Genomic DNA, 115,343 nt, shown 5'->3' with positions numbered 1-115,343 from the left:
GCAATCGAGGGCAGCCCTTCAAGGAAGAACAGCCATTGCCAGCCGGCATATCCATGCATACCGTTGAACGCGCTCATGATCCAGCCGGACAGCGGCGCGCCAATCAGCCCGGACAGCGGCACAGCGGTGGCAAACAGGGCATACATTTTGCCGCGGCGGTGGGTCGGGAACCAATAGGACAGATACAGGATGACACCCGGATAGAACCCGGCCTCGGCAATCCCCAGCAGGAAACGCATGATGTAGAAGGATGTCGGCGTGGTCACCAGGGCCATGGCCGAGGAGATGATGCCCCAGGTGATCATGATGCGGGCGATCCACAACCGCGCGCCGACGCGATGCAGGATCAGGTTGCTGGGCACCTCGACGAGGAAGTAGGCAATGAAGAAGATCCCTGCACCGAGGCCGTAGACGGCTTCGGAAAACTGCAAATCGTCAGACATCTGCAACTTGGCGAAACCGACGTTCACCCGGTCCAGGTAGGCGACCAGATAGCACAGCAGCAACAGCGGCATGATCCGCCACGCCACTTTGCGATACGCCAGGTTCTCGAAGCGATCTGCGGGTACGGCAGTACTGGTTTGAATCACTGACTCAGTCATGTGTTTCCCCCATCCTTATTTTTATAGTGGGTGGCGTTGTGTGTGTCGGATTACATGATGGGGCGTTTTTATCATAATACGTCATACGAATTCAACGACTAAATCCCCAGGGGACGCCGGGTCTAAAATGCAGTACCTTTCACAGATTTGAGCCAGAGCTTTCTATGCCCACTGCTGACAAGTCTTCCTGTAGTGCCGATGCGCTGGGCATCCTCAAGGACGCCGCCAAGGGCACACTGTCCGACCAGGTGACGGCGGCCCTCAAGGCCTACATCGCCAACGGCGAAGCACTGCCGGGCGATCGCCTGCCCACCGAGCCCGTACTCGCCGAGCGCTTCGGCGTGAGCCGGACGGTTATCCGTGAGGCCATTTCACGCCTCAAGTCAGCCGGCCTGGTGGAGGTGCGCCAGGGCAGCGGCACGGTGGTCAGCGAAGGTGCGCACATCAAGGCGTTCACCATTGACCTGGATGTGGGCGGGTCAATCGAGGCGGTGTTGCGCGTCACCGAACTACGCCGTGGCATCGAAGGTGAAGCGGCGGCACTGGCGGCGCAACGGCACTCACCGGCGCAACTGGAAGCGATCCACCAGGCGCTGAAGGCCATTGATACGGCCGAGCAGGGGAGTCGCGACGGGGTTGAGGAGGACTTGGCGTTCCATCACTCCATTTCCAAGGCGACCGGCAATCCGCTGTATCCGTCATTGCACGAATTCATCGCGCAGTTCATCAAAGAAGCGATCCGCATCACCCGCTCCAACGAAGAGCGCCGCCGCGACCTGGCCAAGACCGTCCGGGCCGAGCACTTTGCGGTGTACGCCGCCATTGCCGCACGCGACCCGCAAGCCGCGCGCCAGGCGGCGCTGGAGCATATCAATAATGCGGTGGAGCGGCTCAAGAGTGCTGATCCTGCGTTTTGGCAGAGTCCGGGGGCGAGGAAGGGTTAGCATTTTAGCTTGGGAGTGTGAGTGGATTATTATAACTAAACTAAACAGTTATTTAGTTTAGTTATACTCAAGAGCATAGCTAAACGTTTGGCATCATATAGGGACGAACTATATGCGGGGAAGGCTTACGTCAGGTCTGTGGGTGGCATGTTTCGTGATCAGTGCTACGGCGCTGGCGGATGAACTACCGCGTAGCGAGCAGTTAAAAGCATTCCGCGCTGCTGGATTTAACCAAGAGACGTCGGAGTGCGAAATCGAGACAACAGGTAGCTACACGCCGGTAACCATGGAATTGGTTGAGGACCTGAATGGTGACGGCCGGCCGGATGCGTTGATTACCGAAGGCAGCACTTACTGTTATGGGCAAGCGGGTACTGGATTTTATCTAGTCAGTCAGCAGTCTGACGGCCACTGGAAACTCATGCTCAAAGAAAGCGGCGCCGCTGAGTTTCTCGCTAGCAAAGGCAGTAATGGTTGGCCTGATGTCAAGGTCGGCGGCCCGGGCTCTTGTTTCCCAGTACTGCGTTACGACGGGCAACGATATCGATTTCATCACAGTGTTGGTGAACGGTGTGCTGACTCGCCGTAAACGTCAGATGGCTCAAGACTCAAACGAAGGCAGGTCAGCGCCGGCGACGGAGGCTGCTTTTGAATCTGGCACGCAGAGGTTCTAGGTCGCTTAGTGAAAAGCAGCCTCCCAGAGCCCCTCAGCTCCGCATAGGATAGTTCGCATAATGTATATTATGTTAAATGAAGGATGTTTCGCTCGAGTCGCGGGTTCGTAGGGTGACGTGATCGATATGCACGATGTCGTTCCTCAAGAGTGAATGCAGAAACGATATCCTTGAAGCCCAAGGCGTAGAATCTATTCAAAAGCACAATCATATTCAGGGAAATCCGGATAATGCTCTTCGAGAACCTCGCGCTGTTTTTATTGATTGTCGAGAAAGGCGGATTGTCGGCGGCAGGCCGCGAGGTCGGACTTTCGCCCACGTCTGTGTCGGAACGGCTCGGGGCTCTGGAAAGGCACTACGGCGCAACCCTGCTGACCCGTACGACACGTTCGATCAGCCTGACGGACGAAGGACGGATGCTGATGGACGGCGCCCGGCGCCTGCTCGCCGAAGCTGAAGACATCGAGAGCAATATCAAACTGGGCACCGAACGGATCTCGGGCCTGATACGCCTGAGCGTCCCCGTCGACCTGGGCCGCAACCGCATCGTGCCGATCCTTGATGACTTTCTGCAGGAGCATCCCAACGTCAGCCTCGACCTGAACCTGACCGATGGCTACCTGGATCTCGCGGGGCAAGGGATTGATTTCGCCATTCGATATGGCGCCCTGTCCGACAGCACCCTGCGCGTCAGAAAGCTCAGCGAGGGCCGTAGGGTCGTGTGTGCATCCCCCGCTTATCTCACGGCCCACGGCACGCCCCAACACCCATCGGACCTGGCGCAACAGCAGTGCATCCTGATGCGCTTTGGCAGCAGCATCCACCGTGAATGGCAGTTCCGCGCCGATGGCCGTACGTTCAAGGTGCTGGTGTCGGGCAGGCGTATTGCCAATGACGGTGATCAAGTGCGCCAGTGGTGCCTGGCCGGTCACGGCATCTGTATCAAGTCATACATCGATGTGCGTGATGACTTGGACGCAGGCCGACTGGTCGAGGTGCTGGAGAGCTACTCTCTGCCGGGCGTGGACTTGCAGATTGTCTACCCTTCCGGCCACGTAGTGCCGCGCCGGGTCAAACTGCTGATGGACGAAATCTCCTTGAAACTGGCAACTTGAGCGCGCTCCAAGGAGATGTTTCAGAGCTGACCTGAGAGCTTGCGCCCTACTGAGCCCAGGCGGAAAAATCCGAGTAGCCACGTTCAGTACCGCCAAATAGCTCGGCACCTTCGAGACCCGCTAACGGGTACCCCTTCTCCAACCGCAGAGGCAGATCCGGATTGGCGACAAACTTGCGTCCGAAGGCAACATAATCTGCGTAGCCTTTTTCCAGGACCCATTCTGCGAGTTCCAGGTCGTACTTACCGGCCACCACAATCGCATTGCGAAAGCGCTCGCGCACGGCTTGGCGGAAGTCCTCGGGAAACTTGGGGGCATCATCCCAGTCCGCTTCGACCAGGTGCAGGTAGGCAATGCCCTTGCCTTGCAAATAGCTGGTTGCTTCCAACAAGGTGGGCAGAATGTCCGGGCACGCCATGCCACGTGCCGTAAGAAACGGCGCAACGCGGATCGCCGTACGGGCGGCTCCCACTTCATCAATCACTGCATCCATGACTTCCTTGAGAAAGCGCAGGCGGTTCTCGCGCGATCCGCCGTACTCATCTGTACGAATATTAGACGTGGTACGTAGGAACTGGTCGATCAGGTAGCCGTTGGCCCCATGCACTTCGACACCGTCGAAACCCGCGGTCATGGCATTACGCGCAGCCTTACGATAATCGTCGACGATGGCGTGGATTTCGTTACGCTCCAGCGCCCGTGGTGTCGGGCACGGGGCCATGCTGCCGACACCCGATTCGGCGTCCACTTTCCAGATGCTGCCGTCAAACGCAATTGCAGACGGCGCGACCGGCAATTGGCCATTGTGGAAATCAGGGTGCGACATACGCCCTACATGCCACAACTGCAGGAAAATTCGCCCGCCAGCGGCATGCACCGCATCGGTCACCAGGCGCCAGCCGGTGACCTGTTCGTCACTGTAAATACCTGGGGTGAATGAATAGCCCTTGCCCTGGGGCGAGATCTGCGTGGCTTCAGTAACAATGAACGCGGCCGACGCCCGTTGTGCGTAATACACCGCGTTCATGGCGTTCGGCACATCGCCAGGCTGGGTGCTGCGCGAGCGAGTCATGGGCGCCATGACTACACGGTTGGGGGTGTGCAGCTGGCCAACAACGCCAGGGGTAAAAAGTGTGGACATCAGTGTCTCCTCGTAGATAGTCGGTGGTGCCAATGACCACAGAATATCTATGAGGGGATTTCTTGATAATCGACTCAGTTCGGGAAATATATTCCGGTGAATCCGGATAATGCGATGGTAGGCAGACGCAAAGCCAGCATGATCAAAAGAAGGTGGGTAACTCAAGCGCCAAAATTAAAGGCAATAGAAATGCGCGGACGCGTCCCTTCAAAACGTCTTACGGAATGCATCAGCCACGACGGGAACATAATGAACGTTCCGCTGGTAGCGGCATAAGTCGTACTAAAACCGGCGGTAAGACAATCTTCCACTCTCATGCGCAACGCAGGATTGTAGGTCGATGCAACCATACCGCGTGGGTCGATAAACTCCAGGTCACCGCCAACAGCCGGATCCTCCTCTCGCCCGCCCGCATCCACCCAATAAACCCCCGACCAAAATGCCCCCGGGTGGCCATGCAACGCATTGCTGTGGCCCGCCTGGTTAACGTTTACCCAGGCATTGAGTTTCCATGCAAAACTCGGTTCAGTTAAGCCGTACTGCTCGCTATGCACCGCCGTCAGTTGAGTGGCGAACTCCTTGGCAAAGCCGACCAACGTATCGCAGGCCTGCCCGCCCCATTCCGGGAAGTCGCTGGCCGACTGCCAGCCGCCGTCGTTACTACGCTGCGTGCCGCCCTGATCGCTCGTCATGCGACAGGTGATCAGGGTTTTGAGCTCTGCATTGAGTTCTTCTGCATCGGGGTACTGGAGACAGGCCAGGGGAGTTGCAAACAGTCGCCTGATGTTTATCAGCTCAGGGTTTACCGGGTTATTGCTGGAGTGCATTGAGCGTCGACCAAGTTGCGTTAATTGCAGCAGACCTTACCTGACGAACTAAAGCACATATGTAAACCTTTGTTAAAAATTTATGGACTTCAGTCAAACTACATAAGTTGATCAGCTTTCATCCCGCGGCTAACGATCACGCCTCAATCGCGCGAAGTTCGCAGGTAATTATCAACAGAAACAAGACCGTCTCCCGTGTTAACCCGGCAAACACCACAAAATACTCTGGATACGGTAAACCTATACTTCCAAAGTAATCACGAGACACTAAGTACTCTATAGATCTCAGCAACCACCTGCCTTGTTGCGTCCTCGATCGATCCTTCATTCCGACATAAAACCCAACCGTGATTCGCAACCGCTCGCTCGAACGCCTCGGTACACGCCACATGTTCTTCCAACCTATGGATCACCGTGCTGCTCAGCCCACGCCGTCGCGCCGCAGCCCTCGCCCATGAAACCCCAGGTGCGGTGACAATCCCCACATGCAAGTCCGGTACTTGCACGTTTCGGTCAATGTTCAATTGCAGAATCTCTGCAAACGGCACTATGCGGCGAAACGCTGCATCGGATGGGTACCAGCGATCAATCAACACAATGCTACCGGGTAGCTGTTTAGCCAGGACGTGTTGAGAAATCCACGCACGGCTGTCCGCGAGGCGTTCACAAATCTCCCACTCCAGGTCCCGCGAGGGATTTCTGACCAGCGTGTTAACGAGGGCCATTGTTTCCCGTCTAAAGGGATCGCTTTTTTTCTCGCACAGTCGGATGACCTTTTTGTTGTCCGCCCTTAGTGCTTTGGTAACGGCTTCCAACAGTGTGGTTTTGCCGGTGCCCTTGGGCCCATCCAGAGAAACAAACAGCAGACGATTCATTGCTGCAGTTCAACCAACCGCTGCTTGTAACTGTCGCGCACGCAGGCCTGTTTGTCGTCAGCCTTCCAGCAGTCGTTGCGGCCCTTGATCCAGCCACGTTGTTCGGCCTTGAGCATCTTGGCCTGGCTACCGGCCTTTTTCAGCGCGGCGCTGTAGGTGCTCGCCATTTGGCGATCAAGGGCGCCAAGCGCTTCGCTGGCGCAGATCAGCGTCTCTATTGAGCTGCTCAAGTTCGCGCTGCACTTGAACGAAGGCCCCGTCTGGGCGTGTGCGTCGAGGACAAAAATGGCCACTGGCAACAGCGCCGCTCGGATAAATAAATGCATGAGGGGGTTCCTAACGGTATTTGGTTCGCCTACCAGGATAAGCCTTGATGGATAATGTTTAACCTTCATGCCTTTAAAGCTCCAATGTCCAGGCCAGCAAAGTACTTGTGCGCAATAGTGGCATTTTAGCCAGCCGCTTTCGACATCATCTAACTCTCAAATCAGCTGTGGCACACGTTGCCCCCAGGTAAACTGCCGGCCTGATCCACTTCTTGAATAAAAGAGCCCCCATGAGCCACCTAGACTACACCCCCGACCTCGACCCCGATTCCATCTCATCCGACGTGATCGGCTTCAACGGCATCCTGGTTTCCACCCAAATCCCCGTGCGTGCCGATGGCAGCCTGGAACTGGGCGATATCACCGTGCAAAGTGAATGCACCTTGCAAGCCCTCAAGGTCGCCCTTGAACGTGCAGGTAGTTCCATGGACCGGGTCATGCACTTGACCATCTACCTCACTGACATGGCCGACCGCGCCGCATTCAACGAGGTGTACAAGCGCTTCTTCGGCAAACCCTGGCCGGTGCGTGCGGCTGTTGGCGTGGCCGCATTGGCGGTCGAAGGCATGCGCGTGGAAGTCACGGCGATGGCCGCCAAGGGCTGAGCCCGGCAGGTTATTGGGCATCCAGCGGGTGCCGGTCAGGCGATTCACGGCTACAATGCGTACCTCAACCGTGACAAGCCTGACTAAAAAAACTATGTCCTTGCCCAAGCATCATCTGGAATTGCTCAGCCCTGCCCGCGATGTCGCCATCGCGCGCGAGGCTATCCTGCACGGCGCCGACGCTGTGTATATCGGCGGCCCGAGCTTCGGTGCGCGCCACAACGCCTGCAACGACGTGAGCGAGATCGCCCAACTGGTGGAGTTCGCCCGTCGTTACCACGCCCGCGTGTTCACCACCATCAACACCATCCTGCATGACGACGAACTGGAGCCAGCGCGCAAGCTGATCCACCAGTTGTACGATGCCGGGGTTGATGCGTTGATCGTCCAGGACCTGGGCGTGATGGAGCTGGATATCCCGCCCATCGAGCTGCATGCCAGCACCCAGACCGACATCCGCACCCTGAACCGGGCCAAGTTCCTCGACCAGGCCGGGTTTTCCCAACTGGTGCTGGCCCGCGAGCTGAACCTTCAGGAAATCCGTGCGATTGCCGATGAAACCGATGCCGCCATCGAGTTCTTCATCCACGGCGCGTTGTGCGTGGCGTTCTCCGGGCAGTGCAATATTTCCCACGCGCAAAACGGCCGCAGCGCCAACCGTGGCGACTGCTCCCAGGCCTGCCGCCTGCCCTACACCCTCAAGGATGACCAGGGCCGCGTCGTCGCCTTTGAAAAACACCTGTTGTCGATGAAAGACAACAACCAGAGCGCCAACCTGCGCGCCCTGGTGGATGCCGGCGTGCGCTCGTTCAAGATCGAGGGCCGCTACAAAGACATGGGCTATGTGAAGAACATCACCGCCTATTACCGCCAGCGCCTGGACGAAATCCTCGAAGACCGCCCGGACCTGGCCCGCGCCTCCAGCGGCCGCACCGCGCATTTCTTCCTGCCAGACCCGGAAAAGACCTTCCACCGCGGCAGCACCGACTACTTCGTCAGCGACCGCAAGATCGATATCGGCGCCTTCGACACCCCGACCTTTACCGGCTTGCCGGTAGGTGTGGTGGAAAAAGCCGGCAAACGCGACTTGCAGGTAATCACCCACGAGCCGCTGTCCAACGGTGACGGCCTGAACGTGCTGATCAAGCGCGAAGTCGTAGGTTTTCGCGCCAATATCGCCGAGCCTAAAGGCGAGTTCGAAGAAGACGGCGAAAAGCGCTACCGCTACCGTGTCGAGCCCAACGAAATGCCGGCGGGCCTGCATCAACTACGACCGAATCACCCGCTCAACCGCAACCTCGACCATAACTGGCAGCAAGCGTTGCTCAAGACCTCGGCCGAGCGCCGGATTGGCGTGTCCTGGCAGGCGTGCCTGCGCGAAGACCAACTGCAACTGACCGCCACCAGTGAAGAAGGCGTGAGCGCCAGCACCACCCTGCCCGGCCCGTTCGGCGTGGCCAACAAGCCGGAACAGGCACTGGACACCCTGCGCGACCTGCTTGGCCAACTGGGCACCACCCAGTATCACGCCACGGCGATCGAGCTGGATGCGCCGCAGGCGTACTTCATTCCCAACTCGCAACTCAAGGCCTTGCGCCGCGATGTGATCGAAGCGCTGACCTTGGCCCGTGTCGAGGCCCACCCCCGTGGTGGCCGCAAAGCCGAAACCACGCCGCCGCCGGTGTACCCGGAATCGCACCTGTCGTTCCTGGCCAACGTCTACAACCAGAAGGCCCGCGATTTCTATCACCGCCACGGCGTGAAGTTGATCGACGCAGCCTACGAGGCCCACGAAGAAACCGGTGAAGTGCCGGTGATGATCACCAAGCACTGCCTGCGTTTCTCCTTCAACCTGTGCCCCAAGCAGGCCAAGGGCGTGACCGGCGTACGGACCAAGGTCGCGCCGATGCAGCTGATTCATGGCGACGAAGTACTGACCCTGAAATTCGACTGCAAACCTTGTGAAATGCACGTGGTGGGCAAGATCAAGGGCCATATCCTCGACCTGCCGTTGCCGGGCAGCGGTGTGCAGCAGCAGGTCGTGGGGCATATCAGCCCGGCGGACCTGCTCAAGACCATTCCCCGCGCACCGCACTGACCCACGCCCTTGTAGGAGCCGGCTTGCCGGCGATAGCGCCCTCCAGATCGCCATCGCCGGCAAGCCGGCTCCTACAAGGGGCGCCTGGATGGCGGCAGATCGTGTTCAGCACGCCACCACCAGCCTCGCTGCAATCCCGCCGCCGCTAGCAATATCGCCGCAACCCCCAGCCACTGTGCCCAGCCCAGACGATGCCCGTAGGCCATCCAGTCAACCAGGATCGCCGCAATCGGGTAGATGAACGACAGCGCCCCGGTCAATGCCGTCGGCAGCTTTTGAATCGCACCATACAGCAGCACATACATCAGGCCGGTGTGCACCACCCCCAGTGTCAACAGCGCCGCCCAGGCATCAACCGGCGCCCAAAGGCTGTGCCACGAAACCAGCGGCACCAACAGCACTGCACCGGTACTCACTTGAATCAGCGCCAGCAGATGGGGCGGCACAGCCTTCAGGCGCTTGATGATCAGTGCAGCGATGGCATACAAAAGGGCCGCGCCCAGCGCCTGGGCCACGCCCCACAGGTATTGATCACCGCTGCCCTGCTGCTCGCCATGGGCGGTGACGATAGCCAACATGCCCATGAATGACACGCTCAGCCACGCCAGCTTCTGTACGGTGATTTTCTCGCCAAGCAACAGCGCCGCGAGGATCACCAGCATAAATGGCTGAACGTTATAGACCGCCGTGCTGATGGCAATCGACGCCTTGGCATAAGACGCAAACAGCAACAGCCAGTTACCCACGATGGCCACGCCGCTCAACATGGCCCAGCCGAGTGTTGAATAACTCAGCCATGTACTGCGCAAATACCCCAGGCGCCAGCACACCAGCAACAGGGTCAAGGCGCCAATGACGCAACGCCAGAACACCACCTCAATGACCGGCACGCCAGACACCAGCACGAACCAGCCGATCGTGCCGGAGATCAGCATGGCACCGACCATTTCCCATGAGCCGCGACGTAGGGATGTGTCCATGATTAAGCTCCTCGAATGAGGCTAAATTATGGCAATCTGCGTCGATCAGGCTCCAGCGCCTGAAGAAGGCCAAAGGTAGTCAGCGCCTATTCTTATTAGGTGAAATAGCAGATTTGGTTAAGGAGCCCAGGATGATTGATGTTATTGACCAACAACTGATTGCCGCCCTGATGGACGACTCGCGCTGCACGCTCAAGACCCTGGCGGGGATTACCGGCCTGTCCTCGCCCAGCGTTGGCGAGCGATTGCGACGTCTGGAGGAACGCGGTGTTCTGAAGGGCTATACGGTGGATATCGACCCCAAACACTTCGGCTATTTGCTGCAAGCCATCGTGCGCATCCGCCCCCTGCCCGGCCAATTACAGGAAGTGGAGCGGCAGATCCAGGCAATACCGCAGTTTACCGAGTGCGACAAAGTCACCGGCGACGACTGTTTTATCGCACGGCTGCACGTGCGCACCATGGACCAGTTGGATACCTTGCTTGACCGGCTCAACGGCTATGCCGAGACCAACACCGCCATCGTCAAGAAAACCCCGGTCAAGCGTCGGTTGCCGCCCTTGGATGGCGCGTAGAAGGCGGTATAGATCAATCGGAGCTGACCTCTTCTGGGGCGTCATCCCCATCAACCAGCGGCACCTGCGCATCATCCATCAACGATCCGGGGTCTTCATTGCCCGGGTCATTGATCGGCTCCTCTTCGGTTGGGGTATGCATGGCCCTAGCCGCCCTGGGTATCAATGTCAGCGTCGGTCTTGGGCTTGGGTTCGCGTTCGGGCTTGAAGTCCGGGCTGTACTCGTTGTCCCTGGCCACCTTGTCGGTGGCGGGTTGCGGGTCCTTGGGAGCCGTGGCCCCGTTGCTTGGAGTGGGCACTTTGCGGGCATCGTCAGCGATGGCTGGATCGTTCCTGCCGCTGGTTTGCAGGTCTTGGCTGTCATTAGTGCTCATGGGAACCTCTTTATTCGTTGGTGTAAGGTTAAGGTGCCGCGCGGCGGGATGAAGTTCATTGCGCAAGCGCCATGCTGATCAATGGTCACCCCCCCGGGTTGTCTACCTGGATATAGAACGCAAACGCTGCCAGCAGCATCCAGAACACGGTGAACAACCACGGCGTGCGCACGGAAAACAGCAATGACTTGCGATAGCCTTTGTGCGACGACTCGGTCTCGCAGAACAGCGGCGACTCATCGTAGGCCAGGCCCATCACCGGCTCGCTGCGCAACAGTTCGCTCTGCTTGAAGTGCCAGTGGTCAATGATGTCGTAGGCCGCCCGGATGCCCGGCCAGGCATTGAGCGAGCTGAACACGCCAAGCATCGACAACATCAGCGGCACCACCAGGGTAAACAGCTTGCCCCACTCCGGGTTGAGGTTGCCCATGCAGGACACAAAGGCAATCACCAAAAACGACTGCGCCGTCAGGTAGGCATCGGTACGGTTGGCGAGGATGGTGGTTTCGTACTGGATTTCCCGACGATAGAAATCCAACCGGTCCTTGGGCGAGCCGAAGATCTTCGCGTTGTGTTCGGTGTGGTCGGCCAGCGCCGATTCCGGGCTGTGCGGGGAGATGATCCTGGGCACAATCGATATTCCTCAGAGGGCGTAATCCACTTAGAAGAACCGGCGGTGCGCGAAGTTCAGGTCAATCGCCTGCACCGTTATGAAGCAAATGCTGCGCCTATCACGCACCACGCTTGCCCAGGCCGCTCCTGTAACGGGCTGATACATCGTGTAATCCCAATAAACACGCTTGCGGCACAGCCATTGCTTTACTCCTGCTACTGCCTACTTGCCAGGGTGAACACAGGAGCAACTGTTACCCCCCGACTCAGAGCCGACTCCACAAGAAAGTAAGGACAAGGTCCGTTGGCGCCAAAAGCCACGGGCTCATAACAATGCGTTTTCTAAAGCGGCAGTGCCTGCAGCGTTTTACCCGGCACTGACAAGGTAATTGGAATGGCTCGATCTTTCTTCGATGAAATGAATGACGCAAATGGCGTGTGCCGTGCGCACTACCAGGATTTTTCCCGCTGGCTGGCCAACACGCCGCCGGAACTGCTGGCCCAGCGCCGCCGCGAGGCCGACCTATTGTTCCACCGCGCCGGGATCACTTTCACCCTGTACGGTGACGAGCAAGACACCGAGCGCCTGATTCCCTTCGACATCATCCCGCGCAGCATTCCCGCCAGTGAGTGGAGTGTGATCGAACGCGGCTGTATCCAGCGGGTCAATGCGCTGAACATGTTCCTCGCCGATATCTATCACGACCAGCGCATTATCAAGGCCGGGATCATTCCCGCCGAGCAGGTGCTGGGCAATGAAGGCTATCAAAAGGCCATGATCGGCCTCGACCTGCACCGTGATATCTATTCGCACATCTCCGGTGTCGACCTGGTGCGCGATGGCGACGGTACGTATTACGTCCTCGAAGACAACCTGCGCACCCCCAGCGGCGTGAGCTACATGCTCGAAGACCGCAAGATGATGATGCGCCTGTTCCCGGAAGTATTTGCCAAGCAGCGCATCGCGCCGGTGGACCACTATCCCAACCTGCTGCTCAAGACCCTGAAAAGCGCCAGCCGCCTGGACAGCCCCAATGTGGTGGTGCTGACCCCCGGGCGCTTTAACAGCGCGTTTTTCGAACACGCGTTCCTCGCCCGGGAGATGGGCGTCGAGTTGGTCGAAGGTGCCGACCTGTTCGTGCACGACCTCAAGGTGTTCATGCGCACCACCGACGGCCCGAAACCCGTGGATGTGATCTACCGGCGCATCGACGACGCCTTCCTCGATCCCCAGGCTTTCAACCCCGAATCCATGCTCGGCGTGCCCGGCCTGGTGGCCGCCTACTGCGCCGGCAATGTGGTGCTGGCCAATGCCATCGGCACCGGGGTGGCCGACGACAAATCCATCTACCCCTATGTGCCAGAGATGATTCGCTTCTATCTGGATGAGGAACCGGTGTTGCAAAACGTACCCACCTTCCAATGCCGCAAACCCGATGAACTGTCCCACGTACTGGCGCACTTGCCCGATCTGGTGGTCAAGGAAACCCAGGGTTCCGGCGGCTACGGCATGCTGGTGGGCCCAGCCGCCTCGGCGGCCGAGATCGAGGACTTCCGCCAACGCATCAAGGCCCGGCCCCATGCCTATATCGCCCAACCGACCCTGAGCCTGTCCACCTGCCCGACCTTTGTCGAAAACGGCATCGCGCCCCGGCATATCGACCTGCGCCCGTTCGTGCTATCGGGCAAGGAGACCCGCCTGGTGCCGGGCGGCCTGACCCGGGTGGCATTGCGTGAAGGCTCGTTGATCGTCAACTCGTCGCAAGGCGGCGGAACCAAGGACACCTGGGTGGTGGAGGGCTGAGTATGCTGAGTAGAACCGCCGCAGATCTGTATTGGATGTCGCGCTACCTGGAACGCGCAGAGAACCTGGCGCGCATGCTGGAGGTCAGTTATTCGCTGTCGCTGATGCCCCAGGCCGGTCGCAGTGATGGCCTGGATGAACTGGCGATGTCGCTGCTCAGCAGTGGCACCCTGGACAACTACCTGGAGCGCCATCAACAACTGGACGCCGAGCGCATGCTGCACTTTTTCGCCCTCGACGAAGAAAACCCAGCCAGTATCTACAACTGCCTGCGCGCCGCCCGGGGCAATGCCCATGCGGTACGTGGACGGATCACCGCCGACATGTGGGAAAACCTCAACGCCACCTGGCTGGAAATGCGCAGCATCGCCGCCGGCGGCCTGGCCCGCCATGGCATCAGCCACTTCTGTGACTGGGTCAAGCAGCGTTCGCACCTGTTCCGGGGGGCCACGTCCGGCACCATCATGCGCAACGATGCCTATCGTTTTATCCGCCTGGGCACCTTTGTCGAGCGCGCCGACAACACCTTGCGCCTGCTGGATGCGCGTTACGAGATGTTCGGCGAGGAGTCCGAAGAAGTCAGCGACCTGTCCGCCCGCGGCTACTACCAGTGGAGCGCCCTGCTGCGTGCCTTGTCGTCGTTCGAGGCCTACACCGAGCTGTACCCCAATGCACTGAATGCGCGTTCGGTGTCGGAGTTGCTGCTGCTGCGCAGCGATGTGCCGCGCTCATTGCATGCGTGTATCGAGGAGTTGAGCCATATCCTCGCCGACCTGCCGGGCAGCTACGGCCGCACGGCCCAGCGCCTGGCGGCGGAATTTGAAGCGCGGCTGCGCTACACCGGTATCGATGAGATTCTCGAAGAAGGCCTGCACAGCCGGCTGACCGAGTTTATCGACACCGTGCGCGAACTGGCGCGGGCGATCCACAGCTCCTACCTGGAGGTGGTGTAACCCCCACATCCCCCCAGCCTGACAGCCGTGCGCGTTCTCCTGTGGGAGCTGGCTTGCCGGCGATGGCGGCAGGTCAGCCAATAGATTTATCGACTGATACACCGCCATCGCGGGCAAGCCCGCTCCCACAGGCGGGATGTTTGTTCCAGGCATATAACTGTCAGTTTGGATCATTGATCCCATCTCGCGGCTGCTCTTATGGTTGCCAGACACTCATAAGAACAGGTACAGACCATGTCCGAAGCTCTGCAATTATCCAGCCCGGCCGCCCATACCCTAAAGCGCTGGCACACCATGCTGGCCACTGCCGACCTCAAAGCACTGCCCGAACTGCTGGCGCCGGATGCCGTGTTTCGCTCGCCCATGGCGCATACCCCCTACCCCGGCGCACCCGTGGTGTCGATGATTCTCAACACTGTGTTTACCGTGTTTGAAGACTTCCAGTACCACCGCGAACTGGCCAGCGCCGACGGCCACAACGTGGTGCTGGAGTTCAGCGCGCGGGTGGGCGACAAGCAGCTCAAGGGTATCGACCTGATCCGCTTCAACGAACAGGGGCAAATCATCGAGTTTGAAGTGATGGTCCGCCCCTTGAGCGGGCTACAGGCCCTGGGTGAAGAAATGGGCCGGCGCCTGGCGCCGTTCCTGGCCAAGGCCAAGGGCTGACCTTCAGCGCCCGAGGAACTCCAGCAGCCGGGCGTTGACCTGCGCGCCCTGCTCCACCTGGATCCAGTGCCCGCAGTTGGCCAGTACCTGCTGCTGCAGCTGCGGCACCACCTGGGGCATGCGCTTGAGCGTATGGGCCTCAAACACTCCCACCGGATCACGGTCGCCGATCAGGAACAACGTCGGTTGCAGCACCTGCCGGCCCGCCAGGAACTCCGTGCGCTGCCAGTTGCGCTCAAAGTTGCGGTACCAGTTCAACGGCCCGCGAAAGCCCTGGGCGAAGGTTTGTACATAAATATCCAGGTCGTGCTGGCTGCACCAGGCCGGCAAGGCGCCAGGCAATGCAACACCTTCCAGCAAGGTGGCCGTGGCCGGTTTCTGCTGCAGGAATACATCCTGGTCCTGCATAAACAGGCGCAAGCTGCGCTCGATATCCGCCTCCAGCTCCTGTTCGGCCACGCCGGGCTCCTGGAAATACAGAATGTAGTTGAACCGCTCGGCATACAGCTCGCGCATGATCTCGATCACCGGCCTGCGGGAACGACCGGCGAAGGGCACCGACATCGTGACCAGGGCGCTGATGCGCTGCGGCTCCAACAAGGCCAGGTGCCAGGCCACCACCGCGCCCCAGTCATGGCCGACCATCACCACCCGACGATGCCCGAACAGGTCCATGGCACCCTGGATATCCGCGCACAGGGTCAGCAGGTCGTAGTCGGCAATGGCTGCGGGGGCGCTGCTGTGCCCGTAGCCACGCATCTGCGGCACGAACACGCGATAGCCAGCGGCAGTCAGCGCCGGTATCTGCTGGCGCCAGGAGTGCCAGCACTCGGGAAAGCCGTGGAGCAGCCACACCGGCGGGCCTCTCTCGGGGCCGGCGATGTGCAGGCACAATTGAATACCGTTGACCTGGATCGTCTGTTGTTCGATAGCACTCATCGCACCGCTCCATCAGGGGACTGCTGCAGACTGCCCCAGCGATACGGCCTGCGCCAGCATCATTGATGGGGCAAATACCTCAGGTCACCGACCACCAGCGCGGCAGCAGTGGCCGCACCTTGGGTTCGGCAAAACGGTCATCGATCAGCATCACTACCCCTTGGTCCTGCTGGGTGCGAATCACCCGGCCGGCCGCCTGTACCACCTTCTGGATCCCGGGATACAGGTAGGTGTAGTCGTACCCCGCACCGAAGATCGCACCCATGCGCAGCTTCATTTGCTCGTTGACCGGATTGAGTTGCGCCAGGCCCAGGGTGGCGATAAAAGCCCCGATCAGGCGCGCGCCCGGCAAGTCGATACCCTCACCGAACGCCCCGCCCAGCACGGCGAACCCCACGCCCTGGCTGTGCTGGGTGAACTGGTCAAGGAACGCCTGGCGTTCGGCCTCGGCCATGCCCCGCGATTGATGCCAGGTTGGGATCGACGGATGCCGCTCGGCCAGTAATTGCGCCACTTGCTGCTGGTAATCGAAGCTACTGAAAAACGCCAGGTAGTTGCCCGGCGTGCGTTCAAACTGCTCGGCGATCACTGCGACGATGGGTGCCAGGGACGCCTGGCGATGCACAAAGCGCGTGGAGATGCGGTCGATGATGCGCACCTGCAACTGTGCGGCATCGAAGGGCGATTCCACGTCGACCCACGCGGTATCCGCCGGCAGGCCCAGCAGGTCGGCGTAGTAATGCCGGGGGCTGAGGGTCGCGGAAAACAGCACGCTGCTGCGGGCGGTCGTCAAGCGTGGGCGGATAAACTCGGCCGGCACCACATTACGCAGGCTCAAGCGCGAGAAGCGACGCTTGGCCAGTGGATCGCGCTGGCTGATATCAAAAATAAACTGCTCGTTGAACAGCTCCGCCACCTTGGCGAACTGCAAGGCCTCGAAGTAAAAGCCTTGCAGCTCGCCCGTGAGCGCCTGCGGGTGATCGTTGAAATACTCGCCCATGGCGCTGGTGCACAGGGCCAAGGCCTGCAACAGCTTGTCCGGTTTGCTCGGATAGGCCTGATACACCGTGACCTGCTCTTTGTGCAGCGCGTTCCACTCACGGTTGAGCCGCTGCAACGGTTTGCGCAACGGCTCGGGGGCGCTGTCGCGCACGGTCTTCAGGGCAAATTGATCAAGGTCGGCGCTGTACATCGCGCGGCCCCGCTCCACCAGGTTATGGGCTTCGTCCACCAGCACCGCGACCCGCCATTGGTTGAGCTGGGCCAGGCCAAACAGCATTGCGCCAAAATCGAAGTAATAGTTGTAGTCGGCGACCACCATGTCGCACCAGCGCGCCATTTCCTGGCTCAGGTAATACGGGCACACCCCATGGGCCAGTGCCACCTCGCGCAAATGGCGCTGGTCCAGCAGCCGCACCTGGGCTGCCGCCTCGCGCGCGGCGGGCAGGCGATCGTAAAAGCCCTTGGCCAGCGGGCAGGAATCGCCATGACAGGCCTTGTCCAGGTGCTCGCAGGCTTTGTCCCGCGCCACCAACTCCAGCACGTGCAACGGCAGGTCGGCACTTGCGTGCAGTATCTGCACCGCGTCCAGCGCCAGTTTGCGGCCAGGGGTCTTGGCCGTGAGAAAGAACAGCTTGTCCAACTGCTGCGGCGCCATGGCCTTGAGCACCGGGAACACCGTGCCAATGGTTTTACCGATCCCCGTGGGCGCCTGCGCCATCAGGCAGCGTCCGGTGCTGACGGCCTTGTACACCGACTCGGCGAGGGTCCGCTGGCCCAGGCGAAAGCCCGCGTGGGGAAAGGCCAGGGCCTTGGTCGCGGTATCGCGGGCCAGGCGCCGCTGTGCCTGTTGCTCGGCCCAGTCGAGGAACAACCCACACTGGCGATTGAAGAACGTCTCCAGCTCATCAACCGCACACACCTGGCGGATCACGGTTTCGCGCTCGCTGACGATATCGAAATACACCAGCGCCAGCTCGATCTCAGGTATCCCCAGCTTGCAGCACATCAGCCAGCCATAGACCTTGGCCTGGGCCCAGTGCAGTTGCCGGTGGTTGGCCGGTTGCGCATCCAGGTCGCCACGGTAGGTCTTGACCTCTTCCAGCACATTGCGATCCGGATCATAGCCATCAGCGCGGCCGCGCACGGTCAACTGTTGGTAGAGACCTTCCAGGGCCACTTCACTCTGGTAGTGCGCACTGCGTCGGGAGGCCACGGTGCGATGGCCGAGCATGCCTTCCTGGGCACTGGGCGAGGGGGTAAACCGCAGATCGAGGTCACCCACCTTGGCCGTGAACTCGCACAGTGCCCGTACGGCAACGGTGTAGCTCAAGCGCCCTGCTCCGCCCAGCGTACGTAACACACGGTGACCGGCATCTGGTGTTCGCTACAGAACTCCAGCCAGCGCAATTGGTTGTCCTGCAGGCGGTCGCCCGGGCCTTTGACTTCGATCATGCGATAGGTTTTTTGCGCCGGCCAGAACTGGATCAGGTCCGGCATCCCGGCGCGATTGGCGCGGATATCCAACAACAACCGGTCGAACCAGTGCCGCAGGTGCGCGGCGGGCAGGCAATCGAGCGCCTGCTCGAGCAGCTCTTCGCTCAACACATTCCAAAATACAAAGGGCGACTGGATCCCCCACTTTTCGACGTAGCGCTGGCGGATCGTGGTTTTGTAGCGCTCGTCGTGCAGTTGGTCCAGGCACGCGGCAAATAGCTCGGCGCGGCGCTGCTGGAAGTCCTCACTGTGCAAATCCACCGGCCCGCGCTGGAACGGGTGAAAGAACGAGCCGGGCAACGGCGCGAAGATCGCCGGCCAGCACAGCAGCCCGAACAGCGAGTTGACCAGGGTGTTCTCCACGTAGTGCACCGGCCCCTCTTCATCTCCCAGATGCGCCTGCACGCAGAACTCCACGGCCGCCAACGGTTGCGGGAACGGCAGTTCCAGGTCCAGGCGCTGGATCACCTGGGGTTTGGGCTTGGGCAACGCCGGCTCGCCCAGCTTGCGCCGCAACCGCGGCAAAACCCGCAACAGGTGCTGCTGCTCGGCCGCGCTTTGTGGCGCGGCCTGGGCCTCCAGCGCCAGGGCCATGGCCTGGGCGAAATCCTCCTGGCGCTCCAGTACGCGGATCAGCCGTGCACGAGCGCCGGGGTAGGCACAATCGCGGTAGATCACCTCGGCCAGGGCCAGTTCGGCGAGCCGCTCGCAATGCTGGCCAACCTGGAACAGCAGCTTGGCCCGACGTTTTTCCAGCCAGGGGTTATCGGTGGCCAGGGTGGCAATCTGCGCCAGCACAGCCTCCAACGGTTCGCCCGCCTCGAACGCCTGCTGGCATTGGTGCAGGAACAGCAGGCCAGATACATCGTCGCGATGGCGCAGCCCGCGGGATTCGGCGCAGAACTCGACCTTTTCGTAGGTGTAGATCCCCAGGTCCGCCAAGACAAACTCCGACCAGTCCTGGTACAGGTTGCCGAAGAACATCAGGCGCAGGCGCTCACATAAATCCATCACCGTGAGGCTGTACAGGCGCTCGTCCAGCTGCGGGGACCACTGCGCAAACGTACGCGGCTCGGTGAACTGGCTGGACAGGCCGGGCAGCCAATCGGACTTCTTGCCCCTGGGCTGCTCGATCCATGGCTTGAACGCTTGCAGTACCTCGCCTTTTTGCAACTGCCCCCACAGCTCATCAAGCGACAGCAGGCCTTGCTCGCTGACCCAACCGTGGGCCAGCAACGGCTGCACGGCCACGTCAACCGGGCCGATCTCGCCGTAGTTGAGCTTGCTCGCCCGAAAATGCACGCCCTTGCGCATAACCATGCGCACCAGCAACGCCTGGGCCGGTTGCGGCAACTGGGCGAACTGCGCCATGAAGCGCTGCTCCTGGTCGTCCAGCACATCGGCATAGCGCTGCTCCAGCCAGTCGAGCACTTGCCGGAAGTTATGCAGGTAGTAGAACGGGTCTTCGAGGGGATTGGACATGACAGGCACTTGGACAAACACTGGTTATGCATACAGAGTGCCGTCCCAAGACTTGCCTTGCAATGGCTAATAGATCAGTGGCGCACGCAACTTTTTGCATAAAAGTGATCAGATGGGGGTGGATCCGCGTAACATTTGTTGCCCGCAGCCGTTGAGCACGGGGTTTTCGAAGGATGAGAGTAAGGGTTATGAACATGAAGAACTGGGGCCTGCCGCTGGCCGTACTGACGTTTCTGGCATTGGCCGGTTGCTCGACGCCGACCGTCGTGACCTTGCAGAACGGTACTCAGTACCTGACCACAGACACGCCGAATGCCAAGACACCCGATGGTTTCTACGAATTCACCGATATCGCCGGCAAGCGCGTACGGGTCAAGGCGGCGGATGTCGCAACCGTGCGCAAGGAAGACTGACCGCATAACCGTAGGAGCCGGCTAGCCGGCTCCTACGGGTTGTTTCAGGTGATGACGAACGCCTCTGCCGACAGGCTGCCAAGCCCGACCCCCACCAACGTCACCGAGTTATCGCCAAACGTCAGCAACGTATCACTGCCCACCGCCTTGGCATGGTCGAGGTAGTTGTACTGCCCGTCCACCCCCGCCACGCCCATGAACACCAACTTGTCTGTCGACTGGTAGCCCAGGATCCGGTCCTGGCCAAAGTCGCCGTCGAATAGGAAGGTATTACGCCCGCCGCCCGCCTCCAGCAGGTCATTGCCAGCCCCGCCGACCAGCACATCGTTGCCTTTGCCGCCGATCAGATGGTCATTGCCGTCCAGGCCAAACAACCACTGCCCGCCATCGCCGGCCTTGAGCACATTGGCACCGGCATCGCCCTTGAGCGACGCCGCGTAGGCCGTCAGGTCGCGGCCCGCCAGCAGGCCGTTGTCGGTCACGCTGTGGGTCACCTCCTTGCTGAACAGCAACAGATAGCTTTCCTTGCTCACTATCGCGCCCATGTCGCGGGTCATGCTGATGCCGCCTTGGCCGTCGCGGACATACAGGGTGCCTGCACCGTCGTTGGCCACCTCGACGTTTTTCAGTGACTGCTGCAGGTCCAGGGTGTTGAACCCCTTGCCGCCCAACATGATGTTGTAGCCACCGCCATCACGGAAAGTATCGTTGCCTTCGCGGCCTTCCAGGTAGTCGTTGCCCCGGCCGCCCTGGATCAGGTCATTGCCGTCGCTGCCGATGATGAACGTGCTGCCCTTGTGCGCTTCGGCATTGCGGTTGAGGTCTTGCACCCAGGTAGTGGCGCGCGCCGGGTCCGACAGGTTGGCGACGATGATTGTCGAATCACGGCTGGTCAGGTCATAGAACTTGGATTCAAGGATGCGGCTCATGCCATCGCCATAACCGGTGGGTAAATGGGAGATCCATGTCGGCAGGTTGAGGATGGAAAACGGCAGGATGTTCCACAGCGTCGAGGCGTAGTGGTCGTTGAAGCTGACGATGTTATCGGCGCTGGATTCGTGGGGTTTATCGTGGGCCCAAAGCGAGGACCCCGTGAACGAGGAGCCGTCGAGGGCGCGATAGACCGGGTCGTTTTCGTAGCCGATGTTCAGCACCTTGTCGCCGCTGCTCTGGGTCGGCGAGGCATAGGCCACGTAGTTGGCGTCCTGGTAGAACCCTGCCCAGTTGTCGTTGCTCAAGTCCGCCATGCTGTTGACTGCCAGGCCACCGAGGCTATGGCCGCTGACCACCACATCCTGGCCGCTGAGCCCCTGTGCACTGGCATACGCGGCGACTTTGCCGAGCAAGGTGCCAAACGCTTGGCCCGCATAGTTTTTCGCATAGTCCGCAGGGCCGAACGCTGCCAGCAAGTCACTGATCACATCGCCGATGGAATCAAGGATCAGGTTTTCCCTGGGGCCCGAAGTCCCACGGAAGCCGATGCCGATTTCCAGCAGTTTGCCGGCGTCATCGTACTTGCCCAGGACTTCGACCTGGGCGCTGGTATAACCGGCTTTTTCGCCAAAGAACGTGCCCCGGGCGTCGACCTTGCCGCCATACTCAAGGGTGCTGGCGCTGATGGGCGTCCAGCCGGCCTTTTGCACGGCGTCGAGGGCGGCCTTTTCCGAGTCGGGGTTCCACGGGATCCCGGGAATCACGCCTTGGGAATGGGTGCTGCCAATCAAGGCCTGCACCAGGGTGGCCGGCAAACCCAGGCCCAGGCCGTGTTGCTGGTACCCCACGGCAAAGCCGTTATCCAGGTTGTGGTAGGAATACAAGGTGATCGCCATGGCATCGGCGAACAGTGCTTTGGAGTCCTCGGTAGTAAGGTTTTTGTAGTCATAGACACCCATGGTATTGCCTCTCTTTTGTTGGAATTGTCGAGAAAGCCAAAACAGTTGGAATGCTGTAACGGTGGGAGCAAACCTGCTCCCACCGTTTGGAGCTGCGGTGTTTAGAAGGCCCAGTCGAGGCTCAAGCCCACGCCGTGGATTTTCTCCTTGCTGGCCAGCAGGCCGTTGTAGTCGAAGTTCACCCGCGCATCCTTGGTCAGCGCCAGGCTGGCGCGCGCGCCGACCAAGGCCGCGTCGCGCACCATCGGCGAGCTTTCCACGGCAAACGCGGTACTGCCTGAAGCAAACGCCAGGTGGCGCTCGGAATCGGTGGTGCTGAGGTTGTGCTGCCAGCCCAGGGTGCCGGAAACGTCCAACGCCTGATGGTCGCTGAGGTTGAAGGTCTTCAACGCCCGCACGCCGAGGGTGCTGAGCACCAGGTCGCGGGTGTCATCGCCGCCCTTGAGCGCTGCTGCATCGCCTTTCTCGCTGAAGCCGTCGCTGTCCAGATGCACATAGGCCAGGTTGGCGAACGGCTCCAGCGCCAGCGGTTGCAGGTTCAGGCGATAAGCCGCTTCGGTGAAGAGCTGGGTGCTACGGGCATCGACCTTGGCTTTCTGCTTGCCGGCGACTTCGCCGTATTGCAGCTCACGTTTCACATCAGCGCGGTGCCAGCTGTAGGTCGCCCCGCCGCTCAGGCGCCAGGCGCCGATGTCGTGACCGGCATAGGCGCCAAAGTGGTAGCTGTCCACCGATGCCCGCGAATGGGTGCCATCGCCCATGTTCAGCGAGGTATCGCTGTAACCGGCGACCAGGCCCAGGCGTGTGTCTTCGTCCAGCGCACCGTCCACACCCGCCAGCAGGCCGCCGATGGAGGTGGTGTAGCCCGCCGTATCGCTGGCGCTGTCGGTTTTACCCCAGGCGCCAAGGGCCTTGACCCAGACGTTGCCGCGCGTGTCGATGGTTTGTGGCGAGGAGCCCATTTCACCCTGTTGCAGGCGCTCGCCCACCGCTTCACGCAGGTAGCGGTTGTCATTGACAAGCGCGGTTTCCAGGGCTGGGTAGATTTCCCCCGACAACTGTTGGAACGCCCCTTGCGCCGAGGCCGCACTCGGTGCCAGCAGCAGGCTTTCATACACCCCGTTACCCGCGCCCAGTTGCTCGGCCGCCACCGCCACCGCGCGTTGGTTATCGGTCGCCGCAACGCTGGCGAAGCTGTTGGCCGTGCGCGCAACATCCAACTGCACGCCGTTGGCGCCGTAGTTCAGGTTGCCGCCGACAAACAGGTAGTTGGGCAGTACCGAGGCAAAGCTGCCGGTAATTCCCCCGGCCGCCTGCAGGATGTTGTACTGGCGACCGATCAGGCTTTGCGCCTCGGGCTGGCTGAGCAAGGTCGGGCTGTTTTCCAGGGCCAGGGTCACGGTGCCGCCGTTGAGGGTGGCCTTGCCACCGGCGACGATGCGGTCGCTGCTGGTAGTGGACAGTTCCACCGCATAGGTAGAACCCGCGTCGAAGTTGACATCCCCAGCCACGTTCAAGGTGCCGATGGAGTTACCTGGCGCGACCGTACCGCCGCTTTTCGCGTGCAGCGCGCCGATGCTGCCGGAGCCGCCCAACACCCCGCTGTTACTCACCGTGACTTGCGATGCCAGCGAGCCATTGACCGCCAACAGGCCTTGATTGACCAGGGTTGGCCCGCTGTAGGTGTTGTTGCCGGTCAGCACCAGCGTCCCAATGCCCTGCTTGGTCAAGCCGCCGTGACCGGCAATGTCATTGCTCCACACATCCCGCCCGCAGTGCACATCGTCACACACGCGCTGGGTGGGCTTGCCGGCGTCAACCACCGCCCCAACCCCCGGCAAGTCCGCAACAAACTGCCCGCTGCCATAGCCACCGTCGATACGGAACTCGGCCGGGATATCCTCTGCGGTGATAAACATTCCCGGTCCGCTGACCGCCTTGCCCAGGTTGATCATGCCCCAGCCGTACAGTGCGTCGATGCCCGGTGCGCCAAGGTCGGTGGCGGTGGTCTTGAGCAACGTGGAAATCTGCTCGCCGCTCATGTACGGGAAACGCTCCATCAACACGGCGGCGGCGCCTGCCACATGGGGCGCAGCCATGGAGGTGCCGTTTTTGTTGTTCCAGCCCAGGGTCATGTTATCGACCGTGGTGCCCACCATCACCGAGCTGTAGATCGCCGTGCCCGGCGCCGACACGCAGAAGCTGGCGGCATAGCCACAGCGCGACGAGAAGGTGCTGATCACATAAGGGTTGGGGCTGTTGGCATCCGGGTTGCGTTGCAATGCGGCCACCGACAGCCAATTGGGTGCGATCTCGGGCACAAAATACGCCAGGCCGGAGATCGCATCGGGGTTGTTCAGGTTGTAGTCGTTGCCGGCTGCGAAGATCGTCAGCACCCCGCTGCGCGCCGCGTTGATCGCACCGGTATAAGCCCCGCCTGGTGCGGTGCCCAACAGCGGCTTGATCTGGTCGAACTGCGCCTGCGCATCGCTGAGAGCAAAATGGGGGAACGCCGGGTCCTTGCCGCCCTTGGCAAACTGATCGCCAATGCCGATGCCCCAGCTGTTATTGATGATGCGTGCGCCGTTGGCCACCAGGCTGTCCCAACCGGCCTGGTACACCGCACCGTCGTTACCCAGGATGATCCCGTCTTCGGGGCCGGGGTCGCCGTTCTCGGCGCTGAGGATCTGTGCGTTGTAGGCCACGCCGTGCATCGGCCCGCCGTTACGGTCGCCGGCGGCAATGCCCCCGACATGGGTGCCGTGGTCGCCCAGCTTGCCGTTGGAACCCAGGGACGGTGTGCCGTCGTAGCGGAACGGGTCACCGGCCTTCACCGGGATATACGGGTCGGTGTACTGGCGGATCCCTTCAGTGACCAGGGTCTGTACCTTGCCCGGGCTGGAAAACTCAGGATGCAGGGCGTATACCGGCTGGTCGAAAATTCCCAGCTTCACGCCCTTGCCGCTGTAACCGGCGGCATATGCCACATCGGCATTGACTGCGCCCAGGCCCCAATCGGCCTTGAACTCATTGCTGCGCCAACTGGCGACATCCCCCAGCTTGCCGGTTTCGACGTAGGGTGCGGCCTGGGCGGTACCCAGGCTGGCCAGGCAACACAGCAACGCGCCGTATGGCACGCGACTCAAGGCCTTGAGCGGGTAGCCCGGGCCTGTTGGGATGGCGGAGTGAAACCCTCGTTGTTTTGCGTTCACGGTGACCTTCCTTAGTTTCATTGCGTTTGTTGTTCTTTTTGTTGGCGCGCTTCAGAACTGCCAGTCGAGGCTCAGGCCCACGCCCTGGTTGCTCTCCTTCGCACCCAATTGGCCGCTGTAGTCGAGGTTGACCCGTGTGGTGTCGTTCAGTGCCAGGCTGGCCTTCAAGCCCACCAGCGCGGCATCGCGCTGAAGCGGTGTGCTGCGCACGGCAAACGAGGGGCCGCCTGCGACGAACGCCAGGTGTTCCTCGGATTCAACCGGCGTGAGGCTGTGCTGCCAGCCGAGCGAGCCGGAGAGTTCCAACTGCTGGCGGTCATTCAGAGGCAGGGTCTTGAGAGCGCGCAGGCCCAGGGTGCCGAGGGTCGCGTCGCGGCGATCACTGCCCCGTTGCAGGGCGGCGCCATCGCCTTTCTCATGGAAACTTTCGCTGTCCAGGTGCACATAGGCCAGGTTGGCAAACGGTTCCAGGGCCAGCGCTTGCAGGTCCAAGCGGTAGGCCGCCTCGGTGAACACCTGCAGGCTGCGCGCATCCAGCTTGGCTTTTTGCTTGGCGCTGACGTCAGCGTATTGCAGGTCGCGCTGCACATCGCCGCGATGCCAGCTGTAGGCGCCGCCCACACTCACACGCCAGTTGCCCAGCTCACGCCCGGCATAGGTGCCCAGGTGATAGCTGTCGACATCGGCCGACGCATGGGTGCCATCACCCATGTTCAGCGAACTGTCGCTGTAGCCCGCCATCACACCGACGCGGGTCTGTTCGTCCCATTGGCCATCGACCCCCAGCAGCATTCCACCGATAGAGCGGGTGTAACCAGCATATTCACTGCTGCTGTCGGCCTTGCCCCAGGCGCCGAGGGCCTTGATCCACAGGTTGCTTTCGCCGGTGGCAGGCACATGGCGCAGGCGCTCACCGACGGCATCGCGCACCTGGCGGCTGTCATTGATCAACATCGCGCCGACTGCCGGGTAGATCTCGCCGGACAACTGCTGGAAGGCCTGGCGGGCCACCACACTGGAGTCGGCACTCAGCACGCTTTCATACACCGGGTTGCCGGCCCCCAACTGCTCGGCCGCAGCGGCCACGGCGCGCTGGTTGCGGGTCGCCGCGACGCTGGCAAAGCTTGCGTCATTGCGCGCGATAGCCAGTTGCACGCCATTGGCGCTGTAGTCGAGGTTGCCACCGAGGAACAGGTAGTTGGGCAATACCGCACCGAAACTGCCGGTGACCCCACCCGCCGCCTGCAAGATGTTGTACTGGCGACCGACCAGGCTTTGTGCCTGGGGCTGGCTGAGCAAGGTCGGGCTGTTTTCCAGGGCCAGGGTCACGGTGCCGCCGTTGAGGGTGGCCTTGCCGCCCGCAACAATGCGATCACTGCTGGCATTCGACAGCTCCACCGCATAGGTGGACCCGGCGTCGAAGCGCACATCCCCAGTCACATTCAAGGTGCCGATGGAATTGCCCGGCGCAATCACGCTGCCGCTATTGGCCTGCAACGCGCCGATACGTCCGGAGCCGCCCAAGGTCCCGCCATGGTTGACCGTGACCGCCGAGGTCAGCGCACCCTCGACCTTCAACACACCGCCATTGACCGTGGTCGGGCCGCGATAGGTGCTGTCGCCGCTGAGCACCAGGCTACCGGCGCCGGACTTGATCAAACTGCCTTGGTAAATGCGCTGGGCCGCCGCCGCATCCCGGGCCATGCCCACTGCGTAGTCGGTCTGTTCCTGCTGGCTGGCGCCGACCCCCGGACCATTTCCCCAGCCCTTGTCCTGCACGGTCTGTTGCCATGCCAGGCGCTCGGCACTGTCTTCGGCCTGGCGTTGCAGCAGCGCCTTGTCGGAGATGCCATTGCTCCACACATCGCCCTGCCCGGCCGCCAGATTGACGTCCATGGCACCCAGCAACTGCCCCGGCCCATGCATCGCCCGGCCAAGGTCCGGCACGCCCCAGCCGACCCTGGCGGTCGGCGCGTCGGTCATTGAACCATCCAGTTGCGTGGCCGTCGTCAGCAACACCTGCAAGGCCTGCTCGTTGTTCAGGTACGGGTAGCGTTCCATCACCAGCGCCAACGCACCAGTGGCGTGGGGTGCCGACATCGAGGTGCCGGACTTGATCCCATAGCCGCCGCCAGGAACGGTGCTGTCGATCAGCGCCCCCGGGGTGGCAATACACCAGTACTTGGCGATGCCGCACTGGTTGTATTTCTGGTTATTGGCCTTGTCCAGGCCGGACACCGCCAGCCAGTGGCCTTCCAGCGCCGGTTCAAAGTAAGGCAAGGCCGAGCGCACGCTGGCGTTGGCATAGCCGCTGTTGCCGGCGCTGAACACATTGATCACCCCGGCGCGGGCCACATCGGCGGCGGCGTCCAGCCAGGTGCCCTGGTTGAAGTGCTGGGCGTAGGCCGCGTGCAGGTCGCCCAGGGTCTGGTAGCTGACATCCTTGGGCTGGCTGCCCCAGCTGTTGTTGATCGCGCGCACCCCGGAATCGACCATGGCGCTGTACACCGCCTTGAAGTACTGGGGGTCGGGCGTCGGGCCAAACAGGAAGCTGTCGTTGGCGTTGGTGTTGCCCACATAGATCTGCGCGTTGTAGGCCACGCCATGCATGCCGCTGCCGTCCCGCGCCGCCCCCATGGTGCCGGTGACGTGGGTGCCGTGGGAGTCGTTGTTGGGGTTCAGGGCGCCGGTGGTGGAAAACGGGCTGCCATCCACATAAGTGCCGCTGGCGGTCACCGGGTGGAAGCGCTCCGGGGAGGCTTGCGGGTGGCTGGCATCAAAACCCGAGTCCAGCGCACCGATCTTCACCCCGGCACCGCTGATCCCCGCGGCGTAAGCCTGATCGGCCTGCATGCGCCCCACGCCCCAGTCCCGCTGGTATTCCGTCGAGCGCCAACTGGCGGGGTCGCCCAGCTTGCCGGTCTCCACATAGGGCGCGGCCTGGGAGGTACCCAGGCTGGCCAGGCCACACAGCATGACGCAGTGATAGCTTCGTTGTTTTGCGTTCACCCAGACTTCCTCTTTTTATTGTGTTTATCAGCCTGTAGGAGCGGGCGTGCCGGCGATGGCGGGCTCAACGGCCTCATCGCCGGCACGCCGGCTCCTACAGGGTCAGCGTTGGGCCGGGCCGAAGGCTTCGTCGACCTTGGCCAGGTCGGTGTCGCGCAGGTTGCCCGCGTAGTAGTGCAATTTGGTCCAGGCCATCAAATAGTCGTAACGGGCCTGGGCCAGGTCGCGACGGGTGCTGTACAGCTGCTGTTCGGCGTTGAGGGCATCGAGGTTGACCCGCTCGCCACCCAGGATGCTTTGCTTGGTCGACACCACCAGCGCTTCGGCAGAGGCCAGGGCCTTTTGATAGGCGCGCAGCTTGCTCACCCCCGACAGGCAGGCGCTGAACTGGCGCCGTAGCTCGATCAGGGTCTCGCGGGTCTTGCCCTCCAGCTCATATTCGGCCTGCTCCATGGAGCGGCTGGCCTGGCGGGTGGACGCCGCGACGCCGCCACCGGCATACAACGGCACGCTGACTTCAATGCCGATGGTGTTGGTGTCGTAGCGCTGGTTGTAGGTGTTGCCGCTGTCGGACTCCTGCTGGCGCGAACTGGCGTACGCGGTGATGCGCGGCAAGTGCCCGGCGCGGTTGCGTTCCACCTCATAGCGCGCCACCTCCACGGCCTGGCGCTGGGAGGCCAGGGTCGGGTTGTTGGTCAGCGCCAGTTCGTGCCAGCTGTCGTAGTTGGCCGGGGCCAGGGTGAAGGCAGCAAAGTCGTGGTTCAGAGGCGCCAGGTCGGCAATATCGACGCTCTGTACGCCGAGCAGCGCCCCCAGTTCGCGCAGTGACGCATCCTGCTCGTCGAGCGCCTGGATTTCTTCGGCGGTGGCCAGTTCGTAACGGGACTCGGCCTCCAGAATATCGGTACGCGTGCCCTCGCCTTGCTGGAACAGGTGCTGGTTCTGCTGGAACTGTTGCTCGTAGGCCTTCTTTTTGGCCCGGGCGATGTCGATCTGGTCCTGGGCGAACAGTGCCTGGGTGTAATAGGTCAGCACCCGCACCAACAGCGCCTGGCTCTTGTCGCGAAAACTCTCGTCGGCAAACAGCGCCTGGGCCACGCCCTTGCGGTAGTTGGCATAGGCTTCGTAGTCGAACAGCGGCTGTTGCAGGGTGAAGGTCGAGCCGAAACTGTTGTAGTTACGGTCGTCGTGATAGTGGCCACCACGGCCATCAGGCAGGTTGGCCTGGGAGTTGTTGCGGCCCTTGTTGTAGTTGTACGACAGCCTTGGCAACAGGCCAGCGCGGCCGATGGTGCGGTTTTCCAGGCCGGCGTCACGCTCCTTGATTGCACCGAGGAACACCGGATCATTGCGCAGCGCCTGTTCATACACATCGAACGGGCCCATGGCGGCCTGGGCGCTACTGCACGCCATTAGCAAGGCGATGAACACTGGTTTCATGCTCATTCCTCGGTCAACGCCGAGCCGGCACGGTCGAGCAGCGGCTTGAACAGGTAGTTGAGCAGCGAGCGCTCGCCGGTGCGCACAAACATCTCGGCGGGCATGCCGGGCTTGATCACCAGGCCCTGGAGTTTTTCCAGGGCGACATCGCTGACCGTGGTGCGCAGCACGTAATACGGCGCACCGGTTTTTTCGTCGAGCAACTGGTCGGCGGAGATCAGGCTCACCTCCCCTGGCACCCGGGGTGTACGGCTCTGGTTGAAGGCGGTGAACAGGATATCGACCGGCAGATGGCTGCCGACCTTGTCCACCAGGTTCACCGGCAGGCGCCCTTCCACTTCCAGGCGCGTGTCCTGGGGCACGATTTCCAGCAGGGTCTCCCCGGCCCGCACCACCGCACCGATGGTATGCACGCCGAGGTTGACCGCAATGCCATCGGCCGGCGCGTTGATTTCACTGTGTTGCAGGTCAAAGCCAGCAGAGGTCAGTTGCTGCTCCAGGGTCAGGCTGCGCAGTTGCGCGTCGGCCAACTGGCTGCGGACCTCCTTCTGGTACTCCTCGCTGTGCTGTTGCAACTTGAGGCGCGATTCGAGGATGCCCTGCTCCAGGCGCCCGCTTTCGCCGCTGTTCTGCGACAGGTCCTGCTGCACCTGGGACAGTTGGCGCTGGTACTCCAGCAGGCGGTTGCGCGGGATATAGCCGTTGTCGGCCAGGGGTTGCAGGTTGGCCAGTTGATCACGCAGAGATTGCGCCTGGGCGCTGAGGTCGGTGCGGGCGCGGCGCATGCCGTTGAGCTGGGCGCTGGCGCCTTCGATACTGGCGCGGATCCCGGATTGCTCGCGGGCAAAGGCGTCGCGCCGGCTGCTGAACAGCTGGCGCTGGCCTTCGAGCACCAACGCCAGCGCAGGATCGGGGGCGCTACTCAGTTCAGCCGGAAAGGCCACCGCCGGCAAGCTGTCGCGCTCGCTCTGCCAACGGGCGACGCTGGCCCAGGCCATGCGGTATTGGGCTTGCAGGGAATGTACGTCGGCCTGGCTTTGGGTCGGGTCGAGGCGAAACAACGGCTGGCCCTGTTTGACCACCTCGCCTTCGCGCACCAGGATCCGGCTGACGACGCCGGGGCTCAGGGTTTGCACGGCCTTGCGCTTGCCGGACACCACCACCGTGCCCTGCACCGGGATCCCCTGGTCCAGCGGCGCGAGGCTGGCCCAGAGGAAGAATCCGCCGGCGCCAACCACCGTCATCACCCAGCCCAGGCGGGAGAAAAAGCGCGCATCGCGCTCGGGAAAGGTCTGCTCGAGTGGCAGGCTGTTATCGGTATTCATTGGCCTGGATTCCTTGCCGCAGGATATTGACGGTTCAAGCTGACGCCGGCCTTTTCACGGGGTGGCTCCGCTTGCCCGGACAGCGCCCGCAGCACCTCCTGGCTGGGGCCAAACGCTTGCAGGCGGCCTTCGTTGAGTACCAACAGCTTGTCGGCCTGGGCCAGGGCCGAGGAGCGGTGGGTCACCAGGATCACGCTGCTGCCCTGGGCTTTCATCTGCATGATGGCGCTGGCCAGGGCGGCCTCGCCCACGGTGTCGAGGTTGGAGTTGGGTTCGTCGAGCACGATCAGGCGCGGCCCGCCATACAGTGCGCGGGCCAGGGCCACCCGTTGTTTCTGCCCACCGGACAGGCCGCTGCCGTCGTCGCCCAACACCGTGTCGTAGCCCTGGGGCAAACGCAGGATCAGGTCATGCACCCCGGCTTGCTGCGCGGCCTGCACCACCCACTCGGGGTCAGCCTGGCGAAAGCGCGCGATGTTGTCGGCGATGCTGCCGCTGAACAGCTCGATGTCCTGGGGCAGGTAGCCGACATGGGGCCCGAGGTCGTCGCGGTCCCAGCGATGGATATCGGCGCCGTCCAGGCGCACCGTGCCCGCCAGGGTCGGCCACACGCCCACCAGCACTCGCGCCAACGTCGACTTGCCGGACCCGGAGGCCCCCAACACCCCCAGTACTTCACCGGCCGCAAGGTTGAAGCTGACCTGATGCAAAGTCGCCACCCGCCGCCCCGGCGGCCCGGCACTGACCTGTTCGAAACTCACCTGGCCCTTGGGCGCCGGCAACGCCATGGCCTGCGCCCCGGGCGGGAACTCCTGCAACAGCTCATCGAGGCGTTGATAGGCCAGCTTGGCCGAACTCCATTGCTTCCACACCGCAATCAACTGGTCGATCGGGCTCAACACCCGGCCCATCAGGATAGTGCCGGCAATCATCATCCCGGCGGTCATCTGGCCCTTGATCACCAGCAACGCACCCAGCCCCAACACCAACGACTGCAGGAGCAGGCGCAGGGATTTGCTCAGGGAGCTGATCACCGAGCCGGTGTCGCTGGCCTGGTTCTGCAAGCCGAGAAACCGCGAATGCACCTGGAACCAGCGACTGCGCAGCGCCCCCAGCATGCCCATGGCCTGGATGGTCTCGGCGTTGTGCAAGTGGCTGGTGGCCAATTGGGTGGACTGCTGCGAGTAGCCGCTGGCTTCGCGCAAGGGTTTTTTGGTCAGGTATTCGTTCAGGCATGCCAGGGCGATCAACAGCACGGCGCCGGCCGTGGCCAACACCCCCAGCCACACGTTGAACAAAAAGATCACCAGCAAATAGATCGGGAACCACGGCGCATCGAAGAACGCAAACAACGCCGGCCCGGTGAGGAACTGGCGGATATGGGTCAAATCCCCGAGCGATTGCCCAGCATGGCCTTCGCCCCGTTGCAGGTTGCGCTCGAAGGCGGCCTTGTATACCTGCAAGTTGAAGCGGCGCTCCAATTGGCTGCCGATGCGGATCACGATAAAGCTGCGCACCACTTCCAGGGTGCCGATAAAAGCAAAGAAACCTACGACCATCAGGGTCAACATCACCAAGGTGGTTTCGTTCTGCGATGACAGGACCCGGTCATACACTTGCAGCATGTAAATGGACGGCACCAGCATCAACAGATTGATCAGCGCGGTGAAGCAACCGACGCTGATCAGGATACTTTTATAATCGCCGAGGGCTTTAAACAGTGGTGCAGTGGGAGTGGTCTTCGCCATGTTGCCTGATCTTCCCTGGGCTGGAATACGCGCGATAGTCTGCCGGGCGCCCCAATGGATGGGGCGGGCAACTATTTCAATAGTGTTTAATGCGCTGGAAGTGACAGGTGGATATAGGTCACGACCAACAAACAGCTCTATACCTGGTAGTTATAAGCATATAACCGTAATAGTTAATTATTGTGTGCGTTGCAGTAACAGCTCTAATCCAGAAGCAGAACGCGCGGTATATTCGCCTTCTTTCTGCCGATTCAAATGAGTAATACCGGTGCCCTCGGCATTCATTAGCCAGATGCCATCCGGGGTGGGCAGCCACGTCAGGGGTTTTTGCCCCAGCCACTGTTGCGCGCACTCAATATCACCCGCCAGGCTATTGGGCTGGGCGATCAGATCCAGCTCGCACACCTGCTCCTGCTGGTGTAGTTGCCAGTGCCCAGCCAGTTGCGCGGTGCTGGGTAAAACAAGACTGCTTGCCATTGCGTTGGCTCCTGCCGACACGAGCAATGCCGGGATCACCCAGGCGATTGCATTGCGAAAAATAGTCATCACCATTACCCGTTTACGGGGCTGTTGCAAGGAAAGAGCGGCGCCGGGGCGCCGCCCTTCGTTACGCCTTGATCAAGCCACGATGTCGCTATAGGCCGCCTGGCCCACGGTGGTGACGAGGAAATCCGCCACCCCGTGCCCAGAGAAGTCCACCGCCAACGTGCCCAGGTTGGTACCCGAGGCGTAGGTCAGCACGGCATCGCCGGCAGCGCCGGTAAAGGCGTTGACGAAATGCAGGCCGCTGCCCTTGGTGATGCCGGTCAGGTCGATCTTGTCCGAACCTGAGGTGAAGTCGAGGATCTGGTCCGCCGCACCTGGCCGGGAGTCAGAGCTGGCACCGAACACAAAGGTGTCCGAACCCGCACCGCCCCACAGTTTGTCGGCACCGCCACCGCCGTAGATCAGGTCATTGCCGGCACCACCCTTGAGGGTGTTGGCCACTGCGTTGCCGATCAGCAGGTCGTTGCCCGAGCCACCGAAGGCGTTTTCCACGGTCACGCCCTGGGCGATCGACACGTTACCCACCAGGCCGCCCACGTCGGAGAACGAAGTCTCGTTGAGGTTGATTTTCTGGTTCTGGGTAAAGCCGGAGAAGTCCAGGGTGTCGTTGCCACCGCCGTCCCACACCGAGAACACCAGCTTGTCGGCATTGGACGTGGCGCTGAGGTGATCACGCCCGGTGTTGGAGTTGAAACCGTAGGTGGTGTCACCGGCACGGGTGTTGAAGTTGGCGCCGTAGAGCTTCTGGATCGCCGCGATATCGTCGATCAGCGGGCCGGACGCATAAGCCTCGACCCCGCCTTTGGTGAAGTTCTGGTTGGTGTTGTTTTCACCCCAGTAGCTCATGACGCTGTAGCCACGGGTGTCCTGGCCGTAGTCCGCGTCCTTGTAGGACGGGTTGCCGGTCCCGGCGTTGTAGTCGCCAGGGTGATCCAGGCCCAGGGTATGGCCGATCTCGTGGGTCAGGGTCTGGCGCCCGTAGTTGTTCAGGCCAGGGTTGATGTTGGCGGTGTAGCTGTTGTTGATCAGGTACCACGAGGTGCCATCCGTGCCGCTCGTGTGGTACTTCTCATTGGTGCCGGGCAGGTAGGCAAAGGCCGCTGCGCCGTCCTGGCCTGCGCTGTAGTTGCCGAAGGTCATGTGGAAGTCGCCGCCCGAGGCTTTCTCGGTGAAGGTGACATTGGCCACATCGGCCCAGGATTGCATGGCCAGTACGGCCTGGCCTTTTTGCAGGTTGCTGAACTGGCTGAACCCGGAGATACCATGCTTGTTCATGGTCGCCGAGGAAGCCTGGGTCAGGAAGGTGTAGGTCAGATCGATCCTGCCGTTGCCGTCAACGTCCCGGTATGCCGCGTTTTCGCGCAGCAAATGGTCGGCTGCCTGGTCGACAGAGAACGAAGGTTTGCCATTGACCGTGAGGTTGCCGCCACGGTCATACAAATGGCTAAAGCTATCGATTTGTGAATAGGCACTACTTGCTTGAGCTGCCGAGACAATAGCTTTGTCTTTTACTTTCGACATAAACGTACTTCCTTGTTTGCAAGTGGAACAGTTTTTGTCCGATATGACGCTCTCGGGCGAGATCGTCCTATCACTCGCCTCTTATGAAGGCGAAAGAAAACTGACACAATTCGAAATCACACGTCCAGTGATTTTTTTGTTGGAAAAGTTCATGGACGGAATAACGGCTGCAAACATTGGGAATTAAGTGTTTATATTCTTTGTTTTGGGGCGAGTGACAGAGAATCGGCTATTTAAATATTAAATAGTGCTAAATAATTAAATGCCAGACGGGTCACACTTATTGCGTAATGGATCCAATATATTGATTGGGCGGCACTTTAAAAGTGCCACCGTGTCATTCGCAAATATTAAATAGCCACTGTTTTATTATTGACAGCCAGCGCCGGCAAGCCGGCACCTACAAGGTGATAGCGGCCTCAGGCTTACCCATGCCAGCCCGTCTGGCGCAGCGCCTCCAGCAGCGTCTGCCCATCCAGCCCCGGCACCAGCACGCCATCGGCGGTGGTCATGTCTTCCCCGGCGAGGATCGCGTTGATGATCGCCTCTTCCACCGCCTCGGCCGCGGCGCTGAACAAGGGCGAAATATGATCGTTATTGACCATGCTCAAGGTTGTGCTCAGGGGCAAGTCCTTGCGCCCGTAATCTGCCGGCGGCAGGTGGTGATTGCCGGTGGCGAAGGCCAGGAACAGATCGCCACTGGAGTCCTCGGTGCCGCCGCCGGTGCGGGCAATGCCGATGGATGCGCGTTGCGCCAGGCGCTGGCACTGGTGCGGCAGCAACGGTGCATCGGTGGCGATAATCACCACGATCGAGCCCATGCCCGGGGTGCCCCGGTCGGCAAACGGCGAGGCAATGTCCATCAGGTGGCGCCCCACCGGATAGCCATCCACCCGCAGCTCCTGGCGCTTGCCGTGGTTGGCCTGCACCAGCACGCCAACGGTCCAGCCGCCCTGCTCCACCGCCAGCTTGCGCGAGGCGCTGCCGATGCCGCCCTTGAACTCATGGCAGATCATCCCGGTGCCGCCGCCCACGGCGCCCTCTTGCACCGGGCCGGACTCCGCGCTCGCCATGGCTTGCAGCACATGTTCGGGGCCGATGTGCTGGCCCCAGATATCGTTGAGCAGGCCGTCGTAGGTTTCCATCACCACTGGCATGCACCAGTACACCGCCGGGTCCGCCAGGCTGTCGCGCTCCAGGGCAATCAGGGTGTCGCGCACAATGCCGATACTGTGGGTGTTGGTGATCGCCAGGGGCGTCGTCAGCAGCCCGGCTTCGCCGATCCACTCAAGGCCCGTGGCGTCGCCGTTGCCATTGAGCACGTGGTACCCGGCAAAACACGGTTGTAGCCGCGCCGCACCGGCCCGCGGCTGGATCAATGTGACCCCGGTGCGCACCTGCTTGCCGTCGATCTGCTCCTTGAGCGTGCTGTGGCCGACCCGAACCCCGGGGACGTCGGTAATCGCATTCAATTCGCCGGGCGTGCCCAACCCCAACGTAATGCCCAATTGACGTGCGCGCATAACCACTCCTTACAGTTTCTGAAACGCCGGACTCGACCGGCCGCTGATGCAATAGAGGATCACCGACATTGCCAACAGGCCGATGATAATCATGATGTCGCGCATGGAGGCCGCGATAAACAAGGTAAACAACAGATAACCCGCGCCCGCCACGGCCAGCAACGCCGGCACCGGCCACAGGGGCATGCGGTACGGGTGCTCGCGGTCGCGCAACAGCACCCGGCTCATCAGCGCGCTCAGGGCCACGATCAGGTAAACCAGCATGATCAACAACACACTGAAGGACGTCAGGTCTGCCAGGTTGGAGCTGAAGCTGAGCAGTGCCGAAGGTATCGCCAGGAACAGCGTGGCCAGCCATGGCGAATCCCAACGCGGGTGGATGCGGGTGAACAATTTGTTGATGGTCGGCGTCCACAGCGCATCGCGGCCACTGCTGAACACCACCCGGCCGATCTGGATCACGATGGCGACGATGGCGTTGAACACCGAGAGGAAGATCCCGGCGCTGACCAGGCGTGACAGGGTTTCATTGCCATGACTGGTCAGCAGGTAGCCGATCGGGTCCGGGCTGCTGATCATCTCACTCAGGGAGGGCGCGCCGATCAACAGCGCGGTGATCGGCACCAACTCGATCACCACCACCAGGCCCAGGGACCACAGGACCGCCTTGTGCACGCCCTTGCCGCCGCATTTCATGTCTTCGGCCAGCAGCACCGCCGGGCCGTAGCCGTTGAACGAGAACAGGCCGATGCCCACCGCGCCGATCACCAGCGCCCAGGGCGCCAGGTGCAGCACGCCGTTTTCGACGATCTGCGGTTGGAACAGCACACTGGCCGGCTGCACCGGGTTGCCGAAGCCAATAAATACGATCACCAACAACGCCGCCACTTCCAGCAGCAGGCAGGTGCCGGTGATCCAGGCGTTGAGCTTGATATTGAGAATGCCCAGGGCGTAACTGCACACCACAATCACCAGGGCCACGGTTTGTGAATCGAATTTCGTGCCCAGAGCGTTGTTGAGGTAAGTCGCCGCGCCGGTGGCCAGCACCGGCGGGATAAACAACAGCATCACCAGCACTGTCAGGAAGGTCGCGTAGCCGGCCATGCCGCCGAACACGCGCTTGGCATACACATACTCGCCACCGGCACTGTTATGGGCGCGCCCAAGCTCCGCGTAGCAAAAGGCGAACATCAGCGCCAGCAGCCCAGCCATCACAAACGCCAGGAACACCCCGCTGCCGGCTTGCTGGATCGCAAACGGTGCAATCACAAATACGGAACTGGCCGGAGTTACCGCCGAAACGGTAATGGCCACCACATCGAACACACTCAAGGTAGGTTTCAGCACGCCATCGGGTGCGGGGGTTGCGCTCATGTCGTTATCCTCATGGTTATTCTTTTTATTGGAAAGCTGGTTGAGGCAGAAACGAAAAAGGGAAAGCGGGTGCGGGATATGTTTCCCGCTGAATGCCAGGGAATCTAGGCGCTGTGCCGGCGCCCGCCAATTCCCCTATTGGAGTACTCCCCTTGACGGGCTCGTGCAAAAGCCGAACCCTTGGCCGATCTTTCAGCCATCGGAACCCATCACATGAGCCTGTTCAGGGAAATCGGCATGCATGCGGGCCTGGGTCGCACCGTGTCGCAAATTGGCACCGAGCGTTTCTGGAAGCAACTGGTGTTGCTGCTGCACCAGAACCTGGCCTTCGATAACGCCCTGGCGATCTTCTACCCGATGGATGGGCCGCCCCAGGCGCTGGAGGAATACGACGCGCAGCCCACCAGCAAGCCGGCGTCGATGCTGGTGTACCTCAATGGCTTGTACTTGCTCGACCCGTTCTTCCAGGCCTGCCGCGAAGGTTACGCCAGTGGCGTGTATCGCCTCGAAGAGGTGGCACCGGACCATTTCCGCCAGAGTGAGTACTTCCTCAATTACTTTCACGACAACGTGCTGGAGGATGAGGTGCAATTCATCCTGCAACTGCCCGGGGTGGGCACCTTGTCGTTGTCGTTGGGGATGCAGCGCGTGTTTACCGCCACGGAAACCGGGCTACTGACGCTGCTGGCGGCGTGGGTGCTGCCCTTGATGCAGCAACATTGGCAGCAGAGCACCCAGCGCGCACCGGCCGGCGCGGCCATGGCCAGCCAGATCCGCGATGCGTTGAGCCATTTTGGCAGTGGGGTGTTGTCCGAGCGCGAACTGGAAATCGCCCGCCTGGTATTGCGCGGGTTCTCGTCCAAGGCCATGGCCGAACGCCTGAGCATCTCGCCGGACACGGTCAAGGTGCATCGACGCCACCTCTACGCCAAGCTGGATATCTCGTCGCAGCCGGAGCTGTTTTCGTTGTTTATCCAGTCGTTGGGGCATGACCTGGATAACCCATAGGCAGGCCATGTATCGACTGGTCCACCGCTATCGCAGCGATGCGGCGACCCGACAAGCCAGCTCCTACAGTTGGTGTGTGGTATGTGCAAAGTCCTGTGCCCAACCGAGATCTCGTGTAGGAGCGGGCTTGCCCGCGATGGCGGTGGGTCATGTAAGGATGTGTTGAATGGCCTACAGCTATCGCTGGCAAGCCAGCTCCTACAGTTGGTGTGTGGTGTGCAAAGTCCTGTGCCCAACCGAGATCCCCTGTAGGAGCGGGCTTGCCCGCGATGGCGGTAGATCAGTCACAGGTATCTAGCGCCCGGTACGGATGGTGTTCCAGATCCGCGTCCGAATGCGGTCGATCTTCATCGGCATGGCTTCAAGGGCGAATAGCTTGCCCATCATTTCTTCGCTCGGGTACACCTTGGTGTCGCTCTTGATCACCGGGTCTACCAGGCTGTCGGCGGCGCTGTTGCCGTTGGCGTAGTGCACGAAGTTGGTGATGTCGGCCATCACGTCCGGGCGCAGCAGGTAGTTCATGAAGGCATAGCCGGCCTTTTCATCCGGGGCGTCGGCGGGCATGGCGACCATGTCGAACCAGATCGCAGCGCCTTCCTTGGGAATGTTGTAGCCAATCTTCACGCCATTCTTGGCTTCCTTGGCGCGGCTTTCGGCCTGCAGCACGTCACCCGAGAAGCCAACCGCCACGCAGATGTCGCCGTTGGCCAGGTCGCCGGTGTATTTCGAGGAGTGGAAGTAGGCAATGTACGGCCGCACCTTGATCAGCAGCGCCTCGGCTTTTTTATAGTCCTCGGGGTTCTTGCTGTGATGGGGCAAGCCCAGGTAATTCAGGGCGATCGGCAGAAGTTCCGGGCCGTTGTCGAGGATCGCCACCCCGCATTTGCTGAGTTTTTCCATGTATTGGGGCTTGAAGATCAAGTCCCAGGAGTCGACCGGCGCATCCTCGCCCAACACTGCCTTGACCTTGTCGATGTTGTAGCCGATGCCGGTGCTGCCCCACAGGTACGGGAAGCCATGCTCATTGCCCGGGTCGTTGGTTTGCAGGGCCTTGAGCAGCACCGGGTTGAGGTTTTTCCAGTTCGGCAACTGGCTCTTGTCGAGCTTTTTCAGGGCCCCGCCCTGGATCTGCCGGGCCATGAAGTGGTTGGACGGGAACACCACGTCATAGCCCGAGTTGCCGGTCATCAACTTGCCGTCCAGGGTCTCGTTGCTGTCGTACACGTCATAGCTGAAACCGATCCCGGTTTCCTTCTGGAAGTTCTTGGTGGTGTCCGGCGCGATGTAGCTCGACCAGTTGTAGATTTTCACCGTTTCGGCGGCCTGGGTCAGGGAGGCCACTAACATCAAGGGCAACAGGGCAATGGGTCTCATGGTTCGATTTCCTGGCGGTTATAGGGCTGTTTTTATGGCAGGCGATCAAGGATCAAAAGATTAGAGGATCAATACATAGGTCTTGCGCACGGTCTCCTGGATATCCCAGATCCCCGTGCTGTTGGCCGGCAACATCAGTGCATCGCCGGCTTCGATATGCAGGGTTTCGCCGTCATCGGGGGTGAACGTGCAGCGGCCCTGGATAAAGTGGCAAAACTCCTGCGCCACGATCTGGCGCCGCCAGCGGCCCGGGGTGCATTCCCAGATGCCGGTTTCGACGCCATCATTGCGTTCCACACTGAGGGTGGAGGCCACGGCGACCGGGGTGCCCAGGGGCACGGCGACTGGACTGGAGTCCGGCAGGTGGCGGTTTAGTGTGTCTTTGAACTGGGTAATGCTCATGGTCATACCTGTGGTGAATGAAGCGACTTAGTGCATGAAACCTTCCATGAAGCCGGCCATCCCGCTGGCCAGCTTGCGCCGCCAGGGCGCGGTGTTCGGGTCGGCGAGGGTCTGGTCCTCATGGACAAAGCTGCGGATGATCGCGTTGTAGCCCAGCCAGCGGCATGGCTCCGGCTCCCAGCCCTTGAGCGCCGTCAGGCCGCCATCACGCAGCACCCACGGCTGCCGGACCAGCGGCGTGTCACGCCCCAGGATCAGGTCGGCCAGGGTCCGCCCGCCCAGGTTGCTGGCGCCCACGCCCTCCCCGCCATACCCGCCGGACAAGGCGATGCCGCTCTGTTGGTCGCACAGCATGTGCGGCCGAAAGCGCCGCGACATACCGAGGTTGCCGCCCCAGGAGTGGGTCACGCGCACGTGCTTGAGTTGCGGAAACAGCTCGCAGAACAGGTAGCGACGCAGTTCCACTTCGCTGTCGGTGAGGTCGAAGTTGTGGCGCAGCTTGCCGGCAAACTGATAGCCGCCACGGGCACCAAATACCAAGCGGTTATCGGCGGTGCGTTGGCCGTAAGTGACCTGGCGGCTGCTTTCACCAAAGGCCTGGCCCTGGTTCAGGCCGATTTCTTCCCAGGTACTGGCCGGCAGCGGTTCGGTCGCCACGATCAGGCTCTGCACCGGCAGTTGATAGCGCCCCAGGGGCTTGAGCGTCGGCGCATAGCCTTCTACCGCCGGCACCACCCACGAGGCCCGGACCTGGGCTTTGTCGGTGCGCAGGCTGCCGGACTGCCAATGGGTGACCGGGCTGTTTTCGTAGATCGCCACGCCCATGGCCTCGACCACCCGCGCCAACCCGCGCACCAGCTTGGCTGGGTGGATCGTCGCCACATGGGGCGTGTAGACCGCGCCATAGGCCGAGGCAATGCGGATCTGCCCGGCCAGTTGCTCGGGGCTGAGCCAGCGGTAGTCCTCGTCGGTCAGGCCTTGGCCATGGAGCTTGGCCAGGTATTCGCGCAGGCTGGCTTCCTGCTCGGGGTAACGGGCGGCGCAGTGCAGGGCCCCGCCCTTGCGGTAGTCGCAGTCGATGCCTTCGCGCTGCAACACCTGCCCGACTTCATCGGGGATGCCGTGCAGCAGATCAAACGAGGCCCGGCGCTGCTCGGCAGGCAACCCCGCCAGCAAGCGGTCTTCGCCCAGGAGGTTGCCCATCAGCCAACCGCCGTTGCGCCCGGAGGCTCCGAAGCCCGCGGTCTGCGCCTCGACGATCACCACCTTGAGCTGCGGTGCATGGCGCTTGAGGTAATAAGCGGTCCACAACCCGGTGTAGCCGGCGCCAATAATGGCCACATCGACATCCAGGTCCTGCCCGAGGGACGCACGCGCCTCCAGCGGCTCTTGCAGCTGGTCCATCCATAAACTGATCTTGCGCCATGCCGGCATGCTGAAACTCCACCACCAAACGTCGATGGCGTGATCCTAGTGCCTGGCTTCAGTCGTCGTCTTGCGCGCGTGCACGCAGGGAAATTTGTTTGACGTAGGCCTTGGGCGACAGGCCGGTGTGCTGGCGGAAACAGCTGTAGAACGCCGACAACGAGTTGAAACCGGCGGCAAATGCCAGTTCATCGATGCGGATCGGCGGCGTGGCGCCATCCAGTGCCGCCAGTAAATGTTGCAGGCGGGCCTGGTTGACGTAGCGGTAGAAGCTTTGCCCCAGCACCTGGTTGAGCAGGTAGGAAATCTGGTTACGGCTGTAGCCACATTCCTTGGCCACCCGTTGCAGGTCCAGTTCGGGGTCGAGATAGGGTTGCTGGCGCTGGAAGTACTGCTGCAAATCGTTGGCCAGGTAGCTCAGTTGCTGGGGCGACAGGCCCAGGCGGCTGACGGTCGGCCGTGTGGCCTGGGACTGGGAACGGCTGGTGGCGGGCTCGTGCACCAGGGACGCGTATTCGTTGACGCGCCAGATCAGCCCGTCGCGCACGGTAATCGCCTCACTGGTGCGAAACGACACCAGGCCCTGGCCACCGCGCAAGGTCACGCGATACTGGATAAATGCGGTATCGCCGTCGGTGCGGATGCGATCGGTGTGCTCAATCGCCTCGTCGGGGTCGCGCGGCATGCTGGCTTGCAGGTACTCACGCAACTGGTCGAAGCACACTACGCGGTTCTGGAAGAAGTCGTGGTACTGGATATCCGGGTGATAGTGCGCCATTACCCCGTCCAGGTCGCGGTGCTTCCAGCACAAGTGATGGCGCAATACCACGTCGGCAGTCGCTTGGGTCTGTTGCGGGCAATCGGCCGGGACGGTCTGTGGCATACAACACTCGAAAACGGCTAAAGCCTGGAGCTTGCACAACTTTACCGGGTGCTTCAATGGCCAAGTGACAGTTTTAAGTAATGGCCTTTTGCCTAAGCATTTGTAAGACATGACCCACGTCAAACTTCTCGCAAGGAAGCGCCGAACGGACAGAAAAAACCCCGGTACTTATTGCCAGTGAGTGCTATTTTTTAAGCTTCACCGTCAGGACTATTGATGGACCTGACGCCCTTGCCGCGAGCTAAAGGAAGTGCTCAATGAACAAGGTTGGCAACATGAACAAAGTGACGTTCCCCAATGCATGCCAGTTGATGCGCTGGCACTTTCACCCGGTTGGCTTTGAAGGCAGCATGGACGCGCCTGGCAGCATGATCGCGCGATTGTTTGACCGAGAGAGTGGCGAAACCCTGATTGCCATCGCCGGCATTCCTTGCGCCACGGTGATGAACGCTACGGATGTGGAGCGGATTATCGAGGCAATCGAGGCTGAGCTGGACTCGTTTGTGCGCCCGCAACTGCGGCAGGCCTGAACTGCGTAGGGGCTGTTTCGCTTCGCGAGGCAGCTCCTACAGGGATCTAACGGCGGCGGTCATCGAAGAACGCCTTGCTCCCCACCACCCGATCCGACGCCTTCGGCGCATTCGTGCCCTGGCCATCCTGCCCTTCGACATACCAATAGCAATGGCTCACCGCCCGGGTAATCCCGACATAGGCCAGGCGCAGCACCTCGTCTTTTTGCGCATTGTCGTAGGGCTCGGCATCACCGTCCTTGCCCAGGCCGGCCATGCGGTACACCTGGTTCTTGTACGGCGAGCGGGTCAGGTGCGGGCAATCGCCGAGCAGAAACACCGCATCCGCCTGTAGGCCCTTGGCGCTGTGGTAGGTCAGTTGCTTGAGGCGGCGCATGGCGGGAGGCAAGCTAGAATCAAGATTAACTACAGATTGAATATGCTCTTGAATCAATAGCTTATCGCTACTTTTTCGATACAACATCAATACCGATTCGCCACGCTGATAGTGCGCCAGCAACTGCTGGGCCAAGGCTGCCTCGTCGCGATCAAGCACCTGTACCGGCACCAATGCCCGATCTACGCCGCTGGCCTTGGCCTTTTTGCCGCTGATCGCCGGTGCGGCTTTAACGATGTGTTCGGCAGCATCGATGATGTGCTGGTGACTACGAAAGTTCTCCCCGAGCATCACCCGAGTGGTGGCCGGTGACGGGAACTCCTTGTTGAACTCCATGAAGTATTTGGGCGAGCTGCCGCGCCAGCCATAGATCGACTGCCAGTCATCACCCACGCAGAGCAGCGAGGAATGCTGGGCACCGCGCCCCACATGCATCGCCGGCCCACGACTGCGGATTTCGCGCAGGCTGGCGCGGATCCACGAGACGATCTGCGGCGAGACATCCTGGAATTCGTCGATCATCAAGTGCGACAGCGGCCGCAACAGCCCATCGTTGAGCAACTTGAGGTTTTCCGGGGTGTTCTCGCCAAACAGCGAAAACATGCGGTTATAGGTCATGATCGGCGGCGACTGGTCCAGCAGGTGATCTTCCAGGGCCTTCCAGAAAATACCCAGGGCCTCGAAGAAACCGCGATCCGGGTCATCCTTGGCAAAGCTCATTTGGCCCACAGCCGTGGGCACGTCCAGGCCGAGGTTTTCGATAAACCCGGCGGCGGTGACGAAACAATCCAGCAGCGGCGCCGAAGCCAGTTCACCCTTGACCTTGTAATCAAACCCCGGCCCCGAGGTGGTATCTGCGGCCAGGCTGCTCAACAGGCGCCTGGATGACTCGTAGCTATCTATCCATATCAATGGCTTACGACAGAAAGCTTGAAACAAGGTGCGCTTGACCGCCCATTCCGCGCGTACCGACAGCTTGGCCCCAGGGCGAGCAATCTGCGGGTTTTCCCGGGAGTCGAAACCCAACACCACCCAGGCATCCAGTTCGGCGCAGTAGCCATGGCAATGGAACGACGCACCATTGATTTCAACGCTCTGGCGGTTTGGCTCGATGCCCTGGATCGGCCATGCGCCGGCGCGCAACCACAGGTCCTCGATCACATCGCACAGCTCTTCGTCGCGCTTGGCTGCCAACTCGGTAACCGCCACGCGCTTTTGTACATCCGGGTGGTCGCGCTCCAGCTCCTTGAGCTGCAGGGCGTGGCGGGCCATGGGCGTCATCAGCTCGCGAAAGCGCGCATGCCGGCCATGGAGCCCGTGATAACAGGCGTTGAGTTGCTGGCGTTGGGCATCGTTGATGCGCAGGTCGAAGGGGTTGCTATCGGCCTCCTCGTCGTAAGTGCCGTGGTGCAGGTTCTCGAACGCCTGCAACCGCTCAAAGCCCGGCAGGCTGCGGACCATGGGCAGGATGCGCGAGTGAAAGGTGCGCACCACAGCCTGGGCTTCTTTCAAACCAAGGGGTTGGCCCCACAGCTGGAGAATCTGCATGAGCTTGTTGATGAAGTCCTTGCGCGATTCACGGGTGAAGGTCACCACGGTCATGGAGCTCAGCTCAAAGCCCAGGTAATGCGTCAGCAGCAGGATCCGCAGGACCAGCGACGTGGACTTGCCGGCACCGGCACCGGCAATCACCGAAGTGGACGGGGTGTCGCTGAAGATCATCTTCCACTGGGCTGCGCTGGGCTGCGCATGAGCCGGTAGCAGGCGGGCCACATCGGCCTTGATACGTTTTTTCAGCTCCGCGGTCAGTGGCAGGCGCCAATCGTCGAACAGGCTGTCGTCGACACCCGGGACGCGATGCTCATCGCTGCGATAATCACGGATCAACAGGACCTGGCGCCCTTCCTCGATGCCATCGCGCCTGCCCTCCTGGTAGCCATACTCCACGCCCGCCTCATGCCCGCTGCGAAAACCGTCGGCCTGGCCATGCAGCCACGAAAAACGATGCTGGGCCCGCAGGCGCGTTAAACCATGGCCAAACAGCCGGGCAGCCAGGCGCTTGAATAGCGGCATTTGCGCCAGCGGGCGCAGTTCGGGGGGCAGATCGGGAGTGTGTTGCGGCACGCGGACTCCTGCGGGGGCTTGAGCGGACAGAAACGCTATGGTCGCCGGAAACCTCCGACAGTTCCAGCCAATTGCTTTGGCTTCATGTGGTTAGGCGATGAAGTGAAGATCGGGTCGAGTTTTCGCGACCACAAACCAATCGAATAATTTGATTGAAATAAGGCATTTTTTACGCTTTTTATCGATGATGACCTGATAGAAGATAGGCCCATCAACAGGAGACGATCATGCTTGAACTTCGACCTTTTACCTCCCTGGGCGGTGCCAATCACGGTTGGCTGGATGCCCATCACCACTTTTCATTCGCTGAATACCATGACCCTAAGCGTATGCACTGGGGCAACCTGCGGGTGTGGAACGACGACATCATCGCGCCCGGTACCGGTTTCCCTCAGCATCCGCATCGGGATATGGAAATCATCACCTATGTACGTGAAGGTGCCATCAGCCACGCGGACAACCTGGGCAACAAAGGCCGCACCGAGGCTGGCGACGTACAGGTAATGAGCGCGGGCACCGGGATAGCCCACAGTGAATACAACCTGGAAGCCACGGCAACCAAGATTTTCCAGATCTGGATCATTCCCAATGAAGCGGGTTTGCCCCCTTCCTGGGGTGCCAAGCCGTTTCCCAAGGGCGAGCGCGAAGGCTTCGTGACCCTGGCCAGTGGCAAGCACGGCGACAATCAAAGCCTGCGGATCCGTGCCGACGCGCGCCTGGTGGCGGCCAACCTGAAGGCCGGGGAAAGTGCCGAGTATCACCTGGATGCAGGACGCCGGGCGTATCTGGTGCCGGCCACTGGGGTGATCGATGTGAATGGCTTGCGAGCGCATGCGCGGGACGGCGTTGCGGTAGAGGATGAACGCGTGCTGCGAGTGACCGCGCTCGAAGACAGCGAAGTAGTGCTGGTGGACCTGGCCTGATCCCAAGCCTGGCACTAAACACACTGTGGGAGCGGGCTTGCCCGCGATGGCGTTGGGTCAGTCACCGATACATTGACTGATCCACCGCCATCGCGGGCAAGCCCGCTCCCACATTTTTTACAACTGTGTGTCAGTTCGGGGTGATGGCGCCGTCCACCAACACCTGCGCCTCTTCCACCAGGCGCTTGAGGTGATCTTCGCCAATGAAGCTCTCGGCATAGATCTTGTAGATATCCTCGGTGCCCGATGGCCGTGCGGCGAACCAGCCGTTTTCGGTCATGACTTTCAACCCGCCAATCGCCTGGTCGTTCCCCGGTGCATGGCTGAGGATCTGCTGGATGCTTTCCCCGGCCAACTGCGTGGACGTGACCTGCGCCGGCGCCAGCTTGCCCAGTAGCGCCTTCTGCGCCGGCGTGGCCTTGGCATCCACACGAATGGCGAAGGGTTCGCCCAGGGCGTCGGTCAGGCCTCGGTAGATCTGGCTTGGGTCCTGGCCTTTGCGCGAGGTCATTTCCGCGGCCAGCAAGGCCGGGATCAAGCCATCCTTGTCCGTGCTCCAGACAGTGCCATCCTTACGCAAAAACGAAGCCCCCGCGCTTTCTTCGCCGCCAAAGCCCAGCGAGCCTTCGAACAGGCCATCGGCAAACCACTTGAAGCCCACCGGCACTTCGTACAGGCGCCGGCCAATGCGCGCGGCCACGCGGTCGATCAAGCCACTGCTGACCACGGTCTTGCCAACGGCAGCATCAGCACGCCACTGGGGACGGTTCTGGAACAGGTAGTCGATGGACACGGCCAGGTAGTTGTTCGGCGCCAACAGCCCGCCCGACGGGGTAACGATGCCGTGACGGTCGTGGTCCGGGTCGCAGGCAAATGCCACGTCGAAGCGGTCCTTGAGGCCGATCAGGCCTTGCATCGCATAGCTGGAGGATGGGTCCATGCGAATCTGGCCGTCCCAATCCACGCTCATGAAGCGGAAAGTCGGGTCGACTTCGGTGTTCACCACTTCCAGGTTCAAACGGTAGTGCTCGGCGATGGCCGACCAGTAGCGCACCCCGGCTCCGCCCAGCGGATCCACGCCCAGGCGCAGATCGGCACTGCGGATGGCGTCCATGTCGATCACATTGATCAGGTCGGCCACGTAGGTGTTGAGGTAGTCATGGCGGTGGGTGGTGTCGGCTTTCAACGCCTGCGCGTGGGTAATGCGCTTGACCCCGGCCAGTTTGGCCGCCAGCAGCTCGTTGGCCTTGGCCTCGATCCACTTGGTGACATGGGTATCGGCCGGGCCACCGTTGGGCGGGTTGTACTTATAGCCGCCGCTCTGGGGCGGGTTGTGGGACGGGGTGATGACAATGCCATCCGCCAGCCCGCTGGTGCGGCCACGGTTGTAGCAGATGATGGCGTGAGAAATCGCCGGGGTGGGTGTGTATTCATCGCCCTCGGCGAGCATTACATGCACGCCGTTGGCCGCCAGTACTTCCAGCGCACTGGCGCCCGCCGGGGTGGACAGCGCATGGGTGTCGAGGCCGACAAACAGCGGGCCATTGATACCTTGCGCCTCGCGGTACAGGCAAATGGCCTGACTGATGGCGAGCACGTGCCATTCGTTGAAGCTCAAGTCAAAAGAGCTGCCACGGTGCCCGGAGGTACCAAATGCCACGCGCTGAGTGGAGATTGCTGCATCGGGCTGGCCGGTGTAATAGGCCGTTACCAGTCGCGGGATGTCCACCAGCAATTGAGCCGGTGCCGGTTTGCCCGCAAAAGGACTGAGAGTCATGCAAAAACCTCTGAAAAGAAGGATTCGGAAAAGGAATGCAGTTTACTGGGAGTTCGACCGCCATGCGACGGTATCTATCCCACAATAATTAGGGATATTTCCCGCAACACCAAATCATCCATTCTGCCCCTGCTTGAGTGCCCGCGCCAACTCTTCCAGGACCAGGTCCAGGCTATGGTGGGAGCTGAACACATGACTCAAACGAAAGTGCTGCTGGTACAGACCACTGACACTGAACAACTCACCAGGGGCGATCACCACCTGGCGCGCCAGCATGTTCTGGAATACCCGGCGCATATCCACAGCCTCGGTCGAGCGCAACCAATAGGTGGCGCCTGCCTGGGGCTGGCGGTATGTCACGCGCTCGCCCAGATGCTGCTCCAGACGCTTGTGCATCGCTGCCGCGTGTTCCTTGAGCAGTGCGCGCAGCTCCAGCAAGTGCTGGTCCAGGCGGCCATTGTGGTCCAGCCGGGCAATCGCCCGCTGGCGAATGGACGACAAACGAAACGCGCGCAACAGGAACTGGCGCTGCAATTGCGTGCTCATGTGCCGCGACAGCAGGTAACCATAGGGCGCTTCCGGGCCATGAGTTTCTCGAAGGTAGAAAACACCATCAACCGCTCAGGATTCACCAGGTCCCGCAAGTAGCCGGCGCACGCCTCGAATTCCAAGCCGCCATGGATGTCGTTCTCCAGCAGCCAACAGCCATGTTGCTCCAGCAACCCTGCCAGTTGCGCCTGCTCGGCCAGGGTCAAGGCTTTGCCGGTGGCCAGGCCGGGGGTCGAGGATAGCAATGCCAGTTGCACGCCCTCGCTACGCAACTGCTGCTCCAGATACGCAAGGTCCAGCCGTCCCTGCTCGTTGCACGGCCACTCGATCACCCGCACTTCGGCGTCTTGCAGCAGCCGTAGCACGAGCCAGTCACACGGCGACTCCACCAGCACCGCCGCCCCTTTGAGGGCCAGGACTTCGATCAGGATGGCCAGCACGCCCCGCAGGTCAGCGCCGATATAGACGTCATCCGCTTGCCAGCATCGTGTAGGCGAACGGGTGTAGCGCGCCGCCAAAGCCGCACGCAGTTCCCAGATACCACAGGGCTGGGAATAGGGCTGCAACTGGCGCGGGTACTGGCGCACCAGCTCACGCTCCAGTTGCAGCAATGGGCCGTCCAAGGACAGCAGTTGCGCCGGCTCATCGGCACTGAGCACCAACATCCCCGGCCTGCGCGCCCCGGCATACAAGCGCTCGAGCAAATCACCGGCGGTGCAGCACGGGGTAGTGCTGGCAATGGGCAAGGCGTAGTAACCGGACTTGGCCACCGAGTACACCCTGCCCTCCTTTTCCAGCAGCGAATAAGCGTATTGAATGGTGGAAATCGACACGCTCAAACGCTCGGCCAGGTGTCGCAACGACGGCAGCTTGACCCTCGCCTCACCGCCCACTTCATTGATCAGGTTGATCATGTAGCGATACACAGCCTGATAGGCGAAGTCTGCCTGTTTGTCCTCACTCATGACGTTTTCTGCCGTCGCACACCCACCTTCAGCGTCCTGGCACGCCGTGCGGCCCTGTGACCGGCTCCTCGCTGTTGATGCAGGCGGCATTGGCCGCCAGATCGTTGCGGTACAAATGCTGCAACAACGCCAGCGGCAAACCGCTGGTATCGACAATCCAATGCTGGATCAATTCGGCCGACGCCTTGCCCTCCAGGGCTTTGTGCAGTTCGGGCAGCGCCACCAGCATGCCGGGGTGGCAGCGGCGCAAGAACGCTTCCAGCCGCTGGCCTTGTTGGATAAACGGTGAAAACAACAGGCAGACCAATTGGCTTTCTTCCAGGCCAAAAAACTCACGCGCGTAAGTCGTCGCCAGCATGCGCCCGTCCGGAGTACCGGCTTGGGCAATCAGCAGTTCGGGGATTCTTTTGCGGCGCATAAAACCGATGGCCTGTTCGATAAACCCCCTGACACCCTGCTGATAGTCAATGCCCAGCAACACTTCGGCGTGCAGGCCATGCATGTGCGCCATCATCAATGGGTTGGCGTAGGCCGGGGTGCTGAACTGAAAGGCAAACTCATCTTGCTTGTAACCCATGAAATCGTTGAGCAATGCGGTGCAGTCCAGCTCCCCGGTGCATAACAGGTCGGCTACGCCGATGTAGGCCAGGTGGCGATGCACTTCCTTGGAAGATGCATCCTGTGCTGCATAGTGCTCGCCATACACATCGCGGTAATAGCCAACGCTGCAATCGTCCATGCGAGTAAACAGGGCGGTGAGCGCCAGGGGCCGGCCAGAGTGACCTTTCATGCCCGCCGCGCGGGTAGTCTTGACCAGCCACGCCAGGTATTGGTTTTGCTTGCGCGGCGAATCACTGCTGACCAGGGCGTGCACCCCACCGTCCCAGGCGGTAATGCGCCGATAGAAATCCCCCAGGGACAAGTAGCCGTCGTTACACAGGCTGGTGCGAATATCCCCGCAACTCCTATGCCCGACCATCAACATATTGCGCCGGCCGATATCCTGCCCAGTTGTCGAAGCCGGACGCAGGTGGTTGAAGGGCAAGACCTCCTGGTTTTCCACCATCATCAGCTCGACCCGGGGGTCGTCATGGAAAAACAATGCGCTGTAGCCACGATGAATGCTGTCCAGCGCGGCTTGCGTCATTCCCGTATGCCGCAGGGTTGCGACGCGCAACTGGAAACTCCTCGGCGCCCGGCCGGCGATGGTCAATTGGGCGGCACGCAGGAAGGCCAATGCATAACTGCTGCCTCTGCCGCCCCCATGGGCGACCAATACTTTGTAGTCACCGATCTGTTCGATGCCGCCTGCCGCCACAATCAACCGCTGAATCAATAATTGAAGTGCAGTTCGCTCCGCTCGCGAGAAGTAGCCCTGTAAGCGTTGCAATACTTGCTGGTAAACATAATTCATGGCTTGTTCGTGAATAGCGCTCATAGCTTTACTACCTGAAGTTAACTGTCAGTTCCGGGCAAGCAGTTAGGCGTGCCTGTCCGTCCTGCGGTTTGCTTGGAGTTGGCGCCTGTTGCGACTAAGGCTGATAGCTAAATGTTAGCACCGCACAACAAAGCGCCAGTCGGAACATCCCTGCGAAGATGCCATCAGCTGTTGAAGAAAGCCCCTACACCGGCCTGCTGGCCAGCCTAGGAACGGTCTTACAGCTTCCTAGTGGAATTTAACTCAGACAATCAAGAATGGTCTGACATATACAGCGCAGGGAAACTACCGGATTTAGTTCGCACTCTATCTACCGACCAACATCCTTTGCCCGGCATACAAGGCGACTTACTAGTTACAGCGAACCGCTGTTGTGATTTGTTTTCTGCAATCATTGCTCAGTCCTTGAGATGAAAGTGACCGGGCAATTATCAGCGCTTGCTTGATGATTAAAAGATACAGACTCAGCGTAAAAACCAGTGCAGATCAACAGCTTGGCACTTGTTGCGGGGCCCACGCAAAACGCCGCGGCTCTGGGATTCAGGGCGGCGGCGGCTTAAAAGGCAGGTTTTACAGGGGGGAAACGGTGACAGTCCTGGTGCCAAGGGCGTAGGTACCGTCCTTTCAAATGGCGTATTTGCCCCATGGGCAGCGTAGGCGGAATGTCCGATTACGAACATTCCCACAGATCAAACGGCTTCAACCTGCAACGCCACCCGCTCGCGACATGGGCATTCGTCCATATAGCGGTGTGCATCGACAAATTCGCTGAAGGCAAATACCCGGGTCTTGAGAGGTATCAGCAGCCCGTCGGCAGTCAATTGGTTGATCTCACGTAGCGCCCGTTGCAGCGCAGCCTGGTCCTGGGCGATGCCCAGCTCCGGCTTGCCAGTGAAGTTGCCGATGCAGTGCACAAAGAACTGGATGTTCTTCTGGAACGCGGCGCAGGCCGGGAATGGCGTCTGGTTGCCGCCTTGCAGGCCATACAACACCAGGCTGCCACGTGGCGCGAGCACATCGCCCAGCAGCGACATCTGCGGGCCACCCAGGCCGTCGAACACCACATCCACGCCGCGCCCATCGGTGAACTTGTTGATTTGCATCAGCAAGTCCTGCTCTTCGGTGACGATGACCTTTTCGGCGCCCAGGGACAGCAGGTACTCGCGCTCGTCCGGTGATTTGGTGGCCGCGATCACCCGCACCCCCAGGGCCTTGCCCAATTGCACGAACGAAGGCCCGGCACAATGGCTGGCATCGGTGACCAGGGCGAACTGCCCAGGCTTGGCCCGCGCCAGGTCGATATAGGCAAAGTAGGCAATCAACAGTGGCGTGTAATGCACGCTGGCCTGCACCGGGCTCAATACGTCCGGGTAACGGGTCAGGGCCGAACGGGGCAGCACAATCAACTCGCCATATACCGGGTAATCATTGGGGCTTTCGGCCGGGAAGCTAGCGACCTTGTCGCCCACCGCCAGGTCCTCGACGCCCTCGCCCAGCGCCACGACCACGCCGGCCATTTCATGGCCAAGGCCCGAAGGCAGCCGCGCGTGGGACGACGCCAGGTTCTGGCGCCAGAGAATGTCGTACCAACTGATGCCAATCGCCTCGACACGCACCTGCACTTCGCCCGGTGCGGGCAACGTGGCTTCATGCTCTTCGCACTTGAGCACCTCGGCCGGACCAAACTTGTGAAAACGGATCGTGCGGGACATCGCAAACCTCGCCAAAGTAACCTCTAATGCCATGAACTTTATCTGGGCTTTCGGGGCAAGGCCACCGGTCGCCATTAATAGTCGTCATGTCTGTCATTGATTCCACCGCCTAGGAAAAAACACCAGGCAGCGTAGGAAATCTGAATTAGCCGGTGCAGAGTACCAGCCTTTCCCCGTAAGATTCACGCCGGCCATTGTTATCATGTGGCCGTTCACGTCAAGTTCGCTGAATCTGCCAGGACACAAGATGAACCGTAACGACCTGCGTCGTGTCGACCTGAACCTGTTGATCGTATTCGAAACCTTGATGCACGAGCGCAGTGTGACCCGCGCGGCCGAGAAATTGTTCCTCGGCCAGCCGGCCATCAGCGCTGCCTTGTCGCGCTTGCGCGGGCTGTTCGATGACCCGCTGTTTGTGCGGACCGGGCGCAGCATGGAGCCCACGGCCCGAGCCGTGGAGATTTTCGCCCTGCTGTCGCCGGCCCTGGATTCGATTTCCACCGCCGTCAGCCGCGCCGCCGAGTTCGACCCGGCCACCAGCACCGCAGTGTTTCGCATCGGCCTGTCGGACGACGTCGAGTTCGCCCTGCTGCCGCCACTGCTCAAGCGCCTGCGCGCCGAAGCGCCGGGCATCGTGCTGGTAATCCGTCGCGTCAACTACATCCTGATGCCGGGCCTGCTGGCCTCCGGGGAGATCTCCATTGGCGTCAGCTACACCGCCGACCTGCCGGCCAACGCCAAGCGCAAACTGCTGCGCCGCAGCCTGCCCAAACTGCTGCGCGCCGACAGCGTACCCGGCGCCCTGAGCCTGGACGACTTCTGCGCCCGCCCCCACGCCCTGGTCTCGTTTGCCGGCGATCTCAGCGGGTTTATTGATGAAGAGCTGGAGAAACTTGACCGCAAACGCCATGTGGTGCTCGCGGTCCCGCAATTCAACGGCCTGGGCACCCTACTGGCCGGCACCGACATCCTGGCGACCGTCCCCGACTACACCGCCGAAGCCCTGACCGCCGCCGGCGGCCTGCGCGCCGAAGACCCGCCGTTGCCGGTGCGCAGCTTTGAACTGCACATGGCGTGGCGCGGCTCCCAGGATAATGATCCGGGGGAGCGGTGGTTGCGGTCGCGGATTCAGATGTTCTTTGGCGACCCCGATAGCCTGTAATGCAATTCCACTAAACTCCATAAAAGCGTTTTATAACAACGACTTATTGATAATTTAAGTCTACTTCCGTCTGTCTAAATCCGATGGATTCCACGGCTCATAGGGGCATAACTGGGGGCAAATTTCGGTTCCTTAAAAGGATGCCCCCAGCGATGCCCCAGATAATGCGGTTGTTTTCAAACGAAAACTCAGCGATGCCTTGATCCGCTCGCTGACCGAACCCAGCAAACACGCCGATGGCGAAGTCCCTGGGCTCTACGTGGAGGTAAGGGCGTCGAGCAAGGTCGGCAAATCCCCTTCCAAGGTTTGGCGATTGAAGTATCGCCTGCAAACCGCTTCTCCATCGGCGCTTACCCCGACATTGGTCTCAAGGAGGCGCGCGACATTGCCCGCGGCGCACGCCACGATCATTACCGAGCTGCGCCGCCAGCGCACACTGGCGATGGCCCGGCGCGTGCGCACCATCATCCGCGCCGTCCTGGGGTTTGCTGAAGGGCGCGGCTGGATTGATCGCAACGTAGCGCTCAGCAACATTGAGGAATTGAAGATCCGCCATGTCGTCACCAGCAACCCGGCGATCGAACGGCCGGCCGATCTAGGCAGGTTTTTTCTACACCTTGATGACTGCAACGACGGCAGCGTTGCCACCGCAATGCGCCTGCTGGTCATGTTACCGGTCCACCCAGGCGAACTGGTTCAGATGCGCTGGGAAGATGTCGACTGGGTGGGCGCCGATTGGCGTTATATGGTGAGCAAGACCAAACACTTGGACAAGAGCAAACACATAGTGCCGTTGCCTGAGCAAGCCTTGGTTCTGTTACGCGAGCTACATAGAATTCGCGTGGTGGATGAAGAAGGCAAAGGCTGGGTGTTCGTCTCACCGGTTTACTTACCGAAAGACTTAACGGACATCTGAAGAGGCGCGGGAGCTGTGCAGGTTACTCAGATAAGTCTCGTTATCGCGAAAGTCAGCAGGGCAGATCCGGTACAAACTGAACACACGGCTTTCTGGCGTTTTGCGCAGGGGCGTTCGTAAGTTTCCGTTTCTAATAGCCCCCCGCTCCACGAGTTCAAGCATCCGCAGGCCTATGAGTAAAAAAGAAAAACAGCAGACCTGATATCGCCAGGCATGCCAGGCCTGCACAGATCATGACGAGACCAAAGCCACCCGCCATCGCTGACCTGTAAAGATCGACAACCCAGGGCTGAGTCGACGGGAAAACATGGTCCACTATCGCTCGTCGAGCCAAATAAGCTGCATGACTTGGCCCACTGTCTTGTATTTCAACAGTGAGCCTATTGACCGCATAAACACTCATGGTGCTACCTAAAATGGCGATTCCCAAAGCCATTCCGGTCTGCCTCAAGGCGTTCATTGTCGCGGATGCAATGCCGGCACGTTCAGGCGGGACGCAGCCCATGACCATCATGCCGGTTGCGGGTACTGATAACCCTGTTCCAAAACCCAGTACGGCAAGGATCAATCCAATCCCGAGATAGGGAGTCCATGGATTGAAAACGACCATGGCGCACAAGGCCAGACCTATCAGCGCATAACCTGTGACCATCAGGAACTTCATCGAGAACCGCGCCACGAATCGCCCGAAAAACAAGGAGGCCAGTGCCATCATGACGAACTGCGGCATTAGTTTCCAACCAGTAATCTCCGGGCTGCTCCCCTGTACTTGCTGGAGAAAAAGGGACAAAAAGAAGAGGCTGCTGTAACTGGAGAAGCCGAGAATAAACGACGCCAGATTGGCCAGCACCAGCGGGCGACTACGGAATAATTTGATCGGAAACAGAGGCCGTTTGACGCGCAACTCAACCCATACGAATGCGATGAAGCCCACTGCGGCAGTAAGCAAAGGGATTAAAACCCTATCGGGCGAACTGCCATGTTCCCCGATTCCAATGAGGCCATAGCTGAGGGCCCCCAGCCATAGCATGCTAAGCGCCTGCCCTGCTGGATCGAACGCCGCGTGATCGAGATGCTTGCGCTCGGGAATACCATACGCACCCAGCACAGTTGCCAGAATGCCAAGCGGGACATTGACCAGGAAAATGCTCTGCCACCCGACACGCTCGACCAATATGCCCCCCACTAACGGCCCGCAAATCAACGCGAGTGCGCTAAAAGCGGACCACCCGCCAATCGCCCGCGCCCGCTGGCCGGGATCAGGGAATGCGTGAGCCAGAATCGGCATTGCCCCCGGTATAAGCATAGCGCCGGCAACGCCTTGGACAGCTCGCCCCCACAAAAGCATCGGCAGTTGGCTAGCCAGCGAGCAGATGACCGATCCAACCACAAAGAGCAAAACGCTACCAAGCCAAACCCGTTTGTGCCCATAGCGATCACCAAGAGGTCCGGCAGATAGCATCACCGCGGACAATGCGACTGCATAGATGTTGACGACCCATTGAAGACCCGCCAAGTCAGTTTGTAACGCTGTCTGAAGGGTAGGCAGTGCGACGTTGACGATGCTGATGTCCAGCGTCGCGAGAAATGTTCCGAGATAGGCGGCAGCGACCAAGGCGTGAATTCGATATTTGCGCATCGGAGTCCAATTTACGTTAAAGAACTTACCTTGATCCTATCCACTGACTGACAGTCAGTCAACAAGAAGACTTCGCTTGATGCCGTCGCCAAGATACAATTGACCGACCGATAGTCAGGGCTGAAAGGCTCGTACAGATGCCTCTTCCTCTCCTAGCCAGTCAACTTTTATGCAGGGCCCCAAACAGCGATGAAATATAAGAAAAGCCAAGTCGAGCCACCCACCTCGAAAACGCCGCGAACCAAGCCTGCGCACATACGCCTCGATGAATTGATGGCCGCCGCAGAAACGCTGTTTTTAGCGCAGGGCGTCGAAGCCACTACCATTGACGGGATCGCCGAACTGGCGCAGGTAGCGAAGGGTACTTTTTATATTTACTTTTCTTCCAAAAATGAGTTGCTTGAAGCGATGGGGCAACGTTACACCGCGCAGTTCCTGCGTCGTCTTGAGGAAGAGGTGGATAAGTGCGCTCCCGGAGATTGGCTGGCGCGCCTGCGCACCTGGATCCATACAAACGTTATTGCCTATGTCGAAACGTATAGAACGCACGACATCGTTTACACAAACCACCATCACCACAATCGTAGCAATCAAGAAAAAAATGCCATCCTGGAACAGTTGCAAGACATTCTGCTGGGAGGCAATGAAGCAGGCACCTGGCGATTTGATCAGCCCCGAATCACGGCCTTGATAATCTATGCCGGCGTGCATGGGGTCACCGATGATGCGATCGCTAATGAGGGCACCGATTGTGAGCAATTTGCTCGTGATGTTACCTCCGTGTGCCTTCGCCTGATTAACGTGGCTGAGGAGTCCAACTGAAAGCCCGGCGGCTGATGTTGAAAATCAGTGGCAAGCGTTATCTCCAAAGCGGCACCTATCGACTCCGCTTTAACCCCGGTGGCCGCCTCTTCCCTGACCTTGCGGAACGTTACGTGATCGTTTTATCGGCGTCAGTGGCGTTTTTCCGCCCAGGCGATTCAGGTTCGTCGCTGCGTCCGCCCCCATATCCAGCGTCAATTCGTCGTTCTCGTGCCCGTCGGGCGTTGCAGCGATCCGCGTTAACTCAAGTCCTCGCCGATTCGCTGTAATCGCGACCTACATTAACGCTCGTCCCAGGCTCAAGGCGCAGCACTTGCCTGCGTACCACTTCGCCTTCTTCGGTAGAACTCACAAAAGCCGCGAATCCTGTGTTGCCCCCTTCATTTCCTGCGACCCAAAAAAACTCATAAACGCCTTGTTGACTGACCGGCAGTCATGAGTTAATAATTCTCATTAAGGATTAATCTGGAGTTCAAGGAATGACGTCGACACAGGTAATTGTGCTGCTGAAGGAAATAGGGTTACCGCCCGAGCTGCTCGCGTCAGCCGCCGGTGACTGGAGGCTGCGCACTGATCTGGGCCTGAGCTCGGCGGAAACGCTGGAGTTGCAACTGATGCTGGAGCAGTTGGGATGTGGCGGATTTTCGCTTTGGGATACGCATGACCATACCTTGCGAGAGCTTGAGCGACTGATCGAGTCAGCACACGCAACTGACGGCCCTCGTGCCGGGGGTACGAAATGAGTCCTCATCCTGCATCACTGAACGAACAGTTGGCCGTGGTCCTAAACAAGGGCGGAGATGCACCTGCCTTAATTGCCGATGGCGAAATTATTTCCTATGCGCAATTGAAGTCGCGAGTTGCCTCTACAGCCGCACGGCTGCGAGCCCTAAGCATCTCGAAAGGCGATCATGTCGCGTTTCAGTTACCCAACTGCGCCGATGCTGTCATCTTGATGCTTGCGACGCTGATAACCGGCGCGGCTCCAGTGCCACTCCTTCCCGCCTATCGCGAACAAGAATTGCGACACGTCCTGAAAATGGTCAGGCCTCGTGTCATGGCCATGACCAAAGGTAACCGTCGCTTCAGCGCAGTGGGTGTGGCCAGCACTGTCAGTCGTGAAGAAGGTTTGGACGTGGTGCTGGGTCTTATTGATGAGCCTGACAACGGCGACAATTCAGACTGGCTAGCGCTCAGGGAATTCTGCTCAGCGTCATGTGACAACGCGTCAGCGCATGAACTGCGCGCGACACAGATGGGTGCAGAAGATACAGCGATGATGCTGCTGTCGAGCGGGACGACAGGACTCCCGAAGCCCATCGCTAGAAAAAACGCAGGCTACAGCTACATGATCGCTGAAGCTTGCCGGGTATTCGAACTCAGTCACTCCTCCTCCTATCTGGCGGTGCTGCCCATATCTCACGGTTTTGTCATCAACTGCCCAGGCATTCTCGGCACCCTCCTTTGCGGGGGAACCGTGGTTCTGTCCCCGGACACGTCCGCGCAAACGGCTTTGAGACTGATAACAAACCATGAAGTAACACATTCGACGCTGGTTCCAGCATTACTGGCCCAGTGGCTTGATCGAGTGAATCAGCAAGGGATTGCACCTCAGACATTAAGGCACATTCAAGTCGGTGGGTCGCGCCTGCCTGCTGATCTCGCAGCCCTTGCTGAATCAAGGTTAGGGATGCGTATCCAGCAGTGCTACGGGATGAGCGAAGGGCTTCTTTGCTTCACCCGCGGGACTGATTCGGACAGCGTCCGATTCAACTCACAGGGCCGCCCGTTGTCCGAGCAAGATGAGGTCCTGATTGTGGACAGCGACGGCACGCCGGTCCCGCTTGGCCAATCGGGTGAATTAATCACCCGCGGCCCCTACACCATATCTTCGTATTTCAACAATCCGCTGGCGACTTCCCGCGCCTTCACGCAAGACGGGTATTACCGAACCGGCGACATGGCCCACCTTGATTCGGCGGGCAACGTCTATATCGATGGGCGATTGACCGACTCAATCAATCGCGGTGGAGAAAAATTCAGCCCGGAAGAGATTGAAGCGCTTACTAAACAGCACGCGAAGATCCAGGACGTCGCGGTGGTGGGTATATCCGACCAGCGCTTCGGCGAAGTGCCTTGCCTGTTTGCCGTAGTGCACGAAGGAGAACAGCTTTCGTTATCCGAAGTCCGACGGCACCTGGAGATTGTTGGTATAGCGCAATTCAAACTGCCGGAGAGGCTAGTCCTGATAGAGGCGATTCCGCGCAAAGGCATCGGCAAAATTGACCGCGCGTCTCTACGCGCTCAAATCTACGGCGAGCGCCAAAGCGAAGCACAAGCATCCGGGTCGGGTGAGCTATGAAGCTCATACAAGCCCAGGCCGAAGGTGCCATTAGATTTAGCTTCGCGGCCTCAGTGCCTGTGCGACATCAACTGGTTGTGTTCCCTCACGCTGGCGGTAGTTCCGAGTTCTATAGAGCGTGGCGAGACCACCTGCCTGCGGACGTGGACCTCGTAATAATGCAATACCCTCAACCAGGCACGAGCAACGCGACAGTGAACTGGAGCGACCCACACGCAGCTATCCAACGCTGCATGAGGGGGTTGGCCAGTCTTCTTGGCATCGCGCCCACCACACTCTTTGGGCACAGCATGGGCGCCTTGCTCGCACTGCATATAGCGTCCTCCCTGGCATCGTCGAGATTCAGGGTGGCTCAACTCATCCTGTCGTCTCAGATGGCACCGGTGTCGCTGCAGACAATCCTTCAATCACAGCAGGATGTCGACCAGCTTGCAGAGCGTGCGATGGGGCTTGGCGAAGTGCCCGAGTTGAGCACCTCCGCTGACACCGCTCAGACGGTTGTTGCTTCAGCTGTTCGTCAAGACCTGGCGCTTCTTCAAAAGCTTGCGAAGTTGCCGGTGGGTGACTTACCCACGACCCGCCTATTCGCGGGCGACAACGATCCGTTGATCGACAGAAAGCAGTTCTTCGAGTGGTCTCAATTGCTGCCCAAACATCCAGTGCTAGAGGTTTTTCCAGGCGGGCACTTCTACTTTCTCGGCAATGAGCCGTTGGTAGTGGACACCATCCTGGGCCCCTCTCGTACGGCGTGACCTCTACGTTCATTCAATCCAAACGCGTAATGGGAAATTTGTCATGGATTTCGACCTTTTCAATGCTCAATCAGCAGCTCCCAGCCCTGCCAAAGCGCTGGATATGTTTCCCCAACTCAGGGACTTCAGTGCGTCGCTGGGAAACACCCCGCTCGTGGAAGTGCCGGGGCCACAGAACGGAGGTCGAATCTTCGCCAAGCTGGAGTCGAAGAACCCTTCCGGGTCGATCAAGGATCGCGTGGCCTTCGGCTTGTTTTGTGATGCGATCAATGCTCACGACTTTGATCAGGGCCCGCTCAAGCTTCTTGATTCGTCGGGTGGCAACATGGCCAAGGCTTTAGCTCATTTGGGGCATCTATGCGGCCTGCCCGTGCACGTGGTGATACCCGACTCAGCGCCAGAGGTATTGCTTCAATCCTTGAGCGATAGCAACGCGATTGTCACGAAGGTGGACAGCAGCCATTTTCTGCTTGGCATCATCGCCCGCAGCCAGCAGATCGCCTGCACGGAGCCAGGCTGGACCTTGCTATCCCAGCATCTGAACTTGGTAAACACATCGGTGCATCAGTATCACACCGGCGCCGAGATCTGCCGTCAGCTCGACGGCCGACGCCCCGATGCCTGGGTAGCAGCCATCGGCACTGGAGGTACGCTTGCCGGCGTATACGCAGCGCTGGCGCAGCAAAACCAGGACCTGCGCGTCGTCGGGTGCACGCCTCGCGAACTGCCATTTGGCACGATGGAACCTCCAAACCGAACTGCCAGATTCGCAGGCGCAGGAGGATTTGGTTTCGGGTTCCGGCAACCGTTTGTCTCGTTGATTCCCTACGAAGTGCCGTTCCAGACCGTCTCACATGAGGAGTCTCTCAAAGCCATGTTCCGGTTCTTCGAGGAAACCGGCATCCCAATTGGCGGTTCGGCCGCGGCCAACTGGATCGTCGCGTGTAACGTCGCCTCTGAACTCGACAAGGAGGCCAGTGTAGTCACCATCTTCCCCGACGCCGGCAGCGACGCCGACCGCGAGCGGGGCCGGCAGTTGCTCGATAACGAGCGTCAAACGACAAGGAGCTAATGCTATGCCCATTAATGAACAGGACATGATGTCAAATCTGGTGAGCCTGGCCGATCTGGCCAGAGCTCAATTGGACCTTCCCGACGGGCTCAACAAAGCCCGGCAGATTGTCGCAGAGCGCATAGGCACCGATCGCTTCGTCATGCTGCCACTGCTTGAACTCAGCGATATTCAGTTCAAGGCACAGGCTGACGACAGGCCCACTGTGGGCGATGTCAACTCGCATATTGATCGATGGATCGGGGATGACGGCGTCGAAATCGGCACCATCAGCGGCGAAGGTTGGAAGATCGCAAGCCTGGATAAAGACGTGATCTCCTATTATCGGGAAACCGCAGATACACGCTTGGGCAGAATCGAGACAGCGGGGGTCTGGAATTCATCCGCCATTTGGCAAGGGCGATGGCAATCATTGTTTGCCACCGGTGTCACCGGTGAGGTGACCGGGATGATTGGGGTACGGCAACTGTATCAAGAGGTCCCGCGCGAGCGCTATCGGGCCTTTGTATTGCTGATTCCGATCGAAGCGGCCGACGAAGCGATTCAGGGCCGGGTACGCCGCGGATACACGACTGATTGAATTCGGAGGTCGCATGTACGATCAGCACGTGGACCGCGACATTGCAGTCATTGGTATGGCTTGCAGGTTTCCTGGCGCCAACACCCTTGAGCAGTACTGGCACAACCTGGTGAACGGCGTCGAGTCGGTAATCGAACTCGGTGATACGCCTACCGATGCGCAGACCATGCCATTTGCCGCACCGTTGAATGACAACGTACTGTCATTCGATGCCACGTTTTTTGGCGTGGGTCATCGTGATGCAGCCTTGATGGACCCTCAGCACCGACTATTCCTCGAGTGCGCGTGGCATGCGCTCGAGCATAGCGGTATCAAGCCCGGGCAAATGCCCGACACCGGTTTGTTTGCCGGCTGCAGTAGCTCAGCCTACCTTGGCCACTTGCAAGCGTCCGACCTCATGGAAAAATTCCAGCCGTCAGGGTTCGAGCTGCAAATTACCAATGATAAGGACTACTTGGTCACGCGGGCGGCGTGGCACCTGGGCATAGAGGGGCCGGTACTCGGTGTGCAGGCAGCCTGCGCTACATCGCTCGTCGCCGTCGCAGAGGCCGTCGAGGCCTTACGCGCAGGGCGATGTCGAGTAGCGCTGGCCGGTGGATGCACGTTGCGGTTTCCGCAACGTGCACCTTACCGGACTCAGCGAGGCATGATCTACGCACAGAATGGCCACTGCATGCCTTTCTCCAGCAAAGCGACAGGGACGGTGTTTGGCAGCGGTGTCGCGCTAGTGGTTCTGAAACCGTTATCCCTGGCGCTCGCTGAGGGGCAACGCGTGTTAGCCGTAATCAAAGGCTGCGCCGTCAACAACGATGGCGCCCGCAAGGTGGGTTTCACCACCACCAGCGTCGACGGACAACGACGCGTGATCAGCGCGGCCATGCTCGATGCCCATCTCACGCCCATGGACATGCGGGCGATGGAGGCGCACGGGACCGGGACAATTGCCGGTGATCCCATTGAGTTCAACGCATTGAACGACCTGTTTGCAATGCCCGGGAAAGGACACAACTCCTGCGCACTTGGCTCAGTGAAGGCCAACGTAGGGCACCTGGAAACATGCGCGGGCATGGCAGGGCTGATCAAGGCCGTGCTCCAGATCCAGCATGGTTTCATAGCGCCACAGATCCACATGGACGAGGTAAACCCTTCGATAGCATTGGATACCAGCCCGTTTTACTTTCCCGCAATCGCTGAGCCGTGGCATACAACGGATAGTCGCAGTGCCATTGGGGTCAGTGCTTTTGGAATCGGCGGGACAAATGCGCACGTAGTGCTGGCGCGTTCGCCACAAGCTCTCGATGAGACGACGACCGCCGCGACCGATTTTCCTTCAGTCATTCCCGTAACCGGGCAAAGCGAGGCTGCCTGCCACAGGTTGATACGGGCCTACCGCGCAGAACTCGCCGGGCTCCCCGCGGACCGCACGGCGTGGAGCGCCCAAACCACGCGTCGAGCGCTCAGGTATCGCGCAACCTTGTGTGCGGACAAGGACGGCGCACTGCAGGTCGCTGACCCGGTACGCGATACCGGCCGCCGCAAGCCGGACATCGTTTTCCAGTTCCCGGGCCAGGGCAGTCAGTTCCTCGGCATGGCCACCGGCCTGGCCAAGTCGAACCGACATTTCGCAAGTGATCTTCATGCCTTGGTACGTCTGCTGCGAGAACAAGCGGATGTCGATGTCTCCTTCCTGCTGGATGGAAATGCTGACACCGACCTGACCGATACCGCGACGGCACAGCCCGCGCTCGTTGCAGTTCAAATCGCGATGGCCCGGTTCCTCATTCGGCACGGCGTCGTACCTGACGCAATCGTCGGTCACAGCGTGGGCGAAATCGCAGGCGCCTGCATCGCCGGAATGCTGACCGCCGAAGAAGCACTGCTGTTCGCTGCTCGACGGGGCAGGTTGATGTCTGAATTGCCAGCTGGCTCCATGCTCGCCGTCTCCATGAGTGAGCAAGCCTGCCGGGATTGGCTCGCGGACGACGTTTCGCTAGCCGCCGTCAACGCCACAGAGGCCTGCGTTCTCTCCGGTACCAAGGCCGCGATCGAGCGCATACAGCGCTCATTGACCAGCCTCGGCATACGTTGCCGTGGTTTGACGGTATCCCATGGGTTTCACTCGTCCATGATGGCCCCCATCCTGGACGAACTGGCAGCCGCCGCGCCGACCGCCAAGGCGGCGCCTTCGGATATTCGCTTCCACTCGACCCTGCACGGCACAGCATTCGACTCGTCAGACCGCCTCGACGGAGCCTACTGGGCGCGGCACGCGCGTGAGCCGGTGAGATACCTGGAGGCGCTTACCTCCATTGCGGTTCGTGAAGGGACGCTATTTGTCGAAGTGGGCCCCGGCACGACCTTGACGGCCTTGACAATGGCACTGCGGCCGCGAGACACCGCGATTCGCACGATGCGTGGCGAGCGAGACAAATCGCCAGAGCATGAGGTGTGGCATACCGCGCTTCAGAAAATCTGGATGGCCGGTGTGGACATTGACTGGCGCCCGGCGTGGAACCTGCCAGCCAGAACCATCCCGTTAACGCCCTACCCCTTCGACCGACAACGTCACGGCGTGACGCTTGAGACGCAGGGCAGCACACCTCGTACGGCCGAACCCGCACAGCAGCCTGAGTCGCGAAGGTACAACAGCGTTGCACAGGCCGCTGCCGCACTTTGGGAGAAGGTCACCGGGACGCCTCCATCCAGCCAGTATCAGTTGTTCAGTGACGATGGCGGGGATTCCTTGGCGGCGTTCCAACTGATTGCATTTGCAGACTCCGAACTCGGGGTCGTGTTGAACGTATCTGACTTCCTGGCTGATCCCACACCGTCGGGCCTATGTACATGCCTGACGGATGCCGGCGCCGCTAACAGCATTCACATTCATCCTAAAGAAGGGAACGCATAGTCATGGCAACCATCACTCATCCAACGTTCGGTGTCTATGAAGTCGAAACTGTAGTGGTAGACAGTCAGAGTTCATTCACCATCGCCTGCTCGCCCCACCGGCATGCGATGCCCAGCAATGGAGGTATCCGTTGGAGTCGATATAAAACACTGTCACATCAAAAAGATGAAGCAATCATGTTGGCAAGTGCGATGGATCTGAAACATGGTTTTTATCGAACCGGCTTCAGCGGCGGGAAAATCGTCGTAAATAGCAGTGCGCTACCTGATGAGGCCCCACACGTATTCGATGCCATCGGAGAAACCCTGAACCGCTATGCCGGCTCGATGTACACAGGGTGTGACATCAATACAAGCAGTGCGCATATGACGTACCTGAGAAAATCCACCCCGTGGATTCTGGATGCCATGGACAGCCCTCAGATCAGCACGTCAATTGCCACCGGATTTGGTGTCTGGAGTGCCCTGAAGGCGGTACTGAAGTGCTCTCCGAGAATCAACGGAACGCCTCTTGTAGCCATTCACGGCATGGGCAAGGTGGGCTTTGAAGTTGCCAGGCAATGTCTCGCCCATGGGTACAACGTGATCGGCTTCGACGTAAAGCCCATTAGCGATATTCCGGCCGGCCTGTGCATGTTGAGCGAGGAGGATTTCTGGTCAAGCGCCCCGGATGTGCTGTGCATTGCGTCCCTCTCCAGAATCCTTGATCTGCCCACGGTTGAACGTATACGCGCGCGCTGGGTTATCAGTAGCTCCAACACACCGTTTGACAGTACTCAAGCAGAAGCGAGGCTTCTGGCGCGTGGGGTTGGTTATGTTCCTGATTATGTAAGCAACGCCGGAGCGGTTATCTGTGACAGCATCGAGCGATCGTTCCCTGATGTTTTTCGTGCGATGACACAGGATCAGGCAAACAACTATACAGGGGCATTGATCGGTACCAAGACCGGCGAATTGATCAAACGGGCAGAACTGCTGGGATGCAATATTCCCACACTGTTATCGCGAACCTATTTTCATGCCGGAAATAATGTAGACCTCGACGTATCCCAACGGCACGATCCGTCTATCCACGCTGATATAGACGCGCGCAGCTTCGCGGTTTAGACATAAGAGGACAATGAAGGGGATAGCTGTGGGTTTGTTATAACTTGGCGGCACCGCTGGCCCATCACAAGCATTTAAACTTTAAAGATCTCGCACATACCCAACTTATCTGGAAGATCTATTCTTCCAACGTATTTAATTTGCTTGACGCGTCACGCAGTAACCGGGACTTCTATTACAACCGAGTCACTACGACCCACGCGCGTATAACGCCGCTCGATTACCTGACGAACCCCAAAATATAACTAATTGCAGTGACGTTTTTTGTCGCCCACTCTAATTATCAGGAAGATACGATGTCCCCCAATACGCCAGAGACACACTACGATGTATTAATCATCGGCGGAGGAATACTCGGTCTCGCCAGCGCTTACTATGCGACAGCCAGAGGATTAAAAACATTGGTTGTCGATCAGTACGGAATAGGCAACGACACCAATAGTTCCAAAGGCCTGGAGCGAATGTTCCGCTTGATGCAAGACAACGAGTCCGAAGCCCGGCTGGCCGAAGCGTCACTTGCAATATGGACAGAACTGCAGCGCGCGAGCGGAAAAAACCTGCTTGCTTCGGACGACCTTATCTTCTTTGGCCATCGGGATGCGCCGATGACTACCGAAGGTAACGTGCAACACATCAAACACACCATGGATAGCATGGGCATGCCCTACGAATACCTGGACTCCCCCGCCGCTATTCACAAAAGATTTCCGATGTTCAATCTGGCAGCCATGCCTGACGACTACGTAGGCCTGGTGCAAGCGGCAAGCGCGTCCATCAACGTGCAGGAAGCGGCCAGGACTTTTCTATTCGCCGCCCGGCAGACGGACCTCCTGCACGTATTGGATAAGCATGCCGTGATCCAGGTCGCCCCTCTTAAGGACCAGGCTGGCTATACGCTGCTGACTGAGGCTGATGGTCGCTCCGTGACCGTCCACGGAAAACATTTGATCACTTGCCCGGGAGTATGGGCAGATTCGGTGTTGAAGGGCTTTGGTCTCAAGCAAGCGCCCGGTTGGAAGATCTGGAAGATGAGTTACGCCTATTGGCCACTCAAGGAAAACCCTCCGAAGATTCCTATCTGGTTTGAGTTCGGGAATATCGATGCAAGCGACCAAGGTACGTTTTACGGCTTCCCACCCCTGGACTTCTCGCCAGACCGGCACAACATGGTAAAAATGAGCGCCGACTACACCTACGACACTTACGATGCGCCGTCAGCAATTCAACCGGGCGTGAACCCAAGATTGATGGAGGAACTCGTTGCGCACCTGGATCAACTGATTGCCCCCAATGCCGTCGACGCCACTCAATACCAGCATGCGGGGACATGCCTTTACTCGATGAGCCCGGACGGCAAGCTGGTGATCGGGCGTATCCCGACGGCACCCGGCCAGCAGTCATTCCATGCCGGCGCCTCGATGTGCGTTATGGAGTCAGGCCGAGCCTTCAAATACGCGCCATTGTTTGGACGTATATTGGTTGAACTGGCTGTCGATGGGCACACCCGGTATCAGCACGACCTGGATGTATTCTCGTCCACTCGTGATGGGCTGTTCGAACCTTCAACGTAACAGCGCTAAAACGGGGCCCACTACGAAGCGCGGTTGGTGCTCTCCCTTTCGTCTGCGCATCGTCAACACCGGTAGGTGCCCTGCTTCCAGGCAAGGGCACCGTTCACCCTGCACGCCAACAGCCCCTGAAGTACCGCCCAAAGAACAACCAGGCTACGGCTTGACCAGGCCCAGGTTTTCCCGGAAGCAGCGTCCTTCGTAACGCCTTCTGAGCAGCCCGCGCTTCTGCAGGAGCGGAACGACCTGCGCCACGAACTCGCTCGCGCCTCCCGGTAGGTGGGAGAACATGACGTTGAATCCATCGGCGGCCTCCTGCTGCAGCCACAGTGCCATCTGGTCAGCGACCATTTCGGCGGTCCCCACCATTTCCAGGCCCTGGTAACCGCAGACCCGCCTTGCCAACTCAAGAACGCTTAAGTTTTCCCGCGCCGCGAGCCGCACCACACGATCACGGCCGCTCTTGCTCGCATTGCTCTCGGGTATTTCAGGCAGTAGGCCTGCCGGATCGTAGGCAGAAATGTCGTGCCCCAACGCAATGGAGAGCGTCGCGAGGCAACTCTGATCATCTACCAGCTCATCCAGCCTCGATCTTTTGCGTTGCGCCTGCTCAAGATTGTCGCCTAATACGACAAGGACTGCGGGAACGATTTTCACCGCATCCGTGCGCCCTGCTGCCATAGCTCGTGATCGCATGTCAGCATAGAAAACCTGCGCAGATGCAAGATCGGTCTGATAAGTAAAAATGACTTCGGCCGTCTCTGCCGCAATCTGCCGCCCCGCTTCGGACGCACCGGCTTGTACTATGACGGGGCGCCCCTGAACAGGTCGAGCTACATTGAGCGGGCCTTTCACCGCGAAGTGAGGGCCTTGGTGATTGAGTGTATGCAGCTTGGCAGGGTCAAAGTAGATGCCATTGGCTGCATCCATGCAGAAGGCATCCGCCTCCCAGCTTTCCCAAAGCCCCTCCATCACCTGCGAGAACTCTCGGGCGCGGCGGTACCTTGCGCCATGCTCAAGGTGGGACTGCGCGCCGAAATTGGCTGCCTCGTTCGGATTACTCGACGTGACCAGATTCCACCCAGCCCTACCTGCACTGATGACATCCAGTGAGGCCAGGCGGCGCGCGAGCATGTACGGTTCGTTATAGGTGGTACTGGCGGTTGCGATCAGCCCGATGTGCCGCGTCACTGCCGCCAACGCCGGAAGCAGTGTCAATGGATCAAGCGTAACCACGCTGGAGCTTCGCATGAGCGTGTCGACGGAACCTGCGCGAACCGCAAGTGAGTCAGGCAGAAAGAGTCCATCAAACCGACCCTTCTCAAGGGTTTTGGCGAACCACTTCATGTGCTCGAAGCGTCTGTGGAAGTCGGGTATGGCACCCGGATAGCGCCAAGCGCCAGCATGAATGCTGGGCATGGCCAACAGGATGAGTTTCTTGAGTGGTCTGGTCATTGTAGGGTGCTCGTCATGGAATTCGGTGCTCGCAAAGACCGATCCACAATCAGGAATGGAGCCCCTTGCGAGCAGTATTCGAGGCGCGCTTGCACGCCGTAGACTTTTTCCAGCAACGCCGGTGTCAGGACATCGAGGGGGCGGCCGGTGGCATGCACCCGCCCTTGATGAAGGACCACCACGTGGTCCGCGAAGCGCAATGCGTGATTGATGTCGTGAATGGCCATGACGACGCACATCGAGCGCGCTCGCGCCAACCGACGCAATAAATCGAGCACATCGAACTGGTTTTGCAAATCCAGTGCGCTCGTGGGCTCATCCAGTAACAAGACACTGGGTGCGCGGATCATTGCCTGGGCAATCGATACAAGTTGCCGTTGGCCACCGCTCAATGCGGCCAGCTCGCGGTCGGCGAGCACGTTAATCTCCAGCGTCTGGAGCATACGGGTGACCTCATCCAACTCACTGCCATCAACGCCCCAGCCGCTGCCCTGCTTGCTCGCAAGCAGCACTGCTTCAAACACTCGCAGCGAGGAGTTCATGGAAATATCCTGGGGGACGTGTGCGGGGCGGTTGCGATGATGAATGGACCAGGTCTCGACAGCCTGCCCTGCCACAGTCACGGTGCCTGCGCCACCCAACTCGCCCGCAATCCGGCGCAGCAGCGTGGACTTACCGGCAGCGTTCGAACCCAGCAGCGCCGTGATGCTACCCGCTGCCATGGGCCCGAAGCTGACGTTCTGCAATACCGTATGGCCGTCGAAGGCTACCGACACGTCAGCGATGTTGAGCAGTGCAGTCATCGCGTCTTCGCTCGCAGAATCAACGCAAAAAACAAGGGCACGCCCACCAGGGATGTCACTATTCCAATCGGCAGGGTTTGCCCGGCGACCAGCGATTTGCTCAGTACCGAGGCCGCCGACAGCATGCATGCCCCACATAGCGCAGAGGCCGGGAGGAGAAAGCGCTGGTCCTCGCCTACCAGCATTCGGGCAATATGCGGCCCCACCAATCCAACGAACCCGATGGTGCCCACAAAAGAGACGCAGATAGAGGCGAGCAGACTGCTGAGCAGAATGCCGCGCAGGCGCAGGCGCGCTACGGGAATCCCCAAAGCCGTCGCCCGGGCCTCTCCGAGTTGTAATGCCGTCAACGCCCAGGACTGGCGGGCGAACGTAAACGATACGATCAGGAGAATGACACTCATGATGCCGAGCTTGGGCCACGTAGCACGCGAAAGACTGCCCATTGTCCAGAAGACGACAGCAGACAGCGCCTGTTCGGGACCGATGTACTGCAGCGCCTCCAGCAGTGCCGAGAACGTGAAGACCAGGGTCGTGCCCAACAGTATGATCATTTCGGTGGTGATACCGCGTTTGCGACTCAGGCGATGAATGAACAAGGCCGCTGCCATCGAAACGAGGAACGCATTGACGGGGATGGCGTAGGCGACAGCCGAAGCAGGCAGAACGCTTACCCCCAATATCAGACCGAGTGCGGCGCCAAAACTCGCCGCGGCCGACAAGCCCAAGGTGAACGGGCTCGCCAGGGGGTTGCCGAGCACTGTCTGCATTTGCAAACCCGCAATCGACAGACTCGCGCCGACGACCAGAGCCGATAGCGCCACGGGTAGTCGGATGTCCCAAAGTATCACGCTCACCTGGCTCGACGACGCGTCTTGCATCAAGACGGACAGCAGCTCCATCAACCTGTAATGCGCCGGGCCTATGGAAAGGTCGATCATGAAAAACACAAGGGTAAGCAGGCCAATGCCGACGATCATGCTCAAGCGGCGTTTCGCCAGGCGGCTGTATAAGCTCCGCCCGCGGGTGAGTTCGGCCTGTGTGCCGATGGCTTGCTTCGTCATAGTGATGCTCCATCCAGGCTCAGCCAATAACCGGGCTGATAAGGAACCGGAAGAAAACGCGCGTGGAACTCGCGAAACGTAGCGTCCGGATCCAGCGATGCGAAGAGTTCGGGATGAAGCCACTTTGCTATCCGCTGCAGTGCGACAAAGTAATACGGATTGTCATAGAAGGGATGCCAGATGGCGTGGACCCTCCCCGCCTTCACCGCCGACAACGAACGATATGCCGGCCGGCGCATCAACCGGCGCAAACGCGCGAGCCCTTGCGCGGAGTCGGCGCCGGGTCCGAGGTTGACCCAGTCTCCCGCAGGCGAATAAAGCGACCAATTTGCGCCGGTCACCAGGATGACATCCGGGTCGCTGGCAATAACCTGCTCGGGATGCAAGGTACCAAAAGTACTGTGCAGGAAATGAGAACCGAGGTTGTCACCTCCAGCGACTGTCACAAGCTCACCGAAATTGCCTTCGCCGTAAGTCAGGCAGCAGTCGTCATACAGACCTGCGGCACGCTCGACCATTACACGAGGCCGCATTCGAACGTTTTCCAATGGCACCGTGACACGTTCGATCTGCTCTTGGCGAAAACGCAGGAATTCGTCGGCACGATCGGTTCGCCCAAGCAGTGCACCGAGGATCTGCACGCTTCGCACGGTGTTATCAAACATCTTGGTGCGAAAATCAACGAACACGATCGGAATGCCCACCTGTGTCAACCGTGCCATCAGGCCCGACGACTCGGCGGCGGCCTTTGAACTGAGGTTCATGATCACCACGTCCGGCGCCAACGAAATCGCTAATTCGCTACCAATGGAGTCGAGCGTCGCGGCCGGAAACGATGGAATGCGGCCCATCTCGGGAAACTTCCGCAGATATGCCCGATAGCCATCCAGGTCCGCAGCCTTGAAGTTCTCGCCCCAACCCACAACATCAGCAAATGGCCGGTCCGGAAGCAGCACCGCCAAGACGTAAGCCAGCGTGCCGTCCCCCAGCAGCATCCGCCTCACAGGTCGATCTATGTGTACATCACGGTCAGCAACATCCTTGAATGACACACATGCGGGCGCAGCGGTGAGACTTCGAGAAAGGCTGATCAACATTCCAGCCGCCATCAGGCGCCCCAGAACACGGCGCCTTGAATACAGAACATCGCCCATTTGGCTCACCAGCGGTAAGTGAGAGAAGTGGTGGCCGTGCGATCCTGCCCGACAAAGCAATACAGGGCAGAGGTACAACTTGCGACGTATTCCTTGTTAGTCAGGTTGCTGACATTGAGCGCCAGCGAAGCGCCTTCAAGCGAAGGCGCAATTGAACCCAGTTCATAGTTCAACGCCAGATCAAAAAGCGTGACCGCCGGAACCTTGAACGTGTTCGCTGGATCGCCGTACGACGCGCCCAGGTAACGCGAGCCTGCTCCGATTTTCAGGCCGGACAAAGATCCGCGCCCTATGAGGTAATCAAGCCACAGGGCAGCGCTGTGTCGGGGAGTTTGTGTCAGGCTGTTGCCTTGGTAGGTCGTATCCTGGACCAAGGCGTTATCCAGGTAACTGTAACTGGCAAGCAGATTAAGATTTTCGACCAGCTCGGCAGTGGCTGAAAGATCGACACCACGGCTGCGCACCTTGCCCGCCTGGGTGTTGAACCCCAGATGGGCCGCATCGGCGGTTTTGACGTTGGTCTGTTCCAGATTGTAAATGGCGGCCGTCAGCAATGTTCTGGAGTCGGCGGGGTGAAACTTGATGCCTATCTCCGTTTGTGTCGTTTCAGTCGGGACGAACGCACTCCCGTTGTAACCGCTGCCTATCAACGGATTAAAAGACGTGGCATAGCTCACATAGGGAGAAATGCCGTTATCAAACTGGTAACTCAGGCCTGTTCGCCCCGACCACTTCCCGTTGTTCATCTTGGTGGAGACCGAAGTAGGGGAATAACTTCGCGTCACGTCGTCTGTTTCGGATTTATCGTAGCGTGTGCCCAACGTCAGACGCCATCGGTCATAAGAAATCTGATCCTGTACATAGACGCCCAAGCGATCGAACTCCTGTTTCTCGGACCAAGGTGCTGCGCGGCTTGCCGTGAAGTCTGGTTTGACATGCGGGCGATAGTCCGAGCCGTAGGGGTCAACAAGATAAGGGCCACTGCTATAGAGGGCACTGGTTACAGTGCCCGAGGCAAAATCGGCACCCACGATAACGTCGTGCTTAGTAGCCCCGAGTTGGAGGCTGCCACTGACATAGTTGTCCATCGAGAACGTATTGGAACTGGAAGGGGAAATCTCATAAGTGTTTTTTAGCAGTGGCTTGCCATTGACCACCGAATACCCGTAGACAACGCTTCTTTGCAAATCCGAGGCGATATGCATGTAGCGCATAGTGCTCGTCACCTTCCAGTCGTTGTCGAAAGAGTGGGTGAAGTTGGAGCTGATGTAATTCTGTTCACGGGACGAGTCATCAAACGACATATCCCGGTAGTTCCTGTCCCGATCTATTGATGGATAGGGACTTTTATTCAGCCCAAGCAGATTGGCTGGCAAAGAGTTGTAGTTCGGTATTTCGGGCTCCCGAGAGTGAACAAGCTGGACAGTCCAAGAGGTTTGCTCCGTCGGCTGCCACGTCAGCGAAGGCGCAAGATAGAGCCTTTTGTGGTGTACATCTTCGATCTGGTCATTCGCCTTCAACCCTGTCGCGGTAAAGCGATAGAGCAGCGTCCTGTCACTGTCGAGTGGACCGGTTGAATCCACGCCAAGAAACGTACGGCCGAAGCTGCCAAATTGTGTCGTGACCTCATGCGACTCCACCTCTTGGGGCTTGCGAGTTACCTGGTTGACTATGCCTCCGCCGGTTGATTGCCCATAAAGATAGGACGACGGTCCTCGCAATACTTCGACACGCTCCAGTGTGTAGGGATCGACCTGGGGCGACCAACTGCCAGGGTTACTGATTAAGCGCAGCCCGTCCAAATAGTAATCGGCTTCGACGCCGCGGATTTTTGTGAAGTCGAGCTGATCTCCGAAGGCCCCGTATTTTTCGCTATTGGCGCCTGCCGTATAGCGCAGTGCCTGGCTGGTCGTTTTTATTTGCTGGGTATCCATCTGCTCGCGCGTGACTACCGACACGGATTGAGGAATTTCCAGGATCGAAGTGTCGGTCTTGCTGCCCAACCCGGATTGTTCCGCAACATAACCGTGTACGAGACCGGATTCGCCTCCCTTGGTGCTCACCCCAGTGACACTGGTGGCCGGCAAGGTGACCACACCTGCAACGGGTGGGATTGGATCATTCTCGGTCGTGCGCTGCGCAAGGTCATCAGCGTGAGCCATTTGATAAGCACACAGGGTTAGCGCAGAGGCGATCACCGCACACTGCTGGGCGGTGCGGCGAAAGTAGTTTGGTTTCGAGCTTGGGGAGGGATGAATCAGCGGCCAGTTGTTCATTCTGTACACGGCGTCAAGCGGATTGGGAGGCAAATCCTATCCACTGACTGACTGACAGTCAATGTAAATGAGAAGTAACATTAACTGTGCCTTGCGTGCTTGTGTAACCACCGCAGCTCAATTATCGGGCGCGACTTGTATGGACCCGTGCAACGAGGGTGCTGCCGCGCCTGCGCAACGATGCGAAAATGCCCCCAAAGCCACCATTTTACGCAGAAGGGATAAGGCATCATGTCGATGCCCATTGGCCAACAGTTCAATATCATGGGGTGATCCAAGACATGCATGAACTTGGTGATGCTTACCACCGCGTAGCGTGCCCGGGCCACCCTTTGATGAGCGATCAACGACGACATTCTGTCGGAAATCGCCACTCAAGAAACTGATACACCTGGGGGCAAAACGGGGGCATATCTGAAACTTATCTGCCTGAGAACACAGCGCTAGAGCCTAGTCAAAATGTTCTTCGGCGATTCTGACAGCCTCTGAAAAACGCCTGCGCAAACCGCTAGTAGCCAAACAACGACTTACTCTCCAGATACTCATCAAACCCACACTCCCCCCACTCGCGGCCGTTGCCCGACTGTTTGTAGCCGCCAAACGGTGCAGCCTGGTCGGCGCGGGCGCCATTGAGGTGGACCATGCCGGTACGCAGTTGACGGGCAATCCCCAGGCTGCGTTCAAGGCTGGCCGAGGTGACGTAACCGGACAGGCCGTAGGGGCTGTCGTTGGCGATGGCGATGGCCTCGGCTTCGCTGTCATACGGGATGATTGCCAGGACCGGGCCGAAGATTTCCTCACGCGCCACCAGCATGTCCGGGGTGACATCTGCAAATATCGTCGGCTGCACGTAGTAGCCACGCTCAACGCCTTCAGGCCGACCTGGCCCCCCGGCGACCAATCGCGACCCTTGGGCAATGGCCTGGGCGATCATGTGCTGTACCCGTTCGTACTGCATGGCGTTGGCGATAGGGCCAATGGCCGTGCTGGGGTTGCTGTCGTCGTAACACACCTGCGCGAGCACGTGCTGGGCAATCTCAATCACCGCCTGTTGCTGTGCACGTGGCACCAACAGGCGTGTCGGTGCATTGCACGATTGGCCGCTGTTACGCATGCAGCCCAACACCCCATGGCGCACTGCGCTGGGCAGGCTGGCATCGTCGAGCAGGATGTTGGCGGATTTGCCGCCCAGCTCCTGGGACACTCGCTTGACCGTCTGTGCCGCCGCCTGGGCCACTGCAACGCCGGCGCGGGTGGAGCCGGTGAAAGACACCATGTCCACCTCGGCATGGCGCGCCAGCCCAGCGCCCACCCCCGGGCCGTCGCCGTTGACTAGGTTGAATACCCCTGCGGGCACCTCGGCCTCATGCAGCACCTGGGCAATGATCCGGGCTGACAACGGCGCACGCTCGCTGGGTTTGAGCACCACGGTGCAGCCCACCGCCAGCGCTGGCGCGAGCTTGCAGGTGAGCTGATTGAGTGGCCAGTTCCAGGGCGTAATCAGGCCGCACACGCCGATGGGCTCGCGCACCACCAGGGTGCTGCCCAGGCGCCGTTCGAAGCGGTACTCGCGCAACACTTCCAATGCCTGCATCAGGTGGCCCAGGCCAGCCGGCACATGGGCGCTGCGGGCCAGGGACAGCGGCGCGCCCATCTCCAGATGAACCGCTTCGATCAACGCTTCGCTGTGGCGCTTGTAGGCTTCGATAATGCGTTGCAGCAGTTCGATACGCGCCTTAAGCGAGCTGGCGGCGAACCCCGCAAACGCTTGCCTGGCCGCGCCGACTGCACGCTCCAGATCATGGCTGTCGCCAAGGGTGATGCGTGCCAGCACCTGCTCGGTGCGCGGGTTTACCACGGATTCGATGGTGGTGCCGTGGGGCTTGACCCAGGCGCCGTCAATGTAGAACTCAAACAGATCCGACATCCCTTGCACTCCCTTCAGGCAACGTGTTTCAGGGCGCTGCCCAGGGTGTCGAACACCAGGGCAATCTCCTGCGGGCTGATGAGCAGTGGCGGCGAAATCACAATTGTGTCGCCCGAGCCGCGCACCAGTACGCCATTCTCGAAACACCACTGCGCAACTTCGCTGCCCCGTGCGCCTGGAAACCCTGGGCGCGGCTCCAGTTCGACGGCGCAGAGCAGGCCGATAGCACGTACGTCCAGCACCGCGCTGACGCCCTGCAGCGCAAGTGCACTCGACTGCCACAGCCCACTCACGGCGTTGACGTGTTGGTTGAGGCCCAATTCGCGATGCACCTCAAGGGTCGCCAACCCGGCTGCGCACGCCAGCGGGTGCGCTGAATAGGTGTAGCCGTGCATCAGTTCGATGACAGTGGCCGGCCCGGCCATGAACGCCTCATACACCGCACCGCTGACCAGTACGCCGCCCATGGGCACCGCGCCGTTGGTCAGGCCTTTGGCGGTGGTGATCAGGTCCGGGAGCACGCCGAAGGCTTGCGCGGCAAAGGGGGCGCCGACGCGGCCAAAGCCGGTGATCACCTCGTCGAAAATCAGCAGCACGCCGTGCCGCGTGCAGATCTCGCGCAAACGTTGCAAATAGCCCAGGGGCGGCGGATAAACGCCGCCGGAGCCGGTCACTGGCTCGACGATCACGGCGGCCACGGTGCTCGGGTCCTGGATATCCAGCAACTGTGTCAACGCATCGGCGTAACTGGCGCCCTGTTGCGGCTGCCCGACGCTGAAACGCATGCCGGCGTCATAGGGCAACGGCAGGTGCGAGACCTCGCCCAGCAGTGGGCCAAAGTCACGCTTCTGACGGCCGATACCAGAGACCGACAGCCCACCGAAGCCCATGCCATGGTAGCCCTTGGCGCGCCCGATAAACTTGGTCCGGCGGCAATCGCCACGCGCCTGGTGATAGGCCCGCGCGATCTTCAGCGCGGTGTCCACCGCTTCAGACCCTGAGTTGGTGAAAAACACCTGCTCCATGCCGGCGGGGCTGACGTCGATCAGGCGCTCGGCCATCTCCAGGGCCTGGGGGTGGCTCATCTTGAATGACGAGACAAAGTCCAGGCGCCCCGCCGCTTCGCGAATCGCCTCGACGATTTTCGGCTGGCCGTGCCCGGCATTGACGCACCACAGCCCGGCCATTGCATCGAGTACACGGCGCCCGTCGGTGGTGGTGTAGTACATGCCATCGGCACTGGCGAACATCATCGGCTGTTGCTGGAACTGGCGCATCGGCGTGAATGGCGCCCAGAACCCGCGATTCACGCGCGCTGAAGGCTGGGAAAGATCGTTCATAGAGACTCCTGCAAAGCAATGATGGGATGGCCGGTCAGCGTCGGGCGCTGCAACGGGCCTGCGTTAACGTTGACGCTGCGGTCCACAGACAACCTGCCGTGTTCGATACGGCAGGTGACCCGGTCACAAAACGCCGTCTCGACAAACTGCCAGGTCATGCTCAACACCCCCGCTTCGGTCCAGCGCGCCTGCGCCACCACCGGGGTGAGCTCCGGCTGGTATTGGTGATGCAGATAGTGGCCGGTCATGCTGGTCCGGCTTTCGATGCCGGCCACGAGCCCGGCACGAATGCAATGGGTGCCACGGGGGTCGGTGAGGTAGAAATCACAATGCTCTGGGCCAAACTCCAGGCGCACTTCGCTGACCTGGTCTTCGTTGGCCTGCATGACGAACGTGCCACTGAATTCGGCCTGGCGCGGCGAACTCGCGGCGCCAGACATGACGGGCCGCTGTTGCCGCGCCAGCAGCGCCGCCAACCCGGCATCCGTCGCGCCGTCAGTGGGCACACCCAGCGCCGGCACCAGATGCTCCCACAGCAGGCTGTGCAAGCGCCGCTCGCCCAGCGCCAGCCCGGCGGTGAAGGCAATCACCGCGTTATGGCGCGGTAACACGATGCACTGCTGGCCAAACACTCCGGAGGCGTAGTAACCACCGTGCAGGGTCATCCACCACTGGTAGCCGTAGCCTTCGCGGCGCGTGACAGCCGCGTCGCTCGACTCGTCACGGCCCAGGTAGCGCTTGCCATCGAAGGCGCCCATCCATACATCGTCGACATGCCCACGGGTCGCGTCGGCCACCCATTCCCGGGACAGCAATTGCTGCCCTTCCCAATGACCTTGTTGCAAGTGCAGCACGCCGAACTTGAGCAAGTCCTCGGTGCGGCAACTGAGGCCGTTGCCCCCGGTGTTGAAGCCGCCCGGTGCAAGGTCCCACTCGATGGGCCCCATGCCCATGGGCTGGAAGATGCGCGCGTTGCACAGGGCGTACGCCGTCTGGCCGCTGACCACACTGACAATCGCCGAGAGCATGAAGCTTGACGCACTGCTATAGATGAACCGCTGCCCTGGCGGGTCTTCGACCGGCTCATTGAGGAACAACCGCACCCAACTGTCAGTGCGCCCGCGCCAGGCGCCACCGGAGATGCCCTGGCGATGCCCGGTGCGCATGGTCAGCAGATCCCGTACGGTCATGGCCGCCAGGTTAGCGCTGATGGAGGCCGGGCAATCGGCGGCAAAAAAGTCCACCACCTTGGCATCCAGCGACAACACACCGTCATCCACCAACAGCCCGACCGCCATGGACACCCAGCTTTTGGTCGCCGAGTGCTGAACATGCAAGCGTGCGGCGCTATAAGGCGCCCAGAACGCTTCGGCCACTACCGCGCCATCGCGGTACAGCATGAAACTGTGTAACTCCAGGCCCGCAGCGCTCACCGCATCGATGAAATCACTCACGCCACGCGCCGATACACGTTGTTGACTGGGCAGTGCCCGGCGCAACGGCAAACTCGTCATCTGATCTATCCCCTCATTTGCACTGCTTGGGCGTGCAACAGGCTGCTGTTGCACGCCATTACCGCTACCAGAGCGCCACGGTGTAGCCCAGGATCACTCGGTTTTCGTTGGTGTCACGGGCGAAGTTGCTGGTGGCGCTGGCGTTCTGCCAACGCAGCGATACGTCCTTGAACGTACCGCTCTGCACCACATAGCCCAGGCTCAAGTCCCTCTCCCACTCGCGCCCTTCGCCGTCAAAGCCGATGACCTTGGCGTTATCGCCCTTGGCGTAACGCGTGGAGAACAGCAGGCCCGGAATGCCCAGCGCAGCGAAGTCATAGTCGTAGCGGGCATGCCACACGCGCTCACGGGTCTGGGAGAAGTTGGCCAGTTGGTACTCGCTGAACAGGTAAGTGTTGGTACCGTCCACATAGGTGAACGGCGTCGAACCGTACTGCTCCTGGTAACCGCCGCTGAGGTTGTGGCCGTACAGGCCATAGCCGATGCGCGTGCTCAGCGCCCGGTTATCCACCTTGCCGGCCAGGGCTGCGGCGTCTTCGCTGGCGCTGAAGTAGCGGATGTCCGTCTTCAGGGTGCCCGGGCCCCACTTGAGGCTGTTTTTCAAGCCCAGGTAATGCTGTTGGTACAGGCTTTCCAATTGCGCGTACTGGTAAGTCACGAAGGTCGTCGGCGTGAGTGCGTATTCGCCGCCGGCGAAGCGGAATTCATCGCTCTTGGCGCTGCTTTTGTAGGCGCCGTATTGGCTGGTAAGCCCCATGTCCTCGTAGTGGGTCGAGTCGCGCTGCTTGACCTGGTCCAGTTGACCGGCGGTCAGGGTCAGCTTGTCGATGTCCTTGGAGGTGAGTGCCGTGCCGCTGAAGCTCTGCGGGAACAGGCGGCTCAGGTTCGGCTGCAGGGTCGGCAGGTCTGGCACCATGTAACCCACGCGCAACTCGCTCTTGGCCAGGCGCGCCTTGCCGGTGAGGCCAAGTTTGGAGTAGTTGTCATGGGCTCGGCGGGCGTAGCTGGGAGCGCCGGGCTCGGCCATGCTGGAGCGCGCCAGCAGCCCGGTGCCGGAGTTGTCCGGGCTCGAATCGAGCTTGATGCCCAACATCCCGACCGCGTCCAGGCCAAAGCCCACGGTACCGTCGGTAAAACCCGACTCGAGCTTGAGGATAAAACCCTGTGCCCATTCGGCACGCTTGTTCTGCCCGCTGGATTCGCGGTAGTCGCGGTTGAAGTAGTAGTTCTTCAATTCCAGCGCGGCTTTGCTGTCGGCGATGAAGTCGGCCTGGGCAAACAGGGGCATGAAACCGGCCCCCATGACGCTGGCACTGGCGACGACTTTGTTGATGCGGTTATTCATGTGTAGGTTCCTGGCAGACAGGTTGAGTGGGGTTGTTTTTGTTTTCTTCGGCCATGGCTTCGCCCGCTTCGCAAATCGGCGATTTGCGAAGGGTTGGGTTTTGATGCCGTGGCCTGGGGTGCAGCAGTACCTAAATCACACTGGCACGGAGGCGGTAGCTGCCGTCCGCGCGTTTCTCCAAGGGGCTGGCCGCCGCAAGTAGCCGGCGGGTGTAAGGGTGTTGCGGGGTGTCGAAAATCGTGTCACGCGGGCCCATTTCGACCACCTCGCCCTGGTTCATCACCGCCACGCGGTGGGCGATGCGCTCCACCGCCGAGAGGTCGTGGGAGATGAACAGGCAGGCAAAGCCATATTGGCGTTGCAGACGCTCGAACAGTTCGAGGATCTGTTTCTGGATGGTCATGTCCAACGCCGAAATCGGCTCGTCGGCAATCACCAGCTTGGGCCGGCGCACCAGCGCCCGGCCGATCGCCACGCGCTGGCGTTGACCGCCGGAGAGTTGATGGGCAAAGCGCTCGCGAAACTGTTCGGGCAGGCCCACGTCGACCAGGGTGTCGGTGACCCGCTGGCGTTTTTGCGCAACCGTCAGGGCCGGCTCATGGCGCAGCGGCTCGGCGAGGATCTGGCCGACCGTCATGCGCGGATCGAGGGACGAATACGGGTCCTGGAAGATCATCTGGCATTGCAGGCGATGCGCGCGGTTGGCGGCGTTGAGGATATCCACGCCCTGGAACAGAATCGCCCCGGCGCACGGGTTGACCAACCCGACGACCGCACGCCCCAGGGTGGTCTTGCCCGAACCGCTGCCACCGACCAGGGCCAGGGTCTCGCCCGGCGCGATGCTCAGGTTCACCGAGTGCACCACGCGCTTGGGCACGCTGCGCCCCCAGAAACTCCGTGGCCCCGGGTGCTCGATACACACATCCCGGACCTGCAGCAACGGGCTGTCGGCCGCCGGCAATGGCCCCAGCGTCCCACGCCGGGGTAGCGCTTCGAGCAACTGCCGGGTGTATTCAGCCTTGGGGGCAAAGAGGATGTCTTCGATACGGCCCTGCTCCACCGCCTTGCCCGAGCGCATCACCACCACTTTATGGGCATACCGCGCCACCAGGGACAGGTCGTGGCTGATGAACAGGATCGCGGTGCCCTGCTCGCGGGTCAGCTCCAGCATCAACTCGATCACGTCCAGTTGCGCCAGGCAGTCCAGGGCCGTGGTCGGTTCGTCGGCGATCAGCAGCGCCGGGCGCAGCAACATCACCGAAGCCAGCATGATGCGTTGGCGCATGCCGCCGGAGAATTGGTGCGGGTAGGATGCCAGGCATTTTTCGCCGTCCTTGATGCCGATGCGTTGCAGCATGGCGATGCAGCGCCCGTGGATCGTCGCCGCATCCAGCGCGGTATGCAGCTTGAGCGCCTCGCTCATCTGCCGGCCAATAGTCAGCGCGGGGTTGAGCGAGACCATCGGTTCCTGGAACACCATGCCGATCCGCGCACCACGCACCGCACGCATGGCCTTGGCATCGCTGCTGTCCAGCGCTTGCCCCTGGAACAGGATGCGCCCGCCGCACACTTGCATGGGTGCCGGCAGCAAGCCAATGGCGGCGCGGGCGGCCATGGTCTTGCCGCTGCCAGACTCGCCCACCAGGGCGACGATTTCGCCAGGGGCCATGGTGAAGCTGAAGTCGTCGACGGCCAGCGGACCGTCCACGCCAACGCGAATCTGCAGATTTTCAACGGCCAGTAAAGGCACTGGAGCGCTCATGCTCATTTCCTCATGCGCGGGTCGAGACGATCACGCAACGCATCGCCGAACAGATTGATAGCCAGCAACGTCAGGCTGATAAAGATGCCCGGGAAGATCCCCAGCCACGGCGCCGTCGAGATATAGGTGCGGCTTGCCGAGAGCATGCTGCCCCAGGTCGCGGCCGGCGGTGGCACCCCGAGGCCGAGGAAGCTCAACGCGCTCTCCGAGAGCAACGCCCAGCCAAACATACTGGTGGCCAGTACACACAGGGGCGCCAGGCAGTTGGGGGTGATGTGGCGGAACATGGTGTACAGCTCGGAGTTGCCGATCACCCGCGAAGCCTCGATGAACTCCAGCTCACGCAGTGACAGCACGCTGCCGCGCACCACCCGCACCACCGATGGGGTGTAGGCGATGCCCAGGGCGAGCACGATGCCGTACTGGCTGGCGCCGACAATCGCCATGATGCCCAGGGCCATGAGGATGCCGGGGAACGCCAGCAACGCGTCGTTGAGCATCATCAGCACCCGGTCGGTCCAGCCGCGCAGGTAACCGGCGAGCATGCCGATCACCGTGCCGCAGATCACCGCCACGCTGACCGAGAGCAGGCTGATCCACAAGCTGGTACGCGCGCCAATGATCAGGCGGCTGAACACATCGCGGCCAAACTCGTCGGTGCCAAGCCAATGCACGGCACTCGGTGCGTGCAGGCGTGAGAGCAGGTCCAACTTGAGCGGGTCGTAAGGCGTCCACACCACGCCGAGCAATGCCAGTAACACCAGGACCGCGAGCAAGCTGCCGCCGATCAGGGCGTTGAGCGGCGGGTAACGCCGGCGCCGCCGAGGCGAGATCGCCGCCACGGTGGGCAAGGCAGGAGTCTTGAGGTTCATAGCTTCACCCTTGGATCGAACAGCGGATACAGCAGATCCACCAACAGGTTGACCAACACATAGATGCAGGTGACCAGCAGCAGGCACCCCTGCAGCACCGGGTAGTCGCGGGAGAAGATCGCATCGACCATCAACCGGCCGATGCCGGGCAAGGTGAACACGGTTTCCAGCACCGCAATGCCGCCGAGCAGGTTGCCCAGGATCAGGCCAATCAAGGTCCAGGTCGGCGCAAATGCGTTGCGCAAGGCGTGTCGCCACAGCACCGCGCTTTCCGACAAGCCCTTGGCCCGGGCATGGGCGATGTACTCCAGGCGTAGCACCTCGATGGTGCTGGCCCGGGCCATCCGGGCAATGGCGCCGAACTCCACCAGCGTCAGGGTGATGATCGGCAGCACCACATAGGTCAGCGCTTTCATAGGGTCGGTGGCGAAGCCGACGTAACCGATCACCGGCAACCAGCCCAACTGAATGCCGAAGACATACAGCAGCAGCAAGCCCAACCAGAAGCTCGGTACCGACAGCAACAACGTTGCCGTCGCCACCAGCCCCAGGTCCATCGCACTGTTTTGCTTCCAGGCTGCGAGCAAGCCCACCGGCACCGCGAGCAGGGTCGCCAGCAACACTGCCACCAGCACCACGGTCGCACTGACGCTGAAACGCTCGACCAGCAACTCCAGCACCGGCTGACGGCTGCTGATGGACACCCCAAGGTCGCCACTGAGCACCGACTTGATCCAGATCAGGTACTGGGTCACCACCGAGTGGTCCAGGCCCAGGCTGCTGCGCATGTCGGCCAGGCTTTGCGGGTCGGCCATGTCGCCCAGCATCAACAGCGCCGGGTCGCCGGGGATCAGGCGGATCAAGGCAAATACAATCACCGAGATCAGCAACAGGGTCGGCACCGCCATGCCGAGCCTGTGCAATATGAATCGAAACATAGCGCTACGCCTTACTTGGAAGTGTCGGCCAGCTTCACGCCCCACAGGCGCGGCTTGGCAACGGGCCAGGAACGATAACCCTCAACGCGCTTACCCATGGCGCCGATGGCAGTGCCGTTGTAGATGACCACCATGGGCACATCCTTGAGCATCAGCGTGTGCAGCTGGTCGAACAGTGGCCGGCGCTTGGCAGGGTCAACTTCCCGCTGGGCCTCGCGCAAAATCGCCAGGGCCTGGGGGTTGTCCCAGACTTTACGCGGCTCCTTGTCCTTGTCGCCGATCACCGATTCGTAGCTTTGCGCCGCATCGAAACGCCCCGAATAGGAGAACGACATCATTTGGTAGCTACCGCTCTGGTAACGCTCCAGCTGCGTGCCCCACTCCAGGGTTTCCATCTCGATGTTCAGCCCTGCTGCCTGGGTCATGGCCTGGCTGAGCAAGCCCATGTCGAACATCTGCGGGTAGCGCTTGTTGACCAGCATGCGGATTTTTTCCCCGCGGTAGCCGGCCTCTTTCAACAAGCGCCGGGCCTCGTCGAGGTTGTAGGTGTAACCCTGCTGCGCGATGCCGTCGTAGTAAGGGCTCGCGGTGGGAATCACTGAGTTGTTGACCACCGACAAGCCATCGGACAACGCCGCCACCATCTGCGCGTAATCCAGGGACAAGGCCACCGCGCGCCGGATGCGCACATCCTTGAGCAGCGGGTCGCGGGTCTGGAACAACAGGCCGCTGATGGTCATGATCGGGCTGACCTGGATCTGCAGGTTCTTGACCTGCTTGAGTTGCGCGGCATCCATCGCGGTCACGTCCGGCAGCAGGTCCACGCCACCTGACAGCAGCGCGGCCTTGGCCGAGGCTGCATCGGGGATCACCTGGAAGCGCACGGTGTCGACAAACGCCTGCTTATTGCCGGTGTAACCGTCCGCCTCGCCTTCGGCACGCGGGGTGTATTGCTTGAAGCGATCCAGCTCGACGTACTGGCCCTTCTGCCATTTGCCCAGGGTGAACGGGCCGGTGCCAATCGGTGCGCGCCAACTGCCATCGGCGGCCAGGGAGTCTGGGTGCAAGATGCCGCTGCCGGCACAATCCGGACGGGCCATGGCGGCCAGGAACAAGCCATTGGCCTGGTCCAGGGTGAACACCACGGTTTTCGGGTCTGGGCTTGAGACATCGACGATCTTGGCCGCGCCGCGCCCATCGAACTCCGCCAGGCAACGCCACTGGGTCTTGGGATCGAGGTAGCGCTGCCAGGTCCATTGCACCTGCTTGGCCGTCAATGGCTGGCCGTTCTGGAAGAGAACGCCGTCGCGCAGGGTAAAGGTGTAGCGCAGGCCATCGGCCGAGACGGCAACCGCACTGGCCAGCATCGGTGCGATGCTGGTGTCTTCGCGGTACGCCACCAAACCTTCGACGATATGCATCATCACCGCGTCGGTATTGTCGTCCCGGTTGACCCCTGGGTCGCTGCTGCGGATATCACCGTTGATGCCGACACTGATGACCTGGTCTTGGGCAACGGCCATGGAAAAGGCGCACGCCGACATCGCAACGGCCACTGCCGTCTTTACGTAACTATTCACGGGAGAAAGACTCCTTGAAGAAATTTTCCGGTCAGTGGCGAGGGCCAAGGCAGGACCGGCATCAGAATGAGTGAATCCTTGGTTATTGTTATACGGTCTGTTCTGAGTGCATCTACCTACGGTGTATCAGCCCAGGCTGCGCTTGTGGCGCAACACCTTGGCAAAAAAGTCCTGGGCGGCCGGCATGGCCTTGACGCCCTGGTGCGCGACGTTGGGCAGCAAGTCAAAGTGCACCTGCACGCCGGCGGCTTCGAAGCTCGCCTTCAAGGTGGCCAGGCGCTCAGGTCGCGTGCGCCCGGCAGCGTTGGCACCGGCCATGTAGTGTTTGCCACCTTCACGGTGGGTGATTTCCCAGGTTTCGAGGTCTGAATCACCCACCACCATGTGCACCGGCAAGCGCTGCAAGGCTGGCAGGTTCAGCGGCTTGCCGAAGCGCGTGGCAAAGTCCCGCACGCCGACCCACCAGTCCTGATCGGCATCGAGCAGGGTCACCGAGCCCGGTGCGCCGATGGACGCCGCCCAGAGTTTCTCGGGGTGCAGGTAGCAGAAGCGATGGGTGAATTGCCCCCCACCGGAATAGCCGAACAGCGCGAAGGTTTCAAAGCGGCGGCCGTAACGCTTGCCGACACTGGCAATCATGTCGAGCAACACCTGGTCGTAGCGGATATCGCCTTCGACCATCTGCTTGTAGCCATCGCCATTGCCGTCCCCCAGCACGCCGACCGGGAACAGCGGCGACAGGATCACACAATCGTTCCAGCGACCAAATTCGGCGAAGCCATTGCGGTAAATCTCCATCGCACGGGTTGAACCGTGCAGCGACACCACCAGGTCGATTGGCCGGGTGCTGTCCTCGATGGCTTCAGGCACATAGAGGGTGTAGGCAAACCGGCTGTCCCCATGATGGGAGTACACGGTGGTCGCGCCGAGGTGATACACGTTCTTTGCAGCACGCAATGCTGCGTGTTCAGGGCTGATATCTGGATTGCTCATTGGGTAAGTTCGCCGAGTCAGTTCGGGCTTGAGTATTGGCCGGGCTCTATAAAAAGAAAAACTAATTTAACTTTAACCTGAGTAAACAAAACCTTTACGATTCAGGCACACCCATGACCACGGGCCTGCCCATGAGCAACATTCGCTTCTTCAAGACGTTTATCGCCGTCGCCGAATACGGCAGTTTCGCTGCCGCCGCCGACCGGGTGGCCCTGACCAATGCCGCTGTCGGCCAGCAAATGCGCGCCCTCGAAGAAGAGATGCGCCGGCCACTGTTCGACCGCAGCCAGCGGCAGATCAAGCTCAGCCGCGATGGCGTATTGTTGCTGCCCAAGGCCAAGCGCCTGTTGGCGGACTACGAGCAAATGATCGCCGAGGCGCCCGATGGCATGGCCATGGAGGGCGAAGTGTCCATCGGCGGTATTACCTCCGGCATGGGCCTGCTCGCCAATTGCCTGGTGCAACTGAAAAAGCTGCACCCGCGCATCTCGGTCAACCTGATGACTGCCCGCTCCGACGAGGTGGTCAACCTGGTACACGCCGCCAAGCTCGACGCGGCGTTGTTGATCGAGACGGCGCGGCAAAACTTCGACGGCTTGAGCTGGACCCTGCTCTACAACGAGCCCATCGTCATGCTCGCCAACACCGCGCAGACCGCGGGTATCAACGACGCCGTGGAATTGCTCAGGACCCAGCCGTTCATTCGCTATGACCGGTCCACCGCCGTAGGCCGCAAGGTGCAATCGATCATCAAGAGTGAATCGGTCGAGCCGCTGGAAATCCTCGAATTGAACTCGATCATCGGTATCGCCGACCTGGTCCGCCAGCAAGTCGGTGTGGCAATCGTGCCGCTGTTGAAGAACTTTGACTGGCACAAAGACCCCAGCCTGCGCGTACTGCCGCTGCCTGGAGACTTGGCGGTACGCCGGGTGGGGATTCTGGAGCAAGGCACCAAAAGTGCGATTACCGGGGAGATTCGCAAGTTGCTGATGCAGGCAGTGGCGAAGTGAGCCTTACCTGGCAGATTGCCGAGCGTGGCCGCCCCTAAGGCTCACGCTCGGCCAGTTCTTCCAGCAGATCCGCGGACGGCACAAAAAACAAGCCACCGGTGACCGCCGTACTGAAATCCAGCAGCCGGTCATAGTTGCCGGCAGGCCGGCCGACAAACATGTTCTCCAGCATCAGCTCCAGCGGCTGCGGCGTGCGCGCATAGCCGATGAAATAGGTGCCGAACTCCCCCGCTCCCGGCCGGCCGAAGGGCATGTTTTCGCGCAGGATCTTCACTTCCTCGCCATCCTCGGTGATGGTGGTCAAGGCACTGTGGGAGTTGCTCGGCTTGGCCTCATCCGCCAGTTCGATATCCGCCAGTTTGGTACGCCCGATCACCCGCTCCTGGGCCTCGGTGGACAACGCGTTCCAGGCACCCATGTTGTGCAGGTACTTTTGCACCAGCACATAGCTGCCGCCACTGAACGCCGGGTCTTCGTCAGCGACGATGGTGAAACCGACAGCCTTGCGCCCGGTCGGGTTCTCGGTGCCATCGACAAACCCGATGATGCTGCGCATGTCGAAATTGCGAAATCCCTGGACCTCATCCACCACGACCACCGCATCCCCCAGGGCCGCCATGATTTGCGTGGCCAGTTCAAAACACAGGTCCATGCGCTCGGCGCGAATGTGCAGCAACACATCCCCAGGCGTGGCAACCGCCATGCGCCCCGCTACGCCAACTGCCTGAAACGGATGCAGGGACGCCGGGCGTGGGTTGCCGAACAGCGCGTCCCAGGCCGTCGAGCCGAAGCCGCAGACACAGGTCAGGCTACCGTCGGGCACGCGCTTGCCCACGGAGCGCGTAAGGGCGGCGATATCGCCGCACCACTGGCGTACCGTCCTGGCCGCATCGCTACCGGGAGCAAGTGTGGCGACCATGAAAATGGCCGCGCGGGTGATCGGAGTGCACACAGCCTGAGGTTCAATATTCGGGTTCATCGTGACGGATTCCACACGCAGCTCCACGGTTAAAGGAGAGAGTAAAAAATCCTACACCCATTACTAAACGATATAAACGACTGTGAGATTTGACAGTTACGTGCGCGTTCGCCGTCGCGTAGTTTTTGAACAGGGTAAAAATCAAGGAGAGGATGATGGCGCACAACCCCATGGGCACCGACCCAACCGACGACGAAAACGATCCGATCTTCAATGCCACCACGCAAAAGCGCAATGTCGTGGACCCACGCACGGGGTTGTTTGAGGTTTACGTGCCCTTGCCGTCGCTGACGGGCAATGCCGGCAACGGGCCGGTGATCGAAATGAGCCTGCACAATACGCCCGTGGTCAATAACGAGGCAGCGCTGGGGGATGGCTGGTTCTATGCCATGACCACCTACAGTGAAAAGCACAAGAAGCTCACGATGCATTCCGGTGAAGTGTTGACGGTGGAAAAGGATAAAGATTTGAAGCAATCCGCCGTGATTGCGCAATGGAACAACGGCAAGTTGACCGTGCACCGCAAAGGTGGCCGCAAGGAAGTGCTGGTACTGCTGCCAGATACCGGCATCTACGTCCCCGAGTCCCTGACCACCGATGGTTACAACAGCGTGACCCTGAGCTGGATGACCACCGCCCATGTGATCGGCGGCGCAACCTACTACCAGATCCAGTTGACCGAAATCCGCGACGCCACCCGCAGCCTGCTCAAGGTGCAATACACCCCAGGGGACCCGGCCGCCACGCCGGTCATCAGTTCGGCCACGTTGACGTTCTGGCCCGACGACGCCGCCGAAACCCTGAGCTACAGCCTGGCCATCGAGAATTACGCCCTTAAATCCGTCAGCCTCGCAGCAGATATCAAAAGCAGTTTCGAGTACCTCGATCACCCGACCTGTGGCTGGCTGCTGACCAACATCACCAGCTTTGACGGGCTGCAGGAGCAGGTGGAGTATCAGGACAACGGACTGACCTTCCCGGACAACCCCAAGCTATCTGCCCTGCCCTGTGTTAGCACCCATACCCTGACGCCCAATGGCGGCGGGACACCGGTGGTGACCACCTATGTGTACCAGCGCCAGGACCCGGATCACTACCGCACGATCATGAGCGAGGGCGTGCCGGCCATTCGCACCACGACCTATAACTACAATGAACAGCACAACGTCACCTCCGAAGTGCTCGTACAAGGGGCGGCACAAACACAAAAAAAATACACGATGACTGTGCAAGAAGAACTACTAAGTCGCACGACATCGACGATATACAGCAAGGCCGGCAAGAGTCGGGAAGAGAAAAACGAAAACCGCTTCAATACCCACTCTGCACTTGTCAGAAATCGACAAGAAAGAGTAACTACAGTAGTGGACTACATACCTGCCCCAGAAAAAGGTGAAATTAAATCTACTGAGAGCGAGACTACCTTAACAAACTTGCTGAATCAGATCGCATTAACTTCCGAGCAGCAGACCGACAAAGAGCCTGATGAATCATGGACGCCTATCCTGACACTCCCCACCCAGCTGTTTCCTTCCACTTACGTTGATACTGAAATCGTCGACGATCCAGGGCTGCTGGCAATAATTCCAGAACTGCTGCCAGGGACATTCCCCCAACTATTAAATATTTTCACCTTTAAATACCACGCCTATAAACAAATACCCAATCTAAGCGAATCTAAAATCATCAGTACCTTACAAGGTAGTCTCGCCAGCGAACTGAACTACAATGCAGCACTCATCGGCCAGCTTATCGAATACTTCGAAGGTGACGACTTTCGCAAGGGTCGCGTGAAGACCCTTACCCAGAGCACCCTGGGGACCAAGGACCGGCGCCCCGTGCAGACCGATCCAATACGCACCTTTGACTACACACTGGGAGGGGTTGGTAACACCGAACTGACCACCACGACCACCGACACCGACACAACCGGCAAGACCCGTACGTCTTCACAAACCCAAAGCACCCTCAGTGGCCGCCTCCTGCGCCAAGTCGACGCTGATGGCAATCGCACCGAGTTTACCTATAGCCAATACGGGCAGTTACTCAGCCTGACCGTCTGCGCGCACAGCACCACGTATCGCCAAGTCACCGCCTATGCCTACCCCGCGCCCGGGCAAGTGAAAGTCACCGAGCCCAACGGAAAAACCCACTTGACCCAATACGACGGCCAGGATCGGCTGGTGAGTGAATACTTGCTGGAAGGTAACCTGCGTAAGCAAACCAAGGCCGTTACCTATGACAGCCTGGGACGTGAGCTACGGACATCAAGTTTTGATTATGACCGGCACGGGACCCAGCTCATCCAATGGCAAGAGATGCGATACGACGACTGGAATGAAGTCAGCAGCCAGCACTACAGCGATGGCCGGGAAGACTTCAATCAATATGACCCCGTCGCCATGACCCGTACGCAATGGACCGGCAAGGCCGCCGACAAGCACACCACCGTGACGACGTACAACTCGGATGAAACCATCAAGAAAATTCAATGGAAAGGCCAGAACGGCGCCGTCTTTCAAACCCAGACAGCCAGTTACAATCGGGCCAAGCAAATTAAACAGTTGGTTACCGACAGCGAGTTCGGAATTATCACCATCAACTACATCTACGATGCCAATGGTCGCCTGCTGAGTGAACGGCGCAGCGAAAAAGGCCGTGGGTTGCTCGACGTGCCCTTCATCTATACCTACCACTACACCTACCCGCAGCACTGGCTATTCAGGGACGCCACACAAATCGAGCTTGAGTCCGGTGGCAAACGGCAGGTCCTGGGCAAGCGCAGCTTCGACACTTGGGGCCGGGTAACCTCGCTGACACGCGGCTCTTGCACCGAGACTTACACCTATAGCGGCACAAGCACAGTACCCGCGACCACTGTTACCGCCGACGGCCGCGTACTCAAGCATGACTACATCAAGGAGCTGGGCAATCGCCTGGCCAAGACCAGTACCGCAGATGCCAGCGCGCAAAACACCTTTACCTACGCCTATGGCACACAAGGTATTGCCACGGCGACCGAGGGCCAACAGTTCCTCCAGTACAACCATGACCTCTATCTCAGTATCACCCGGCAACAGGTGCAAACCGAGCCAGGTCAAAGCAAGGAAGTGCTTTACACCCACTCAATGAATGGGCGCTTGCTGGACAGTACCGACGTACTGAGTAACCAGACACTGTTTCTCTACAAGACTAACGGGCAGCGCTATGCCAGCAATAACTTTCACTACACCACTGACCACATTTACGATGATCAAGGGCTGTTTCAGGAGGAAGTCGTTGCCGGCCCCTACAACCTTGAGCCCACTTCCCCCATCACATTCCATGTGAAGTACACCCACGATCTGCAACAACGTGAGACCAGCCGCCAATTCATACTCCCCGGTAAAGTTGACCTCCTGCTGGAGCAAACTTATTACGCCGATGACAAATTGAAATCGGCCCAATTGAAACAGGGCGCCACCCTCCTCGGCTCCCGCAGCCTGACCTATACGCCGGGCGGCCGGGTCAAGTCCTGTACCACCACTGGCGTCTGGCGGCCAAGAACGCCGAAGAACAAGGAGATCGACAAACAGGAATTTACCTACGATGCACTGGGTAACGTGCTTACCCGCATCACCACCATCGGCACCGCGAAAAACACCGCAACCTATACCTACGACGCTGCCAATGGCTACCGCCTTACAACAGTCAAGAACAGCCACGCGGACTACATCGCGTCTGCCAGCTTGAGTTATGACGCAGCGGGACGGGTAACCCAGGACCAGACGGGCAAAAAATACAGCTATGACTGGCTCGGGCGGCTCATCCAGGCTGGCAGTGCGCGTTATAGCTATGACCCGTCCAAACGCCTGATGACCCGTAATGGCGGTGACGAGCCAAGTCAAGTGATCTACGACGGCCTCAAGGCTTGCGGGGATTACGCCACCGCCAGTAACGACAACAGCCGCAACCTCAACCCCGGCAGCGCCGCCTGTACGGTCCAACAAATCAAGCGCTCCGGGGTCGACAGAACACTGTTTGAACTGCGGGATCTCAACGGCAGCGTGTTGGTCAGCTACGATGTCCAGGCCCAGACCCTCAAGCATCATGCCTATACCGCCTACGGCGAGCATTTTTCGGATGAGCCCGACTCGGTACTGGGCTTCAACGGCGAATACCGTGACAGCACCACCGGCCAGTACCCGCTGGGCACAGGCGAACGCTGGTATGACGCATCCAGCATGCAGTTTCTTACCCAGGATGACCTCAGCCCGTTCGGTAAGGGTGGACCCAATCTGTATGGCTATTGTGCCGAAGGGGACCCGGTCAATTATCAGGACCCCACCGGGCATTTTTCCGTGGATAAGCAATTACGGGCGATTTGGGGGGACGACCTGCCTGGCCCGGAGGGCTTGGGCGAAGGAGGATCTTTGATTCATACGTACCTGTGGGGCGCGGTCGGTGTATTGACCGCCGTGATGACAGGAGGGACGGCACTGTTACTGACGGCGGCGATTGTTGGGCTCGCCGCCACTTCGCTCGCGACCGGTATTGCCTCAGTGGTTATCCAGGACACCAATTCCGCGGCTTCCGGCATCCTGGCCTGGATATCCCTGAGCACCGGAGCAGCAGCAGGGCTGACCACGCTGGCAGCCAAAGTTGTGAGGGTTGGCGCGTATCTGGGGCGGTCTCTCCCAGCAGTCGCCAGGAACCTCATGAGCAAGACATCCAACGCCGTGACCGGCACCCTCAGGCAGTCGCGGCTAATCCGAGGAATGGAGCGCGTCTGGGCAAAATCATTCCCCCGCCCAACCGTGAATTGGCAGGTCCGCTACAACGATGCGTCACTACTGCACCCCCGGGGGACTTCGAGTCTGTTCGATACCGGTGATGTAAATACGCTTTCGTTCGTGACCTCGGGGGTCCTGGGAGGTCTGGGGGTCCTTGAGTCTGAGCCCGCTCAGTTTGCCGATACATTCATCGGTGATATTACTTGGTTGCCCTTCGGCAGTTTCAGGGGGTTGTGGTTGACCAGTAAAGGTAGATGATTCGGTACACCCTGCGCCTTGCAAAAAACTGACCGAGCAAGGCCTGGGGCCCTGCTCGGTCAGGGTTTAAAGCTGCGGCCAGGTGTAACGGAGGTTCAGCCGGTTCTCATTGAGGTCGCTGCGGTAGTTTGAGCGCGCCGTCACATTGCGTATTCGAATGCCCAAGCCAGTGGCACGGCAGACCCTGCAGGTAAAAGGCAAATCAACCAAGGTCGCCCCCCCCTACCGGCAAGGTCACGCCGGTGATGTAGGAGGCCTCGTCAGAGGCCAGGAACAGGATCGCGCCCACTTGTTCGTCGATGCTGCCGTAACGCTTCATCGGGCTGCTATCCAGGGTCTGGTCGACGATTTGTTGGTACCACGCGCGCTCCTGCGCGCTCTGCGGCTGGTTATTGCGCGGGATGCGCCGGGGCGGTGCTTCGGTGCCGCCGGGTGCGGTGGCGTTGACGCGGATGCCGCTGCCGGCAGTTTCCAGGGCCAGGCAGGCGGTCAAGGCATTCACTCCACCCTTGGCCGCGCCATAGGGCACGCGATTGACCCCCCGTGTGGCGACCGACGACACATTGACGATGGCGCCAGTGCCCTGCTCCAGCATGTAGGGCAGCACGCAATGGCAGCACCACAGCGTGGGGAACAGCGAACGGCGCACTTCGGCCTCGATTTGCGCCTCCGCGTAATACTCGAAGGGCTTGGCCCAGATGGTCCCGCCGACGTTGTTGATGAGGATATCGATGCGCCCGAAACGCACCTTGGCGGCGGCCATCACCTGGGCACACTCGGCATGCTGCTCCAGGTCGGCGATGAGGGTCAGCACCCGGGCATGCTGCAACTCGTGCACCAGTTCCGAGCGATCGATTGCGACCACCCAGGCGCCCTCCGCCAGCAAACGCTCGGCGACGCGCCGGCCGATGCCCTGGGCGGCACCGGTGACCAGCGCAACCTTGGTGTCAAAACGTAGATTCATGCTGGTTTCCTCAGGCGGCATCGCAGTTGGCCATGGCATTGGCGGTGAATTTTTCGTAATGGAAGCTGGCCGGGCTCACGCCCTGGTGCTTGAAGTGCTCGCGCACCGCATCGACCATCGGCGGCGGCCCGCACAGGTAAACGTCGACATCACCATCGTTGAGAACGTCGCCGGCCATATACTGGGTGACATACCCCTGGCGCGGGTGCGCGGTCTGCGGATCGGCCACGCAGGTGACAAGCGTGAGGTTGGGCAACCGCGCAGCGAAGGCCTCCAGGGCCTCGACCAGCACCAGGTCCTGATCCCGCGTCACCCCATAGATCAGCGTGATCGGCCGGCTTTCCCCCCGCAGGGCCAGCACTTCAAGCATCGACAGGAACGGCGCCAGGCCGGTGCCACCGGCCAATAACAGCAGCGGCCTGTGCACCTCACGCAGGTAAAAACTGCCCAACGGCCCGGTCATCGGCACGCTGTCGCCCGGCTGGGCGCGCTCCAGCCAACTGCTCATCAACCCGCCCGGTACATGCTTGATCAGAAAACTGGCGTGCGTGTCGCCAGGGCGGCTGCTGAATGAATAGGAGCGCGTCTGCCCGCTGTCGGGCACACCGATGTTCACGTACTGGCCGGGTAGAAACACCGGCGCCTGATCCAGTTCGAAACTCACCTGCAGTGCGGCATCGGCGTGGCGCGTGATGCTGGCCAGCGTCGCGACGAACTGCGTGGTGCCGGTCTTGCACGCGCTGGACGGTACCGGCACGGCAATCACGCAATCGGACTGCGGCACCATCTGGCAGGTCAGTACCTGGCGCTCCTGGGCTTCATTCGCGCTCAGGGCGTCTTCGATATAGTCATCGCCCAAGTCATAGGCGCCGGTTTCACAACGGCACTTGCACGTGCCACAGACACCGTCCGAGCAGTCCATGGGCAGGTTGATGCGTTGGCGGAAAGCAGCATCGAGCACCTTCTCCCCCACCTTGCAGTCGATAAAACGGGTAACCCCATCTTCGAAGTTCAGGGCAATGGCATACGTCATGGCGGTGTCCTCAGATGTGGTAGATGTCGATGACCTGGTGGATGTAATCGTTTTTCAGCACCACCTTCTTGTGCGTGATCAGCGGCTGCTCGCCGCGGATGTCCAGGCTATAGAAGGAGGTGCCGAAATAACTGTCCGTGGTCTTGTAGCGGTGGCTGAGGGTGTGCCAGTTGAAACGCAGCTGCACCTGGGCGCCATCGTCGGCCAGTACTTCGAGGTTGCAGAGCAAGTGCACGGTGCGCGGCTCGGGCGTGCTGGCGCTGGAGCGTTCGGTCTTGATCCGGAAGATGCGGTCTTCCAGGCCATCGCGGCTGGGGTAGTAGATCAGCGAGATTTCGCGTTGCGGGTCTTCGGTGAGGGTGTCGTAGTCGTCCCAGGCGGGCATCCAGAATTGCACCTTGGGCGAATAACACGCCAGCCACTCATCCCACTGGCGGTCATCCAGCAGCCGCGCCTCGCGGTACAGAAAGTCCAGCAGGCAGTCACGGGACAGGCTCATGGCTGCAGCTCCCGGTCGCTGGCGATCAGGCCTGGCTGTTCACGCTCTATTGCACGCTGCAGGCTTGCGGCCCAATGCGCATGCTGGCGCACGAACAAGCCTTCGTCTTCGGTTTTGCCCCCGCTCAATTGCGGGTGCATGCCCATGGCCCTGGCGTTGTCGTCGGCCCCTTCCACCCACTGCTTGGCGCCACGGCTCAGGTCATTCCACAGGGTGGTCGCGCCCTGGTAGCCGGTCTGGCAGGCGCGGAACTCTTCCAGGTCATCCGGCGTGCCCATGCCGCTGACGTTAAAGAAGTCTTCGTACTGGCGGATCCGCGTTGCCCGCTCCTCGGCGCTTTCGCCAATTGGCGCCATGCAATAGATCGTCACTTCGGTCTTGTCCACCGCGAGGGGCCGCACCACACGGATCTGCGTGGAGAACTGATCCATCAGGTACACATTGGGGTAGAGGCACAGGTTGCGGGTCTGGTCGACAATAAAGTCAGCACGCGCCTGGCCCAGGCGCTCGGCCAGTGCCGCGCGGTGGGCATGCACCGGGCGCACCTCGGGGTTGAGCAGGCGCGTCCACAGCAGGATATGCCCGTGATCGAAGGCGTAGACGCCGCCCAGGCTTTTCGACCAGCCATTGGCATCGACCGTGCGCGTGCCTTCGGCCTCGTAGTTGCGCCGGCCCATGGTCGCCGAGTAGTTCCAGTGCACGGAGCTGACGTGGTAACCGTCTGCGCCGTTCTCGATCTGCAGCTTCCAGTTGCCGTCGTAGACATACGAGGAACTGCCGCGCAGCACCTCCAGGCCCAGGGGGGCCTGGTCGACCATCTGGTCGATGATGACCCGGGTCTCGCCCAGGTAATCACTCAGTTGCGGCACCGCCTCGCTGAGGCTGCCGAACAGAAAGCCACGGTAGTTTTCAAAGCGCGCCAGGCGCGTGAGATCGTGGGAGCCGTCGCAGTCGAAGCTGTCCGGGTAGGCGCCGGTTTTGCCGTCCTTGACCTTGAGCAGCTTGCCGGCGTTGCTGAAGGTCCAGCCGTGGAATGGGCAGGTAAATGAGCCCTTGTTGCCCTGTTTGCGCCGGCACAGCATGGCGCCACGGTGGGCACAGGCGTTGACCAGGCCATGCAAAGTACCCTGTTTGTCGCGGGTGATGACCACCGGCTGGCGGCCGATCCAGGTGGTGTAGTAGTCGTTGTTTGCCGGCACCTGGCTTTCATGGGCCAGGTACAGCCAGCCGCCTTCGAAGATGTGCTGCATCTCCAGGGCGAACAGGTCGGGGTCGGTAAAAATGTCGCGGCGGCAGCGAAATACCCCGGTAGCGGGATCTTCCTGAACGGACTCGCGCAATTGTGCAGCGAGGCGGTCGAGTGTAGTGGTCATGGGGCAGGCCCTCCGTTGTTCTTGTATCAGGCGCCCTCACCGTACGTGCTCCTCCCACTCCTCAATATCCGCTTCCTGCACATCAGTATCCGGCTGGCGCGAGCCGCTTAGCGATGGCGCTTCCAGGTCTGCGAAGGCAGCTCGCCAAAGCGTTTGCGATAGGCCTCGGAGAACCGCCCCAGGTGCATGAAGCCATGGTCCAGCGCCACTTCCGTCACACTGCGCGCACTGCTCAGTTGCAAACGCGCATGCACCCGCTCCAGCTTGCGCCGGCGCACATAATCACGGGGCGACAGGCCGACCTGGCGCGCAAACAGGCTATACAGCGACCGCTCGCTGACCTTGGCCACCGCCATCAATTGCTCGATACCGATGTCCTCGCCCAGGTGCTCCTCGATAAACTCGCGCACCGCCTCGAAACCACCGCCATGCGCCGCCTGGGGCACCACCCGCAACACATTGCTGGCCAGCAGCGCCAACAGCTTGTTGGCGACAATCCGCTCATACAGGTCCTGCACTTGCGGCTCGACGGCGTTTTCCGCCTCATGGCAGATCAGCCCCAGTAACTGCAGAAAACCGTCCATTTCACTCAGCGCATGGCGCGCCGCCGCAAAACGAATACCCGGTTGCGGCAGCGTCCAGTGCTGCGCCAGGCAAGCGTTTTCCAGCAGGCGCACCGGCAACTTGATGATGAATTTTTCGCAGTCGGCGGAATAGGTCAGGTCCACCGGGTCATCCGGATTGATCAGCAGGATCTCCCCCGGCCCGAAGACCTGCGCGTTGCCCCGGGAGTTGGAGCGGCAGTGCCCGCTCAGCAGGATCTGCAAGTGATAGATGGTTTCCAGCGCCACCGACGTCACCTGCACCGGCGCGCCATAGCTGATACGGCACAGGTCCAGGCTGGAAAAGGTCCGGTGGCTGATACTCGCCAGGGGCCGGCCCTTGGGCGGCAGACGGATACAGTGGTTGCCCACGTGCTGGTTGACATAATCCGACACGGCGTAGGCATCGGCACCCTGGAAAATCTGGCTGCGCTCACTCAATAGCACGGTCATGGTGCGCCTCTTTATAGTTATTGGCCTCAGGCTGAGGCGTGATGTCGCGAGCGTCCAATATGGATAAGGTCTACATGGATACCCTTAAGGTATGGTGAGCTTTTCGCGACTCGGTAGTCCGCACCAGGCCGGCGATCACGCAGCGCATGCAGTCCATTGTTACTGTTTCATCAATAATGCTTTTCTACCTTGAGTATTTATCCGGAAAAACCCTGCGCCTAAACTGCGCGCAATTTCCAGGCAGCCATAACGCGCTAACTCTTATAAGGCGATCCAACGCCAAACCTCCTTTCCTAGAGCCCTCGGCGGCGACCGCGTCGATTGACTACCCCCTCCCCGCCAGCCTCGATCAGCGCGACTGCCTGCTGCCGACTGAATGCCTTGCCCCTGCACATTGATTGCGTGCACTTTCCATTGACTAACGGAACGTATTAAAAAAATGACGGATGATCATCAACCCAAAACTCGCAAAGTTGCACTTGGCACGACCGCGAGGGTGCTGTTTTGCTTGCTTGTGCTGCTCGTAGCGCTGGCAATGATTTACGGCGGTTTCAAACTGGTTGCGCTGGGCGGCTCGAGTTACTACTTGATCGCGGGGCTGGCGTATTTGCTGCTGGCGGCGCTGATGTTCTTGCGCAAAGGGATAGGCCTTGCCCTTTCAGTCATCATCGCCTTGGCAACCTGTGCCTGGGCGTTTTACGAAGTGGGCCAGTTCAGTTACTGGGAACTGCTGCCGCGCCTGGTCGTTCCGGCAATTGTCCTGGCGCTCAGCCTGTGGGTCGGCGCTACGTTCCCAACCACCTCATCACGCGCCCGGCGTTTGGCCAACGGCATGGGGCTCGTTGTGTTTGCGGGGCTGATCGCAACGTTTGTGGCGGCGCTCTATCCGCACGGTGCGATTTCCAATCCAGTCGCCGCGAAAGCTGCGCCCGCACCCACGGAGCCCGCCTCGGCGTCCGAAAACTGGGCATCCTTTGGCCGTAGTGCATCAGGCACCCGCTTTGCGCCGTTCAACCAAATCACCCCGCAAAACGTCAAGGACCTGCAAGTTGCCTGGATCTACCGAACCGGCCGCAGAACCACAGGGGGCGGCGCCGGTGTGGATGAAAACACTCCGCTGCAGATCGGCAACGTCTTGTATTCGTGCACGCCGGAAAACCTGATCACCGCCCTCGACGGCGATACTGGCAAGCCGATCTGGAAGTTCGATCCCCACGCCAGCAGCGCAGAGCACGTAACTTGCCGTGGCGTGGGCTATTACGACATCGATAAGGACGACAGTCTGAGCGCTGAAGTCAAAACGTCGTACGGCGACCAGCAACAATGCCGTCAGCGCATTCTGGTGTCGTCTGTGGATGCCCGTTTGTTTGCCCTTGATGCGCACACCGGCAGCCTGTGCGCGAACTTTGGCGACAAGGGTTACGTCGACCTGAAAAAAGGCATGGGCCCGACCGAGAACAGCAAGCGCTATCACCCCACATCGCTGCCGGTGGTCATGGGCCATCTCACCGTGGTCGGCGGCTGGGTGCGTGACATCGTCGCCAAAGAGCCTTCTGGCGCTGTGCGTGCCTTCGACGTGCTGACCGGCGCGCTGGTGTGGGCATGGGACATTGGTGCGCCTGAGGGCCAGGATGCAACCGCTGGCGACCAAGAGTTCACCCTGGAAACCCCCAATGTATGGACCATTCCTACCTACGACAAGGCATTGAACCTGGTCTACCTGCCCACCGGTAACGGTCCGCCTGACTATTGGGGTGGCGACCGCAACCAGGCCAAGGAAAAGTATGGCTCGGCTGTCGTCGCCGTCGATGCTTCGACCGGCAAAACCCAATGGGTTTACCAGACCGTTCACCACGATGTGTGGGACTACGACCTACCCTCCCAACCTGTGCTGTACGACATCAAGAACGCCCAGGGCGAAAAAACACCGGTGCTCATCCAGACCACCAAAACCGGCAATATCTTTGTCCTGGATCGCCGCACCGGCCAACCGGTCACTGAAGTTCAGGAGCGGGCGGTGCCTACTTCGCCAGCGGCCGAAGGCGAGCACCTGTCGCCGACGCAACCCCATTCGGTAGGCATGCCGGTGATTGGTGCCGAGCCACTGACCGAAAAGTCCATGTGGGGCGTAAGCACCTTCGACCAACTGTACTGCCGGATCATGTTCAAGGACTCCGTTTACGTAGGGCCCTTCACTCCGCCAACTGAAAAGCCCTACATCGAATGGCCGGGCTTGCTGGGCGGCATGAACTGGGGTGGCATCTCTATCGACGAAAACACCGGCATGATGTTCGTCAACGACATGCGCGTCCCTTTGCGCATGGCGCTGGTTACCAAGGAAAACACCAAGAAGTTCAAAGTCTCGACCGATGAAGTGCCTGGCTTCATGGGCACCATTCGCCCACAAGTTGCCGGCATCTATGGTGGGGTGAAAATCGACATCCTCCAGTCGCCCCTGGGCGTGCCGTGCAACACCCCGCCATTTGGCAGCATGAGTGCCATCGACCTGAACACGCGGAAACTGGTCTGGCAGGTTCCGTTGGGCACCGTGCAGGATACCGGCCCGCTGGGTATCAAAACCCACCTGCCGATCCCGCTGGGCATGCCAACGCTGGGGGGCCCGACCTCGACGGCCTCGGGGCTGGTGTTCTTTGCCGGCACCCAGGACTACTACCTGCGGGCTCTTGAGTCGGCCACCGGTAAAGAGGTGTGGAAAGCCCGCCTGCCAGTGGGTGCGGTTGCGGCACCGCTGATCTACAAGTCACCGGCCACCGGCAAGCAGTATGTGGTGATCTCGGCGGGTGGCATGAGCCATTCGCCGGATGTGGGTGACTACATCATTGCGTATGCGCTGCCAGAGAGCGCCGATAAACCATAAATCGTTGGTTAGCGCCGTCTAAAAATAATCCCCGGTTTCGGGGATTATTTTTGCTGGCTGGGAGGCAGGCCTGGACACTACTCAACCATAAGCCCGCGACGCACTCGCCCTGCCCTTTTATAGGCTCTGACCACCGTGTTGGTCTCACAAGAAATGATCCCCTCCAGGGACCCCATCCGCGCCGTTGAAACGGCCCACAGATCATGAATATCACGACACAACACATGCCAAAACAACTGCGAACGTCCGCTGGTACCGAACAGGCAACGCGTGTGCTCATCCTTTGCCAGCTCCAGGGCAATGCCATCTGCCGCACCCGGTCGGGTTTGTAACGACAGGATCGCCTCTACCCCATAGCCAACCAACAGCGGTTCGAGCTCCACACGAAAGGTCAGGGCATTACTGTCGACCAGCCCACTCAACATCCGCTGAACCTTCGGTTCACTGACGCCACAGGTTTGGGCAAGCACGCCCAGGCTGGCCCTTCCATCGAGCATTAACGCGCCCAGTAGGCGCATCTCATCGGCATTCAGGCTCACAGGCCCGGCCAGCACCGGTTCAGTAGGCACCGAACCGTCAATCCGCCAGCGACTCGCTCGTCGGAACGATCTGAGCACCACCTGCGATTGAACCTGCCTTACTCCCGGCACCAGCGGCAACGCTCGCACCACCATGTCAGACAGCGCTTCCACATTCGGCAAGTTGATCTCGGTGAAGATGTCGAACTCTCCAGTTGTCGCCATCACCACCTGCGTCTGTGCCAGTTGCGCCAAGTGCTCCGCTACTTCCTTCTGCCGCCCGTCGGCTACCCGAATCCACGCATGCAGCACCGGGCCACTCCCGACGACAACCGGATCAAGCTCGCCGATCACCCGGATATATCCACTGTCCATCAAACGTTGCAGGCGACGCGAAAGCGTCCGCTCGGCCACATCGCAGCACGTACTCAAATCCCGCCAAGTGCCACGGGGATTTGCCTGTAGTGCAACCAGGCAGGCCAGATCGGTTTCATCCAGCGCAAAATGTCTTTTTTCATCCGACTCAACGGTTGACGAGACCATATTCTTACAATACCTTCGCTCAAGTGGCCAAATTAAAACAAAACAAACCAGCAAATGTCTAAAAATAATTACAATTCAAAAACCAAAGGCACAAGCCAATGAATTATGCGACTCAAACGTCCCAAGCGGTAAAGCCGCAGGTATCAATCGCGCGCAAAATTGCGGCTGGCAGCATTGGGAACGCGGTGGAGTGGTTCGACTGGACGATCTATGCGTCGTTCGCGGTGTTCTTTTCTACACAGTTTTTTCCGAAAACTGACGAAACGGCGTCCCTGCTGGCGACTTTCGCTATTTTCGCCGTAGGTTTCTTCATGCGTCCAATCGGCGGTTGGGCGCTGGGGATCTACTCTGATCGCTATGGCCGCAAATCAGCATTGGGCGTCACCATCATGTTGATGGCTGGCGGCTCACTGATGATCGGCATTACCCCCACCTATGAGCAGATCGGGCTGCTAGCGCCGGTGTTGCTGGTGGTTGCACGACTGATGCAGGGTTTGTCGTTGGGCGGTGAATACGCGTCGGCCTCTACTTACCTGGCCGAGTTAGCGCCAGACCACCGTCGCGGCTTCTTTTCCAGCTTTGTCTTCTTCAGTTCCGCCGCAGGCATTCTGACCGCATCGGCGATCGGCTGGGCCCTTACTACCCTGCTCACCGACGAACAAATGAGAGAGTTCGGCTGGCGCATTCCGTTCTTGCTCGGTGCCTTGGGCGGTGTCGCGGGTATTTGGCTGCGTATGTCGGTGCCTGAAACCGAAGCCTGCACCTCGCAACCGGCTAAAAAGGTAGAGAAGCAACCCCTACGCACCCTGCTGCGGGATTATCCGCGCGAGACCCTGCGAATTGTCGGCTTTTCGATCCTCAGCACATTTGCCTTCTACCTGTTCGTTATCTACATCCCCACCTATGCCATCCGAGCACTGCATGTGGAGTCCTCGACAGCCTTTGCGGCAAATACGGTTGCCATGGTTGCGTTCATGCTCGTGCACCCACTGTTCGGCATGCTCTCCGACAAGTTCGGGCGCAAGCCGCAACTGATCGTTTTTGCCCTGGGTTACCTGCTGTTTTTCTACCCGATTATCACCAACATGCAGCCGACGTTCTCGTCGATCCTGATGGTGGAGCTGTTCGGCCTGTTGCTCTACGCGCTGTATACCTCGATCGCCCCAGCCATCATGTCTGAACAATTCCCGAGCAGCGTTCGCGCCGTCGGTATTGGTGCGCCCTACAACCTGATGGTGGCCTTGCTCGGCGGTACTACGCCATACCTGCTGACCTGGCTGCAGAGCCACGGCCAAGAGAGCTGGTTCTTCTATTACGTGCTCGCAGGCGCCGCGCTCACCCTTCTGACCTTCATCAAAATGCCAGAGACCGCCGGAAAACCACTGAAATAGGCACTGGCTCGAACAACGCGATGCGATCCCCGTCAACGCCCGTCGAACACGGGGATACCGACTCACAAATCTTAGAATCCAGAAATTATGTGCGAACGATCCGAAGCCCTTTGTTTCCAGACTGCCCTGCAGATTGCCCATCTGATCGCTACCCGGCAGATCACCTCGCGCGCCGTCACGCAATACTTTCTGGACCGTATTGCACGCAGCAGCGCGCTTAACGCCTTCACGATAGTGTTCGCAGAGCAAGCCTTGGCGGCCGCCGATGCCGCCGACAGTGCACTCGATACAGGCCAACCCTTGAGCCCATTGCATGGCGTGCCGGTTGCCATCAAAGACAACATCGAAATCGCCAACACCCTGGCCTCGGCAGGTTCGTTAAGCCGCCTGACCACTATCAGTTCCGCGACCAGCGCCGTCGCGCAACGTTTACAGGCGGCGGGAATGGTTATCGTCGGCAAGACCCAGATGACCGAATTTGCCTTCGGCTTATCCGGGCAGAACCCGACCCGAGGCACGCCCTGGAACCCCTGGGACGCCAAGTTGCATCGCGCCCCGGGCGGGTCCTCTTCAGGCGCGGCGGTTGCAGTTGCAGCAGGACTGGTACCGATTGCCGTCGGTGGCGATACCGGCGGATCGATACGAGCTCCCGCATCGCTTAATCATTTGGTTGGCTTCAAACCGTCCAGCGGCCTCATCAGCCTGGACGGTGTCGTTCCACTGGCTCCAAGCCTGGATGTGCTGGGCCCAATCGCCCGCGACGTAAACGACGCGCATGCGCTCACCGCCATCATTGCCAGCCCGTATACGGGCAATGGGTTGAAGGTTGAGGCTGAACTTGCCAGTGAGTGGGTGCCCACCAAGCCGGGCACCGTATTCGTACTGGACCAGAGTGCGTTCCCCAGTGCGCTGTCCATTGGCACCCGCCGGGTATGGGACCAGGCCTTGGGCAATCTGAACGCGGCCGGCTGGACGCTCGAAAGCTGGGTTCCCAATGATGAGTTGGATATCGCTCAGCTTTCCGAATGCAACTCGATGATCATTGCTTATGAGGGCTATCGCGAGTTTGGGCACCTGGCCCATGACCCCGCGCAGCTACTCTGGAAGGTGGTGCGCAATCGAATCCTGGCGGGTGCGGATATCAGCCGTGATGCCTACGAACACGCCGTTGCGCAGCGTGCAACGGCAGCCGCGGCATTCACCCGTGCGATCGGCTCATTTGGGGTGTTGTTGATGCCTGTCAGCAGCCACGGTGCCTTGCCCCTGGATGACGAGGACGTCAATCACGCCAGTATTGGCAAGTTCAGCCGAGCCAGTAATTACCTGGGCACTCCGGCAATCGCCCTGCCCGCCGGATTCGATGAGGCCCAGATGCCGATTGGCGTGCAGCTGCTAGGCCCGGTATTTACAGATATGCACTTGCTGAAAACAGCGAGCGCCATGGCGCCTTCGCTTTTACTTGACGGGCGCACGCCTGAGCTTGAGCGATGGGGGCTTTAAACCAGGTACAAACAGCAATCGCCCAAGACGACCAGTCCCAGTCACAGGCCGATCGAGATGGCAGCCCAAGAAAAGATTGTTAATGCGAAGCACTATCATTAAAGTGCAGGACTTTCCTCTGCGTGATCTCTGCTAATGTCGAGCATGACCACCGAAGAGCTTGAGGTGGCGTTTCGGGCCCATGCCACCGAGTTGCGTTCGTTTCTTCATCGTCAGTTGCGCAATCCTGAGACTGCGGCCGATCTGACCCAGGAAACCTACCTGCGCCTGCTCCGCCAGCCACCCCGCAAGCCGGTGCTCAATCTACGCGGCTTTATCTTTAAAGTTGCGCGCAACTTGGCGATTGATCATGCGCGCAGCAGGCAGACGCGAGAGCGCCTCGACGAAGGCACCGCCTACCTCTACGAGGTGACCGGCGAGAGCCCGGCGCTGTTCGATGTGGTGGTCGCGCAACAAGAACTGGCCGCGATGGCTCACGCACTGCACCGCTTGCCTACCCAGTGCCAGGAGATATTCACGCTGTGTCGGCTGCAAAACCTGCCCCACAAGGAAGTGGCCCTGCAACTGAAGGTTTCGGTCAGTACGGTGGAAAAACAATTGGCTATTGCGCTCGACTTTCTCAGCCAATGCCTGCAACGATAGCCGGTATGCACGATCAACCCCACACCACGCCATCCCTCAGCGAAATCCAGCGCACTGCCCACGCGTGGGTGATTCGCCTCACCTCGGGTTCGGTGCAGCCATCGGATGTGGCGGCGGCGCGGGCATGGTGCGAACAGGCGCCGGAGCATCAGCAGGCGTTTGTCGAAGCGCGTCGGATGTGGAGCTTAAGTGCGCATCTGGCCCAGCCTGCTGCTTCGGCACGGCCGTCCGCGCGTCGCCTGTGGGCAATGGGTATCGCGGCGTCGTTGGTGCTCGGGCTCGGCGTGACATGGGCGCAACGAATGGCATTGGATGCCGACTATTACACCGGCACCGGTGAACGTCGACAGGTCGTGCTAGCTGATGGTTCGCAGATCACCTTGAATGCCAACAGCGCCGTTGATGTGAAATTCACTGACGATGGGCGGCGCATTACCCTGCGCAAAGGCGAGGCCGTGTTCGACGTGAAGCCGGACCCGCAGCGGCCCTTCAGTGTGCAGGCGGGAGCCTTGAGCGCGACGGCCCTGGGCACGATCTACGCCGTGCGCCGTGATGCAGAGCACGTGGATGTCACGGTGCGCCGCGGGCGTGTGGCCGTCACGGGCGTGCCTGACAAGGTGACGCTCGGCGCTGGCGAGACCGTTGGCGGGCGTGCCGATGGCCTGGGCGCCAAGCAGCGTGTGGACGTCGACACGATGCTGGCCTGGGAGCAAGGTCGCCTGGTCTTCGAGCTGACACCGCTGGCGCAGGTGCTTGAGCAACTCGAACGCTATCGTCCGGGAATCATAGTGCTGCGGGACTCGCGCCTGGGCGCACTCAAGGTCAGCGGCACCTTTCAGCTCAACGACCTGGACGAGGGCCTGACGACGCTGGAGAACGTCTTTGCCCTCAAGATCGAGCGCTACACCGACTATCTGCTGGTGATCTCCTCCAAGACTTGACTATTTTTACGGGTGTTGGCGTGTCAGCCGTCTTCCTTCCCTAGAACGATAATGCTTCGTATTAGGGAGACCACTGATGCACCATCCGTTACCTGAAGGGCTGCACATAAAATCGTTGTCCGCCGCCCCGCTCGCCCTCTTGTGCGTGCTGATATCCGGCCTGGCAGTGGCTGACCCTCACTCTTTCAACATTGCACCGCAACCCCTGGCGAGCGCGCTGAACCGCCTGGCTGCTCAAAGCGGTTTACAGGTGATTTTTGATGGCACGCTAGTAGTCGGCAAGAACAGCCTTGGAGTCGTCGGCCCCAAAGAGCCAGAAGCGGCACTGGCTGACGTCTTGAAAGGCAGCGGCTTGACCTGGCGCGCGACCGGCGCAAACAGCGTGATGCTGGAAAAGGCCCCTGAATCGAGCAGCACCCTGCAATTGGGGGAGACGGCAATCGTCGGCCAGCAGATGGGTGAAACCACCGAGAACACCGGCTCCTACACCACCGGGGCCATGCAGACCGCCACCAAGCTCCCCTTGACCTTGCGGGAAACGCCGCAGTCGGTCAGCGTGGTCACGCGCAAACGCATGGACGACAAGGCCATGACCACCATCAGCGATGTGGCCCAAAGCGCGCCGGGTTTTTTCCTGAATAACTCCGGAGGCGTTGGGCGACCCACGTTCAGCGCGCGCGGGTTCGACGTCGACACCATTATGTACGACGGCTTTCCCACCAGTTTCCTCACCTACCTGCCCAGCAGCGAAGCCAATCTGGCCATGTATGACCGGGTGGAAATCGTGCGTGGCGCCACCGGCCTGGCCCAGGGCGCGGGCAGCCCGGCTGGCGCGATCAACCTGGTGCGCAAGCGCCCGACCCACAAATTCCAGGCCGTGCTCACCGGCAGTGCCGGCAGTTGGGACGATTACAGCAGCACCCTGGACATTGGCGGCCCGCTCAACGAAAGCGGCACCTTGCGTGCCCGTACGGTGCTCTCGCGGCAGGACTCGAAAAGCTTTCGCGAGTCGGTAGAGAGCGACGCCGATCTGTACTACGGCGTCGTGGACGCCGACCTGACGGATACCACCACGCTGACGCTGGGGGCCTACCGGCAGAAGGACTACACCAACTACGTCTGGGGCGGGTTGCCCATGGCCCGTGGCGGTGGTCATCTAGGACTGCCCCGGGACACGTTCCTGGGGCATGACTATGAATACATGGACAACCGCACCACCGGGTATTTCGCGACCCTGGAGCATGGTTTCGCCAATGACTGGAAGCTGCGCATGGCAGCCATGCAGTCGATGACCAACACCGACGTGCTGGCCTCCTCCATATGGGGATACAACCGCCACTATCTATGGACGCAAGCCATGGAGCAGAAAGAGAAAGGCTATGACCTGGCCCTCAGCGGCCCCTTCCAGCTACTGGGCCAGGAACATGACTTCACCGTGGGCGTCAGCAAGCGCCAGCTGGATTATCGTACCGGTAAGATTTGGGAAAGGTTCATCGACAGCAACGTCGATCTGTTCGCGTGGGACCCGCGTGGCCACACCAAGCCCACTATCGTCAAAGGCCCCGACGGCCGTCTCGAGACGACGACGCAGGACAGCCTCTATACCAGCACCCGCCTGCGCTTGACCGACCCGCTGTCGCTGATTCTCGGCGGCCGTCTGGACTGGTACGAATTCCAAAGCAGGGCCAACCCTGCCAGCAGCTACAAGGTCACGCGCAATCTGACCCGCTATGCTGGCCTGGTCTATGACCTGGACACCAATCACTCGGTCTATGTCAGCTACACGGATATCTTCAAGCCACAGACCGAAAAAGGCCTCGGTGGACAAGTGGTGGTGCCTATCGTGGGCGAGAACTACGAGGTGGGTATCAAGGGCGAATACTTTGATGGCGCACTGAACGCCAGCCTGGCGGTTTTCCAGATTGACCAGAAGAACCGCGCCCAGCAATTGCCGGATGTCAAAGGCTGCGGTGCAACCGCCAACAGTGAGTGCTATGAGTCTTCCGGCCTGGTGCGCAGCCGCGGTGTGGACCTGGAAATCCAGGGCGCCCTGAGCGAAAACTGGCAACTGGCCGGCGGGTACACCTACACCCAGACGAAGTACGTCAACGACGCCACTGCAACCCTGGAAGGCCAGGACTTCAACCGCCGGCTGCCGCGCCAGCTATTCAAGCTGTCCACCCTCTACACCCTGCCCGGCGACCTGCAACGCTGGCGCATTGGCGGTGATGTTTATCAGCAGAGCCAGATCCGCACCGCAGGGGGCAGCGGTACCAGTGCATGGCAAAACCGGCAGGGCTCGTACACCGTGGCCGGCCTGGTGGCAGGCTACAAGGCCAGCGAGCAACTGGATTTGCAGGTCAACGTAAACAACCTGTTCGACCGTACTTACTACGTCAGCATCGCCAACGGCGGCTATGAACCGTATGACGTCTACGGCGACCCGCGTAACTTCAAACTGACTGCCCGCTACAGCTTCTAAGAAGCGGCTCGACGCTCATGTCCAAGGACGGACATGAGCAGGATAGATAGGGCGCGGGTTTGTCGACCTTATCCTCAAGTGACGAGCTGCAAAGGCAACTGATAAATGAACGCCCCTTCAAAGCGCCGCATAAACAAGCGCGGATAGCCGGCCAGGACGCGGATCAATCATCGTATGGCTGCCCGAGGTCGTGGTGACAAAGCCAAAGCTCACGCGACTGTCGGGATCGGCAAAACTCACCGGGCCGCCAAGGCCCAGATGACCAAAGGCGCGGGGGCCCATTGCAAGGGAAGCCGTTGGGTCGACTTGCTGCTCCAGCATGCAACCCAGGCCGTAGCGCATTGGGCGCATCCATGAGCGATCCATGCCGTGACTGTGCTCTTGGGTGAACTCACGGAGCATTTCGCGCCCGATAAAGTTTCCCGCCAGCAACGCACTGTAGAAACCGGCGAGGCCGTGAGCGGTACCGTGTCCACACACAGCCGGTTGGCGATAGGCCCACCAGCGAGGGTCGCTGGTGCGTCTGGGCACCATTCCGGGATTGGTGAAGGCATATGTCGCGATGTGCGATGGCTGGTTTTTCAGCACTGCTCGCAACGCTTGCGAGTAAGGATCGCCGACTCGTCCGGTGGCACTGTCGAACCGGGCGATACGATGAAAGTGCTGTTCGTCCACGCCAAGGTGAACGTCCAGGTCATGAGGGTCCAGAATCTCGTCATGGATAAAGACGCAGGCATCGCGGCCGTCCACCCGACGAATCAACTCACCGAGTATCCAGCCAAAGGTGGTGGTGCCGTACCCCAGGTCGGTTCCCGGCTCCCACCACAGCGGCTCGGCCTCCAACACCCGTATCATGTGTTCCCAGTCAAACATCATGGGGTTGTGGTCGGGGGCGCGCAGCGCCGGCAGGCCCGCGGTGTGATTCATCACCTGACGCAAGGTCACCCGGGCTTTGCCGCTCTGGGCGAACTCAGGCCAGTAACGGGCCACGGGTGCATCCAGCTCCAGCTTGCCCTGCTCGACCAACATCAGCACCGCCACCGCCACATAGGGCTTTACTACGCAAAAGGTATTGGCCAATGTATCGCGCGTCCACGGCTGGGTGCCCTCTTGATCCGCCATACCGGCCCACAGGTCGACGACCATCTCCCCGCCTACCTGCACGCAAAGCCCGGCTCCACGCTCCTGCGGATCATCAAACATCTGCTCGAAAGCCTGCTTGACCGCTTCGAACTGTTTTGCACACATCCCTTGTGCCTTCATACCTCAGACTCCTCGCATTTGAAGTATTGCTATTGAGCATTAACAAAGTTGCCAGGCGACAAGAAACATGCCGCCTGGCAGCCCCATTTACGGATTACGATTGGGCTGTAACTATCAGCTGATAGTACTTTGCGCGAACTTCACCCGCGCGACCGTGTTTGCGAGTGATCCAGGGAAAAACGGTTCGCACGCTTGTATGTGCCGAAGTCATTGAACCTGACACCTGCCTGCGCCATGACTTTATGGGCATAAGGCGCCGTCATCTGACGCAGATAGAACGGGTCCCTCACAACGAAGTGATGAATACTGTGCGTGCTGCCAAAGTTAAAACAGAACATCTGGAACGGCCACAACCACCAAGGGTTCATTACCTGGGTTTGTTGTAACGCATTACGCGGGGCGACGTCGCCATAGTAATGCATATTTGAACTTACAAAGAACAGGCAGAACTGCCTTATCAGGTTTGGAGCGATAAGAATGACGACTACATTATTGACCACCTCCATTAGCGCCAGCGTTGCCGCAGAACTATGAACCTGCGCCCCGCTGATTGACCCAAGCCAGACATACAGGTGGTAGCCGAGGAACACATACCAGCACCCCCAGTACACAAGGCCGAAAGGTGTGTTGAGTCGAATGATTTTGCCTAACAATCTTACCTTTTGCCGCCATCCCGGAGCAAAAACCGCGTTTAGGAAACCAAAGACAAATCCATCCATCAGTTTCAACAACCGCAGGATTCCCCAAGGGCTACCACTGGTAGTGATCCAGGCCTCGACATCCGAGTCAGTTCCGGATTCTTTATGGTGATGAAAGTGCAGGCTGCGTCTTAACCACGGGCTGGGCATTCCCGGTCGCGCCAACCAGCAAAAAAACATCATGGCATTATGGGCCAGCGGTTTTTTTCTGAAATAAAGCCGATGAATCAAATCATGTTCGATTTCATGAATAAAAGAAGTCAGCAGCGCGTTAATAAAAATACACATCCAGCCAGGGATAAAACCCTTGATATAGAGCCCTCCCGTGACCACCATGCCTACCAGGGAAAACACCATGACACTCGCTCCCAGAGCATCCTGATGCTGCAGGATCGGGTAGCGCTTGCGTAGGTCGTTCCCATGTTCGGTAATGCGCCGGGTTACATGATCAATCTTTTCCTGATCGGTATTTAGGCGATCAATTTCGATGGCTTCTTCCAAGACCTTCATCCATTCATCCTCTGCTTGCATCGGGGAATTACCAGCTTCGTCAAGCCGGTCACATCAATTGTTTGAGCGATAAAACAGTAGACATTCAAATTCACTGCGCGAATTCACGCGCACCGCTCAATAAATATGAAATCGACTGTTTACGGAAAACTTGTTAGGATCATTCCAAGCTTCAAAATGATAAGATAAGTTCAATTCTTTGCAACTGTGTATTTTGGGCGAGCTCAGTGTTACAGGAATTTGTGTAAGTTTTAATAATTTAGTTACAGTTTGTACAAGGATAAAACAACTGCGTACAAGTATTGCCAAGGAGGCACTATGAGATTGCATCGCATCAAATATTTCCGGCTCTCTCTACAAGAATCCGAGGGTAGCGCGGAGAAAAAAACGAGCCATGATGTATTTGACGCAGTGTTTTGCGATGAGGCTGCAGACAATGCCGCAAATCGCCCAGGCCTTGAACGGCTGATTCGCTATACACAGTGCGGGGATACCGTGGTTGTCGACAGCATGGCAGCGCTCACCTCCAGCATCGAGCAACTGTGTACCCTGATTCGCCGGTTGATTGAAAAGCAGGTAAACCTGGAATTTTTGAGCGAAAACCTGGTTTTCCGACACGACTGCTTTGAAGTTATGGAGCCCATCATTGCGGTAATGGAGATGATCGCAGAGTTCGAACGCACTGCGACGATGGAAAGACAGGCAATAGGCATTGCCCGCGCAAAGATGCGGGGAGTTTATAGAGGGCGCAAGAAAAAACTGTCCGACAATCAGGTTGTAAGTTTAATTGACCGTGCCTGTGCGGGAGAAAGTAAATCTAAACTAGCGCGCGATTTTGAAATCAGTCGCCAGACACTTTATCGGTACTTGAAATCTACATAGCGGACTTGTCAGTCACATAATGAAGAGTCCATGGCATGGACCTTAAATGACCGGCTCCTGGGCTATTTGCGAAACCGCATGCAGCACATCCGCAACCATGTGCTCGGCAGCGCTCTCCCCGTTGATAGGCAACACCGGCACCACCTGCCTTGAAATCCACGCCTCATGCCGCGCTCGATTGCGTCCGCTAAAAAGTGGGTCGTCATACTGCGAGGCCCACTCGCGAAAGGCGATATGTATTTCATGCATATCGCCACCTTGGGCAATACGTTCGCCAAAACGCGCCTTTTCACGCAGGTCCAGGCGCTGTAGGCGCACAGGTGTTGGTGTCGTCACAAAGACGATCAGGCTGGCATGGCTGATAAGCGCTTCTCCCCAGCCATCAGCAGAGCCGGTCAACACCCAGCCTTGATCGCCAAGTGTTCGCTTGATCAAACAGACGCGCTCGTTGGGTGGTCGCTTGGTTGTGAAAGGCGGATTGGTGGGTAACCAGTAAAAGTCGTCCACATCGACATGGGGTACGCCCAACGACGCTGCAAGGGTTTGCCCCAAGGTCGTGACGCCTGCACACGAAGCGCCGGTGATATAGATGCGCACTGTTCTCTCCATGAATGTAAGCGGCTTTGGAGTCTACGAGTTTTATCCACGCAGCGGGAATGGGGGCGGATCTGTTTAATTAAATGGATCTGTCCCCTTTTGTTCTTGCTGAACCCCGTCGCCCCGCACTAAGATGCGACAAATTCTCAAATGCATTCAGTTATCGCGCGGAGGCTTTTCGTGTCGTCGCCACCCACTCCTTCAGCCCCTCACGCCGATATCCGCGCGCTGTACATCGATCATCACGCCTGGTTGCTGGACTGGTTGCGCAAGCGACTGCGTCACGGCGACAACGCTGCCGACCTGGCCCAGGACACCTTTGTGCACATCCTCGGCAAGCCGCAGCGGTTGCAGGAGTTGCGTCAGCCACGGGCGTGGCTGAGCACAGTGGCCCATGGGTTGCTGGTGGATCGCGTGCGCCGCCAACGGGTCGAGCGGGCTTACCTGCAAGCCATTGCCCACCTGCCGGAAGCTGGGGTGCCGTCGCCGGAATCGCAACTGATTCTGTTGGAAACCCTGGTGCGCGTCGACGCCCTGCTCGATGGCCTGCGGCCCAAGGTGCGCATGGCCTTCCTGATGTCGCGGCTCGAAGGCCTCAGCTACAAGGACATCGCCGAGCGCCTGGCGATCAGCCTCAGCTCGGTGGAGAAGTACATGGCCACTGCCATTCGCCACTGCTACCTGGCGCAACGATGAGCGTTCCTGATGGCGTGCTCGATCAGGCGATCGGCTGGTTGGTGCGGATCGAATCCAGCGGCGCCACCCCCGAGGTCCTGGCAGCCTGCCAACGCTGGCGCCAGGCCGATGCGCTGCATGAAACCGCCTGGCAAGCGCTGCAAAAAATCGACGCGCCCTTCCAGAGCCTGGTCGCGCTGCCCGGCAGCGTGGCACTGGACACGCTGGAGCGCCTGAACAGCGGGCAGCGCAGCCGGCGCCAAGCGCTCAAGTTGCTGGGCATGGGGCTGCTTGCCAGTGGCGTTACCGGCTGGTCGCTGCGCGACAGCACGCTGGTGCCCTGGGGCGCGGACTATGCCACCGGGGTCGGCGAACGACGCCAGTTCCTGCTGG

At 60.0% G+C, this 115,343-nt stretch carries 89 protein-coding genes and 2 pseudogenes (2 of these 91 cut by a window edge); 35 read left to right on the top strand and 56 right to left on the bottom strand.

Annotated elements, in window-relative coordinates; genetic code table 11:
- Positions 1 to 602, bottom strand: the 5' portion of a protein-coding gene (locus ACSSVH_RS12920; RefSeq protein WP_492634664.1) for an MFS transporter. The gene continues 709 nt to the left of window position 1, outside the view; only the first 602 of its 1,311 coding nucleotides appear in the window; it begins with the start codon at positions 600 to 602; its stop codon lies beyond the left edge, outside the window.
- A 164-nt stretch (positions 603 to 766) separates the two neighbouring features.
- On the opposite strand from ACSSVH_RS12920, the gene ACSSVH_RS12915 reads away from it, so the two are divergent.
- From ACSSVH_RS12915 to ACSSVH_RS12905, 3 genes are all read left to right on the top strand, one after another.
- A complete protein-coding gene (locus ACSSVH_RS12915; protein WP_172311406.1) occupies positions 767 to 1,546 on the top strand; it encodes a FadR/GntR family transcriptional regulator in 780 nt (259 codons plus the stop codon).
- A gap of 154 nt (positions 1,547 to 1,700) precedes the next feature.
- The gene (locus ACSSVH_RS12910) at positions 1,701 to 2,135 is read left to right on the top strand and encodes a hypothetical protein (RefSeq protein WP_170041405.1); all 435 of its coding nucleotides are present in this window, start codon (positions 1,701 to 1,703) and stop codon (positions 2,133 to 2,135) included.
- 315 nt (positions 2,136 to 2,450) lie between these two features.
- Positions 2,451 to 3,335, top strand: coding sequence for a LysR family transcriptional regulator (locus tag ACSSVH_RS12905; RefSeq protein WP_492634663.1), 885 nt, complete (start codon positions 2,451 to 2,453; stop codon positions 3,333 to 3,335).
- Between the two features lie 46 nt (positions 3,336 to 3,381).
- On the opposite strand, the gene ACSSVH_RS12900 is transcribed toward ACSSVH_RS12905, so the two are convergent.
- The 4 genes from ACSSVH_RS12900 to ACSSVH_RS12885 all read right to left on the bottom strand — a co-directional run bounded on the left by ACSSVH_RS12900 (position 3,382) and on the right by ACSSVH_RS12885 (position 6,504).
- Positions 3,382 to 4,479 carry an alkene reductase gene (locus tag ACSSVH_RS12900; protein WP_492634712.1) on the bottom strand — a complete coding sequence of 366 codons (1,098 nt, stop codon included), beginning with the start codon at positions 4,477 to 4,479 and terminating at the stop codon, positions 3,382 to 3,384.
- A gap of 158 nt (positions 4,480 to 4,637) precedes the next feature.
- Positions 4,638 to 5,303 (bottom strand): TIGR02466 family protein, encoded by a 666-nt coding sequence (locus ACSSVH_RS12895; RefSeq protein ID WP_492634662.1) that lies wholly within the window; start codon positions 5,301 to 5,303, stop codon positions 4,638 to 4,640.
- 257 nt (positions 5,304 to 5,560) lie between these two features.
- A complete protein-coding gene (locus ACSSVH_RS12890; RefSeq protein WP_492634661.1) occupies positions 5,561 to 6,178 on the bottom strand; it encodes a dTMP kinase in 618 nt (205 codons plus the stop codon).
- Entirely contained in the window at positions 6,175 to 6,504 is a 330-nt protein-coding gene (locus ACSSVH_RS12885; protein ID WP_492634660.1) for a lysozyme inhibitor LprI family protein, read from the bottom strand. The genes ACSSVH_RS12890 and ACSSVH_RS12885 overlap by 4 nt, the downstream gene beginning before the upstream one ends.
- Positions 6,505 to 6,734: 230 nt before the next feature.
- Here ACSSVH_RS12885 and ACSSVH_RS12880 point away from each other — a divergent pair, with 230 nt between their 5' ends.
- On the top strand, positions 6,735 to 7,109 hold the full coding sequence (locus ACSSVH_RS12880) for a RidA family protein (RefSeq protein ID WP_169951607.1): 375 nt from the start codon (positions 6,735 to 6,737) through the stop codon (positions 7,107 to 7,109).
- Positions 7,110 to 7,203: 94 nt separating this feature from the next.
- Complete coding sequence (locus ACSSVH_RS12875; RefSeq protein ID WP_492634659.1) at positions 7,204 to 9,207, top strand: peptidase U32 family protein; 2,004 nt, start codon at positions 7,204 to 7,206, stop codon at positions 9,205 to 9,207.
- Between the two features lie 71 nt (positions 9,208 to 9,278).
- On the opposite strand, the gene ACSSVH_RS12870 is transcribed toward ACSSVH_RS12875, so the two are convergent.
- Positions 9,279 to 10,187, bottom strand: a complete 909-nt coding sequence (locus tag ACSSVH_RS12870; RefSeq protein WP_492634658.1) for a DMT family transporter — start codon at positions 10,185 to 10,187, stop codon at positions 9,279 to 9,281.
- Between the two features lie 131 nt (positions 10,188 to 10,318).
- Here ACSSVH_RS12870 and ACSSVH_RS12865 point away from each other — a divergent pair, with 131 nt between their 5' ends.
- Positions 10,319 to 10,762: an Lrp/AsnC family transcriptional regulator gene (locus ACSSVH_RS12865; protein ID WP_169951600.1), complete on the top strand. Its 444-nt coding sequence runs from the start codon at positions 10,319 to 10,321 to the stop codon at positions 10,760 to 10,762.
- A 13-nt stretch (positions 10,763 to 10,775) separates the two neighbouring features.
- Here the strand turns inward: ACSSVH_RS12865 and ACSSVH_RS12860 are convergent, their stop codons facing one another.
- The 3 genes from ACSSVH_RS12860 to ACSSVH_RS12850 all read right to left on the bottom strand — a co-directional run bounded on the left by ACSSVH_RS12860 (position 10,776) and on the right by ACSSVH_RS12850 (position 11,767).
- Positions 10,776 to 10,904: a hypothetical protein gene (locus ACSSVH_RS12860; protein WP_262380996.1), complete on the bottom strand. Its 129-nt coding sequence runs from the start codon at positions 10,902 to 10,904 to the stop codon at positions 10,776 to 10,778.
- A gap of 4 nt (positions 10,905 to 10,908) precedes the next feature.
- Positions 10,909 to 11,136 carry a hypothetical protein gene (locus tag ACSSVH_RS12855; protein WP_172311370.1) on the bottom strand — a complete coding sequence of 76 codons (228 nt, stop codon included), beginning with the start codon at positions 11,134 to 11,136 and terminating at the stop codon, positions 10,909 to 10,911.
- A gap of 85 nt (positions 11,137 to 11,221) precedes the next feature.
- Positions 11,222 to 11,767, bottom strand: coding sequence for a hypothetical protein (locus ACSSVH_RS12850; protein WP_169951596.1), 546 nt, complete (start codon positions 11,765 to 11,767; stop codon positions 11,222 to 11,224).
- 375 nt (positions 11,768 to 12,142) lie between these two features.
- Between ACSSVH_RS12850 and ACSSVH_RS12845 the strand changes: the two genes are divergently transcribed.
- From ACSSVH_RS12845 to ACSSVH_RS12835, 3 genes are all read left to right on the top strand, one after another.
- Positions 12,143 to 13,552 (top strand): circularly permuted type 2 ATP-grasp protein, encoded by a 1,410-nt coding sequence (locus tag ACSSVH_RS12845; protein ID WP_169951594.1) that lies wholly within the window; start codon positions 12,143 to 12,145, stop codon positions 13,550 to 13,552.
- A 2-nt stretch (positions 13,553 to 13,554) separates the two neighbouring features.
- Positions 13,555 to 14,505 (top strand): alpha-E domain-containing protein, encoded by a 951-nt coding sequence (locus ACSSVH_RS12840; RefSeq protein WP_169951592.1) that lies wholly within the window; start codon positions 13,555 to 13,557, stop codon positions 14,503 to 14,505.
- A 234-nt stretch (positions 14,506 to 14,739) separates the two neighbouring features.
- Positions 14,740 to 15,171, top strand: a complete 432-nt coding sequence (locus ACSSVH_RS12835) for a nuclear transport factor 2 family protein (RefSeq protein WP_170041424.1) — start codon at positions 14,740 to 14,742, stop codon at positions 15,169 to 15,171.
- A gap of 3 nt (positions 15,172 to 15,174) precedes the next feature.
- Here the strand turns inward: ACSSVH_RS12835 and ACSSVH_RS12830 are convergent, their stop codons facing one another.
- From ACSSVH_RS12830 to ACSSVH_RS12820, 3 genes are all read right to left on the bottom strand, one after another.
- Positions 15,175 to 16,110, bottom strand: a complete 936-nt coding sequence (locus ACSSVH_RS12830; protein ID WP_492634657.1) for an alpha/beta fold hydrolase — start codon at positions 16,108 to 16,110, stop codon at positions 15,175 to 15,177.
- A gap of 79 nt (positions 16,111 to 16,189) precedes the next feature.
- Positions 16,190 to 18,442: an ATP-dependent DNA helicase gene (locus ACSSVH_RS12825; protein ID WP_492634656.1), complete on the bottom strand. Its 2,253-nt coding sequence runs from the start codon at positions 18,440 to 18,442 to the stop codon at positions 16,190 to 16,192.
- On the bottom strand, positions 18,439 to 20,088 hold the full coding sequence (locus ACSSVH_RS12820) for a VRR-NUC domain-containing protein (protein WP_492634655.1): 1,650 nt from the start codon (positions 20,086 to 20,088) through the stop codon (positions 18,439 to 18,441). The genes ACSSVH_RS12825 and ACSSVH_RS12820 overlap by 4 nt, the downstream gene beginning before the upstream one ends.
- Positions 20,089 to 20,276: 188 nt before the next feature.
- On the opposite strand from ACSSVH_RS12820, the gene ACSSVH_RS12815 reads away from it, so the two are divergent.
- On the top strand, positions 20,277 to 20,501 hold the full coding sequence (locus ACSSVH_RS12815; RefSeq protein WP_076960938.1) for a YgdI/YgdR family lipoprotein: 225 nt from the start codon (positions 20,277 to 20,279) through the stop codon (positions 20,499 to 20,501).
- A gap of 44 nt (positions 20,502 to 20,545) precedes the next feature.
- Here the strand turns inward: ACSSVH_RS12815 and ACSSVH_RS12810 are convergent, their stop codons facing one another.
- The 10 genes from ACSSVH_RS12810 to ACSSVH_RS12765 form a co-directional block, all read right to left on the bottom strand.
- Entirely contained in the window at positions 20,546 to 22,393 is a 1,848-nt protein-coding gene (locus tag ACSSVH_RS12810) for a polyurethane esterase (RefSeq protein ID WP_492634654.1), read from the bottom strand.
- 101 nt (positions 22,394 to 22,494) lie between these two features.
- Positions 22,495 to 25,626 carry an autotransporter outer membrane beta-barrel domain-containing protein gene (locus tag ACSSVH_RS12805; RefSeq protein WP_492634653.1) on the bottom strand — a complete coding sequence of 1,044 codons (3,132 nt, stop codon included), beginning with the start codon at positions 25,624 to 25,626 and terminating at the stop codon, positions 22,495 to 22,497.
- 30 nt (positions 25,627 to 25,656) lie between these two features.
- The gene (gene eprS / locus ACSSVH_RS12800) at positions 25,657 to 28,581 is read right to left on the bottom strand and encodes an autotransporter serine peptidase EprS (protein WP_492634711.1); all 2,925 of its coding nucleotides are present in this window, start codon (positions 28,579 to 28,581) and stop codon (positions 25,657 to 25,659) included.
- Between the two features lie 135 nt (positions 28,582 to 28,716).
- Positions 28,717 to 30,054, bottom strand: a complete 1,338-nt coding sequence (locus tag ACSSVH_RS12795; RefSeq protein WP_169951577.1) for a TolC family outer membrane protein — start codon at positions 30,052 to 30,054, stop codon at positions 28,717 to 28,719.
- A gap of 2 nt (positions 30,055 to 30,056) precedes the next feature.
- Positions 30,057 to 31,379: an HlyD family type I secretion periplasmic adaptor subunit gene (locus ACSSVH_RS12790; protein ID WP_492634652.1), complete on the bottom strand. Its 1,323-nt coding sequence runs from the start codon at positions 31,377 to 31,379 to the stop codon at positions 30,057 to 30,059.
- A complete protein-coding gene (locus ACSSVH_RS12785; RefSeq protein WP_432754132.1) occupies positions 31,376 to 33,127 on the bottom strand; it encodes a type I secretion system permease/ATPase in 1,752 nt (583 codons plus the stop codon). The genes ACSSVH_RS12790 and ACSSVH_RS12785 overlap by 4 nt, the downstream gene beginning before the upstream one ends.
- Before the next feature lie 177 nt (positions 33,128 to 33,304).
- Positions 33,305 to 33,673: an AprI/Inh family metalloprotease inhibitor gene (locus tag ACSSVH_RS12780; RefSeq protein WP_407073405.1), complete on the bottom strand. Its 369-nt coding sequence runs from the start codon at positions 33,671 to 33,673 to the stop codon at positions 33,305 to 33,307.
- Between the two features lie 72 nt (positions 33,674 to 33,745).
- Positions 33,746 to 35,194 carry a serralysin family metalloprotease gene (locus tag ACSSVH_RS12775; RefSeq protein ID WP_169951568.1) on the bottom strand — a complete coding sequence of 483 codons (1,449 nt, stop codon included), beginning with the start codon at positions 35,192 to 35,194 and terminating at the stop codon, positions 33,746 to 33,748.
- Between the two features lie 425 nt (positions 35,195 to 35,619).
- Positions 35,620 to 36,717 (bottom strand): DmpA family aminopeptidase, encoded by a 1,098-nt coding sequence (locus ACSSVH_RS12770; protein WP_169951566.1) that lies wholly within the window; start codon positions 36,715 to 36,717, stop codon positions 35,620 to 35,622.
- Positions 36,718 to 36,726: 9 nt separating this feature from the next.
- A complete protein-coding gene (locus ACSSVH_RS12765) occupies positions 36,727 to 38,091 on the bottom strand; it encodes an APC family permease (protein WP_492634651.1) in 1,365 nt (454 codons plus the stop codon).
- A gap of 213 nt (positions 38,092 to 38,304) precedes the next feature.
- On the opposite strand from ACSSVH_RS12765, the gene ACSSVH_RS12760 reads away from it, so the two are divergent.
- Positions 38,305 to 39,099: a helix-turn-helix transcriptional regulator gene (locus tag ACSSVH_RS12760; protein ID WP_169951562.1), complete on the top strand. Its 795-nt coding sequence runs from the start codon at positions 38,305 to 38,307 to the stop codon at positions 39,097 to 39,099.
- Positions 39,100 to 39,393: 294 nt separating this feature from the next.
- Here ACSSVH_RS12760 and ACSSVH_RS12755 read toward each other — a convergent pair whose 3' ends face one another.
- The 4 genes from ACSSVH_RS12755 to ACSSVH_RS12740 are packed head-to-tail and all read right to left on the bottom strand — an operon-like array spanning position 39,394 to position 43,183.
- Positions 39,394 to 40,473 carry a polyamine ABC transporter substrate-binding protein gene (locus ACSSVH_RS12755; RefSeq protein WP_169951560.1) on the bottom strand — a complete coding sequence of 360 codons (1,080 nt, stop codon included), beginning with the start codon at positions 40,471 to 40,473 and terminating at the stop codon, positions 39,394 to 39,396.
- Positions 40,474 to 40,533: 60 nt separating this feature from the next.
- Positions 40,534 to 40,875 (bottom strand): cupin domain-containing protein, encoded by a 342-nt coding sequence (locus ACSSVH_RS12750; RefSeq protein ID WP_169951558.1) that lies wholly within the window; start codon positions 40,873 to 40,875, stop codon positions 40,534 to 40,536.
- 27 nt (positions 40,876 to 40,902) lie between these two features.
- Entirely contained in the window at positions 40,903 to 42,309 is a 1,407-nt protein-coding gene (locus ACSSVH_RS12745) for an NAD(P)/FAD-dependent oxidoreductase (protein WP_492634650.1), read from the bottom strand.
- Positions 42,310 to 42,358: 49 nt separating this feature from the next.
- Entirely contained in the window at positions 42,359 to 43,183 is an 825-nt protein-coding gene (locus ACSSVH_RS12740) for a helix-turn-helix domain-containing protein (protein WP_169951553.1), read from the bottom strand.
- 257 nt (positions 43,184 to 43,440) lie between these two features.
- Between ACSSVH_RS12740 and ACSSVH_RS12735 the strand changes: the two genes are divergently transcribed.
- A complete protein-coding gene (locus ACSSVH_RS12735) occupies positions 43,441 to 43,713 on the top strand; it encodes a DUF1652 domain-containing protein (RefSeq protein ID WP_169951551.1) in 273 nt (90 codons plus the stop codon).
- Between the two features lie 46 nt (positions 43,714 to 43,759).
- On the opposite strand, the gene ACSSVH_RS12730 is transcribed toward ACSSVH_RS12735, so the two are convergent.
- Positions 43,760 to 46,213: a UvrD-helicase domain-containing protein gene (locus ACSSVH_RS12730; RefSeq protein ID WP_492634649.1), complete on the bottom strand. Its 2,454-nt coding sequence runs from the start codon at positions 46,211 to 46,213 to the stop codon at positions 43,760 to 43,762.
- 227 nt (positions 46,214 to 46,440) lie between these two features.
- Here ACSSVH_RS12730 and ACSSVH_RS12725 point away from each other — a divergent pair, with 227 nt between their 5' ends.
- A complete protein-coding gene (locus ACSSVH_RS12725) occupies positions 46,441 to 47,136 on the top strand; it encodes a pirin family protein (RefSeq protein WP_492634648.1) in 696 nt (231 codons plus the stop codon).
- 130 nt (positions 47,137 to 47,266) lie between these two features.
- Here the strand turns inward: ACSSVH_RS12725 and pgm are convergent, their stop codons facing one another.
- From pgm to ACSSVH_RS12705, 4 genes and pseudogenes are all read right to left on the bottom strand, one after another.
- Complete coding sequence (pgm, locus tag ACSSVH_RS12720) at positions 47,267 to 48,913, bottom strand: phosphoglucomutase (alpha-D-glucose-1,6-bisphosphate-dependent) (protein ID WP_169951545.1); 1,647 nt, start codon at positions 48,911 to 48,913, stop codon at positions 47,267 to 47,269.
- Between the two features lie 114 nt (positions 48,914 to 49,027).
- Positions 49,028 to 50,427, bottom strand: a pseudogene (locus tag ACSSVH_RS12715) (aminotransferase-like domain-containing protein).
- Positions 50,428 to 50,455: 28 nt separating this feature from the next.
- Entirely contained in the window at positions 50,456 to 51,865 is a 1,410-nt protein-coding gene (locus tag ACSSVH_RS12710) for a hypothetical protein (protein ID WP_262376886.1), read from the bottom strand.
- A 689-nt stretch (positions 51,866 to 52,554) separates the two neighbouring features.
- A complete protein-coding gene (locus ACSSVH_RS12705; RefSeq protein ID WP_169951539.1) occupies positions 52,555 to 53,577 on the bottom strand; it encodes a zinc-dependent alcohol dehydrogenase family protein in 1,023 nt (340 codons plus the stop codon).
- A gap of 247 nt (positions 53,578 to 53,824) precedes the next feature.
- Here ACSSVH_RS12705 and ACSSVH_RS12700 point away from each other — a divergent pair, with 247 nt between their 5' ends.
- Complete coding sequence (locus ACSSVH_RS12700) at positions 53,825 to 54,739, top strand: LysR family transcriptional regulator (protein WP_262376887.1); 915 nt, start codon at positions 53,825 to 53,827, stop codon at positions 54,737 to 54,739.
- Positions 54,740 to 54,938: 199 nt separating this feature from the next.
- A pseudogene (locus ACSSVH_RS12695) lies at positions 54,939 to 55,628 on the top strand (tyrosine-type recombinase/integrase); the annotation flags it as partial.
- A 181-nt stretch (positions 55,629 to 55,809) separates the two neighbouring features.
- Here ACSSVH_RS12695 and ACSSVH_RS12690 read toward each other — a convergent pair.
- The gene (locus ACSSVH_RS12690; RefSeq protein ID WP_492634647.1) at positions 55,810 to 57,294 is read right to left on the bottom strand and encodes a DHA2 family efflux MFS transporter permease subunit; all 1,485 of its coding nucleotides are present in this window, start codon (positions 57,292 to 57,294) and stop codon (positions 55,810 to 55,812) included.
- Positions 57,295 to 57,483: 189 nt separating this feature from the next.
- On the opposite strand from ACSSVH_RS12690, the gene ACSSVH_RS12685 reads away from it, so the two are divergent.
- The 9 genes from ACSSVH_RS12685 (at position 57,484) to ACSSVH_RS12645 (ending at position 68,467) form a co-directional block, all read left to right on the top strand.
- Entirely contained in the window at positions 57,484 to 58,116 is a 633-nt protein-coding gene (locus tag ACSSVH_RS12685; protein WP_169951535.1) for a TetR/AcrR family transcriptional regulator, read from the top strand.
- Positions 58,117 to 58,595: 479 nt separating this feature from the next.
- Positions 58,596 to 58,859, top strand: coding sequence for a hypothetical protein (locus ACSSVH_RS12680; RefSeq protein ID WP_170041442.1), 264 nt, complete (start codon positions 58,596 to 58,598; stop codon positions 58,857 to 58,859).
- Positions 58,856 to 60,478 (top strand): AMP-binding protein, encoded by a 1,623-nt coding sequence (locus tag ACSSVH_RS12675; protein WP_492634646.1) that lies wholly within the window; start codon positions 58,856 to 58,858, stop codon positions 60,476 to 60,478. The genes ACSSVH_RS12680 and ACSSVH_RS12675 overlap by 4 nt, the downstream gene beginning before the upstream one ends.
- On the top strand, positions 60,475 to 61,230 hold the full coding sequence (locus ACSSVH_RS12670) for a thioesterase II family protein (RefSeq protein ID WP_170041444.1): 756 nt from the start codon (positions 60,475 to 60,477) through the stop codon (positions 61,228 to 61,230). Before ACSSVH_RS12675 ends, ACSSVH_RS12670 begins: the two co-directional genes overlap by 4 nt.
- A 43-nt stretch (positions 61,231 to 61,273) precedes the next feature.
- A complete protein-coding gene (locus ACSSVH_RS12665; protein ID WP_169951527.1) occupies positions 61,274 to 62,302 on the top strand; it encodes a pyridoxal-phosphate dependent enzyme in 1,029 nt (342 codons plus the stop codon).
- A 4-nt stretch (positions 62,303 to 62,306) separates the two neighbouring features.
- On the top strand, positions 62,307 to 62,882 hold the full coding sequence (locus ACSSVH_RS12660) for an allene oxide cyclase barrel-like domain-containing protein (RefSeq protein ID WP_169951525.1): 576 nt from the start codon (positions 62,307 to 62,309) through the stop codon (positions 62,880 to 62,882).
- Between the two features lie 13 nt (positions 62,883 to 62,895).
- Complete coding sequence (locus ACSSVH_RS12655; protein WP_492634645.1) at positions 62,896 to 65,790, top strand: type I polyketide synthase; 2,895 nt, start codon at positions 62,896 to 62,898, stop codon at positions 65,788 to 65,790.
- A 2-nt stretch (positions 65,791 to 65,792) separates the two neighbouring features.
- Positions 65,793 to 66,896: a Glu/Leu/Phe/Val dehydrogenase gene (locus ACSSVH_RS12650; protein ID WP_169951521.1), complete on the top strand. Its 1,104-nt coding sequence runs from the start codon at positions 65,793 to 65,795 to the stop codon at positions 66,894 to 66,896.
- A 296-nt stretch (positions 66,897 to 67,192) separates the two neighbouring features.
- Positions 67,193 to 68,467, top strand: coding sequence for an FAD-dependent oxidoreductase (locus ACSSVH_RS12645; RefSeq protein WP_492634644.1), 1,275 nt, complete (start codon positions 67,193 to 67,195; stop codon positions 68,465 to 68,467).
- A 153-nt stretch (positions 68,468 to 68,620) separates the two neighbouring features.
- Here the strand turns inward: ACSSVH_RS12645 and ACSSVH_RS12640 are convergent, their stop codons facing one another.
- The 14 genes from ACSSVH_RS12640 to ACSSVH_RS12575 form a co-directional block, all read right to left on the bottom strand.
- Entirely contained in the window at positions 68,621 to 69,919 is a 1,299-nt protein-coding gene (locus ACSSVH_RS12640) for an LLM class flavin-dependent oxidoreductase (RefSeq protein ID WP_492634643.1), read from the bottom strand.
- Positions 69,916 to 70,722 carry an ABC transporter ATP-binding protein gene (locus ACSSVH_RS12635; protein WP_492634642.1) on the bottom strand — a complete coding sequence of 269 codons (807 nt, stop codon included), beginning with the start codon at positions 70,720 to 70,722 and terminating at the stop codon, positions 69,916 to 69,918. The genes ACSSVH_RS12640 and ACSSVH_RS12635 overlap by 4 nt, the downstream gene beginning before the upstream one ends.
- A complete protein-coding gene (locus tag ACSSVH_RS12630; RefSeq protein WP_170041448.1) occupies positions 70,719 to 71,786 on the bottom strand; it encodes a FecCD family ABC transporter permease in 1,068 nt (355 codons plus the stop codon). Before ACSSVH_RS12630 ends, ACSSVH_RS12635 begins: the two co-directional genes overlap by 4 nt.
- A complete protein-coding gene (locus ACSSVH_RS12625) occupies positions 71,783 to 72,940 on the bottom strand; it encodes an ABC transporter substrate-binding protein (RefSeq protein ID WP_492634641.1) in 1,158 nt (385 codons plus the stop codon). Before ACSSVH_RS12625 ends, ACSSVH_RS12630 begins: the two co-directional genes overlap by 4 nt.
- A 5-nt stretch (positions 72,941 to 72,945) precedes the next feature.
- A complete protein-coding gene (locus ACSSVH_RS12620) occupies positions 72,946 to 75,216 on the bottom strand; it encodes a TonB-dependent siderophore receptor (RefSeq protein WP_492634640.1) in 2,271 nt (756 codons plus the stop codon).
- A 508-nt stretch (positions 75,217 to 75,724) separates the two neighbouring features.
- On the bottom strand, positions 75,725 to 77,143 hold the full coding sequence (locus ACSSVH_RS12615; protein WP_492634639.1) for an aldehyde dehydrogenase family protein: 1,419 nt from the start codon (positions 77,141 to 77,143) through the stop codon (positions 75,725 to 75,727).
- 14 nt (positions 77,144 to 77,157) lie between these two features.
- Positions 77,158 to 78,483: an omega-aminotransferase AptA gene (gene aptA, locus ACSSVH_RS12610; RefSeq protein ID WP_492634638.1), complete on the bottom strand. Its 1,326-nt coding sequence runs from the start codon at positions 78,481 to 78,483 to the stop codon at positions 77,158 to 77,160.
- Positions 78,480 to 79,997: a serine hydrolase domain-containing protein gene (locus ACSSVH_RS12605; RefSeq protein WP_492634637.1), complete on the bottom strand. Its 1,518-nt coding sequence runs from the start codon at positions 79,995 to 79,997 to the stop codon at positions 78,480 to 78,482. The genes aptA and ACSSVH_RS12605 overlap by 4 nt, the downstream gene beginning before the upstream one ends.
- 64 nt (positions 79,998 to 80,061) lie before the next feature.
- Positions 80,062 to 81,342, bottom strand: a complete 1,281-nt coding sequence (locus ACSSVH_RS12600; protein ID WP_169951502.1) for an OprD family porin — start codon at positions 81,340 to 81,342, stop codon at positions 80,062 to 80,064.
- A 130-nt stretch (positions 81,343 to 81,472) separates the two neighbouring features.
- Positions 81,473 to 83,104 (bottom strand): ABC transporter ATP-binding protein, encoded by a 1,632-nt coding sequence (locus tag ACSSVH_RS12595; RefSeq protein ID WP_492634636.1) that lies wholly within the window; start codon positions 83,102 to 83,104, stop codon positions 81,473 to 81,475.
- A gap of 2 nt (positions 83,105 to 83,106) precedes the next feature.
- Positions 83,107 to 83,976: an ABC transporter permease gene (locus tag ACSSVH_RS12590; protein WP_170041454.1), complete on the bottom strand. Its 870-nt coding sequence runs from the start codon at positions 83,974 to 83,976 to the stop codon at positions 83,107 to 83,109.
- Positions 83,973 to 84,914, bottom strand: a complete 942-nt coding sequence (locus ACSSVH_RS12585) for an ABC transporter permease (RefSeq protein WP_169951498.1) — start codon at positions 84,912 to 84,914, stop codon at positions 83,973 to 83,975. Before ACSSVH_RS12585 ends, ACSSVH_RS12590 begins: the two co-directional genes overlap by 4 nt.
- 11 nt (positions 84,915 to 84,925) lie before the next feature.
- Entirely contained in the window at positions 84,926 to 86,494 is a 1,569-nt protein-coding gene (locus tag ACSSVH_RS12580; RefSeq protein ID WP_170057368.1) for an ABC transporter substrate-binding protein, read from the bottom strand.
- Between the two features lie 126 nt (positions 86,495 to 86,620).
- Positions 86,621 to 87,487: an alpha/beta hydrolase gene (locus ACSSVH_RS12575; RefSeq protein ID WP_492634635.1), complete on the bottom strand. Its 867-nt coding sequence runs from the start codon at positions 87,485 to 87,487 to the stop codon at positions 86,621 to 86,623.
- Between the two features lie 113 nt (positions 87,488 to 87,600).
- On the opposite strand from ACSSVH_RS12575, the gene ACSSVH_RS12570 reads away from it, so the two are divergent.
- Complete coding sequence (locus tag ACSSVH_RS12570) at positions 87,601 to 88,497, top strand: LysR family transcriptional regulator (protein WP_262376890.1); 897 nt, start codon at positions 87,601 to 87,603, stop codon at positions 88,495 to 88,497.
- A gap of 34 nt (positions 88,498 to 88,531) precedes the next feature.
- On the opposite strand, the gene ACSSVH_RS12565 is transcribed toward ACSSVH_RS12570, so the two are convergent.
- Positions 88,532 to 89,476, bottom strand: a complete 945-nt coding sequence (locus tag ACSSVH_RS12565; protein WP_492634634.1) for a Dyp-type peroxidase — start codon at positions 89,474 to 89,476, stop codon at positions 88,532 to 88,534.
- A gap of 155 nt (positions 89,477 to 89,631) precedes the next feature.
- Between ACSSVH_RS12565 and ACSSVH_RS12560 the strand changes: the two genes are divergently transcribed.
- Positions 89,632 to 94,506, top strand: coding sequence for an RHS repeat-associated core domain-containing protein (locus tag ACSSVH_RS12560; protein WP_492634633.1), 4,875 nt, complete (start codon positions 89,632 to 89,634; stop codon positions 94,504 to 94,506).
- A 202-nt stretch (positions 94,507 to 94,708) separates the two neighbouring features.
- On the opposite strand, the gene ACSSVH_RS12555 is transcribed toward ACSSVH_RS12560, so the two are convergent.
- The 5 genes from ACSSVH_RS12555 to ACSSVH_RS12535 form a co-directional block, all read right to left on the bottom strand.
- Positions 94,709 to 95,470 (bottom strand): 1,6-dihydroxycyclohexa-2,4-diene-1-carboxylate dehydrogenase, encoded by a 762-nt coding sequence (locus ACSSVH_RS12555; RefSeq protein ID WP_170041457.1) that lies wholly within the window; start codon positions 95,468 to 95,470, stop codon positions 94,709 to 94,711.
- A gap of 10 nt (positions 95,471 to 95,480) precedes the next feature.
- Positions 95,481 to 96,503 (bottom strand): benzoate 1,2-dioxygenase electron transfer component BenC, encoded by a 1,023-nt coding sequence (gene benC, locus ACSSVH_RS12550; protein WP_492634632.1) that lies wholly within the window; start codon positions 96,501 to 96,503, stop codon positions 95,481 to 95,483.
- Between the two features lie 10 nt (positions 96,504 to 96,513).
- Positions 96,514 to 97,002, bottom strand: a complete 489-nt coding sequence (gene benB / locus ACSSVH_RS12545; RefSeq protein ID WP_169951484.1) for a benzoate 1,2-dioxygenase small subunit — start codon at positions 97,000 to 97,002, stop codon at positions 96,514 to 96,516.
- Positions 96,999 to 98,375, bottom strand: a complete 1,377-nt coding sequence (locus tag ACSSVH_RS12540; protein ID WP_492634631.1) for a Rieske 2Fe-2S domain-containing protein — start codon at positions 98,373 to 98,375, stop codon at positions 96,999 to 97,001. The genes benB and ACSSVH_RS12540 overlap by 4 nt, the downstream gene beginning before the upstream one ends.
- Before the next feature lie 107 nt (positions 98,376 to 98,482).
- Entirely contained in the window at positions 98,483 to 99,430 is a 948-nt protein-coding gene (locus tag ACSSVH_RS12535) for an AraC family transcriptional regulator (RefSeq protein ID WP_169951480.1), read from the bottom strand.
- A gap of 439 nt (positions 99,431 to 99,869) precedes the next feature.
- Here ACSSVH_RS12535 and ACSSVH_RS12530 point away from each other — a divergent pair, with 439 nt between their 5' ends.
- Positions 99,870 to 102,308 (top strand): membrane-bound PQQ-dependent dehydrogenase, glucose/quinate/shikimate family, encoded by a 2,439-nt coding sequence (locus tag ACSSVH_RS12530; protein ID WP_492634630.1) that lies wholly within the window; start codon positions 99,870 to 99,872, stop codon positions 102,306 to 102,308.
- Between the two features lie 77 nt (positions 102,309 to 102,385).
- Here ACSSVH_RS12530 and ACSSVH_RS12525 read toward each other — a convergent pair whose 3' ends face one another.
- A complete protein-coding gene (locus tag ACSSVH_RS12525; protein ID WP_432755707.1) occupies positions 102,386 to 103,369 on the bottom strand; it encodes an Lrp/AsnC family transcriptional regulator in 984 nt (327 codons plus the stop codon).
- Between the two features lie 98 nt (positions 103,370 to 103,467).
- Here ACSSVH_RS12525 and ACSSVH_RS12520 point away from each other — a divergent pair, with 98 nt between their 5' ends.
- The 5 genes from ACSSVH_RS12520 (at position 103,468) to ACSSVH_RS12500 (ending at position 110,325) form a co-directional block, all read left to right on the top strand.
- Entirely contained in the window at positions 103,468 to 104,760 is a 1,293-nt protein-coding gene (locus tag ACSSVH_RS12520; protein ID WP_170041462.1) for an MFS transporter, read from the top strand.
- A gap of 87 nt (positions 104,761 to 104,847) precedes the next feature.
- Positions 104,848 to 106,260: an amidase gene (locus ACSSVH_RS12515; RefSeq protein ID WP_492634629.1), complete on the top strand. Its 1,413-nt coding sequence runs from the start codon at positions 104,848 to 104,850 to the stop codon at positions 106,258 to 106,260.
- 144 nt (positions 106,261 to 106,404) lie between these two features.
- Positions 106,405 to 106,902, top strand: coding sequence for an RNA polymerase sigma factor (locus tag ACSSVH_RS12510; protein ID WP_262376891.1), 498 nt, complete (start codon positions 106,405 to 106,407; stop codon positions 106,900 to 106,902).
- A gap of 5 nt (positions 106,903 to 106,907) precedes the next feature.
- Positions 106,908 to 107,843: a FecR family protein gene (locus ACSSVH_RS12505; protein ID WP_492634628.1), complete on the top strand. Its 936-nt coding sequence runs from the start codon at positions 106,908 to 106,910 to the stop codon at positions 107,841 to 107,843.
- Between the two features lie 76 nt (positions 107,844 to 107,919).
- The gene (locus ACSSVH_RS12500; protein WP_492634627.1) at positions 107,920 to 110,325 is read left to right on the top strand and encodes a TonB-dependent siderophore receptor; all 2,406 of its coding nucleotides are present in this window, start codon (positions 107,920 to 107,922) and stop codon (positions 110,323 to 110,325) included.
- A 117-nt stretch (positions 110,326 to 110,442) separates the two neighbouring features.
- Here ACSSVH_RS12500 and ACSSVH_RS12495 read toward each other — a convergent pair whose 3' ends face one another.
- Together ACSSVH_RS12495 and ACSSVH_RS12490 are read right to left on the bottom strand one after the other, a co-directional pair.
- The gene (locus ACSSVH_RS12495) at positions 110,443 to 111,588 is read right to left on the bottom strand and encodes a serine hydrolase domain-containing protein (RefSeq protein WP_169951464.1); all 1,146 of its coding nucleotides are present in this window, start codon (positions 111,586 to 111,588) and stop codon (positions 110,443 to 110,445) included.
- Positions 111,589 to 111,728: 140 nt separating this feature from the next.
- On the bottom strand, positions 111,729 to 112,796 hold the full coding sequence (locus ACSSVH_RS12490) for a fatty acid desaturase (protein ID WP_169951462.1): 1,068 nt from the start codon (positions 112,794 to 112,796) through the stop codon (positions 111,729 to 111,731).
- Positions 112,797 to 113,114: 318 nt separating this feature from the next.
- Here ACSSVH_RS12490 and ACSSVH_RS12485 point away from each other — a divergent pair, with 318 nt between their 5' ends.
- A complete protein-coding gene (locus ACSSVH_RS12485) occupies positions 113,115 to 113,678 on the top strand; it encodes a recombinase family protein (protein WP_492634626.1) in 564 nt (187 codons plus the stop codon).
- A 42-nt stretch (positions 113,679 to 113,720) separates the two neighbouring features.
- Here ACSSVH_RS12485 and ACSSVH_RS12480 read toward each other — a convergent pair whose 3' ends face one another.
- Positions 113,721 to 114,275 carry a P-loop NTPase family protein gene (locus ACSSVH_RS12480; RefSeq protein WP_169951458.1) on the bottom strand — a complete coding sequence of 185 codons (555 nt, stop codon included), beginning with the start codon at positions 114,273 to 114,275 and terminating at the stop codon, positions 113,721 to 113,723.
- 180 nt (positions 114,276 to 114,455) lie between these two features.
- On the opposite strand from ACSSVH_RS12480, the gene ACSSVH_RS12475 reads away from it, so the two are divergent.
- On the top strand, positions 114,456 to 114,971 hold the full coding sequence (locus tag ACSSVH_RS12475) for a sigma-70 family RNA polymerase sigma factor (protein WP_346266485.1): 516 nt from the start codon (positions 114,456 to 114,458) through the stop codon (positions 114,969 to 114,971).
- A protein-coding gene (locus ACSSVH_RS12470) for a FecR domain-containing protein (RefSeq protein WP_492634625.1) crosses the window boundary here: on the top strand, positions 114,968 to 115,343 show its 5' portion. It continues 587 nt past the right edge of the window; the window shows 376 of its 963 coding nt (coding positions 1–376); its start codon is at positions 114,968 to 114,970; its stop codon lies beyond the right edge, outside the window. Before ACSSVH_RS12475 ends, ACSSVH_RS12470 begins: the two co-directional genes overlap by 4 nt.

The sequence above is a fragment of the Pseudomonas sp. HC1(2025) genome (genome assembly GCF_058742075.1).
Note: the sequence above shows the minus strand (reverse complement) of the source record. Positions and strands in the feature narration are given on the sequence as shown.

What these genes read in the sequence shown, in the direction of transcription:
- ACSSVH_RS12625 (WP_492634641.1), bottom strand. Translation starts at nt 72,940, where the DNA reads ATGGGCGATGTTCTGTATTCAAGGCGCCGTGTTCTGGGGCGCCTGATG.
- pgm (WP_169951545.1), bottom strand. Translation starts at nt 48,913, where the DNA reads ATGACTCTCAGTCCTTTTGCGGGCAAACCGGCACCGGCTCAATTGCTG.
- ACSSVH_RS12635 (WP_492634642.1), bottom strand. Translation starts at nt 70,722, where the DNA reads ATGACTGCACTGCTCAACATCGCTGACGTGTCGGTAGCCTTCGACGGC.
- benC (WP_492634632.1), bottom strand. Translation starts at nt 96,503, where the DNA reads ATGACGTATGCCATTGCCCTGAACTTCGAAGATGGGGTTACCCGTTTT.
- ACSSVH_RS12585 (WP_169951498.1), bottom strand. Translation starts at nt 84,914, where the DNA reads ATGTTTCGATTCATATTGCACAGGCTCGGCATGGCGGTGCCGACCCTG.
- ACSSVH_RS12875 (WP_492634659.1), top strand. Translation starts at nt 7,204, where the DNA reads ATGTCCTTGCCCAAGCATCATCTGGAATTGCTCAGCCCTGCCCGCGAT.
- benB (WP_169951484.1), bottom strand. Translation starts at nt 97,002, where the DNA reads ATGAGCCTGTCCCGTGACTGCCTGCTGGACTTTCTGTACCGCGAGGCG.
- ACSSVH_RS12685 (WP_169951535.1), top strand. Translation starts at nt 57,484, where the DNA reads ATGAAATATAAGAAAAGCCAAGTCGAGCCACCCACCTCGAAAACGCCG.
- ACSSVH_RS12520 (WP_170041462.1), top strand. Translation starts at nt 103,468, where the DNA reads ATGAATTATGCGACTCAAACGTCCCAAGCGGTAAAGCCGCAGGTATCA.
- eprS (WP_492634711.1), bottom strand. Translation starts at nt 28,581, where the DNA reads ATGCTGTGTGGCCTGGCCAGCCTGGGTACCTCCCAGGCCGCGCCCTAT.
- ACSSVH_RS12605 (WP_492634637.1), bottom strand. Translation starts at nt 79,997, where the DNA reads ATGACGAGTTTGCCGTTGCGCCGGGCACTGCCCAGTCAACAACGTGTA.
- ACSSVH_RS12775 (WP_169951568.1), bottom strand. Translation starts at nt 35,194, where the DNA reads ATGTCGAAAGTAAAAGACAAAGCTATTGTCTCGGCAGCTCAAGCAAGT.
- ACSSVH_RS12620 (WP_492634640.1), bottom strand. Translation starts at nt 75,216, where the DNA reads ATGAACAACTGGCCGCTGATTCATCCCTCCCCAAGCTCGAAACCAAAC.
- ACSSVH_RS12495 (WP_169951464.1), bottom strand. Translation starts at nt 111,588, where the DNA reads ATGAAGGCACAAGGGATGTGTGCAAAACAGTTCGAAGCGGTCAAGCAG.
- ACSSVH_RS12795 (WP_169951577.1), bottom strand. Translation starts at nt 30,054, where the DNA reads ATGAAACCAGTGTTCATCGCCTTGCTAATGGCGTGCAGTAGCGCCCAG.
- ACSSVH_RS12725 (WP_492634648.1), top strand. Translation starts at nt 46,441, where the DNA reads ATGCTTGAACTTCGACCTTTTACCTCCCTGGGCGGTGCCAATCACGGT.
- ACSSVH_RS12490 (WP_169951462.1), bottom strand. Translation starts at nt 112,796, where the DNA reads ATGAAGGTCTTGGAAGAAGCCATCGAAATTGATCGCCTAAATACCGAT.
- ACSSVH_RS12595 (WP_492634636.1), bottom strand. Translation starts at nt 83,104, where the DNA reads ATGAGCGCTCCAGTGCCTTTACTGGCCGTTGAAAATCTGCAGATTCGC.
- ACSSVH_RS12840 (WP_169951592.1), top strand. Translation starts at nt 13,555, where the DNA reads ATGCTGAGTAGAACCGCCGCAGATCTGTATTGGATGTCGCGCTACCTG.
- ACSSVH_RS12615 (WP_492634639.1), bottom strand. Translation starts at nt 77,143, where the DNA reads ATGTCGGATCTGTTTGAGTTCTACATTGACGGCGCCTGGGTCAAGCCC.
- ACSSVH_RS12905 (WP_492634663.1), top strand. Translation starts at nt 2,451, where the DNA reads ATGCTCTTCGAGAACCTCGCGCTGTTTTTATTGATTGTCGAGAAAGGC.
- ACSSVH_RS12690 (WP_492634647.1), bottom strand. Translation starts at nt 57,294, where the DNA reads ATGCGCAAATATCGAATTCACGCCTTGGTCGCTGCCGCCTATCTCGGA.
- ACSSVH_RS12600 (WP_169951502.1), bottom strand. Translation starts at nt 81,342, where the DNA reads ATGAATAACCGCATCAACAAAGTCGTCGCCAGTGCCAGCGTCATGGGG.
- ACSSVH_RS12895 (WP_492634662.1), bottom strand. Translation starts at nt 5,303, where the DNA reads ATGCACTCCAGCAATAACCCGGTAAACCCTGAGCTGATAAACATCAGG.
- ACSSVH_RS12565 (WP_492634634.1), bottom strand. Translation starts at nt 89,476, where the DNA reads ATGAACCCGAATATTGAACCTCAGGCTGTGTGCACTCCGATCACCCGC.
- ACSSVH_RS12845 (WP_169951594.1), top strand. Translation starts at nt 12,143, where the DNA reads ATGGCTCGATCTTTCTTCGATGAAATGAATGACGCAAATGGCGTGTGC.
- ACSSVH_RS12805 (WP_492634653.1), bottom strand. Translation starts at nt 25,626, where the DNA reads ATGAAACTAAGGAAGGTCACCGTGAACGCAAAACAACGAGGGTTTCAC.
- ACSSVH_RS12505 (WP_492634628.1), top strand. Translation starts at nt 106,908, where the DNA reads ATGCACGATCAACCCCACACCACGCCATCCCTCAGCGAAATCCAGCGC.
- ACSSVH_RS12785 (WP_432754132.1), bottom strand. Translation starts at nt 33,127, where the DNA reads ATGGCGAAGACCACTCCCACTGCACCACTGTTTAAAGCCCTCGGCGAT.
- ACSSVH_RS12835 (WP_170041424.1), top strand. Translation starts at nt 14,740, where the DNA reads ATGTCCGAAGCTCTGCAATTATCCAGCCCGGCCGCCCATACCCTAAAG.
- ACSSVH_RS12655 (WP_492634645.1), top strand. Translation starts at nt 62,896, where the DNA reads ATGTACGATCAGCACGTGGACCGCGACATTGCAGTCATTGGTATGGCT.
- aptA (WP_492634638.1), bottom strand. Translation starts at nt 78,483, where the DNA reads ATGAACGATCTTTCCCAGCCTTCAGCGCGCGTGAATCGCGGGTTCTGG.
- ACSSVH_RS12705 (WP_169951539.1), bottom strand. Translation starts at nt 53,577, where the DNA reads ATGTCCCGCACGATCCGTTTTCACAAGTTTGGTCCGGCCGAGGTGCTC.
- ACSSVH_RS12760 (WP_169951562.1), top strand. Translation starts at nt 38,305, where the DNA reads ATGAGCCTGTTCAGGGAAATCGGCATGCATGCGGGCCTGGGTCGCACC.
- ACSSVH_RS12810 (WP_492634654.1), bottom strand. Translation starts at nt 22,393, where the DNA reads ATGGGTGTCTATGACTACAAAAACCTTACTACCGAGGACTCCAAAGCA.
- ACSSVH_RS12630 (WP_170041448.1), bottom strand. Translation starts at nt 71,786, where the DNA reads ATGACGAAGCAAGCCATCGGCACACAGGCCGAACTCACCCGCGGGCGG.
- ACSSVH_RS12640 (WP_492634643.1), bottom strand. Translation starts at nt 69,919, where the DNA reads ATGACCAGACCACTCAAGAAACTCATCCTGTTGGCCATGCCCAGCATT.
- ACSSVH_RS12890 (WP_492634661.1), bottom strand. Translation starts at nt 6,178, where the DNA reads ATGAATCGTCTGCTGTTTGTTTCTCTGGATGGGCCCAAGGGCACCGGC.
- ACSSVH_RS12880 (WP_169951607.1), top strand. Translation starts at nt 6,735, where the DNA reads ATGAGCCACCTAGACTACACCCCCGACCTCGACCCCGATTCCATCTCA.
- ACSSVH_RS12530 (WP_492634630.1), top strand. Translation starts at nt 99,870, where the DNA reads ATGACGGATGATCATCAACCCAAAACTCGCAAAGTTGCACTTGGCACG.
- ACSSVH_RS12525 (WP_432755707.1), bottom strand. Translation starts at nt 103,369, where the DNA reads ATGGTCTCGTCAACCGTTGAGTCGGATGAAAAAAGACATTTTGCGCTG.
- ACSSVH_RS12485 (WP_492634626.1), top strand. Translation starts at nt 113,115, where the DNA reads ATGAGATTGCATCGCATCAAATATTTCCGGCTCTCTCTACAAGAATCC.
- ACSSVH_RS12830 (WP_492634657.1), bottom strand. Translation starts at nt 16,110, where the DNA reads ATGAGTGCTATCGAACAACAGACGATCCAGGTCAACGGTATTCAATTG.
- ACSSVH_RS12790 (WP_492634652.1), bottom strand. Translation starts at nt 31,379, where the DNA reads ATGAATACCGATAACAGCCTGCCACTCGAGCAGACCTTTCCCGAGCGC.
- ACSSVH_RS12740 (WP_169951553.1), bottom strand. Translation starts at nt 43,183, where the DNA reads ATGCCACAGACCGTCCCGGCCGATTGCCCGCAACAGACCCAAGCGACT.
- ACSSVH_RS12815 (WP_076960938.1), top strand. Translation starts at nt 20,277, where the DNA reads ATGAACATGAAGAACTGGGGCCTGCCGCTGGCCGTACTGACGTTTCTG.
- ACSSVH_RS12700 (WP_262376887.1), top strand. Translation starts at nt 53,825, where the DNA reads ATGAACCGTAACGACCTGCGTCGTGTCGACCTGAACCTGTTGATCGTA.
- ACSSVH_RS12650 (WP_169951521.1), top strand. Translation starts at nt 65,793, where the DNA reads ATGGCAACCATCACTCATCCAACGTTCGGTGTCTATGAAGTCGAAACT.
- ACSSVH_RS12665 (WP_169951527.1), top strand. Translation starts at nt 61,274, where the DNA reads ATGGATTTCGACCTTTTCAATGCTCAATCAGCAGCTCCCAGCCCTGCC.
- ACSSVH_RS12870 (WP_492634658.1), bottom strand. Translation starts at nt 10,187, where the DNA reads ATGGACACATCCCTACGTCGCGGCTCATGGGAAATGGTCGGTGCCATG.
- ACSSVH_RS12770 (WP_169951566.1), bottom strand. Translation starts at nt 36,717, where the DNA reads ATGCGCGCACGTCAATTGGGCATTACGTTGGGGTTGGGCACGCCCGGC.
- ACSSVH_RS12855 (WP_172311370.1), bottom strand. Translation starts at nt 11,136, where the DNA reads ATGAGCACTAATGACAGCCAAGACCTGCAAACCAGCGGCAGGAACGAT.
- ACSSVH_RS12510 (WP_262376891.1), top strand. Translation starts at nt 106,405, where the DNA reads ATGACCACCGAAGAGCTTGAGGTGGCGTTTCGGGCCCATGCCACCGAG.
- ACSSVH_RS12735 (WP_169951551.1), top strand. Translation starts at nt 43,441, where the DNA reads ATGAACAAGGTTGGCAACATGAACAAAGTGACGTTCCCCAATGCATGC.
- ACSSVH_RS12540 (WP_492634631.1), bottom strand. Translation starts at nt 98,375, where the DNA reads ATGACCACTACACTCGACCGCCTCGCTGCACAATTGCGCGAGTCCGTT.
- ACSSVH_RS12590 (WP_170041454.1), bottom strand. Translation starts at nt 83,976, where the DNA reads ATGAACCTCAAGACTCCTGCCTTGCCCACCGTGGCGGCGATCTCGCCT.
- ACSSVH_RS12765 (WP_492634651.1), bottom strand. Translation starts at nt 38,091, where the DNA reads ATGAGCGCAACCCCCGCACCCGATGGCGTGCTGAAACCTACCTTGAGT.
- ACSSVH_RS12575 (WP_492634635.1), bottom strand. Translation starts at nt 87,487, where the DNA reads ATGAGCAATCCAGATATCAGCCCTGAACACGCAGCATTGCGTGCTGCA.
- ACSSVH_RS12500 (WP_492634627.1), top strand. Translation starts at nt 107,920, where the DNA reads ATGCACCATCCGTTACCTGAAGGGCTGCACATAAAATCGTTGTCCGCC.
- ACSSVH_RS12860 (WP_262380996.1), bottom strand. Translation starts at nt 10,904, where the DNA reads ATGCATACCCCAACCGAAGAGGAGCCGATCAATGACCCGGGCAATGAA.
- ACSSVH_RS12865 (WP_169951600.1), top strand. Translation starts at nt 10,319, where the DNA reads ATGATTGATGTTATTGACCAACAACTGATTGCCGCCCTGATGGACGAC.
- ACSSVH_RS12710 (WP_262376886.1), bottom strand. Translation starts at nt 51,865, where the DNA reads ATGAGCGCTATTCACGAACAAGCCATGAATTATGTTTACCAGCAAGTA.
- ACSSVH_RS12885 (WP_492634660.1), bottom strand. Translation starts at nt 6,504, where the DNA reads ATGCATTTATTTATCCGAGCGGCGCTGTTGCCAGTGGCCATTTTTGTC.
- ACSSVH_RS12745 (WP_492634650.1), bottom strand. Translation starts at nt 42,309, where the DNA reads ATGCCGGCATGGCGCAAGATCAGTTTATGGATGGACCAGCTGCAAGAG.
- ACSSVH_RS12915 (WP_172311406.1), top strand. Translation starts at nt 767, where the DNA reads ATGCCCACTGCTGACAAGTCTTCCTGTAGTGCCGATGCGCTGGGCATC.
- ACSSVH_RS12670 (WP_170041444.1), top strand. Translation starts at nt 60,475, where the DNA reads ATGAAGCTCATACAAGCCCAGGCCGAAGGTGCCATTAGATTTAGCTTC.
- ACSSVH_RS12820 (WP_492634655.1), bottom strand. Translation starts at nt 20,088, where the DNA reads ATGTCCAATCCCCTCGAAGACCCGTTCTACTACCTGCATAACTTCCGG.
- ACSSVH_RS12780 (WP_407073405.1), bottom strand. Translation starts at nt 33,673, where the DNA reads ATGACTATTTTTCGCAATGCAATCGCCTGGGTGATCCCGGCATTGCTC.
- ACSSVH_RS12560 (WP_492634633.1), top strand. Translation starts at nt 89,632, where the DNA reads ATGGCGCACAACCCCATGGGCACCGACCCAACCGACGACGAAAACGAT.
- ACSSVH_RS12750 (WP_169951558.1), bottom strand. Translation starts at nt 40,875, where the DNA reads ATGAGCATTACCCAGTTCAAAGACACACTAAACCGCCACCTGCCGGAC.
- ACSSVH_RS12675 (WP_492634646.1), top strand. Translation starts at nt 58,856, where the DNA reads ATGAGTCCTCATCCTGCATCACTGAACGAACAGTTGGCCGTGGTCCTA.
- ACSSVH_RS12755 (WP_169951560.1), bottom strand. Translation starts at nt 40,473, where the DNA reads ATGAGACCCATTGCCCTGTTGCCCTTGATGTTAGTGGCCTCCCTGACC.
- ACSSVH_RS12660 (WP_169951525.1), top strand. Translation starts at nt 62,307, where the DNA reads ATGCCCATTAATGAACAGGACATGATGTCAAATCTGGTGAGCCTGGCC.
- ACSSVH_RS12645 (WP_492634644.1), top strand. Translation starts at nt 67,193, where the DNA reads ATGTCCCCCAATACGCCAGAGACACACTACGATGTATTAATCATCGGC.
- ACSSVH_RS12515 (WP_492634629.1), top strand. Translation starts at nt 104,848, where the DNA reads ATGTGCGAACGATCCGAAGCCCTTTGTTTCCAGACTGCCCTGCAGATT.
- ACSSVH_RS12680 (WP_170041442.1), top strand. Translation starts at nt 58,596, where the DNA reads ATGACGTCGACACAGGTAATTGTGCTGCTGAAGGAAATAGGGTTACCG.
- ACSSVH_RS12570 (WP_262376890.1), top strand. Translation starts at nt 87,601, where the DNA reads ATGACCACGGGCCTGCCCATGAGCAACATTCGCTTCTTCAAGACGTTT.
- ACSSVH_RS12555 (WP_170041457.1), bottom strand. Translation starts at nt 95,470, where the DNA reads ATGAATCTACGTTTTGACACCAAGGTTGCGCTGGTCACCGGTGCCGCC.
- ACSSVH_RS12535 (WP_169951480.1), bottom strand. Translation starts at nt 99,430, where the DNA reads ATGACCGTGCTATTGAGTGAGCGCAGCCAGATTTTCCAGGGTGCCGAT.